The organism is Embleya sp. NPDC025285 (assembly GCF_055558835.1).
Genome location: NZ_JBVHLU010000010.1, coordinates 1 through 115,343 on the forward strand (window position 1 = coordinate 1; position 115,343 = coordinate 115,343).

Below are 115,343 nucleotides of genomic sequence, written 5' to 3' on the forward strand. Positions count from 1 at the left end.
TTTTGCTCCCCCACCGAAACAGGCTCAAGAACCCCCCCCCCCCCCCCCCCCTTCGCCCCCCCCCCCCCCCCCCCCCTCCCCCCCCCGGCTCGGTACCTACGACCGGACGAGGTTGACGTGTCCACCACTCCCATCATCGGTGTCCTGGCCCTCCAGGGCGACGTCCGCGAACACGCCATCGCGCTGGCCGAACTCGACGCGATCGCGCGTCCGGTGCGCAAGGTCGAGGAGTTCGCCGAGCTCGACGCGCTGGTCATACCCGGCGGCGAGTCGACCACGATGTCCAAGCTCGCGGTGTCCTTCGGGCTGTTTCCGGCGCTGCGCGAGCGGGTCGCGGACGGCATGCCGGTCTACGGCTCGTGCGCGGGCATGATCATGCTCGCCGACAAGATCCTGGACGGCCGCGAGGACCAGGAGACGGTCGGCGGGATCGACATGATCGTGCTGCGCAACGCGTTCGGTCGGCAGAACGACTCGTTCGAGGCGGACGTCCCGTTCGAGGGCCTGGCGGGCGGCGACCCCATCCACGGCGTGTTCATCCGCGCCCCGTGGGTCGAGTCGGTCGGTGCCGAGGTCGAGGTGCTCGCCCGGCTGACCGCCGAGCCGTACGCGGACCGGATCGTCGCGGTGCGCCAGGGCAACCTGCTCGCCACGTCCTTCCACCCGGAGCTGACCCCCGACCGGCGGGTGCACGCGTACTTCGTGGACATGGTCCGTGCCACGCTCTGAGTGCTCGCGCCGGTAGGATCTTCCAGCCTGTACAGGCCCGTGCAGCGCACCCGCGACCCGAAGGAGTAGAGGCGGATGTCCGGCCACTCGAAGTGGGCGACCACCAAGCACAAAAAGGCCGTCATCGACGCCAGGCGCGGAAAGCTCTTCGCCAAGTTGATCAAGAACGTCGAGGTGGCGGCGCGCACCGGCGGCGGTGACATCGCCGGCAACCCGACGCTCTACGACGCCATTCAAAAGGCCAAGAAGTCCTCGGTCCCGAACGACAACATCGACCGTGCGGTCAAGCGCGGCTCCGGTGCGGAGGCCGGCGGCGCCGACTACCAGTCGATCACGTACGAGGGGTACGGACCGAACGGTGTCGCGGTGCTGATCGAGTGCCTCACCGACAACCGCAACCGCGCGGCGTCGGACGTTCGGGTCGCGATGACGCGCAACGGCGGCTCGATGGCCGACCCCGGCTCGGTGTCGTACATGTTCACCCGAAAGGGTGTCGTGATCGTGCCGAAGAACGACCTGAGCGAGGACGACGTGCTCGGCGCGGTGCTCGACGCCGGCGCCGAGGAGGTCAACGACCTCGGCGAGTCCTACGAGGTGGTCAGCGAGGCGACCGACATGGTCGCGGTGCGGACCGCGCTCGTGGACGCCGGGATCGACTACGACTCGGCCGACGCCAACTTCATCCCCAGCGTCTCGGTCGCGCTGGACGAAGAGGGCGCGCGCAAGATCTTCCGGCTGATCGAGGCGTTGGAGGACAGCGACGACGTTCAGGACGTCTGGGCGAACTTCGATGTCTCGGACGAGGTCATGGAGCGGGTCAACGCCGAATAGGGCGGCTCGGTCGAGATACCCGAACGCGCGTGGGGCCGGCGGCAACTGCCGCCGGCCCCACGCGCGTTCGGGTATCTTCGCGAGCGCTACGGGTTGGTGTTTATCACGTACAGCAGAAAGCTCACGTACCACCCGGAGAACGCCGCCCCGGCGACCAGCACCGCGATCACCACGCCGCGCGGCCACTTGGCCATCAGTCGGGCCAGCGGCAGCGCGATGGTGAAGGCCGGCAGCATGAAGCGCGGCTTGGAGTGGAAGAACCAGCCGTTGCTCGTGGTCAGCGCCAGGAACATCACCACGGCGCCGTACACGTGCACCGGCAGGGGGATCCGCCGGTCGCGGAAGGACCAGATCATCAGCGCCACGGACAGGATGATCACGAACGTGCAGACCACGTAGATCGGTCGGCCCAGGTGGGTGAGGTACTTGCTCATCCACTGGACGGTGCTTATGCCCCAATCCATCCGCAGGTTGAAGGCCTTGTCCTGGATCCAGATCCACCCGTCGGGGCGACCGGCCAGCCAGCCCACCCAGCCGATGAAGCCCACGCACGCCAGCGGCGAGATCAGCGTGGCGATCACCGGGCGCCGGGTCTCCGGGGCCAACAATCCCACTCGCGCGCCGTCCTCGCGGCGCCGCAGCGCGATCGCCAGAGTGGCCACGCCCAGGGCCGCGACCAGGGCGAACGCGGTGTTGCGGGTCAGGCCGGCGAACAGGCACAGGACACAGGCCAAAGTCCACTGCCGACGGACCACGGCCAGCAGGCCCCAGGACGCGAACGCCACGAACAGGGCCTCGGAGTAGACCATGGTGAGCACCATCGAGCCCGGTGCGACGCCCCACAACACCGCGCACAGGGTGGCCACCCGGTGGTTGCCGGTGAGTTCGCGCCCGAGCGCGTACAGCCCCCAGGCCGCGACCACGCCGGCCAGCAGCGTGACGACCATGCCGGCGTTGAGCGCGGACAGGCCGGTGATGTCGCCGACGAGGCGGACCGCCCACGGATAGCCGGGGAAGAACTCGACGTTGCTCCAGTACGGCTTGCCCGCCGGGGACACCGGGATCTTGTCGACGTAGCCGAAGTCCGCGATGTCGCGGAACCAGACACCGTCCCAGGAGCCGACCATGGACCAGAACGGTTTCCCGGCGGCCAGCGCCATCACGGCGAGCACCACGAGGTTGATCGCGCGCGCGATCAGGTACCCGATCACGGCCGTGCGGGCCGGTCGGAAGGAGGTCTTCGCGCGGTGCGTGAAGTCGACGACGCCCAGCCGCAGGCGCTCGGGGAGACCGTCGACGAAGGCGGTGTCGGGGACCGCCGGCATCCTGGTCGCACTCTTCTCGACGGCCGGTGGGGTCTCGGCGACCGGCATGGACGGCGACGGCATGAAAACCTTCCGGGCGGCGAGCGGGGCAGTCTCCAACCGACCCTAGCGTCGCCTGTGCGGGCTCTCGCGCGGCGACCGGGCCGCCTGGGGAAGGATCGTCACAGGGCTGTCATCGGGGCGTTATCGACCGGGACAAGCGTACGTGTCGCTCGAACGAGTGATCACGGAGTGGCGGTACCGAGGGGATCGACGCCGCTGCACTAGGGTTTGCCAGGGCGAACAGATGTTCGTATCGGGTGGTGTTCGACTCGAACGGCCCAACGCACGAAGGCGAAACGACGCGGGACGAGAGGGGCGCGGCATGCGGGTCTTGGGGGTCGACCCCGGTCTGACCCGATGCGGCGTCGGCGTCGTGGACGGCGCGGTCGGCAAGCCGCTGCGGATGGTCGAGGCGGGCGTGGTGCGCACCCCCGCCGACGCCGCGATCGACGCCCGGTTGTTGGGCATCGAGCGGGGCATCGAGGAGTGGCTGGACCGGCACCGCCCGGACTGTGTCGCGGTCGAGCGGGTGTTCAGTCAGCACAACGTGAGCACCGTGATGGGCACCGCGCAGGCGTCCGCCGTCGCGATCGTGTGCGCCGCGCGGCGCGGCCTGCCGGTGACGCTGCACACGCCCAGCGAGGTCAAGGCCGCGGTCACCGGCAGCGGGCGTGCCGACAAGGCCCAGATCGGCGCGATGGTGACCCGTATCCTGCGCCTGGACGGCCCACCGAAACCGGCCGACGCCGCCGACGCGGTCGCGTTGGCGATCTGCCACATCTGGCGCGGCGGCGCCTCCGACCGGCTCGCGGCGGCCGTCGCCGCGGCCCGCACCCCGGCCGGCCGGTTGCCGCGCGGCACTCGCCGCTGACCGGCCCCCGTCCTCCCCGGCCGGGCCCGCGACGGCCGGCCCTCGTACCCCTAGCCAAGCAGGAGCACTCAGGTGATCGCGTTCGTCTCCGGAACGGTTGCCGGCCTCGGCCCGGACACCGCCGTCGTCGAGGTCGGCGGGGTCGGCCTGGCCGTGCAGTGCACGCCCACCACACTGGCCACGCTGCGCGTCGGCGAATCGGCCCGGCTGGCCACCTCGCTGGTGGTGCGGGAGGACTCGCTCACCCTGTTCGGCTTCTCCGACGACGACGAGAAGCGCACGTTCGAGGTGTTGCAGACCGCCAACGGGGTGGGGCCCAAGCTGGCCCTGGCGATGCTCGCGGTGTACAGCCCGGACGCGCTGCGGGCCGCCGTCGCGGGCAAGGACGCCAAGGCACTTACCGCCGTGCCCGGGATCGGGCCCAAGGGCGCGCAGAAGCTGCTCCTGGACCTCAAGGACAAGCTCGGCACGCCCACCGGCACCGGTGCCGCGCTCGGCGTCGGCGCGCCCGTGAGCGCGGGGTGGCGGGATCAACTGCACGCCGCCCTGGTCGGCCTGGGCTACGCGACGCGCGAGGCGGACGACGCGGTCGCCTCGGTGACCGCGGAGGCGGAGGCCGCCGCCACGCCCGACATCGGCGCGCTGCTCAAGGCGGCCCTGCGCGGCCTGAACCGCCGGTGAACCGACGGAGGCGACCGGCGGTCGGGTGTGACACCGCGGTGTCGCCCGGGTCGGGCAGGATGAACGCAGGCCGCACGAACACGACCATGGGCGGAACACGATGACGCAGGACGGCGAACGCCTGGTGACCGCCGCGGCGGACGGTGAGGACCAGGCCGTCGAGGCCGCGCTGCGGCCGAAGAACCTCGACGAGTTCATCGGCCAGGAGCGGGTGCGCGAGCAGTTGTCCCTGGTGCTGACCGCGGCGCTGGGCCGCGGCGGCACCGCCGACCACGTGTTGTTGTCCGGGCCGCCCGGGCTGGGCAAGACCACGCTGTCGATGATCATCGCGGCCGAGATGGGCGTGCCGATCCGGATCACCTCCGGCCCGGCCATCCAGCACGCCGGAGACCTGGCCGCGATCCTGTCCTCGTTGTCCGAGGGCGAGGTGCTCTTCCTCGACGAGATCCACCGGATGTCGCGGCCCGCCGAGGAGATGTTGTACATGGCGATGGAGGACTTCCGGGTCGACATCATCGTCGGCAAGGGCCCCGGCGCCACCGCGATCCCGCTCGACCTGCCGCCGTTCACCCTGGTGGGCGCGACCACCAGGGCCGGGCTGCTGCCGCCGCCGCTGCGCGACCGGTTCGGCTTCACCGGCCACATGGACTTCTACGCGCCCGCCGAACTCGAACGGGTGCTGACCCGATCGGCAAGATTGCTCGACGTCGAGCTGTCCGCCGAGGGCGGGGCCGAGATCGCGGGCCGCTCGCGAGGCACGCCCCGGATCGCCAACCGGCTGCTGCGCCGAGTCCGCGACTACGCGCAGGTGCGGGCGAACGGCAAGGTCGACCGGGACATCGCCGCCCGCGCGCTGGACGTGTACGAGGTGGACGCGCTGGGCCTGGACCGGCTGGACCGGGCCGTCCTGCAGGCGCTGACCACGCTGTTCGGCGGCGGTCCGGTGGGCCTGTCCACGCTGGCCGTGGCGGTCGGCGAGGAGACCGAGACGGTCGAGGAGGTCGCCGAACCGTTCCTGGTCCGCAGCGGCTTCCTGGCCCGCACGCCGCGTGGTCGGGTGGCCACCGCCAAGGCCTGGACGCATCTGGGCCTGAACCCCCCGCGGGGCGCGCTGCCGGGGCAGCACGGCACACAACAGAGCGTGTTGTTCGACAACGGGGCCGTGACCGGTAAGGATGCAACCGAGTGAGGCCGGTGCGCGTCGGGAACGCACGCGGCCGGTAGTCGTTGTTCCTGTAGTAAGTACCCGTCTAGACTCCGCCGAGGCTGCCGCACCGTGGCCGGCCGAGTGTCACCGTCCGGGCCGCCGAGCGGCCTTGGGAAGGAATCGTTTCAAGCCGTGGACCCGCTTACCCTCCTCCTGCCAGTAATCATCGTCGTGGTGTTCTACTTCCTGATCATCAAGCCCGGGAAGGCACGCCAGCGACAGGCCATGGAAACGCAGAACTCGCTGGTCCCGGGCGCCGAGGTCCGCACGATCGCGGGGCTGTACGCGACGGTGACCGAGGTCGAGGACGATTCCGTCATCCTTGAGGTCGCGCCCGACGTGCACTGCCGCTTCGTCAAGAGCGCCATCGCCGCCGTCCTGTCCTCCGGTGACGAGCCCGAGGACGACGAGGCCGACGACGAGCACGAAGACGGCGCCGAGGCCGGCGACGACGTCGTCAAGCTCGACAAGAAGCCCGACGCCGCCGAGGCCGAGGACACCGAGACCGTGGACGTCGGCAAGACCGAGGGCGCGAGCAAGGCGTCCGAGTCGGGCGACCGGCTGCGCAAGAACGACAAGCAGGACTAGTTCGGCTCGTGGTGGGTGCGGTGGTCCCAGGGCCACCGCAGAGCAATACAGTCATGTGACCGGGGGTGACACCCCGGATACGAAAGCGCCCGGCGTTCCGCCGGGCGCCGTGCCGTGCCGGCGGACGTGGCGCAAGCCCGTCCGCGGCGGCATCGAGAGGGAGATTGGGCGAAGGTGGCAGCACCGAAATCGAGTTCCCGAGGGCACCCGGGACGGGTCCTTGCCTTCATCGGGGTCGTGATCGTGGCGTTGTACGCGATCATGTTCTCGACCGGGGACAAGACCCCACGTCTGGGCATCGACCTCGCGGGCGGCACCAGCGTCACGCTCACCGCCAAGGCCGACCAGGGCCGTAACGGCGCGGTCAACAAGTCGAACATGCAGACCGCGGTGGAGATCATCCGCCAGCGCGTCAACGCGTTCGGTGTGTCCGAGGCGGAGGTGCAGACCGAGGGCGATCGCAACATCGTCATCAGCATCCCCAAGGGCAAGAACGAGAAGGAGACGGCGGAGCAGGTCGGCCAGACCGCGAAGCTGTTCTTCCGCCCCGTTCTGGAGGCCGCGCAGATCACCCCCCAGGGTGGTACCAAGCTGCCGCTGACGCCGCCGTCGACGCCGCCCGCGAGCGCCCCGCCGGCAAGCACGCCGCCCGCGAACACGCCGCCCGCGGCCGAGTCGGGCAAGCCGCAGGGTCGGGTCATCCCGAACCTGAAGGACGCGTCCGGCGCCCCGACCCCGCCGCCGTCCACGCCGCCCGCGAGCACGCCGCCCGCGACGCCTCCGGCGAGCACCCCGCCGGCCGGAGCCGACGCGAACGGCATCACGCCCGAGCTGCGCGCGAAGTACGAGAACCTGGACTGCTCCCTCCCGGAGAACCGCGGCCTCGGCCCGGTTCCGGCCCCGGAGGACCAGCCGACCGTGGCGTGCAGCCGCGATCAGGGCGACGAGCAGGAGAAGTACATCCTCGGCCCGGTGCTGATCCCGGGCACGGACGTGGACTCGTCCAAGGCGCAACTTCCGCAGAACGGCAGCGTCGGCGGCTGGGAAGTCGAGCTGAAGTTCACCGACGCGGGCACCAACAAGTTCACCAAGATCACCGGTGACCTGGCGGCGGGCAAGTACCCGACCAACCGCTTCGCCATCGACCTGGACGGTGTGGTCGTCTCCGCGCCGTCGGTGAAGTCGGAGATCCCCGGCGGCAGCGCCGTGATCTCGGGCAACTTCACCCGCAGCTCGGCCAAGGACCTGGAGAACGTGCTCAAGTACGGCGCGCTCCCGCTGTCCTTCACCAAGAGCGACGTGACCACGGTGTCCGCGTCGCTGGGCGGTGACCAGCTCCGGGGCGGTCTGATCGCGGGTGCGATCGGCATCGTCCTGGTCATCCTGTACTCGCTGTTCTACTACCGGGGCCTCGGCCTGGTGAGCATCGCGAGTCTGGCGGTCTCGGCGGCCCTCACCTACGCCATCATGTGTCTGCTGGGCCGAAGTATCGGCTTCGCACTCAACCTGCCGGCGGTGTGTGGCGCGATCGCCGCGATCGGTATCACGGTGGACTCGTTCATCGTGTACTTCGAACGCATCCGGGACGAGATCCGCGAGGGTCGCACGTTGCGACCCGCGGTGGAGAAGGCGTGGCCGCGTGCCCGGCGCACCATCCTGGTGTCCGACGCGGTGTCGTTCCTGGCCGCCGCCGTGCTGTACGTCGTCTCGGTCGGCAAGGTCCAGGGCTTCGCGTTCACCCTCGGCCTGACCACGCTGCTCGACGTCGTGGTGGTGTTCCTGTTCACCAAGCCGCTCATGACGATCCTCGCCAAGCGCAAGTTCTTCGCGGACGGCCACAAGTGGTCCGGCCTCGATCCCGTCGCGCTCGGTGCCAATCAGCGCCAGTCGTACCGCAGCCGTCGCCCGCGCGGGCGCGCTGCCGGCGTCAAGGAGGCGTGATGAGTCGCTTCGGTGACCTCAAGAACATCGGCGTCCGGTTGCACCACGGCGACGTCTCGTTCGACTTCGTCGGTCGCAAGAAGTTGTGGTACTCGATCTCCGCGCTGATCCTGCTGCTCGCGGTCGGCGGTCTGCTCGGCCGCGGGCTGCACCAGGGCATCGAGTTCAAGGGCGGCTCGGTCTACACGATCGAGCACACCACCGCCTCGCAGAACGACGCCCGCAAGGCGGTGGAGCCGTTCACCGACGGCGCCGACGCCATAGTGCAGAAGGTCGGCGGCGACGGCCTGCGGATCCAGATCGCGGAATCGGACGCCGACAAGACCAAGCAGGTCGCGGCGGCCATCGCCAAGGACCTCGACGTCGCGCCGGACAAGGTCAACACGCAGGTGGTCGGCCCCAGCTGGGGCAAGGAGATCTCCAAGAAGGCCCTTCAGGGCCTGGTGATCTTCATGATCCTGGTGGTGATCTACCTCACCTTCGCCTTCGAGTGGCGGATGGCCGTGGCGGCGCTGGTCGCGCTGATCCACGACATCGTGATCACCATCGGCGTGTACGCGCTGGTGGGCTTCGAGGTGACGCCGGGCACGGTGATCGGTCTGTTGACCATTCTTGGTTACTCCTTGTACGACACCGTGGTGGTGTTCGACACGGTCAAGGAGAACGCCAAGAACATCACCAAACAGACCAAGTTCACCTACAGCGAAGCGGCGAACGCGGGTCTGAACCAGACCCTGGTGCGCTCGATCAACACCACGGTGGTCGCGCTGCTGCCGGTGGCGTCGCTGCTGTTCGTCGGTGGCGGTCTGCTCGGCGCGGGCATGCTCAAGGACATCGCGCTGTCGCTGTTCGTGGGTCTGGCCGCCGGTGCGTTCTCCTCGATCTTCATCGCCACGCCGATCCTGGCCGACCTCAAGGAGCGGTCGCCGGAGATGCGACAGCTCGCGAAGAAGGTGGCTCAGCGCCGCGCGTCCGAGGCGAAGGCGGCCAAGGCCGCCGAGGTCTCGGGCATTCCCGCGGACCAGGCCGAGGGTCACCCGAACGTGGACGAGGGCGCGGAGCCGGAGTCGGAATCGGACGACGACACCGTGCCGGCGCAGGGTGGAGCACCCCGTGCGGGCGCCTCGCGCGGCCGGGCGCGGACCCGTCCCGGCGGCAAGAGGAAGCGTTGATGGCCGACGACGACCTGCGCAAACTGCTGGAGAGCCGGATCCGGGACGTGCCGGACTGGCCGCAGCCGGGCGTGGTGTTCAAGGACATCTCGCCGCTGCTGGCCGATCCGGTCGCGTTCGCGGCCCTGGTCGACGCGCTGGCCGAGCGTTGTCGGGGCCGGGTGGACAAGGTGGTCGGAATCGAGGCCCGAGGCTTCATCCTGGCCGCACCGGTGGCCTACCGCGCGCAGGCCGGGTTCGTCCCGGTCCGCAAGGCGGGGAAGCTGCCGTGCGCCACCTACGCGCAGTCCTACGAGTTGGAGTACGGCTCGGCCACCCTGGAGGTGCACCAGGACGCGTTCGAGCCCGGTGACCGGGTGCTCGTGATCGACGACGTGCTCGCCACCGGCGGGACCGTCGAGGCCACGATCGACCTGGTGAAGCGGGCCGGCGCGGAGGTGGTGGGGGTCGAGGTGCTGCTCGAACTCGGCTTCCTGAACGGCCGGGCGCGGCTCGCCCCGGTGCTGCCGGAAGGCACGCTGGAGTCGTTCATCGTCGTGTGACATGCCGCCAAAAGGCGTGTCGTCGGAGGCCGGAGGCGCCCCAGGTGGGGAGCCTTCGGCCTTCGCCGTCGCGGCGGCCGGCGTTCCGGATGGCCGAGTCGTGAGGGCGTGGGTCAGTACGATGGAATTTCCGTCATCTGTGGGAGGAGTTCCCTTGCCGGACGAGGTCGCGCCCGTCGCGTCGTCCTCGGGGGATGCCGTCGAACACGCGGCTCCCTCGGACGACGCCACACGTGCCACACCGGGCCCCTCGGGCCATCCGCCGGTGAGCGGCGGGGGCCCCGAGGAGGCTCCGGCCCGTGCCCGCCCCGACGAGGCGCCCGATGGGCCGGACCGCGCTGCGGCCGAGGCGCCCGCCGAGCAGCCCGCCGCCGCTTCCGGCGAGACGCGCGCGCCGGCCGAGACCCGCGCCGACGCGCCGGCCGAGGCTCAGGCCATCGCGTCGGAGGAGAGCGCCGACGGCCCCCGGGGCAGCGACGGCCACAGCGGTCCGGCCGCCGGCGCCGCCGGGCCCGAGGCCAGGGGGCCGCGGCCGGTCGCCAAGGCGGCGCCGCCCCCCGAAGGCGCCTCGCGGGGCAGCGGCACCGAGCGCTCGCGCTCGTTGCGGGTGGACGGCCCCAGCCGGGTCCGCGCCCGCCTGGCCAGGCTGGGCGTACAGCGCAACAGCGTGTACAACCCGGTTCTGGAACCGCTGCTGCGGGTGGTGCGGGTCAACGACCCCAAGGCCGACCTGCGCCAGATCGAGCGGGCGTACACCACCGCCGAGCGCTGGCACCGCGGCCAGCGCCGCAAGAGTGGCGACCCGTACATCACCCACCCGCTCGCGGTCGCCACCATCCTGGCCGAGCTCGGGATGGACCCGCCGACGCTGATGGCCGGGCTGCTGCACGACACCGTCGAGGACACCGACTACGGGCTCGACGCGCTGCGCCGCGACTTCGGCGACACCGTGGCGATGCTCGTGGACGGCGTGACCAAGCTGGACAAGGTCAAGTTCGGCGAGGCCGCGCAGGCCGAGACCGTGCGCAAGATGGTCATCGCGATGGCCAAGGACCCGCGCGTGCTGGTGATCAAGCTCGCCGACCGGCTGCACAACATGCGCACGATGCGCTACCTCAAGCGGGAGAAGCAGGAGCGCAAGGCCCGCGAGACGCTGGAGATCTACGCCCCGCTGGCGCACCGGCTGGGGATGAACACGATCAAGTGGGAGCTGGAGGACCTGGCGTTCGCCATCCTCTACCCCAAGATGTACGACGAGATCGTGCGGCTGGTCGCCGAGCGCGCGCCCAAGCGGGACGAATACCTGGCCCTGGTGACCGATCAGGTGCAGGGCGACCTGCGCTCGGCGCGGATCAAGGCCACGGTGACCGGGCGGCCGAAGCACTACTACTCGGTCTACCAGAAGATGATCGTGCGCGGCCGCGAGTTCACCGAGATCTACGACCTGGTGGGCATCCGGGTCCTGGTCGACTCGGTGCGGGACTGCTACGCGGCGCTGGGCACCATCCACGCGCGCTGGAACCCGGTCCCGGGGCGGTTCAAGGACTACATCGCGATGCCCAAGTTCAACATGTACCAGTCGCTGCACACCACGGTGATCGGTCCCGAGGGCAAGCCGGTCGAGTTGCAGATCCGCACCTTCGACATGCACCGCCGGGCCGAATACGGCATCGCCGCGCACTGGAAGTACAAGGCCGAGGCGGTCGGGGCCAAGGGGGCCGCGAAGACCGACACCAAGCCCGCGCGCAAGGGCGAGAACCCGGCCAACGACATGGCCTGGCTGCGGCAACTGCTGGACTGGCAGCGCGAGACCGAGGATCCGGGCGAGTTCCTGGAGTCGCTGCGCTTCGACCTCTCCAGCCAGGAGGTCTTCGTCTTCACGCCCAAGGGCGACGTGATAGCGCTGCCGGCCGGCTCGACCCCGGTCGACTTCGCCTACGCGGTGCACACCGAGGTCGGGCATCGCACCATCGGGGCCCGGGTCAACGGGCGGCTGGTCCCGCTGGAGAGCCGGCTGGACAACGGCGACCTGGTCGAGGTGTTCACCTCCAAGAGCGAGACCGCGGCGCCCAGTCACGACTGGCTCGGCTTCGTCAAGTCGCCCCGGGCGCGCAACAAGATCCGTCAGTGGTTCTCCAAGGAGCGCCGCGAGGAGGCGATCGAGCAGGGCAAGGAGGGTCTGACCCGGGCCATGCGCAAGCAGGGCCTGCCGTTGCAGCGGCTGATGTCCGGCGGCGGCGACACTCTGGTCACCCTCGCGCACGAGCTGCGCTACCCCGACATCTCGTCGTTGTACGCGGCGATCGGCGAGGGTCACGTCTCGGCGCAGACCATCGTGCAGCGCCTGGTGGAGTCGCTCGGCGGCGAGGAGGGCGCGTCGGAGGACCTCGCGGAGGCCACCCGGCCGACCACCACGCGGCGCCGGCCGCGCTCGACCGGCAATCCCGGCGTCGTGGTCAAGGGCGTCGACGACATCTGGGTCAAGCTGTCCCGCTGCTGCACGCCGGTACCGGGCGATCCGATCATCGGATTCGTCACCCGGGGCAACGGCGTCTCGGTGCACCGGCAGGACTGCGGCAACGTCGAGTCGTTGTCCCAGCAGTCCGAGCGGATCGTCGACGTCGAGTGGGCGCCGACCGCGTCCTCGGTGTTCCTGGTGGCCATAGAGGTCCAGGCGCTGGATCGTTCGCGGTTGTTGTCGGACATCACCCGGGTTCTGTCCGACCAGCACGTGAACATCCTGTCCGCGTCGGTGGCCACGACCCGGGACCGGGTCGCGGTGAGCCGGTTCACCTTCGAGATGGGCGACCCCAAGCACCTGGGCCACGTGCTCAAGGCGGTGCGCGGGGTCGAGGGCGTGTTCGACGCGTACCGGGTGACCAGCGGGCGCCAGCAGTAGTCGACCGGGCCCTGCCGGCCCGCAGCCGGGCTCGGCGTACACGAGGCGGCGTCGGGAGTGATCCCGGCGCCGCCTCGTGCGGTGGTGAACCCGGTTTGCCCGCGTGCCGGGGGTGTTCGGTTCGGCGGCGTGCGGTGGATGCTCGGTTCGACGGTGTGTGCTCGCGTGCCCGGGTCGGCGGTGCGGGCCGCGCCAGACGGTCATCGAGATCTTCCGGTACTTGCCGGGGGCGGAGTCGGACGGGATCTCGTTGATCCGGATCGTGCCGACCAGGCCGTTCGCGAAGTCCTTGGTGCGGATCACCGAGCCCACCTCGAGGTAGGTGAGCGGGAGCTGGTTGTTGTTCGCGTGCCGGGTCTCGCCCAGGCAGGTCCGGAAGTCGCTGGGCCGGCCCGGGTCGAGCAGAACCATCTTCTGACCCTGGATGTAGTTGCCGTCGCCGTGGAAGTACACGACGCCCGCGCTCAGGCTGCAACTGCCCCGCCACGTACTGCTGTAGCCCAGGCCGACGCAGTAGCCGTCGGGCACGTCCGGTTGCCGTTCGAACAACACGCCGCCCTCGGCCACGCCGCCCGCGGTGGCGACCGCGGTCGCGCTCTCGCCGGGGCGGGCCGCGATCGAGGGCGGGCCGGAGGCGGTGGAGGTCGCGGATCCGGTGGGAGTGACGGTGCGCACGGCGCGATCGGGGCCCTCCCACGAGGGGACGGGCGGGGCGGCGGAGGCAGTGGGTCCCCCGTACCTGTTCCGAACCCGTCGTGATTGCGGGTCACATGATGATGGACCGATGGCCGGAAAGCACCTCGGCTCGGAAACCGCAGGCAACCCGTAGCCATCGCTCGCGGGTTCCCCAACCACCGTGCCTGGGGCCCCTGTTCATGACCCGAACATGCCTGCGAAGGCGGGTGCGGCAACGCTCACCGCCCGCCTCCGGCCCACACCTGCCGGGAACTGTACGCCCCGCCGGTGCCGCCGTGTCGCCGACGAACCCGACGCCGACGGGGCCGCGACGGTGCGCCGCCTTCCCCGGGCGTCGTGGCCCTGTTCGGTGGCGCGGTTCGGTGGGGCGAGGGTCGTTGACCGGAGTTTCCTTACGTCATATAGTTACTGCATGCTGAGCGTCCTGGGACTGCGGAAGCGGTATGGCGAGGTCGTCGCGCTGAACGGGTTCGAACTCGACGTGGGGGCCGGGGAGATCGTCGGTCTGGTGGGCCACAACGGGGCCGGGAAGACGACGTTCGCGCGAGCGGTGGCCGCGTTGATTCGGGTGGACGCGGGGGAGGTGCGCATCGATGGGCGGCCGGTCACCCCAAGACGCCGAATGCCCCACGAACTGGGAATCGCCCCACAGGAGTTGGCGCTGTTTCCGACCACCGCGCTGCAGAACCTGCGGTACGCGGGCCGGTTGTACGGCCTGGGACGGCGGTTGCTGGCCGAGCGGATCGAGGAGATCGCCGAGGCGCTCGGACTGACCGAGATCCTGCCCCGACCGGTCGAGGACCTCTCCGGCGGCCAGCAGCGCAGGTTGCACGCCGCCGCGGCGATGCTGCATCGACCGCGCGTACTGCTGCTGGACGAGCCGACCGTCGGCGCCGACCCGGTGACCCGCGAACTGCTCCTGCGCGCCGTGCGAAGCATGGCCGACCAAGGCGCCGCGGTCGTGTACACCACCCACTACCTGCCCGAACTAGAGGTACTCGACGCGACATTGGCGGTTGCCGACCACGGCCGGGTGATCGCTCGGGGCGCGCGCGCCGACCTGCTCGCCGCGTTGCCCGGGCGGGTCACGCTGACCTTCGCCGACGGCGGCGGACTGTGCTTTCCGCACGGCCTGCGCGACGACGACACCAGGGCCGACGGCGACGACGTGGTGATCACCGCGATCGACCCGGCCGCCGCCGCCGCGCGGCTGCTCGCGGCCAACCCGGAGCACGCGGCACGGCTGCGCTCGATCGCCCTGGACGCGCCGACCCTCGACGACCTGTATCGGGAGTTGTTGACCCGCAATGGCGCTTGAACTCGCCGGTGTTCGCCGGTTCTCCGCGGTCGCCCGGCACCAATGCGTCCTGATGGCCGGCGACCCCGGCCCGTTGATCGCCTTCACCGTCATTCCGATGGTGCTGGTCAGCGTGATCCGGCCGATGATGGTGCTCCTGTCCGACGCGATGCCCGACGACATGGCCGACGGCACCGCCCAGGCCACCGCCGGCATGGCGGTGATGTTCTCGCTGTTCGTGCTGAAACTGGTGGGCGCCGGCCTGCTCGACGAGCGCACCACGTGGCACACCTGGGATCGGGTCCGGGCCAGTCCGGCCCGGTTGGGCGAGATCCTGGTGGGCAAGGCCGCGCCCATGTTCGCCTTCCTGCTCGTCCAGCAGTTGTTGCTGTTCGGCTTCTCCGCCGCCGCGTTCGGGTTGCGGCCGGCCCGGGGGTGGTGGCTGGTCCTGGTGGTGAGCGTGGCGTGGCCGTTGTGCGTGCTGGCGCTGGGGACCGGCGCGTCCACCCTGGTGCGCACCTCCGCCCAACTGAGCGCCGTCGGGGACATCTCCGCCGTGGTCACCACGATCATGGCCGGCGCGCTGGTGCCGTCCGCGATGCTGCCGGGTTGGATGCGGCACCTGGGCCCGCTCACCCCCGGCTACTGGGCGATGAGCGCCTATCGATCGGCCCTCAACGGTTCGGCCCCACACGGCCTTTCGGTCTCGCTCACGGTGCTGGCCGGGTTCGCGCTCGCCGGGCTCGCGGCCGGCGCGTGGGCGGGCCGACGCGCGTCGCGCTGATCCCGGACCGGGGCGGCGGCCGGGTGATCCCACACCACCAGGGCGGCGGCGGCCGTGGTCTCGTGCGTGATGGTGACCGCGATCCGCGCGCCACCGGCCCCGCCCGCCGCCGTCCGGGCCGCGCCACCGAGGACCACGCTCGGGCGATGCCGCGCCCGGCACGGTCCGCCCGGCGCCCGGCAGTCGGCCTGGTCCGGCAGGATCTCGACATCCGACCACACCGGCTCGGTCAGCCCCAGCAACGCGATCACCGCGAGCTTCGCGGCGTACTTGCCCGCCCAGGACAGACTCGCCGGCCCGCACGCCAGATCCAGGCTCTCGCGCGCGGAGAACACCGTCCGCGGGTCGGCCGGCAGCACCTCCTCGGGATACCGGCTCGGCAACGGCAGCAACACCAGCACGCCGGAGCCGCCTCGGTCGCGAAAACACGAGACGGCGAGCCCGGGGGGATACCCCGGACCCGCCGTCGGTGCCGGCGGGCGGTCCGCGTCGACCGCCCGCCCGTCGGCACCCCTCATCGCGGCCCGTCCGCCACGCCGCCGTCCGGCGCGCCGAGCACCGTCGCGATCACCCCGCCGCAGCCGACCGTGTCGATCAGCACCCGACGCACCGGCGCCGACCCGGCCGCCGACGAGGCGCGCACGTCGTCCACGGGCAGCCGCAGCCCGCCGCGGATCGCCGCCATGGCCGCGACCGCGTCCACCAAGCCGCCCGCGGCCATCGTCTCGCCGAGCCGCGGCCGGGTCCGCCCGACCGGCGTCGAGTCCGGGAACATCCGTGCCAGTGCGCGCAGTTCCGCTCGGGCCTCGACCCGGTCGGGTCGTGCGCCGGCGGCCAGCACCCAGTCGATCTCGCGCGGCCCGCGCCCGGCCGCCGCCAGCGCCCGGGTCGCCGCCGCCACGAACGCCGTCGGATCCGCGGCCTGCCCGGCCCGGAAGTCCGCGCCACCGGCCTGCCCGGTGCCCTCGACCACGGCCAGTGCGCGTCGCCCGCGCGCCCGCGCCCGTGCGGCGGACTCCACGACCACCGCGACCGCGCCGTCCGCCCACCGGCCCGGCCCCCACCACCTGCTCTGCGCGTCCAGGACCGCGTCGGTGATCTCGTCGCAGCCCACCACCACGGCGTACGGCACCTCCCCGCGCGCGACCGCCCCGCACGCGTGGTCGAGCGCCTGGAGACCGGCCGTACCGCCGGAGAGGAACGTGATGGTCGGCCCGCGCAGGCCCAGGCAGATGCCCAACGTCCCGGGCGCGGAGGTCATCGTGGTCCGCGCGAACGAGGATCGCCGCTCCGGCACCAACAGTTCGGACAACGACCGGCCGAACTCCTCGACGCTGCGCATCGGACCACCGGCCGTGGCGAACATCAGCGCGGCCTCCTCGGCCGCCCCGTCGTCGGCCCGCGGATCGATGCCCGCCTCGCGCAACGCCTCCGACGCGGCGAGCACCGCCCGCCGGGTGAAGTCGTCCATCCGGCGCCACAGCGCGGTCAACACCTCCTCCGGTTGCACCGGTTCCGTGCTCGAGGCCGGGACCGGATCGCCGGCCAGCGCGGCCAGCAGCGCGGCGTGGCCCACCCCGCCCGGACCGACCGCCCCCACGCCGGTGATCACCGCCCGGTCCCGAGCAGGCCGCGGTCGGGGCCGGGGGCGTACCGCGCCGGGGGAGGCGAGCAGGATCGAGGCGTTGTTGCCGCCGAACGCGTAGCTGTTGGACAGCACCACCTCCACCCGGGCCGGCCGGCCCACGTCCGGAACGATGTCGATCCGGTCGTCGAGCACCCCGCCCGCGCCCGCCGTCGGCGGCAACACGCCCTCGTGCAGCGCGAGTACCGACGCGACCGCCTCGATCGCCCCGGCGGCGCCGAGCGTGTGTCCCACCGCGGACTTGACGCTGCTGATCGGGACCGAGCCCACCCGGTCGCCGAACAACAGGATCATCGCCTCCTTCTCCATCGCGTCGTTGCCCGCCGTGCCGGTGCCGTGCCCGCTGACGTAGTCGACCCGCTCCGCGCCCACACCGCCCGCCGCCAACGCGCGCCGCGCGGCGGCCAGCGCGCCCCGGGCGGTGGGGTCCGGCGCCACGGGGTGGTAGGCGTCCGCGGACATCCCGCTGCCCAGGAACTCGACCAGCACGGTGGCGCCGCGCCGCACCGCGTGCTCCCACTCCTCCAGGATCAGCACCGCGGCTCCCTCGCCGATGCTCATTCCGTCCGAAACCGTGTACGGGGCACAGCGGTTGGGACTGGTCGCGCGCAGTCCGTGGAAGCCGGCCAGGGCGAACAGGCACAACGATTCGGCGCCGCCGGCGACCATCACCTCGGCCCGGCCGTCCCGGATCTGCGCGGCCGACCAGGCCAGCGCGGTGGTGCTCGACGCGCACGCGGTGGAGATCACCGCCTGCGGCCCGCGCAGTCCGAAGCGGCGGGCGACGTGGTCGGCGGGCCGGGTGTACATGTCCACCACGTGCCGGTCCGCGCGCAGTGGCAACTCGGCGCCCTCGGCGTGGAACATGCCCTGGCAGGTGCCGATCCCCAGCCCGTGCCGGGCGCCGTCCTCGACCGGCGCGGCGAGTCCGCTGTCGGCGAGCGCCTCGGCGACCGCCGCGCCGAGCATCGCCGAGGTGCGCTCGACCGCCTCGCCGCCGGTCGCGGCGGCGAGCGCGCGGTCGTCCACACGCGTGACGTACAACTCGCCGACCGAGCCGGGCACCGAGCCAAGCGGCTTCAGCGCGGTCCGGCCGGCCAGCAGCGATTCCCAGAACGGCTTGACGCCGACGCCGAATCCGGACACCAGGCCCAGTCCGGTGACGGCCACGCGCCGATCGCCGCCTACCCCGCGAGGGCGGTCGTCGGCGGATTCCGCGTCCTTGTCCACGGGGTCCATGGGGCCGCCTCTCACGCGATCGAAGTGGACCAGCTCAGCGGGACCAGGTACGGCGAGGACACCGAGCGGGCCGGGCTCGGGCCGTGCGTCCCGGCGACTTCCCAGTCGAAGCCGGACGCCGCCCACTCCGCGCTCACCCGGGCCAGCGCGAGGGTGCGCCCCAGGCCCGGGCTGTCGGTGTGGTGCACGAGGTGCCCGATGGTCAGTCCCGCGACGGACACCTCGGCGTGCTCGGGCGGTTCCGCTCCGCGCGGCATGGTCAGCCCGACCGTGCGTACGGCCGGCCCGGTCTTGAACTCGGCCAACACCGCGTCGCGACCGACGAAGTCGGGCTGGTCCAGGTCGACCAGCCAGTTGTAGCCGCAGCCCGACACGGTGTCCTCGGGCCCGACCTCGCGATGCGGGAGCGGCTGGCGCACCTCGATCATGGCCGCTTCCAGGGTGCGATACCCCGCCGGCACCGCGGACCGCTCGACCGCGGCGTCGAACAACTCGGCGCCCAGTGACGGGGGCACGAACACCTTGTAGCCGTACTCCCCGGTGTAGCCGCTGCGCGCGATCAACACCGGCGCGTCCCGCCATGTGCGGTGCACGATGCCGCCCAGCGGGACCGAGGTCACCCCGTCACCGAACAACGCGCGCAACACCCGCCACGCGTAGGGGCCCTCCAGGCCGAAGGTGGTGAACTCCGGCCGCACGTCCACCGGATCGATCCTCTCGGAGCCCTCCGCGGCGGCCGCGGTCAAGTGGGCGAGCGTGTCCGGACCCCGGCCGAACGCGGTCTCGATCAGCCAGCGTTCGCGCAACCGGTACACCGTGATCGTGTCCAGCGGGTGCCCCTCGGCGTCCAGCAACAACGAGGTCGCCGACTGGCCCGGGAACACCGCCTTGAGGTCGCTGGGTACGAGGGTACGCAGCAACGCCTGGGCGCTCCCCGTGGCCGGCAGCGCGATCAGACCGGTGGAGTTCAACTCGAAGATCGCGGCCTCGTGCCGGAGCGCGTGGTACTCGCGCTCGTCGTCGGCGTACGTCCAGGGCACTACCGCGTGCCCGATCGTGACGGTCCGCATCGGTGTAGCCGGCACAGTGATGTCCTCTCGTCTCATGGGGGGTTCGGCACAAGGACCCGCTGGAGGTGCGGGCGCGTGGGCGGCGGCTCACCCGGCCTTGGCGGCGGCGGCCCGGACCGCCTCGGCGATCGTGGCGAGCACCCCGGCGGGCACCGGGTGCGGCGCGTCCAGGACCGCGAGACACGTCGCGGTCACCGCGTCGCCCGCCGCCGGCGATTTGGCCCGGACCAGCGCGCGCACCGACCAGTCGTCCCCGTCCCGGAAGCCGAGCACCTCGGCGCCCGGCGGGGCGGCCAGAAGCAGGCCGGGCCCGGTCGGGCCGGTGTCCGCGGCCGGGACCAGGGCGCCGATGCCGGGGGAGCCGGCGATCGGCCGGTTCGACCCGTGCGGTGCGGGGTGGTACTCGAACTCGGCTCCCTCGCGCAGGCCCCGGAAGAACCACGGCGGGTCCTGCGCCGCGTGCACCGCGACGCAGATGTCCGGTGGCGGGCCGAACACGCCCGCGTCGTCGCGTAGATGGGTGAGCACCATCAGCAGCGGAGCACCCGCCGGCATCAGGTAGTCGATGTCCAGACCCACGGTCGAGCCGGCCAGGTCCAGATCGCCGGTGAGTCGGATGCCGGCCCAGTCCAGGCCGGCCGCGCGCAGACCCGTGGTCGCGGTGCGCACCGGAGTCCACGCGAACTCCTCCCGCGCGACGCTGGTGTTGGGGTCGGCGCGGTGCGCGACCGTGGACACGCCGATGCCCCCGCGCGCCCTGGGCACGATGCCCATCGGCCGGGTGCGCGGATAGGTCGAGCGCAACAACTCGCCGCCGCCGTCTCGACGCAGACCGACCACGGCGCCGCCGAAGTCGGGCGCGATCCGGGCGGTCAACTCGCCGTTGCCCAGGACCCATACGTCGCCGGTCTCCACCGCCGACACCGGAGCGGCCGCGCGCGCCACGGGCAGCACATCGCACGTGGCCCGCTGCCGGGCGAGTTCCTCGACCCAGGCGAGCCGTACCCGCAACGGGCCCCCGGGGCCCGGTGGCAGCTCGATCCGCCCGGTGAACGACCGCTCGGCGTCGCCGTCCGCGTCGCCCTCGAACAGCGTCCGGACCGGCCCGTCGCCGACCGCCGCGGTCAGCCGGCCGCGTCGGGCCCGCGCGGAGAACACGGTGAGCCGACCGCGCAGCCGCACGGCACCCGGCCCGCCCGCGGCGCCCGCGCCCGGTTCGACCTCGGCGGTCGGATCCAGCGCGATGTGTACCGGGACCGGGGCCGAGAGCGGCGGCCGGGCGGTGACCGGTACCTGCTCGGCGGGGTCGGTCACCGCCGACCATGCCTCGCGCACCGCGCGTTCGTCCCCGGGACCGCAGAAGAAGGCGTAGCGGGGGAAGCGCGCCACGCCTTCGTCGGGGGCGCCCGGGTCGGCGGCCAGCAGCAGCGAGGGCATCCACTGCAACCCGAACCGCAGTTGCGCGGCCCGCTCCCAGACCAGACCCACACTGCGCCCGTCGTCGTCGGTGAACGCGGTCCACCGCTCCCGGTAGCGGCCGGGATCGCGGGGCAGGTCGGCCGAGCCCATCATCTCCAACGAGTGCATCCCGAAGGGGAAGCGCTCGTACACCACCGGTGCGCGCAACACCCCCTCGCTCAACGGCACACTCATCGTCAACGACCGCCCGCGAGCCCACGGATGCACCCGCAGCAGACAGTCGCCGGTCGCCACCGCGCTCAGCAACTCCGATTCCGCGTCGATGAGTTCGGTGCGCACCTCGACGACCTGGTCGCCGCCCAGCAGCAGGGTGCGGCGCAGTCGGGCCCGGGCCAGTCCCAGGTCCGGCCGGGCCGCCGCGTACGCCGTCCCGTGTCGCTGCCACCAGACGTTCGCCGCCGCCTCCAAGGCGAGTTCCGCCCGGCCGTCGACCACGTCCGCCCGCACGCAGCGCACGTCGCGGCGCGGCGGGGTCTTGAGCGCGGCCGGGAAAGGCGGGCCCAGATCCGGCCACAACTCCCGGATGGCGGGTCCGCGTTCGCGCGTCGGCTCGATCTCGCAGGTTCCGGTTGCCCGATCCACGGCCAACCGCAACCAACGATTGCCCAGCACCCACCGGTCGTCCCGCTCGTCCAGGTACGGCAGATCCCGGCGCGGCGGGCGCGGGTCAGTGGCGACCGCCGGGGCGACCGCGCGCACCCAACTGTGCAGGGTCAGCCGGGCCGGATGTGCCCGGCCGGCGTGCGATACGTCGGTGCGCACGGTCAGTTCGACCTCCTGCTCGCCGGGGTGCTCGGGTGCGAACGCGGTCTCGCCCTCGACCACCTCGCCCGGCGCCAGGGTGAGTTCACGCACCGACGCCGGGGCGGTGTCGCCGGGCCGGCGCACCTCCAGGACGAGGGTGAGCGCTCGGGTGCCCCGGTTGGCGATGCGGTGGGTGAACGCGGCCGAGCCGCCGACCGGCACCCGGCGGGCGGGTGCCGCCGGGTGGAAGTCGATGTCCAGACCGTCCCAGTTCAGCGCGCAGACCCGGTCGTGGGCCAGGTCGACGACGAAGACGCTCTCCGCGCCCGAGCCGACCATCGAGTACCGGAACGTCGGCGCTCCGTGGTAATCGCTCACATCCTCGGCGGCGTTGCGCGGGGCGCGCCCGGGCACCCACGGACTGGAGCCGAAGTCCGTCCAGGCCCGCGCCAGTTCCGCCACCCGGGCGCCCAGGCCCAGGGCCTCGATGACGAAGCGGTAGAGGTACGGCAGGTGGGAGCGGAATTCCAGCCGGTCGTCGCCGCACGGCTCGGTGGAGGCCTGTCGGAAGCCGCCGGGGCGCACGATCGCGACCATCGAGGGGTTCGCGGGCGAGGCGTTGCAGTCGACCCGGTCGTAGCCGTGCGCCACGCAGTACGCGAACGCCTCGACGAACAGCCGGATGGGCACCGCGCCGAGCCGGAATCCCGGATCGATCGCGAAGGTGTCCATCCACACCACCGAGCCCTGTCCGGCCTTGAGCGCGGAGACCGGATACAGCGCGAGCGAGCCGACCACACGGCCCTGTGCGAGCGCCACGAACGTCTCCACCGCGCCGCGCTCGGTGACGAAGGCGGTGTAGTCGGCGGCCGACAGCGGTGCGCCGCCCAGCGGTCCGGGGTTCCAGTGGAAGGCGTTGATCCACGCGGCCATGGCGCCGGCGTCCACCGAGGAGACCGGCGCGACCACGACCTCGGCCACGTGTTCGCCGGGGCCGGGCATCAGGCGTCCTCGCGGCGGGACTCGATGAAGTCGGCCAGCATGTTGACCGAGCCGAACCGGTCGAGTTCGTCGTCGGTGATGTTCACCTTGAACTGCCACTCGATACCGACCACGACCTCGATCACGTGGATGCTGTCGAGTTCCAGGCCGCGTCCCAGGATCGCCTGGTCGTCGGTGAGCCACTCCGGATCCAGGTCGAGGTCCAGCCGCTCGACGATCACCTCCTTGATCTCGCGGCACAGGGTCTGCCGCTCCCGTACCCGCTCCAGGACCTGTGCCTGCGCCGCTGTCAGCACGCCGCGCTCCCTTCCGTGTCGATGTCCTCGCTCGGTACCGGGTCGCGGGTGAGCACCACCGCGACCACGAGTCCTTCGCCGCAGCCCCACGCCGCGCTCGCGCCACGCCCGGCCGGGCAACACGCGGGTACGCCGGGCGCGCGCACCGTGGCCGGCCTCGGCCGGCCGGCGAACAGGCCGCGGATGAGCGCCTCCGCGCGGTCGCCGCAGTCGCAGCGGCCCATCCGGACCGGATCGATCCGGATGTCGTGCCACGCGAAGCCGGCGCGGCGCCCGCCCGCGCACTTGATCGCCGCCTCCTTGAGCGCGATACCCGCCGCGAGCCGCACCGGCGAAGCGGGCCGGGCCAGCGCCCAGCGCAACTCCCGGGGACCGAGCACGGCGCGCGCCACGAGCTCGTCCGCGCGGCCGGCGCGGGCCAGGCGGGCCACGCGGACCGCGTCCACGCCGATCCGGTCGGCCGTTCCGACGCCGGGCATCACCGGGCCCCGGCGAATACGCGCGAGCCGAACCGGGCCAACCGGCGCGGAGCGACGGTGGACAGCGCGGCGAGCAGCCGATACGGAGCGCCCGGTACGCAGACCGGTCGACCGCGCTCGACCGCGCGCAGCCCGGCCAGGGCCACCCGCTCGGCGGGCAGCCACGCCCGCGCGGGCACCCGACTGACGTCGATGCCGGCACGACGGTGGAACTCGGTCGCGGTGAAGCTGGGGCACAGCGCGGTCACCCGCACACCGGAGCCGCGCACCTCGTCGTACAGCGCCTCGCTCAGACTCAGGCTGAAGGCCTTGGCGGCGCCGTAGGTCGCGGTGAGCGGGTCGGGCTGGAACCCGGCCAGCGAGGAGACGTTGACGATCCAGCCCGAGCCGCGCTCGACCATCGGGGCCAGCGCCGCGCGGCACAACCGGACCACCGCGACCGCGCTCAGCGCGACCACGTCCAACTCGGCCTGCACCGGCAGCGTGTGGAACGCGCCGCGGGTGCCCGTCCCGGCGTTGTTCACCAACAGGTCGATCGGCGCCTCACCGTCGCGCAGCCGGTCCTCGACCCGGGCCAGGCCCGCGTCGGTGCGCAGATCCGCGGCGATCGTGGTGACCGCGACCGGGTGCCGCGCGCGCAGCCGGTCGGCGACGTCGGCCAGTCGGTCGCCGTCCCGCGCGACGAGCACGAGGTGCGTGCCGTCCCGGGCGAGCAGGTCCGCGAAGGCCAGACCGATGCCCGCCGTGGCACCGGTGATCAGCGCGGTGCGCCATGGTGCGTGACGCGGGCGGGTGGCGCCGGCGGCGGGTGCCGGGGCGCTCACCCGCGTGGCCCGTTGGTGGGAGTGAACTCCTCGGCGATGCGCAGGAGTTCGTTGAACTTGGCGACCCGGTCCATGCGCGAGAGCCCACCCGCCTTGAGCCAGGCCGCGCCGCCGGCGACCGCGAGGTGGGTGATGAAGGCGCTCGCGCTCTCGCCACTGCGCTGGGAGACCACGGTGGTGATCTTGTGTCGAGCTCCGCAGGCCAGTGCGTCCAGGGCCTGGGTGACGGTGCCGACCTGGTTGGGCTTGATCAGCGCGCCGTCGGCGAGCCCGGCCGCGACGCCGCGGTCGATGCGCTCGGCGGCGGATGCGAACAGGTCGTCGCCGACCACCGCGGCCCGGCCCGCCAGCCGCTCGCGCAGCCCGCGCCAGGCCCCCTCGTCGGCGGGCTCGAAGGGGTCCTCCAGGAAGGTCAGCGGATACCGGTCCACCCAGTCGAGATAGCGCCGGGTCAACTCCTCGACCGACAAGGGGCGTTCCAGCCACGGGAAGGCGTAGCCCGGCGGGTGGGCGAACTCCGCGCCGGACAGGTCCAGGCCCAGGTGGAAGTCGTGCCCGCCGGCCAGTCCGCAGTCCTCGGCGGCGGCGACGATCATCTCCATGGTCGCCTCGCAGCCGCCCAGGTCCACCGACCAGCCGCCCTGGGTGCTGTCCGAGCAGCGGTGCCCCTTGCTCGCGAGCCGGGCGGCCAGCGCCGCGCGCACCCGGGCGCCCTGCTCGAGCGCCACGGCCGGCTCCGCGGTGGTGGGCAGCAGCAGGAACTCGGTGTAGACCGTGTTCGAACCCACCGCGCCGTCCGCGACGTTGAACATCGGCACCGGCAGCCGAGCGGGCGCGGTCTCGGCGAGATGCCGGTACAGCGGGCGCCCGGTGACCGTCGCGCCCGCCTGCGCGACGGCCATCGAGGCGGCCACCGCGACGTTGCCGCCGATCCGGCGGAAGTACGCGCCGCCGTCCACCGCGCGCAGGGCCGCGTCCACGGCGCGCTGATCGCACACGTCCAGGCCGATCAGCGCCGGCCGCACCAGGTCGGCGACCGAGGCCAGCGCCGGGGCCACCGCGGCGAGCGCGGGCAGCGCCGCCGCGTCCTCCAGGACGTACGCCTCGAACTCGCCGGTGGTCGAGCCCCGGGGCGCGAGCTCCGCCGCCCGGACACCGCCGTCGGCGCGGATCTCCACCTCGATCGCGGGAATGCCGTTGGAGTCGAACACCGCTCGGGCCCCGACCTCGCGTATCGCTCGCACAGTCCGCTCCTTCACCACGTGTTGGTCGACATCGACAGTTCGGCGCGCGGTCCGGCCGCGCCCGTGCCCGGCTCGGCGTGCCGGGCGGCGTGCGTGGCGGCGGCGATCGCCGCCGCCTCGATCCCGTACTTGTCCAGGAGTTGCCGATAGGGCCCGGTCTCGGTGAACGTGTCCGCGATGCCCAGACGCAGCACCCGCGGGCCGCCGCGCGCCGCGATCAGCTCGGCGACCGCGCCGCCCAGACCGCCGACCGTGGTGTGCTCCTCGACCGTCACCACGAGCGAGCAGGCGCGGACCAGGTCGTAGACCTCGGCGTCGGGGAAGGGCTTGATCCGCAGCGCCCCGAGCACCCGGGCCGGGACTCCGCGCTCGGCCAGCAGCCCCGCGGCGGCGACGCACTCGGGCACGGCCACCCCGCAGGCCACGAACACCACCTCCGGGTCCGGGTGATCCCACACCCGCAGGTCGCCCGGCCCGCGTGGGCCACCGGCCACCGGCGGCACCGGGTTGCGGCACAGCCGGATGTAGTTCGGACCCGGGAGCGGCGGTGCGCCGGCCGGGCCGATCCCGGCGAGCACCTCGCCGCCCAGCACCCGGGCGTCCGCGTCGTCGGCGGGCACCCATACGTTCATCCCGGGCACCGAGCGCATGAAACCCAGGTCGGTGATCGCGTGGTGCGGGGCGCCCTCCAGCGAGCCGGACATGCCCGCGTAGTGGCCCGCGATGGTCACCGGCAGCCCGGGCCAGCCGATCGAGAGCAGGATCTGCTCCGCCGCGCGCCCGACCAGGATCGAGGCGAACCCGGAGACGACCGGGCGGAAGCCGGCCAGCGCGAGGCCGGCCGCCATGCCCATCATGTTCTGCTCGGCGATGCCGGTGTTCAGGAACGAGCCGGGCAGCCGGTCGGCGACCCGGCCGCTGCGGGTGGAGTGCGAGCAGTCCCCGTCCAGGACGAACAGCCGCTCGTCCGCCTCGCAGGCGCGCAGCAACGCCTCGCCGAACGTGTCACGCATGACTCAACTCCTCGACTGCCTCGGCCAATCGGCCCGGATCGGCGACCGAGTGCCAGTTCGGGTCGTCCTCCATGAACGAGACGCCGCGTCCCTTGACGGTGCGCGCGATCACCGCGCGCGGGCGGGGCGCCGGTGCCAGCGCGGTGATCAGCGCGGCGCAGTCGTGGCCGTCGACCTCGACGACCTCCCAGCCGAAGGCGCGCCACTTGGCGGTGAGCGGAGCGGCGCCCATGATGTCGCGCGTGCGGCCGTCGTGTTGGATGCCGTTGGCGTCCACGATCACGGTCAGGCCGGCCAGTCCCAGTTGTGCCGCGCACATCGCCGCCTCCCACACCTGGCCCTCCTGGCACTCGCCGTCGCCCAGCAGGGCGAACACCCGGGCGCCGACTTCGCGTTTGGCCAGGCCCAGGGCCATTCCCACGGCGACCGAGAAGGCTTGACCGAGTGAGCCGGAGCCGACCTCGATGCCGCGCGTGCGTGGATCGGGGTGGCCCTGGAGCGGCGAGCCGAGCGCGCGCAGCGTGCCGGCCGACGCGCGCGGGAGTATGCCCAGGTCGATCAGCACCGCGTACAGCGCGGGTGCCGCGTGCCCCTTGGAGAGCACGAACCGGTCCCGCTCGGCCCAGGTGGGATCGGCCGGTCGGTGGCGCATGGTGTGGTAGTGGAGCACGGTCAGGATCTCGATCGCGGACAGTGAGCTGCCGGGGTGGCCGGCGCCGGCCGCCGCGATCATCCGCATCGTCTCCAGACGCAACCGGGCTGCCGTCGCGTCCAGTTCGGGGTGGCCGCTCATCGTCTTCCCGTGCTCAGGAGCCGTACCGAGGTGACCACGTCGTCCAGGTGCGCGGTCCCTCCTCGGGCGGCCCGGTCGAAGGCCGCGACCAGGGCGCCGGCGGCGCCGTGCGGCAGGGGGTGCTCGTCGATCGCGCCGACGACGGCGGCGCCCAGCGAGGAACTGCACAACACCACGCCGTCGGCGCCGATCACCTCGGCCGGCTCCAGCGGCCGGTGTTCGGGGGTCAGGCCCAGCGCGCCCTTGGCCACCATGCCCAGCAACTCCCGTGTGACGCCCGGGAGTACGCCCTCCTCGACCGGCGGCGAGATCAACCGGTCACCGGCCAGGACGAGCAGGCTGGCCCGCGAGGTCTCGGTGATCCGGCCCGCCTCGTTGCGAAAGAGCACGTCGTCGTGGCCGGCCCGGCGGGCCCGCAGCACCGCGCGCCGGGCCCCGGCGTAGTGCGCCGTCGCCTTGACCCAGCGCGGCAGGTCGGTGTGCGCGGGCCGGGGTTCGCCGGTGGTGGCCAGGGTCAGTGGTCGGTTCGGTGCGTAGCCGTCCAGGGGGCGCAGGAAGACGCAGACCCCCGGCGGTTCGTCGTCCAGAAAGCCCTCGCCCTCCGCGTAGGCGAACAGCCGGATGCCCACCGCGCCGCGCCCGTCGTGGCGCCGGGTCACCTCGACGACCGCGTCGGTCAACTCGCGCGCCGACCAGGACAGCGCGAAACCCAGGCCCTCGCAGGAACGGCGAAAACGCGAGAGGTGCGCGCCCAGGTCGAGAATGCGCAGTTCGGTCCCGGTGGAATCGGCCACCGCGGCACACCCGTCGAATACCACTTGCGCATAGCGCAACGCGGCCGAATCAATGGACAACCGAACTTCGTCGAGTTCGGTCATACGGCCGTCACGCCAACATTCCTGGTGCACGATCCAGCACCCCCATATCCTTACGCGAAGGATAACTATATGGCGTATAGAATAACTGTACGCACCATGGTGTCAACGCCGCTTCGGCGATATCCGGTCGATATTCGAGGCGGGACTTCCATGGCATGCGGGCAGGCGGAATCCACCCACCGGAAAGGCAAGGGAAAAGATTCGACCCGTTCGGACCCCGGCCGGGATCAGCCGGTGGTGTCGCCGACCTCCGGCACCACGCCCGGCGCGGTGGTCGAGGTGATCAGCTTGCGGAGGGTGTCCTCCAGGTAGGCGTAGTCCGCCTCGATGTCCGCCGCCGACTGCCCGAACCGACCGCTGACCTCACTCGTGGCGAACCCGACCACCATCGTGCTCAACAGCCGCTCGGCCCGATTGACCTCGGTGATCGACAGGCCCGCGTCCAACAGCGCGGCGAACACCGCCTGCCGCACCCGATGCGCGCCCGGGGTGGCCGCCGAGCGGGTCAGCAGCAGCGGGAACACGTCGGGATGGCGCCGGGCGGAATCCCGGGCCGCCCGCCCGATCCGGGCCAGTCGTTCGTCCCACGGCAGTTCGGCGTCCGGCAATGGGAACTCGGAGAGCAACTCCTCGACGATGCCGTCGAGCAGGGCCGCCTTGTTCGCGATGTGCCCGTAGAGCGACATCGCCGTCACGCCGAGCCGGCGGGCCACCGCCTGAAGGGTCACGGCCTGCAGCCCCTGCTCGTCGGCCAGTTCGAGACTCACCCGAAGAATGGCGGAGCGGTCGATAGTGCGCGGGCGACCCATGGGCCTCAAGGTATCACCGCCGATCGGCGTGATCCGCCCACGGCGGCCCGGCGCCCAACGCGGCGGTGAGCCGGTGGTGGATGTCCCGCGCGCCGATCGAGGAGGTCGCCCGGCGCGGTGCCGGACCCGCCATCCGGCCGATCGGCACGACCAGCAGATGCGGCCCCGGAGCCGCCCGCGCGGCGGCCATCGCGGCGTCGATCCGCGCGCCGTCGGCGCACACCACCGCCGACGCGTACCCCGTCGCCCGCGCGATCGCCGCGAAGTCGGTGCCGGCGGACGTGGTGGCCTGCGCACCCGTCGACTCGTACACGCCGTTGTCCAACACCACGTGGATCAGCCCCGGTGGAGCCGCCGCGCCGATCGTGGACATCGTGCCCAGGTGCATCAGAGCCGCGCCGTCGCCGTCGAGCAGCACCACCTCGGTACCCGGCGGACGCAGCGCCAGACCCAGCGCGAAGGCCGACGCGTGCCCCATCGAGCCCTGCATGTAGAAGTGCGTCGGCGCGTCACCCGCCGCGAACAACTCGCGCGAGGTGTACCCGGTGGTGGCGACCACCGCGATTCCCCGCGTGTGGGCGGTGATCGCGCGCAGCGCCCGGGCCCGGGTGAGCGTGGGCCCCTCGGCGGACCCGTCCGCCGCCGCGCCCTCCGGCACCTCCACCGCGCCCTTCTCCACCAGCACGAACACGCAGTTCCCAGCCTCCAGTTCCTTGCCGGCCTCGGCCAACAGGGCGCGCAGCCCAACCGCGTCGGTGCCGCGCCGCAACGTGCAGTGGGCGACCCCGATCGCGTCCAACACCTCGTGCGTGGCCGCGCCCATCACCGCGTGCTGCGGTTCGTCTCCGGCCGGATCCGGCCACCCGCGCAGACTGGTGAACACCAACGCCGGGATGTCGTAGGTCATCAGCAGCGACGTCAACGGGTTGATCAGGTTGCCCAGCCCCGAGTTCTGCGCCACCACCGCGACCCGGGTGCCGGCGACCGCGGCCCCGGCCGCGATGGCCAGCGCCGCGCCCTCGTTCGCGGCCGGCACGTACCGGCCCTCGCGGGTGAACCGCGCGATGGGCGCGGAGAAGTACGAACACGGCACGCCCGTCACCAACTCCACGCCGAAGTCGGCCAGCGCGGCGCAGAAGTCGTCCGACCCGATCACCAGTCCAACGCCTTCCACGCATCCAGCCGTTGCAGCCGGAACACCTCCTGCACACTCGCGATCCGATCCTCCACCTCGACCGAGCTGCCCTCGCGGAAGATCGCGCCGTAGGTGTCGCGCAGCGAACTGACCGTGGCCCGCAGGCCCTGGTTGGCGTAGATGACCACCGAGACGCCGGCCGCGGCGGCCGCCTTCGCGTCCCAGTCCGGGTAGGTGGTGGGCACCACCACGACCGGCACCGCGCCGCTCCAGCCGTCCAGGAAACGGGTGATCTGCTCACTGGTGCGGATCTTGGAGTGCACGAGCACCGCGTCCGCGCCCGCGTCGGCGTAGGCCGAGCAGCGCTTGAGCGCCTCGTCCACGTCGAGTCCGCTGATCAACGCCTCGGTCCGGGCGATCAGGAAGAAGTCCGGGGTCTGCTGGGCGTTCTTGGCCACCTCGATCTTGCGCGCGAAGGTGTTGATGTCGAGCAGCGTGTGATCGACGGCGGCAAAGCTGTTGATCTTCGGGAACATCTTGTCCTCGACACACACCGCCGTGATGCCGCCGGCCTCGTACTCGTGCACCATGTGCGCGATGTTGAGATTGTTGCCGTACCCGGTGTCGCAATCGGCGACCACCGGGATGGACAGCGCCTTTTGCATGTTGACGGCGGCTTCGAGGTACTCGGTCATCCCGAGCAGACTGGCGTCCGGCAGGCACCGGGCCGCGGACACCTCCAGACTGGAGGACCACACGGCCTGGAAGCCGGCCTCCTGGGCCAACACCGCGCCCAGCGCGTCGTGCGCGCCGGCGACGCGCACCAGGTCGTGTTGATCGAGAACCGCCCGGAACGGCGCTGCGAGAGCAGTCCTGAGCACTGACGATCTCCTATCCGGTTCGAAGGGTCGGGCAGGGGGCGGGGGAGGAGCCGGGCGGGTCGGGCCGGCGGGTGCTCCGGGCGCGAACCGGCCTCATCGCATGACGAGCTTGTAGAAGTCGGTGGGATGCGCCTCGTCGCCGAGTTCGCCGAACATCAGCCGCTGACGTTCGGTCATCGAGGCCACCACCTCGGCGGGCATGCGGTGGAAGTCGAGCGGTCGGCACCACAGGTGCCCGTACCGGATGATCACCGAACGGCGGGTCCTGCCAGCGGAGTTCGGCGCCACCGCGTGCCACAGGTTGTACGGGAAGACCACCGCGTCGCCGGGCTCGGCCAGGATCTGCACCGCGTTCGGCGGCATCTCGCCGCGCCGCCAGTAGTCGTTGGGCTCGGGCAGGTAGCAGTCGTCGTCCAGCCGCTCCGGGCGGATGCGGTGACTACCGGGAATGACGGTGAAGTTCCCCGAGTCGGGCCGACTGACGTCGGTGAGGAAGTACTGCACCTTCAGTTGCAGTGCCCGGCTCGCCGGATCCAGCACGATCCCCATCAGCGAAGCGCCGCCGTCGGTGTGCCAGCCCTCCAACGGCGCGTCGCCGCCCTCGCGGACGAACGCCTCGCTGCCCAGCACGTGCAGATCCGGCCCGAGCAGTTCGACCAGGGTCGGCAACACGTTGGGATGGTCGACCAGTTCCAGCAGCGCCGGGCTCGCCGCGGCGGCGTTGCGCACCCGTACCGAATGTTCCTGGTCGTTGCGATAGCTGATGTGCGCGGTGCGCACCAGGTCCTGTTGCCGGACCGCGAAGTCGACGCCCGCCAAGGCGCGTTCCACGTCGGCGGCGGAAAGCGCCTTTCTGATGTGAATATAGCCGTTTTGATTCCACTGCTCGCGCAGGCTCCCGAGTATTCCCTCGGGTGATTCCCCCACCGGTGGGCCTCCGTTCGGTCGTGTTCGCGCATTGCCCTCAGCTTCACAGCCGTTTAGGACGGCGGCCAGTGTCGGTCCACCACGCCGGGCGTGTGTTCCGGGCGGGGTACCCATGCGAAACACATGATCCATATCCGCTTTCCGCATCTTTCCCGGTCTCTCCGCACGGGGACATCCGCGGATTCCCGCGTTGTAGCATCGGCGGATGGGCCCGGAATCGGGTCCCGGAACTTCTTCCAGCAGTCGCCATCACCATGCAGCAGTCGCGATCGAAGAGGGCCGTCTCTTGCCTCACGCCGCTCAGGTTCCGGTGAACTCCGTGGACTCCCGCGCTCTTCGCATTCCCACCGTGATCACGGTGGTGGTTCTCCTGAGTTGTCACGCGGCTTCGGTGCTGTCGTTGATCACATTCCCGGTCGCGGCCTGGCGAATGGCCGCCGCACTGGTCGCGGTCACCGCGGTCGCGGTGATCCAATGCGCGCATTCCCTGCCCGGCCGGCTGCGGTGGTTACCCCGCCCCGGCCACCGACTCCTGCTCTGCCAGGCGGTGTTGGCGCTGATTCCCTCGTTCGCTTGCCCGGGGGCCTGGACCGCCGCGCCCGGATTCCTGGCGGGCTCGCTGCTGCTGTTCCTGCCGCAGAAGCGCGCCTGGTGGGCGTTCGGCACGCTGATGATCGCCACCGGGGTGATGACGTTTCACCTGGCCGACGACTACGACGACGTGCCCTACGCGGTGGTGGCGAGCACCTCGACCGGGCTCGTGCTGTACGCGCTGATGCGCATCACCGAACTGCTCGCGGAAATGCACCGGTCCCGACTGGAGTTGGCCCGGCAGGCGATCGTGCGCGAGCAGCACCGGTTCGCCCGCGACCTGCACGATCTGCTCGGCTACAGCCTGGCCACCATCGGGGTCAAGACCTCGCTGGCCGCGCGCCTGCTCACGCACGACGTCGAGCAGGCGCGCACCGAGCTCGCGGAGATCGTGACCATCACCCAGCAGGCCGCCACCGACATGCGCGAAGTGGTGCACCGCTACCGGGGGATGTCGCTGGTCGCCGAGGTGGCCGCGGCCGAGTCGCTGCTCGCCTCGATCGGGGTGCGGGCCACCACCCGGATCGGCGTCGAGGCACTGAACGGGGCCACCGAGACGGTGCTGGCCACCGTGTTGCGCGAGGGGCTCGCCAACATGATGCGGCACAGTTCGGCCACCCAGTGCGTGATCAGCGCCGAACGCGACGGAGAATTCGTCCGGTTCGGGGTGGGCAACGACGGGGCCTGCGTCGTCCGCCCCCGGGGAACCGGCGCGGATCGTCAGGGCGGTACCGGGCTGGCCAGCCTGGCCGCGCGGGTCGAGGGCATCGGCGGGCGGTTGGACGTGGGTACCGACGGCGACGGCTGGTTCCGTCTGGTCGCGCTGGTTCCACTGGCTCCGGATCCCGCGGCGGCCGCCGACCGTGCGGTGCCCCCGGACCTCGCGGTGCCCCCCGACCCCGCCGTGTTCGCCGAGGCCGCCGCGCTTCCCGACCTCGCCGCGGTCGCCGACCCCACCGCGGTCCCCGACGCCGGCACGGTCCCCGACCCCACCGGGGAACCGTGCGAGCCGGCCCGAACTCCCGTCGCCGGCTGAGGCGCGAACGCGCTACGCGACCCGACGGGTCACAACCACCCCTCGTCCCGGGCGATCCGAATCGCGTCCACCCGGTTACGCGCGTTGAGCTTGGCCACCACCGAGTTCAGGTGGTTGCGCACGGTGCCCGCGCACACCCACATCTGGTCGGCGATGTCCGCGACCCGATTGCCGTCCGCCGCCGCGCGCAGCACCTGCAATTCGCGGGTGGTCAACCGCGAGGGACCACCGTCGATCGCGGCCAGCGCCACCGAGGCGTCGATCACCCGACCACCGGCGGCGATCTCGCGGATCGCGCCGCTGAACCGATCCGGGTCCGAGTTCTTGAGCAGGAACCCGGACACGTTCGCCGCCGCGGCGCGGCGCAGATGGCCCGGCGCGTTCATGCCGGTGAGGATCAGCGTGCGACATTCCGGCAGCGCCACGCGCAGCGCCGCGGCGGCCTCGATCCCGTCGATACCCGGCAGGCCGATGTCCAGCACCGCGACGTCCGGACGCACCGCGCGAGCGCGCGGCACCACGTCGGTACCGGACTCGACTTCGGCGACCACGTCGATGTCCGGCTCCAGACTCAACAATGACACCAGCGCCCTGCGCAGTAATTTCATGTCCTCGGCAATCAGGACCTTGATCAAGGACTCCCCCTCATCCCGAATCCCGACACCGATCTCCCCGGCGTCGAAGTTCGTCGGTGATCCCCCGTATCAAGATGCCGATTATGCAGGAGGAGTTCGGCGGCCCAATAGAGCAAATTGCACACGGATCGAACGCCGACGAACGAACCCGATCGCCGACCGCGTCCGAACACCGGCGCGGGGCCGCTCCGAGCACGCCGCGGGCCTCCGCGCGACGCCGTACACGAGAAAACGGGCGGACCCGGGTCGGCAACTCGCCGATACCCGGATCCGCCCGTTCCTCGTCGCGGCGCCGCGCGGACGCGGCGGCTCCCCCGTCACATCGTCCGCCTCGCGACCGCGCGCACGCGGGAGCGTGTGCGTACGCGCGTCACGCGCGCGGCTCCCCGACCGAGCCGGAGAGGCCGAGCCGGAACACCTCTCCGGCTCAGCCGGAGAACTCCTCCAGCGCCTTGTTCGCCTCGGCCAGCCACTCCGCGCGCGCCGCGATCGACTCCTCGGCCTCGCGCACCTTGCGCTCGTTCCCGGCCGCCCGGGCCTTCTCCGCCTGCTGGGTCAGCTTGTCGATGGACGCCTGGATCTGGTCCACCGCCGCCTGCGCCCGCGCCCGCGCCTCCGGGTTGGTGCGCTTCCACAACTCTTCCTCGGCCTCGCGGATCGCCCGCTCCACGCTCTGCAGCCGGGCCTCCATTTTCGGCCGGGCGTCGCGCGGGACGTGGCCGATGGCCTCCCAGCGATCGTTGATCGAGCGCAGCGCCGCCCGCGCCGCCTTGACGTCGGTCACCGGCACGATCGTCTCGGCCTCCACGAGCAGCACCTCCTTCGCGGCCTGGTTCTCCCGCTGCTCGGAGTCGCGCTCGGCGAACACCTCGCTGCGGGCCGCGAAGAACACGTCCTGCGCGGCCCGGAAGCGCTGCCACAGCTCTTCCTCGACATCGCGCTGGGCCCGGCCCGCGGCCTTCCAGTCGTTCATCAGATCGCGGTAGCGCGCCGCGGTGTCGGTCCAGTCGGTGGACGTGGACAGCGCCTCGGCCGCCTCGACCAGCTTCTCCTTGACCCGCTTGGCACTGTCGCGCTGACCGTCCAGCTCCGCGAAGTGCGCCTTGCGGCGCTTGGCGAAATTGGACCGGGCCTGCGAGAACCGGTGCCACAGTTCGTCGTCCGCCTTGCGGTCCAGCCGCGGCACGGCCTTCCAGGCGTCCACCAGCGCGCGCAGCCGCTCGCCGGCCGGCCGCCAATCGGTGCTCTGGCCCAGCTGCTCGGCCTCCGCGACGATCCGCTCCTTGGCGCCCTGCGCCTCCTCCTGCGCCTTGGCGCGGGTGGCCTTGCGCTCCTCGCGCTTGGAGTCCACCACGGTCACCAACGCGTCCAGGCGCTTGACGAGCGATTCGAGATCGCCGACCGCGTTCGCGTCGACGATGCTCGCGCGCAGGCGCTCGATCGCGTGGTGGGCGTCCTTGGGAGCGAGGTCGGTGGTCCGTACCCGCCGCGCGAGCAACTCCACCTCGACGGCGAGTCCCTCGTACTTGCGCCGGAAGTAGGCCAGGGCCTCGTCCGGGGAACCCGCCTGCCACGAACCGACGGAGCGCTCACCGTCCGCCGTCTTGACAAAGACGTTTCCCTGCTCGTCCACGCGGCCCCACGGGTCGCTGCTCACAGCGGCCTCCTTCGATGCTGAATGCGGCGCACTTTACACAGGACCCCGGGGCACGGGCCGGGCCGTGCCCCGGGAGTCGCCGTGGAACATGCGTCCGGTCGGTTGCTACTTGGCCACGGTCACGCTGTCGAGGACGACGTTCTCGCGCGGCGCGCCGTCCGAGCCGCCGTCCTCGGTGCCCGCGGCGGCGATCTTCGCCAGGACGTCCATCCCGGCCGTGACCTTGCCGAACGGGGTGTAGTTCGGCGGAAGCTTGCTGTCCGCGGTGACCAGGAAGAACTGGCTTCCGTTGGTGCCCGGGCCCGAGTTCGCCATCGCCACGGTGCCCGCCGGGTAGGCGGCCGAGCCGTCCGGGCCCGCCGTACCCAGATTCTCGTCCACGAACTTGTAGCCGGGCCCACCTGTGCCGGTGCCCGTCGGGTCGCCGCACTGGAGCACGGCCAGACCACCCGTGGTCAACCGGTGGCACTTGGTGTGGTCGAAGAACTTCTTGCCCGCCAGGAACGCGAACGAGTTCACCGTGTGCGGCGCCTTCTTCGCCTCCAGCGCGACCTTCACCTCGCCACACGTGGTCTTGAGGGTCATCGTGTACGCCGCGTTCGTGTCGATCGACATCGCCGGCTCGGTGGGGAACTGCTCCTTGGTCGGTTCACCCGGAGCCGGCGCCGCGCACGTCTTCGGCTTGGGCTCGGGAGCCGGCGACTGCGGGGCCGAGGGCTGCGTGGACGGCGTGTCCGACGCGTTCGTCGTCTTCTTGTCGTCGTCATCACCCGCCGCCACCGCGAGCCAGGCGCCGCCACCGGCCACGACGACCACCGCGGCGACCGCGGCGATGACCTGGTTGCGCCTGCGCCGACGTGCCTGCGCGGTTCCGCGTCGCTCCTGCTGGCGCTCGAACTTCTCGCGCGCGAGCTGCCGCTGGCGCTGCTGTTTGGTGACCACCGCGTGCTCTCCTGGATTCGAACGGACTCGATGTGGATGGACTCGACCCGGGACACCCGACCAGCGGGCGAGGGCTCCCGGCGCCGGAACCGGAAACCGGCGGCCGTGACGGGATCCGTGCACCGGCCCCGACCTGCGGTGATCCCACAGGCCCGGAACCGACCGCAGCTCGCGCACAGTCTAGGCACGCACCCCCTGAACCGGTTCGCGATCCGCCCCCGCGCGCCGGTAGTCTCGTACCTGATTCCCACGTCCGCCGCATACTTCCGTGCTTGCCCCGCCGCCGGAAGACCCCGAGACCGAGAGGACGAACGTGATCGTCGCCGGGTTCCCCGCAGGGTCCTTCCAGACCAACTGTTACGTGGTCGCCCCTGCCGCCGGCGAGGAATGCGTCATCGTCGACCCCGGGCAGGACGCCTTCGACGGCGTACAGGACATCATCCGCGAACACCGGCTGCGCCCGGTGGCCGTCGTACTGACCCACGGGCACATCGATCACATGTTCTCCGTGGTGCCGGTCTGCGCCGAGCACAAGGTGCCCGCGTGGATCCACCCCGACGACCGCGACCTGCTCTCCGACCCGGCCAAGGGCCTGTCGCTGGGCGTGGGGCAACAACTGTTCGGCGGGATGACCTTCACCGAACCCGAGGACGTGCGCCTGCTCACCGACGGCGCCGTGCTCGACCTCGCCGGCCTCGAACTGACGGTCCATCATGCGCCCGGCCATACACAGGGGTCGGTGGCGTTCGGCACCCAGGGAAGCGCGGACATCCCGCCCATCCTGTACTCGGGTGACCTGCTCTTCGCCGGCTCCATCGGACGCACCGACCTGCCCGGCGGCGACCACGCGCAGATGCTGCGCTCGCTGTCCCGGGTGTGTCTGCCCCTGCCGGACGAGACCGTCGTGCTGTCCGGCCACGGCCCCCAGACGACGATCGGCCGCGAGCGCGCGAGCAACCCTTATCTGCAAGAGCTGACGCCGCCCGCGGGACCGCACCGAGGAATGTGACGGATTTTCATACCGTGAGTACCTTCAACGCCCCCAAGGGCACCTTCGACATGCTTCCGCCGTACTCGGAGACGTTCAACCGGATCCGGATCCAGTTCGGCCTGGAGCTGCGCGACGCGGGTTTCCAGTACATCGAGACCCCCACCTTCGAGGAGACCGGCCTCTTCCTGCGCGGCGTCGGCGAGTCCACCGACATCGTGACCAAGGAGATGTACACCTTCGAGGACCGCGGCGGCCGCTCGCTGACGCTGCGCCCCGAGGGCACCGCGGCCGTGATGCGCTCGGTACTCCAGCACAACCTGTACGCCGGCCGGCTGCCGGTCAAGCTGTGGTACTTCGGCTCGTACTACCGCTACGAGCGCCCCCAGGCGGGCCGCACCCGCCAGTTCACCCAGGTCGGTGCCGAGGCGATCGGCAGCGACGACCCGCTGGTCGACGTCGAGATGATCGCGCTCGCCGCCGAGGGCTTCACGAAGCTGGGCCTGCGCGACTTCCGGTTGCTGCTCAACTCGCTCGGCTGCCGCGAGTGCCGTCCGGTCTACCGGACCAAGCTCCAGGAGTTCCTGCGCGCGCTCGACCTGGACGCGGAGACGCACGCGCGGATCGAGATCAACCCGCTGCGCGTGCTCGACGACAAGCGCCCCGAGGTGCAGGCGCTGATCGCCGACGCCCCGCTGATCACCGACCACCTGTGCCAGGCGTGCGCCGAACACCACACGTTCGTCCGCGGCATGCTCGACGAGCTGGAGATCTCCTACGAGGACACGCCCCGGCTGGTCCGCGGGCTGGACTACTACAACCGGACCACGTTCGAGTTCGTGCACGACGGCCTCGGCGCGCAGTCGGCGATCGGCGGCGGCGGGCGCTACGACGGCCTCTCCGAGGACCTCGGCGGCCCCGACCTGCCCTCGGTGGGCTGGGCGCTGGGCATCGGCCGCACGATGCTCGCGATGGAGGCCGAGGGCCAGACCGTGGAGACCCCGGCCGACTGCGACGTCTACGGCGTCGCGATCGGCGACGCGGCCCGCCGCGCGGTGTTCGGCATGATCACCCAGCTGCGGATCGAGGACATCCCCGCCGACATGGCCTTCGGCGGGAAGAAGCTCAAGGGCGCCATGAAGGCCGCGTCGCAATCCGGCGCCCGCTACGCCATCGTCGTCGGCGACCGCGACCTCACCGAGGGCGTCGCCCAGATCAAGGACCTGTCGAACGGGGACCAGACCCCGGTCCCGCTCGACCAGGTCGTCACCGTCTTGAAGGAGAAGCTTCAGTGATCCGCACCCATGACGCCGGGACGCTCCGCGCCGAGCACGCCGGCCACACCGTGACGCTCGCCGGGTGGGTCGCCCGGCGGCGCGACCACGGCGGCGTGGCGTTCGTGGACCTGCGGGACGCGTCGGGCACCGTACAGGTGGTCTTCCGCGACCTGGAGACCGTGCACAACCTCCGCTCCGAGTTCTGCGTGCGGATCACCGGCGACGTGCGGGTGCGCCCCGACGGCAACGAGAACACCGAGATCCCCACCGGTGCGATCGAGGTCGTCGTGGACGACTTCGAGATCCTCTCCGAGGCGGCCCCGCTGCCGTTCCCGATCGAGGAGTACACGCCGGGCACGGTCAACGAGGAGGTGCGGCTCAAGCACCGTTACCTCGACCTGCGGCGCGCGCCGATGGCCCGCAACCTGCGGCTGCGCTCCAAGGTCACCCGGGTGATCCGCGAGGTGATGGAGGACCACGACTTCCTCGACATCGAGACGCCGTACCTGACCCGGTCCACGCCCGAGGGCGCCCGCGACTTCCTGGTGCCGGTGCGGCTCCAGCCGGGTTCGTGGTACGCGCTGCCGCAGTCGCCGCAGCTGTTCAAGCAGCTGCTCATGGTCGCCGGCATGGAGCGCTACTACCAGATCGCGCGCTGTTTCCGGGACGAGGACTTCCGGGCCGACCGGCAGCCCGAGTTCACCCAGTTGGACGTCGAGATGTCCTTCTGCGACGCCGAGGACATCCTGGCGCTGACCGAGAAGCTGATCGCGCGCGTGTGGCGCGAGGTGCACGGCGTGGAGATCCCGCTGCCGCTGCCCCGACTGGCCTACGCCGAGGCGATGGCGCGCTACGGCTCGGACAAGCCGGACACCCGCTTCGGCTGCGAACTGGTCGACCTGACGGCCTACTTCGAGGGCACCTCGTTCCGGGTGTTCCAGGCCGAGTTCACCGGCGCGGTGGTGATGCCCGGCGGCGCCGCGCAGACCCGCAAGGAGCTCGACGGCTGGCAGGACTGGGCCAAGGCGCGCGGCGCGCGCGGGCTCGCGTACGTGCTGGTGGACGCGGAGACCGGCGAACTGCGCGGCCCGGTGGCCAAGAACCTGTCCGAGGAGCACCTGGCCGGCCTGGTCGAGGCGACCGGCGCGGCCAAGGGCGACTGCATCTTCTTCGCGGCGGGTCGGCGTACGGCCTCGCTGGAACTGCTGGGCGCGGCCCGGCTGGAGATCGCGCGTCGGGGTTCGCTGATCGACGAGTCGCGGTGGAACTTCCTCTGGGTCGTCGACTTCCCGATGTTCGAGCCGATCGAGGACGCGGCCGGCAACCACCAGGGCTGGCACGCGATCCACCACCCCTTCACCGCGCCGACCGCGGAGTGGCTCGACGGGTTCGACAAGAATCCGGGCGAGGCGCTGTCGAACGCGTACGACATCGTGCTGAACGGGACCGAGATCGGTGGCGGTTCGATCCGTATCCACCGTCGGGACGTGCAGGAGCGGGCGTTCGCGGCGATCGGGATGTCGGAGGAGGAGGCGCAGTCGCAGTTCGGGTTCCTGCTGGACGCGTTCGCGTACGGGCCGCCGCCGCACGGCGGGATCGCGCTCGGTCTCGACCGGTTGGTGGCGCTTTTGGGCGGAACCGAGTCCATTCGGGACGTGATTGCTTTCCCGAAGACCGCTTCCGGTGGCGACCCGTTGACCGGGGCTCCGTCGCCGATCACGGTGCAGCAGCGGCGTGAGGCGGGGATCGACGCGAAGCCGAAGGCCAAGTCGGACTCCGGTGACGGTGTCCCGAGCGAGGGTGCGGAGAAGGCGTAACCGCCGGCGGGTGGATGTCGTCGGGACGGTGGGCGTGCGAGTGGCCCCGCCCTCCGGCATGCTCCGTGCGGGGATGGTCCGGCGATGACGTCTCGGATCCTGTCCGCCCTCCCGTCGGCCCCGCACGTGCGGGGATCAGGGCGGTCGAGCCAATGGCTCGGCCGCCCTTCGGCGTTGCCGGACTTTGTCGACTCGTGGGGTAGCCGAAACGCTTCTGCACAGGGTCGGAGCGCACGGACCCGGGTCTGCCTACCTTGGAAGTCGAGCCGGTGCCGCACCGGTTCGGATGACCTCGGGGAGGCCGACATGGCGGTGGATTTGACGAAGCGGCGGGTGCCGGCGGAGTACGTGACGCGGTCCGTCGTGCAGGGGCGCGGCTGGACGCAGGGCGCCATCGCACGATTCCTGGCCGAGCCGGACGGGACGGTGGCCAACATGCGATATCGCGGGTCGCCGCCGACCCGGTTGTACGCGATGGCGCGGGTGCGGGCGATCGAGGGCACGCGCGAGTGGCAGGAGTGGTACTTCGCGTCGCGCCGACGGCGGGCCGCGACGGCGGAGCGGGGGAGCGGGGCCGGGGGCGTCGTGCGGGGTGGCTTGTCGGCACGGACGGCCGGCGTGGGCGGTGGAACACGCGGAGGTGGTGGGCCCGTTGCGCCCGGCGGCGGTGACGCCGGTGGGGGCGTCGCGGGCGGCGCGGATGTCGGAGCCGAGCGGGATGCTGGGGTGGGCCGGGTTTCGGGCTCGAAAGGGGAGGTCGCATGAGCCACACCGTGCACATCAATCCGCTGCGCTGGTTCACCGATGGCGAGGGTGGCCTGGAGTTCGTCGAGTCGTTCGGCACGCCGGTGCCGGCCGACCTGCTGGAGGAGGCACGTGCCGTGTCCTACCCGGGAGTCGGCGAGGTACTGGCCGTGTTGCGGGGCGAAGGGCTGTCCGCGCGCTGTTGGTTCACCCTGTGGGTGGACGGCGCGGAGGTGCCGAACCCGTTGCCGGAGCGACCCGGAGCGGGTGACGGCGACCACCTGGGCGGGTTCGCGGTCGCGGTCGCGGGCGAGCGGAAACGCATCGGGGCCGACGAGCCGGTGTCCGGATTGACCTTCCGGGCCCCGGGACCGGGCGCGGCGGAACGGGCGGTGGTGGCGCTGGCCGAGGCGTTCGGGCCGCAGGTGATGTGGGCCGGCGACATCGGTGATGTCGTGGTGGTGCCGCCCGGGCTGACGCCGGACGGGTTGCGGAAGCTACGGGTGGGCTGCGACATGGCCGATTCCTGAGGGATCTGCCCCTGTTCGTGGGGGCGGGCGATCTGGGAGCGTAGGCCGGTGAAGCCCCCGGGAGGGGGCGGCCACCCGACTCGTTCGACTGCTGGGAGCCCTCGCCATGCCCTTCTCGCTGTTCGGTCGCAAGAAGTCGAACCCGGACTCCTCGACGGCCGCCGCACCGCCCGCCGCCGCACCCCCGGCCACCGTGCGCAGCGGGAGCGGCTCGGCGGTCTCGCTGGCCAAGATCGAGCGCTCCGCACCCGGGTTGGTCAGCCTGTACAAGGCGGCCGGGGTGAGCCTGGAGAAGAACCGGCTCGCGGGTGTGCGCGCCGCCGTCTACCTCGTGCTCGACCGCTCCGGCAGCATGGCGCCGTTCTACAAGAACGGCAGCGTACAGGCGCTCGCCGACCGGGTGTTGGCCGCTGCCGCGCACTTCGACGACGACGGCTCGGTGCCGGTGATCTTCTTCGACACGAAGGCGCACGAGGCCGAGGAGATCTCGCTGGACAACTACGGCGGCCGGATCGCAGCGCTGCACAAGAAGCTGGGCCACATGGGCACCACGGACTACGTGTCGGCGATGGAAGCGGTGATCGCGCACTACCGGTCGTGCGGGGCGACCGATCCGGCCTTCGTGATCTTCCAGACGGACGGCGCGCCGAATAACGCGAAGGCCGCCGAGAAGGCGATCTGCCAGGCGGCCGGGCTGCCGATCTTCTGGCAGTTCATCGGCTTCGGCCGGGACGAGTTCCGCTTCCTGCACCGCCTGGACGACCTGCCCGCGCCCAAGCACCGCGTGGTCGACAACGCGGGCTTCTTCGAGGCGGGCGCGGACCCGAGGCGCATGCCCGACGCCGAACTCTTCGACAACCTGATGAACGAATTCCCCGAATGGCTCCAGACGGCCAAGGCGGCCGGGGTACTGCGCTGACCCGAGCCCTTCGGGGGAGGTGAGCCGCACGGGCGATGGGGGCTGCGTCCGCGCGGTTGGGCTGGGCTGGGCGGGTCGGCGGAGATCGTGTGGCGGTGGTGCGGGGCGCGGTGTCGCTTCGTGGTCTCGGGCGGTGAGGCGCGATGCTGCCTGGTGGGTGCGCCGGTTGTTTTTTGGTGCCGCGCCTGGCTCGGCGAAGGCGCATGGCCGGCGGTTGGGCGCTCCGGGTGGCGTCCCGCGTCGGCCGGTCGGGGGTCGTCGGCGCGGTGGCGTGTGGTGTGGTGTCGAGTCGTGGGGCCGTGGTATCGGGCGGCGAGGCGCAATGCTGCCCGGCGGGCGCGCTGACTGTCTCGTGAGTGCTTGGCGCTTGGTGCGCCGCGTTCCGCCCGGCGACGGCGCGTCGTTGTGGGTGCGGGTGGGGCCGGTCGGCGGGCGCTTGGGGCCGTGTCCCGGGACGGTTGGATGCCGGTGCTGCGCGGGTGCGGTGTCGAGTGGCGGGGCCAGGGGCTCGGGCGGCAGGGCGCAGTGCCGCCCGACGAGATTGCCTACCGCTCGTTGCTGCGCCGCCTCCCGCTCGGCGACGGCGCGTTGTGTGCGAGAGCGGTCGGGTGGGGGCTCCGGGCCGTGTCCCTGGCCGGTCCAGAGTCGGCGGCAGTGGCGCGGGGCGCGGTGTCGTGTGGTGGTCCCGAGTCGGGGCGGTGGTGTCGGGCGGCGGGCACGGGGCTGTTCGGTGGGTGCGCTCCGCCGCCTGTTGGTGTGCCGACCGTCTCCTGGTGCGCCGTTTACTCGTTCGGCGGCGGCGGTGCGCCGTTTCTCGTTCGGCGGCGGCGGCGTGTCGTGGGGAGTGCGGTGGGGCGGTCGGTGGGGGCTCCGGGGCGTGCGGTGGGGAGCTCCCGGGACGGTCGGGCGTCGGGGGTGGGGGTTAGGGTCGGGGAGTGGATTCCGATCTCTTTACCGCTGCCGCCGAGGCCCGGCAGGCCAAGGACCCCTCGCTCGCGCCGCTTGCCGTGCGGATGCGACCGCGCGATCTGGACGAGGTGCTCGGTCAGCGGCATTTGTTGGGTGAGGGATCGCCGCTGCGCCGGTTGGTGTCGTCGGAGAGCCGGGTCACCGCGCCGTCCTCGGTGATCCTGTGGGGGCCGCCCGGCACCGGCAAGACCACGCTCGCCTACGTGGTCAGCCACGTCACCAAGCAGCGTTTCGTGGAGTTGTCTGCGATCACGGCGGGCGTCAAGGAAGTACGCGCGGTGATCGAGGACGCGCGGCGGCAGGCGGGTGCCCAGGGGCGCGACACGGTGCTGTTCCTGGACGAGATCCACCGCTTCTCCAAGGCCCAGCAGGACTCGTTGCTGCCCGCCGTGGAGAACCGCTGGGTGACCCTGATCGCGGCGACCACCGAGAACCCGTACTTCTCGATCATCAGCCCGCTGCTCTCCCGCTCGTTGTTGCTGACCCTGGAGTCGTTGACCGACGACGACCTGCGCGAGGTGGTGCACCGCGCACTCGCCGACGAGCGCGGGCTCAAGGGCACGCTCACCCTCGACCCGGATGCCGAGGAGCACCTGCTGCGCATCGCGGGTGGCGACGCGCGACGGATCCTGACCGCGCTGGAGGCGGGCGCGGGATCGGCGGCGGACAAGGGCGAGGACACGATCACGCTGGCCACGCTGGAGAGCGCGGTGGATCGCGCGGCGGTGCGGTACGACCGGGACGGGGACCAGCACTACGACGTGGCGAGCGCCTTGATCAAGTCGATCCGGGGCTCCGACGTGGACGCGGCGCTGCACTACCTCGCGCGGATGATCGACGCGGGGGAGGACCCGCGCTTCATCGCCCGGCGGTTGATGATCTCGGCGAGCGAGGACATCGGTATGGCCGACCCCACCGCCCTCCAGGTGGCGGTGGCCGCCGCGCAGGCGGTCGCGCTGATCGGCTTCCCCGAGGCGCGGATCACGCTGTCCCAGGCGGCGATCCACCTGGCCCTGGCACCGAAGTCGAACGCGGCGTACCTGGCGATCGACGCCGCGCTCGCCGACGTCCGCAAGGGCCTGGCCGGTCCGGTACCGCCGCACCTGCGCGACGGCCACTACAAGGGCGCCGCCAAACTCGGCCACGCCCAGGGGTACGTCTATCCCCACGACGTCCCCGGCGGCGTGGCCGCACAGCAGTACGCCCCCGACGCCATCCACGGCCGTACCTACTACGAGCCCACCCGCCACGGCGCCGAGGCCCGCTACGCCGACATCGCCACCTGGACCAGATCCCGCCTCTCCGGCACCACCACCCCCACCACCGAATAGCCCCGCCGAACCCGCCAACCCCGAAGTTCCCCCGAGCACCCGAAGGCGTGACCGACCCAGCGGCGACATCAGCACGTCCGGGCCGCGGCAAGGGCGCCCGATCGGCAGGGTGGTGAGGGCTGCGGGGCGGGGCGTCCTGTCGGCTCGGGTGCCCGGTGGGTCGGTTCGGCCGCGCGACGTGTGCGGCGCTGCCGTTGCCGCTGCGTGTGTACGCGCCGCGCCGCTCGCGTCTCGGCTTCGCCGTGTTCCGGGCCGTAACCCCGCTACGTGCGAGGACGTTCGTGCCGCGTGCCGCGTGCCGCGTGCCGCGTGCCGCGTGCCGCGTGCCGCGTGCCGCGTGCCGCGTGCCGCGTGCCGCGTGCCGCGTGCCGCGTTGTGTGGTGGGTGGTGGGTGTCGCTGTGCGGCCTCGTCGGGTCCGCCGTCGTGTTCGGCTTCGCCTGCGTCGGTTCGCCGGGACATCGTTGCTCGATCCCCGTCGCGGTGTGCTCGTGCGCCACGCGTCAGCCCGCCGTACCCCCGACCCGCTGGGTGCCCGTTTCGCAGTGCCTCCGCCCTGCCATGTGATGGGCCCACTTTCGTGTGCCCATGTGCAGCCCGCCGCGTCCTGGCCTGTCCCGGTGACCCCGGCCGCTGCCGCGTGAGCGGATGCGTCCGCCTCGCCGGCTCTCGCCCCGTCCGATGGTGCGTGAGTGCATGCGCCGCCCTCGCCTCTCGGTGCTCGTCCGGTCATGGCATCGGCCCGCCTCCGTGCGCGCCCATCCGCCCTGCCCGGCCGCCCTCGCCGTTGCCCGCTGAGTGGATGTGCCCGCCCCGCGCTACCCCCGCCCGTCCCTTTTCTCTGTGCCGGTCCGCCGCGATCCGGCCTGCCCTGCCCGCCCTCGACTTGCTGCCGTGTGGGGGCGTGGGGCGCCCGGGCGTATCTCCGGCCGGTAGTGGGATCGGCCCACCTTCGTTCATCGGTCCGCCCCGCCATGTCCCCTGCACCCTGGTGCCCCACCTCGCCATGCCCCGCAGGCGCCGCCCCGTCGTGCCCCGCCGGCCCTCGACTTGCTGCCGTGTGGGGGCGTGGGGCGCCCGGGCGTATCTCCGGCCGGCAGTGGGATCGGCCCACCTTCGTGAGTTGGTTCGCCCCGCCATGTCCCCTGCCCCTGGTGCCCTACCTCGCCATGCCCCGCAGGCGCCGCCCCGTCGTGCCCCGCCGGCCCTCGACTTGCTGCCGTGTGGGGGCGTGGGGCGCCCGGGCGTATCTTCGGCCGGCAGTGGGATCGGCCCACCTTCGTGAGTTGGTCACCCGCGCCCTGGCCTGCCCCGCTTGCCCTCGGTTGCTGCCGCGTGGGCGCATGCGTCCGCCCCGCTCATGCCCCCTGCCCCCTCGTACCCCCGCCCCGCCACGCCCCGCAGGCCCCGCCCCGTCGTGCCTCGTCCCGGCCCGCCGCGCTCGGGCTTCGTTGGTGCCGGGTGAGGGGGCGTGGGGCCGGGGGTCGGTCGTGTGGGGGAGTGGGGGATCGGGTGGGTGATGGTGAATGGGGTCGTGGGCGCCGTGGGATGTAGGTGGGCGTGGTACCGGTGGGGGGACGTCGGCGGGGCTTGGGGCCGGCGAGGATGGGTGGCATCCCAGATGTTTGGTTTCGGTCTCTCGGGGGCTGCCCATGTTTCGTTTCGCTCTGCGCAATGTCGTCGCGCACAGGGCCGAATTGGCGATGACGGCCGTCGCGGTCCTGCTCGGGGTCGCGTTCGTCGCCGGCACCCTGGTCCTGTCGGACACGTTGGGCCGGGCCTTCAAGAACACCGCCTCCAAGAGCTTCGCCGACGTGTCCGTGGCCGTGATCGACGACAACGTGGACCGCACCGGGGCCCGTGAGCACGGGCGCCCCGACCCCACGCTCACCGAGGACACCCTGACCCGATTGCGCGCGTTGCCGGGAGTCGCCCGGGCGCGCGGCGTGTTGGAGGGATTCACCGGCGTGGTCGACCGCGACGGCGACCTGCTCGGATCCGGGTGGACCACGATCGGGACCAACTTCGTGCCGAGCCGCGACGGAGTCGACCCGCGCTTCCCGATGCGGGCCGGGCGCGGGCCCGCGGGCGGGGGCGAGATCGCGTTGGACGCCGGGACCGCCGACAAGGGTGGCTTCCGGGTCGGTGACACCGTGCGCGTCGCGCTGAGCGGCCCGATGGTCGAGACCCGGCTGACCGGCGTGTTCGGGACCGACGATCCGAGGGTGTCGTCGGGCGGCTCACTGGTGCTGTTCGACACCGCGACCGCGCAGCGCCTGTTGCTCAAGCCCGGCCGCTACGGCGAGATCGACCTGACCACGGCCCCCGGTACGAGCGAGGCGACGTTGCGGGACGCGGCCGAGCGGCTGTTGCCCCGGTCGGACAACCTGCGGGTCGACTCCGGACGGGCGCTGGCCCGGGCCCAAGTGGACATGATCGAGGCCGGCACCCGGCAGATGACCATCGCTCTGCTCGCGTTCGCCGGCATCGCGCTGTTCGTCGCCACGTTCATCATCGCCAACACGTTCACCATGCTGGTCGCCCAACGCACCCGCGAACTCGCGCTGTTGCGCGCGGTCGGCGCACGGCGCGAGCAGGTCACCCGGATCGTGCTCGCCGAGGCCGCGGCGGTCGCCGTGGTCGCGTCGTCGCTCGGCCTCGGTGTCGGGATCGTGCTGGCGGGCGCGCTGCGCTCGGCGCTGGAACGGTTCGGCGCGCACCTGCCCGCCGGGCCACTGATCGTCGACGGCCGCACCATCGCGGTCGCGTTGCTCGTGGGCGGCGCGGTCACCCTGCTCGCCTCGTGGCTGCCAGCCCGGCGCGCGTCCCGGATCCCGCCGGTCGCCGCGCTGAACACGGTGGAGCTACCCGCCGGCCACGCCGGCTCGCGCGGTCGCGGCGTGCTCGGTGTCCCGGTGACCACCGTCGGCGTGGTGCTCACCGTGTACGGCCGTTCCACCGCCGGCGACAGCGGCCGAGTGCCGGTGGCCGTCGGGGTGTTCCTGGTCCTGGTCGGCATCCTCCTGCTCACCCCGCTGCTGTCCCGACCGGTGATCGGGATGAGCGCGCGGTTCCTGGACCGGCCGTTCGGCGTGGCCGGTCGGCTGGCCCGGCGCAACGCCGTCCGCAACCCGCGACGCACCGCCGCCACCGCGTCCGCGCTGACCATCGGCCTGTCCCTGATCGCCGGCCTGAGCATGCTCGGCGCGTCGATCCGGCAGGCCGTCGAGGACCGGGCGATCGCCGAGGTCGCCGCGGACTACCGGATCCGGACGGTCAACGGCGCCTCCGTCGACCCGAGCGTGCTCGACGCCGTCGCCCGGATGCCGGGGGTCACCGCGATGTCCCCGCTGATCCGGGACACCGTGACCCTGGACGGCCACGACGACGCGGTGATCGGGGTGGATCCGCAGGGAATCGAACGCCTCCTCAACCTCGGCGGCACGGCGGACGCCGCTTCGGCGCTGCGCCGCGGCGAGATCCTGGTCGCGCCGGACATCGCGAAGCAGCGCGGGTGGCGGGTCGGCTCCATCGTCGCGATCGGCTATCCCGACGGCACACGCGGCCGCGTCATCGTCGGCGGCTTCCAGGGCGACCTGGAACAGTTGACCAGGATCACCGTGCCGGCCGCGCTCGTACAGGCGCGTTCCGCCCACCGCGACATCCGGTCGATCATGGTGCGGACCGCCGACGGCGACAACACCCGAACCACCCGCGCGATCGAGCGGGCGATCGGCGACAACCCGTTGATCACGGTGGAGGACCGCACCGACGTCCGGCGGTCCATCAGCCGCTCGGTCGACCTGCTGCTCGACATCATGTACGGGCTGCTCGCGATGGCCGTGCTGATCGCCGTGCTCGGCGTGATCAACACCCTGGCCATGTCGGTGTTCGAACGTCGGCGCGAGATCGGGATGTTGCGCGCGATCGGCCTCGACCGCTCGCGGGTAAGCACGATGGTCCGGCTCGAATCGTTGGTGATCTCGGTCTTCGGCGCGGTGCTCGGCGTGGTCGTGGGCGCGTTCCTGGCGTGGGGGATCCTGGGCACCTTGCGCGACAGGCTGCCGGACCTGGTCCTGATCGTGCCCTGGGCCGGCGTCGCCGGATTCCTCGCCCTGGGGGTGGTCGTCGGCGTGCTCGCGGCGGTCTGGCCGGCCGGTACGGCGGCCCGCGCGGACGTACTCACCGCGATCGGCAGCGAATGACCGACGTCGGCGCACCCCTGCGACGCGCCCGCCGCACGGACGCCCGTCAGTTCACCACCGCGCGCAGCCCGTCCGGATCCGGCGCCGTCATCGCCCGAGCGATCTCGGGGTCCAGCGTTCCGGTGACGGCGCCCACCACGGTGCGGTGGATCAACTCGGTCCAGGCCGAGGACCGACGCACCATCGCGTGGCCGTCCGGCAGTTCGAACCGGCAGACCCGTTCGGAGACCTCCCGGGCGGTCAGCGCGTAGCGGTGCGAGGCCTTGGGGCTCGTGGTGTGGTCGGCCGTACCGTGCACGATGACCACGTCGCGGCCGGCGAGTTGGGCGTACGGCTCGTCGTCCTCGATCCACGGCGCGAGGGCGCAGATCGTCCGCACGCTGTCGTGGTCGGCGACCCGCAACGCGGTACGGCCGCCCATCGAGTGGCCGACCAGGGTGACCTCGGCGTGCGGGTAGCGGGTACGGATGCCGTCGAGCGCCCACCACGCGTCCTGGACCGGATCGTGGTCGGGCTCGTTCCACCCGCGCACCCGGTAGCGCAGCAGCCAGGTCGCGACGCCCTCCGCGCGGGTCGCCCGGTGGATGCCCCGCGCGATCGGCACCATCCGGCGATACGCCAGATTGCGGGTCGAGGCGGGCTGCCGCCCCCGCGCGCGCCCACCGGGCAGGACCAGCACGACCGCGCGCACGTCCGTCCCGGTCGGCGGCGACCAGGTACGCAGCGCGGCGAGCGGCCCGGTCGATGCGTGCGCGTCCGACATGCGGAGCCCTCCATGCCTGTACTCGGTCCCGACGACCCGGACCACCGTCATCACTCCGGGGCCGCACCCCGAACCACCGCCCCAAATCCCGAACGCCCCCACGCCCCACGTCGTTCCCACCACCCAAGAACCCACCACCTCCGAACCCACCGCGCGGGCTCCGTCGCACGAAGCAGCCACCCACGGAGCGGCCCGGCCGGATCCGGCGACAAGGTTTCGAAGCGCGGGGAAGCGCACACCGGGTGCCCCACCCGCCCGCCCGGTCGCCGCTCCGTGCCGCAGGTGAAGTGCCGGGAGCCGGAGCGACCGCGTCGCTCGCCGGGCCCGCGCCGGCTCCGAGCCGCCCCGCCTCAGAACCCGCGAGTCCGCTTCGAGGCGGGCCGCATTTCGCGCCCCGTGCGCGGTGGCGGCGAAGGGAGGACGAAGCGGGCCGCCTCGGAGCCGACGTTGACGCCCGCTGCCAGGGCCAGGGCCAGGGAGGCCGCGTTGACCAGGCTGCGCCAGCCGGAGTCGGTGTGGCCCAGGGACAGGCCCAGCATGCCCTGGTACATCGCGCTGCCCGGCAACATCGGGCCGATCGCCGGGATCACGTACGGCAGCGCCGACGTCCCGTGCCACCGCGCGAGCAACTGGCCGAGCAGTCCGAGCAGTCCCGTGGCGACGGCGGTCGCGAGCACCGGCGCGGCGCCCGCCTCGCGCAGCACCTGGAACACCGCCCAGCCGACCGCGCCACCCGCCGCCGCGACCGGCAGCAGTACCCGGCGCACCTGGACCAGCACCGCGAAGGTCATCGACACCGCGCCCGCCGCGAGCAGTTGCACCACGCGAGGGTTGGCGTTGAGGTCGAACGTCCCCTCGACCTTGAACTGCACGCCCACCTGGTCGCCGATGTAGAGCACGATCGAGATGCCAACGATGATGCCGACGATCAGGTAGAAGACCTCCAGCAAGCGGGCCGCGGCGGTGATGTAGAAGCCGGTCAGGCCGTCCTGGACGGCGGCGACCAGGGCTCTTCCGGGCAACAGCGCGAACAGCCCACCGGTGACCACGGCGTACGGATTGATCCCGACGCCGACCTTGATCATCGCCACCGTGATCGCGGCGGCAGGCATCGAGGCGAGCACGAACTGGTAGAACTCCGGGACGCCCCGGTCGGCGAGCAACTGCGCCAGCCGCTCGCCGATCAACGCCGCGACGCAGGCGGCGATGGCCACGATCAGCCCGCCGCCGACCATCACGCTCGCGAAGGCCGCGATCAGACCGGCCGACAGCAGCAACAGGTTGCGCGGGTAGGGGTGTCGGTTGCGGCGGATGTCGGCGAGCCGGTGGTACGCCTCCTCCAGGGTCAATTCGGCGCCGGTGATGTCCGAGACCAGTTGGTGGGCCTCGTCGAGCCGGGTGTAGTCCACCGCGCGGCGGCGCACCACCCGCTCGCCGGTGACCGGCGGTTCGACCAGGGACGGCTGGTAGGACAGGGTGATCGCGACGAAGGTCACATTGGGCTGGCAACGTTCGAGGCCGTACGCGTCGGTGATGCCCAGCATCGCCGCCTCGACGTCCTCACCACCCTCGCCGCTGGCGAGCAGCAGTTCGCCGGTGCGCAGCGCCAGGTCCAGGACGCGCGGGACCGAGGGGCCGGCCTCGGGCTTCTCCGGGGCGGGCACGATCGGGATGCTCGCGGTGTGCCCGCTGAACCGAAGCTGGGTGCGCAGTCGGTCCTGCCACGGACTGGCCCCGGATCGGGACGCCGGTCGGGGCTCCGGTTCCCAGGGCGCCCGAGGGATGGGGTGGTCGCGACCGTCCCCGTTCGTCGGGTCCTCCGGACCGTGCCGCGCGTGTTGCTCCGACACCCCGTGTCGTCCCTTCCGCCGTCCGCCGATGCGGTCGTCTCGCGCCGGCGGACGCGTGGTCGGTCCGCCGTGGCGATCCGCCCGGGTGGATCGCCACCCGGTGCCGCGACCGGAAACGTTAGCCGGTTCCGGGTACCGGGCACGGCGCCGCTGATCTTGGACGGGGAGACTGCCCGCACGGCGGCGCATCATGCGACACCGGGAGGCCCGCGCGGCTCGCCGGGGGCGTCACGCCTGCCCGTGCACCCCGTGCAGCAACCGACGCAGCGCCCCGCCCAACTCGAGCGGACCGGAGACCGGCGCCTCGAATTCGAACCGCACATCGCAGGTACGATCCGGCCCGCCGGTGCGCAGCCGGATGCCGTGCCGGTCCAGCGACACCGGCACGACCCGGTCGTCGCAGGCCGGGGCGCCCGCCACGCTCGCCAGCCGGCACAGGTCGTTGCCGTGTGCGGCGGCCAGGTGTTGCAGCAGTTCGGCCTCGTGACCGGCCAGCGGGTCGGGCTCGGCGTCGGCGTACTCGTCCGGCTCGACGTGCCCGGTGCCCCACAGGTCGTCGACCAGGACCTCGCCGACCTCCAGCCGTACGACGGTGCCCGCGCGTGGCGATGCGGTGGGGTCGGGGGTCAGCTCGGCCAACCGCTCGGCGGCCCGCTCGGCGTCGGCGCCGGTGGGCACGGTCAGCCAGCCGGCGATCCAGCAGTGCGCCCGGACCCGGTGCGGCACCGCGACCGGCGCGACGTCGACCAGGTGCAGGACGGCGGCCACGTCCTCGCGCGAGGTCAGCACCACCGCGGCGGTCTCGGCCGGGACGAGCAACAGCAGCGCGCCGTCCGGCTCGACCGCCCGCGCGGCGGGGATCACGTGCTCGTCCCGGTCGCCGGGCACATCCAGGGTGGCCGAGCCGGCGTACGCGGCCAGGGTGCGGGCCCGCTCGGCGGTGCGCGGCCTCCGGGAAGAGACATCGGTGCGCCCGGCGTTGGCCTCGGTGGGAACAGACATGGCGTCCTCCAGGTGTGGCGCTCGTTTGCGACCCCCGCTGTGGGCTACCGAACGCATCGACGTTAAGGTTAGGCTTACCTAAGTGCACCGATCTTGGCAAGGCGACCCACGTCACGGCGACCCGAGCGAAGGCGGCCCACCCCGGGGGGCCGGCGCGACGGCGACCCACGCGTGACCCGACCCACCGAGACGACCAGCACCGAAAAAACAGCCCCGCACGGAGGACCCGACCTTGAACCAGACCCGACCCAAGATCCGGCGCAGCCGTGCGCTCGGTGTGGCGCTCACGCCCAAGGCCGCGAAGTACCTCGAGAACCGGCCCTACCCGCCGGGCGAGCACGGTCGTGGTCGCAAGCAATCCTCGGACTACAAGACCCGGTTGATGGAGAAGCAGCGGCTGCGCTTCCAGTACGACATCTCCGAGGTCCAGATGCGGGCCGCGTTCGACCGCGCCAACAAGCACTCCGGCAAGACCGGTGACGAACTGGTGGTCGACCTGGAGCGCCGACTGGACGCGTTCGTGCTGCGTGCGGGCTTCGCGCGCACCGTCTACCAGGCGCGCCAGATGGTCACCCACGGGCACATCGAGGTCAACGGCGGCAAGGTGGACAAGCCGTCCTACCGGCTCAAGCCCGACGACATCGTCGGTGTGCGCGAGCGCAGCCGGAACAAGCCGCTGTTCCAGGTGGTCCAGGCCGGCGGGTTCGCCGCCGCCGAGACCCCGCGCTACATCGAGGCGCGTCTGGACAAGCTGATGGCCCGGCTGGACCGGCTCCCGCAGCGCCGCGAGGTCCCGGTGATCTGCGACGAGCAGTTGGTCGTCGAGTACTACTCGCGCTGACCCGCGCACCCCGATCGGCGCCGACCCGGACATTCGGGCCGGCGCCGACGCACGTACCGCCGTGGCACGCCGCCGCCCCGCGGCCCCGCCGCGACACCGCAGCGTCGACGCGAGCCCGCGCCGGGCGTCGATCCACGCCGGCGCCCGCGCCGCGTCCGGGCGGCGCCGAGCGCCGATCCGGCACCCGCCCACCGTCGATCAAGAAACGACACCGGGCCGCGACACGCGCCACACCGACCGCGCGGGTTTCCTCGGACGAGGAGACCCGCGCGGTCGCGGTAGGGTCGGGTTTTCCGAGGTGGGCGACGCGTATCCGCCTCCTCGACTGATCCCACTCATCAAGGAGCGCATGACGGTGTCGGGTGGCGAAGTCGCGCTGATGATCATCGCGGTTTTCTGGGCGATCCTGGTCGCCTTTCTCGCAGTGGCTCTGGTCAAGCTGGCGAAGGTGCTCAAGGAGGCCACGACCCTGGTCGCGGGGGTGGCGGACCGGGCGGTTCCGCTGCTCGACGAGGTGACCGAGACGGTCCGGGCGACCAACGCCCAGATGGGCCGAGTCGACCAGATCGCGGGCAACGTGCAGACCATGACCACGAACGCCACCGCGCTGTCCTCCACGGTCGCCGCCACGCTCGGCGGCCCGCTCGTGAAGACTGCCGCGTTCAGCTACGGCGTCCGCCGCGCGCTCTCCGCGCAGCAACGCGCCGAACTCGGCCGCCGGGTGCGCGTCGCGGCCAAGGCGCAGAAGGTCGCGCGGCAGCGCAGCATGCGCGGGAGGGGCTGACCGATGGCGAGACTGTTCTGGATCGCGGTCGGCGCCGGCGCCGGCGTCTGGGCCGCGCGCAAGGTCAAGGACAAGGCGTACAAGTACACGCCCGAGGGCGTCGCCGACAATGTCACCGGCATCGGCGAAGCGATCAAGTACTTCGCGGACGAGATCCGGGCGGGAATGGCCGAACGCGAGCAGGAGCTGTACCGCGCCATCGGCGCGGACGTGGCCGCCGCGTCGCTGCCGCCCGCCCCGGTGCGGCGCGCGCTGCCCGGCACGCGCGACTCGCACGACGATTGGCACGACGGGCGTGACCTCTACGACCCGCGTGAGCTGTACGAAGGCAAAGCAAGGTACGACCGAAGGGACGGCAGCTGATGGAATCGGCAGAGATCCGGAAGCGCTGGCTGCGCTTTTTCGAAGAGCGCGGACACACCGTCGTTCCCTCGGCCTCGCTGGTCGCGGACGACCCCACGCTGCTCCTGGTGAACGCCGGCATGGTGCCGTTCAAGCCGTACTTCCTCGGCGAGGTCAAGCCGAGCTTCAAGCGCGCCACCAGCGTGCAGAAGTGCGTACGCACCCTCGACATCGAAGAGGTCGGCAAGACCACCCGGCACGGGTCGTTCTTCCAGATGTGCGGCAACTTCTCGTTCGGCGACTACTTCAAGGAAGGCGCGATCGCGCTCGCCTGGGAGTTGCTCACCAACTCGGTCGAGGACGGCGGCTACGGGCTGGACCCGGAGAAGTTGTGGATCACCGTCTACCTCGACGACGACGAGGCCGAGCGGATCTGGCGGGAGGTGATCGGCGTGCCCGCCGAGCGCATCCAGCGCCTGGGCAAGTCGGAGAACTTCTGGTCCATGGGCGTTCCGGGTCCGTGCGGCCCGTGCTCGGAGATCAACTACGACCGCGGCCCCGCCTACGGCGAGGAGGGCGGGCCGGCGGTCAACGGCGAGCGCTACCTGGAGATCTGGAACCTGGTCTTCATGCAGTACGAGCGCGGCCCGGGCACCGGCAAGGACGATTACCCGATCCTCGGCGAGCTGCCCGCGAAGAACATCGACACCGGGCTCGGCCTGGAGCGCCTCGCGTGCATCCTGCAGGGCGTCGACAACCTGTACGAGATCGACACGTCGCGGATGATCCTGGACCGCGCCGCCGAACTCGCGGGCAAGACCTACGGCGACGACCACCGGAACGACGTGTCGCTGCGCGTGGTGGCCGACCACGTGCGCACCGCCGTGATGCTGATCGGTGACGGCGTGGTGCCCGGCAACGAGGGTCGCGGCTACGTGCTGCGCCGGATGATGCGCCGGGCGATCCGCAACATGCGCCTGCTCGGCGCGCAGGGCGAGACGCTGCACGACCTGGTCGAGACCACGATCAAGGCGATGGCTCCGCAGTACCCGAACCTGCTCGAGGAAGCCGAGCGCATCGACGCCGTCTCGGTGGCCGAGGAGAAGCGCTTCCTGGCCCGCCTGCACGAGGGCACCGCGCTCCTGGACGAGTCGATCGTCAAGGCGAAGAGCTCCGGCTCGACGGTGCTTCCCGGCGAGGTGGCCTTCCTGCTGCACGACACCGAAGGCTTCCCGATCGACCTGACCCTGGAGATCGCCGCCGAACAGGGCCTGGCGGTCGACGAGGACGGTTTCCGTCGGCTGATGAACGAGCAGCGGCAGCGGGCCAAGAAGGACGCCCAGGCGCGCAAGCAGGGCCTGGCCGACCTGTCCGTCTACCGCGAGGTCGCGGACGCGGCCGGCGGCACCGAGTTCACCGGCTACCAGGACACCTCGGACGAGGCGACCGTGGTCGGCCTGCTCGTGGACGGCGTGCCCGCGCCCGCCGCGCACGAGGGCGACGAGGTCGAGGTCGTGCTCGACCGCACCCCCTTCTACGCCGAGGGCGGCGGCCAACTCGCCGACACCGGCCGGATCCGGCTGGACACCGGCGCCGTGGTCGAGGTCCGCGACGTGCAGACCCCGGTGGCCGGTGTCACCGTGCACCGCGGCCGGGTCCAGGTCGGCGAGGTCCTGGTCGGCGCCCAGGCGTTGGCCCAGATCGACACCGGCCGGCGCAACGCGATCGCCCGCGCGCACAGCGCGACGCACCTGACCCACCAGGCGCTGCGCGACGCGCTCGGCCCCACCGCCGCGCAGGCCGGCTCGGAGAACGCGCCCGGCCGCTTCCGCTTCGACTTCGGCGCGCCCGGCGCGGTGCCGGGCAGCGTGCTCACCGACGTCGAGCAGAAGATCAACGAGGTGCTCGCGCGCGACCTGGACGTCACCGCCGAGGTGATGTCGATGGACGAGGCGAAGAAGCAGGGCGCCGTGATGATGTTCGGCGAGAAGTACGGCGACCGGGTCCGCGTGGTCACCATGGGGGACTACTCCAAGGAACTGTGCGGCGGCACGCACGTGCACAACACCGCGCAACTGGGTCTGGTCAAGCTGCTCGGCGAGTCCTCGATCGGCGCCGGCGTGCGTCGCGTCGAGGCGCTGGTGGGCACCGACGCGTACAACTTCCTGGCGCGCGAGCACACCATCGTCAACCAGCTCACCGACGTGGTGAAGGGCCGCCCCGAGGACCTGCCCGAGCGGGTCGCGTCGATCATGGCCAAGCTGCGCGACGCGGAGAAGGAGATCGCGGCGCTGCGCGGCGCCCAGGTACTCCAGGCGGCCGCGGGTCTGGTCGAGAGCGCCCAGGACGTGCACGGCGTGGCGCTGGCCACCGCGCAACTGGCGGACGGGACCACGCCCGACGACCTGCGCAAGCTCGCGCTGGACGTGCGCGGCCGGCTCGCGGCGCGCCCGGCCGCGGTCGCGGTCGTGTCGGTCGTGGGCGGCAAGCCGATGGTCGTGGTGGCCGCCAACGAGGCCGCGCGCGAGCGTGGCGTCAAGGCCGGCGAGCTGGTCCGCGTCGCGGCGCAGACCCTCGGCGGCGGCGGTGGCGGCAAGGACGACGTGGCCCAGGGCGGCGGTTCGGACCCGACCAAGGTGGCCGACGCGCTGGCCGCAGTCACCCGGACAGTCGCCGAACGTACATCCTGAGTCGTCCCTTACCCTCGTTCCCCCGGTGGGTGTGGAAGTCTGGAACCGGACTCCCGCACCGCCGGGGGACTTGTATGACGGGGCGTCGAGCCCCGACGGTCAATGACGCAGAGCCTTGTGACGGAGAGCCGACCTTGAGACGCGGAGTACGAATTGCGGTCGACGTGGGAGACGTTCGGATCGGCGTCGCGGCCAGCGACCCGCACGGGTTGATCGCCACTCCCGTGGAGACCGTGCCCGCCGGCAAGCGGGACGTCGCCCGAATCCTGGAGATCGTCGCCGAGTACGAGGCGATCGAGGTCGTGGTCGGGCTGCCGCGCTCGTTGTCCGGCGCGGAGGGCGCCGCCGCGGCCAAGGCGCGGTCCTTCGCCGATCGTCTGGTCGCCGCGCTCGACCCGGCGATCGGGGTGCGCCTGGTCGACGAACGACTGACCACCGTCACCGCGACGCGCGGCCTCCAGGCGTCCGGCGTCAAGGCGAAGAAAGCCCGCGGTGTCGTCGACCAGGCGGCCGCGATCGTGATCCTGCAAAACGCGCTCGACACCGAGCGTGGTTCCGGACGTCCTCCGGGCCTGGCCGTGTCACCTGCCCCGGCCGGGTCCGTCTCCGACTCTGAAAGGCCCACGGCATGAGCGATCTCGGACTGCGCATGGAGTCGGAGCCGCGCAGCCGGCGACGGGGCAAGGACGACAACTCGCGGGGCGGCCGGCGCGGCCGGGGCCGCAAGAAGAAGAACCGCAGTGGGTGTGCGGTCTCCCTGGCGCTGGTGATCGTCCTCGCCGTGATCGGCGGCGGTGGCTACTGGGCCTACGGTTTCCTGAAGGACCGTTTCGGCCCGCCCCCGGACTACAGCGGCAGCGGCTCGGGTTCGCTCGTGGTGGAGATCAAGCAGGGCTGGGCCACCCCGCAGATGGCCAACGAACTCAAGAAGGTCGGGGTGACCAAGAGCGTCGAGGCGTTCACCAAGGTCGCCCGCGAGGACAAGGACCAGCGCGCGTCCAAGATCCAGCCCGGCGCGTACACGATGGCCAAGCACATGTCCGCCAAGGCCGCCTTCGAGATCCTGGTCAACCCGAAGAACAAGCAGGACTACATCCTCAGGCCCGGCATTCGCGCCACGCAGGTCTACGAATCGCTGGCCAAGACGCTCAAGGTGCCGAAGGAGAAGGTCGAGGCCGCCGCGAAGGATCCCTCGCTCGGACTGCCCGAGTACGCCAAGGGCAACATCGAGGGCTTCCTGTACCCCGCGTCCTACGTCGCGGCACCCGGCATGGACCCGCTCGTGGTGCTCAAGGACATGGTCGCCAAGGCGGTCAAGGAGTACGACAAGCTCGGCCTGCCGGCCAAGGCGCAGGCGATGGGCAGGTCGCCCTACGACATGATCATCATCGCCAGCATGGTCGAGGCCGAGGGCAAGACCACCGACGACAAGGGCAAGGTCGCCCAGGTCATCTACAACCGGCTCGCCAAGAACATGACGCTGGGGCTGGACTCGACGGTCAACTACTACCTCAACAAGAGCAACATCCAGCTCACCAACAAGGAACTCAACGACGCGAGCAACCCGTACAACACCCGGGTCAGGAAGGGCCTGCCGCCGGGACCGATCGGCAGCCCGAGCAAGGCCGCGCTCGACGCGGCGGTGGCGCCGCCCGCGGGCAAGTTCCTCTACTTCGTCACCGTCGACCCGATCGTCGGCACCACGAAGTTCACCGACAACGACGCCGACTTCCAGACCTACAAGGCCGAGTTGGCCAAGTGGATAAAGGATCACCCGACCCCGAGTACGAGCCCGTGACCGAGTCGACGTCGCTCCCGCGCCGAGCCGCCGTGCTCGGCGCGCCCATCCGGCACTCGCTGTCCCCGGTCCTGCACCGGGCCGCGTACGCCGAACTGGGCCTGACCCACTGGTCCTACGACGCGTTCGAGATCGACGAGGCGGCCCTGCCGGGCTTCGTCGGCGACCTCGACGCGTCCTGGGCCGGACTGTCGCTGACCATGCCGCTCAAGCGGGCGATCCGACCGCTGCTCGACGAGATCGGGCAGGTCGCGCGCGACGTGGACGCGGTGAACACGGTGGTGTGCACCGCGGACGGCCGGCGCGTGGGGGAGAACACCGACGTGCCGGGCCTGGTCGCGGCGCTGCGCGAACGCGGCGTGCGCCGGGTCGAGTCGGCGGCCGTGCTCGGCGCGGGCGCCACCGCGACCTCGGCGCTGGCCGCGGTGCGCGAGGTCACCGACGGGCCGGTGCGGGTGTACGTGCGCGGCGAGGAGCGGGCCCGCGAGATGCGCGCGGCGGGCGAGCGACTCGGCGTCGCGGTCGAGGTGCGCCCCTGGGCGGACGCGGCCGAGGCGTTGCGCGCGCCGCTGGTGGTGGCGACCACACCCAAGGGCGCGGTCGACCATCTCGCGACCGAGGTGCCCGCCGGGCCCGGGGTGCTCTTCGACGTCGTCTACGACCCGTGGCCCACCGCGCTCGCGGGCGCGTGGGGCCACGCGGGCGGACCGGTGGTGGGCGGACTGGACCTGCTCGTGCATCAGGCGGTGCTCCAGGTCGAGTTGATGACGGGCCGACCGGGGCCGTTGGCCGTGATGCGCGCGGCGGGCGAGGCGGCGCTGACGGGGCGGTTCTGACGGGGCGGGGCCGACGGGGCGGGCCGAGCACGAAGGGCTGAGCTCGGGGTTCACCGGCCGGGTTCGCCCCGCCGGAGGCCCACGGGGGCGTGTTCGCCCTGCCGGATTCCCACATGCGCGCGTTTCGCGTGCCTGCCCGACTGCGGTACCGCCTGCCGCGGTACCGCATCCGGTGTTCCTGCGATCATCGGATCGGCGCTGGGGACGACGGAACGTGACCGCCGAGGGATCCTGCGTATCGTCACAGGCGTGTTCCCCGTTCTCACTCTCGCGTGTGCGCTGCTCGGCTTCGTCGCCGGCCTCGGGTTGCCCCGTCCCATCCACCTCCTGCTCGCCCAGGGCACCGGCCCCGGGCCGCGCTCTCCGGTCGCCGGCCCCGTCGCCGGTCCGGTGGTGGCCGCCACCGGGCGCTACGGGCCCCTGCCGGTCGCCGCGCTGACCGGCCTGGTGTGCGCGCTGCTGGCCTGGCGGCTCGGGCCGGGCCTGGACCTGCTCGCGTTCCTGGTGCTCGCCGTCGCGGGCGTGACCCTGGCCATCGTGGACGTGCGCACGTTGCGGCTGCCCGATCCGGTACTGCTGGTGACGCTCGCGACCGGGCTGACCCTGCTGGGCATGGAGTCGCTCGCGCTGGGCGACTTCACCGCGTACCGACGGGCCCTGCTCGGCGGCCTCACCCTGGCCGGCTACCACCTGTGCCTGGCCGCGCTCTCCCGGGGCAGTCTGGGCATGGGCGACGTCAAGCTCGCCGGTGTGCTCGGCATACACCTGACCTGGCTGGGCTGGGGCGTGCTGGTCACCGGCGCGTTCCTGGCGTTCCTGCTGGCCGGGCTCACCGCCGGGCTGCTCGTCTCGGTGGGCCGGGCCCGTCGGGGCAGCCGGCTGCCGTTCGGGCCGTGGCTGCTGCTCGGCGCGCTCGGCGGGGTGTTGTGCGGCGCGGAGTTGTCCCGACTGCATCTCGCCTGGTGAGACGACGGAGGCCGGTGCGGCGCTGTCCGACACCTGGACGCGGCGCGGGGAGCCCGCCGCCGGCATGAAAGGATTCGGGTGGACATCCGCCGGGCGAATCGTGGACGGCCTCCGCGCCGTTCCCCGGACGTGATACGCGGCAAGCGCAAGAAGGAGCATTCGTGGGCAACCTACGCTGGCTGACCGCCGGGGAGTCGCACGGCCCGGCACTCGTGGCCACCCTGGAAGGGCTGCCCGCCGGCGTGCCCATCACGACCGAACTGGTCGCGGACGCGCTGGCGCGCCGCCGGCTGGGCTACGGGCGTGGCGCGCGGATGAAGTTCGAGCGGGACGAGGTCACCTTCCTCGGCGGCGTCCGGCACGGGCTCACCCAGGGCGGCCCGGTCGCGATCATGGTCGGCAACACCGAGTGGCCCAAGTGGGAGACGGTCATGTCGGCCGACCCCGTGGACCCCGAGGTGCTCGCCGCGCAGGCCCGCAACGCGGCGCTGACCCGCCCGCGGCCCGGCCACGCCGACCTGGCCGGAATGCAGAAGTACGGCTTCGACGAGGCGCGGCCGATCCTGGAGCGGGCCAGCGCCCGCGAGACCGCGGCCCGGGTCGCGCTCGGCGCGGTCGCCAAGTCGTTCCTGGAGCAGGTGGCGGGCGTTCGCATCGTCAGCCACGTGGTCGAGTTCGGCGCGGCCAAGGCGCCCGCCGGCATGCTGCCCGGCCCCGACGACACCGCGCGCCTGGACGCCGACCCGGTCCGCTGCTTCGACCCGGACGCGTCGGCCGCGATGGTCGCCGAGGTGGACGACGCGCAGAAGGCCGGCGACACCCTCGGCGGTGTGGTCGAGGTGCTCGCCTACGGCCTGCCGCCGGGCCTGGGCAGCCACGTGCACTGGGACCGCCGGCTCGACTCGCGGCTCGCGGGTGCGCTGATGGGTATCCAGGCGATCAAGGGTGTCGAGCTCGGCGACGGCTTCGAGCTGGCCCGGACACGGGGCTCGCGGGCCCACGACGAGATCGTCAACACCCCCGACGGCGCCAAGCGCACGTCGCACCGCGCCGGCGGCGTCGAGGGCGGCATGTCCACCGGCGAGGTGCTGCGCGTGCGTGCGGCGATGAAGCCGATCGCCACCGTGCCGCGCGCGCTGTCCACCTTCGACGTGCGCACCGGCGAGCCCGCGCAGGCCCACCACCAGCGCTCCGACGTCGCGGCCGTGCCGGCCTCCGGCATCGTGGCCGAGGCGATGGTCGCGCTCGTCCTGGCCGACCTGGTCACCGAGAAGTTCGGCGGCGACTCGGTCGCCGAGACCACCCGCAACGTGCGGGGCTACCTGGACGCGCTGGAGATTCGGTAGCGCCATGGCGGACATCGGGGACACCGCGCACAGCGAGGCCGCGGTCGACGAAGAGGCGGGCACCGGCCCGCTGGTGGTCCTGGTCGGGCCGCCCGGCGCGGGCAAGACGACGGTGGGCCTGCTGCTCGCCCGGGCGCACGGGGTCGGCTTCCGCGACACCGACGCGGACGTCGAGGCGCGCGCGGGCAAGTCGATCCCGGACATCTTCGTCGACGAGGGCGAGCCGCACTTTCGTACGCTCGAACACGAGGCGGTCGCCGCGGCGTTGGCCGAGCACGACGGCGTGCTCGCGCTGGGCGGCGGCGCGATCATGGACGACGCGACCCGCGCTCTGCTCAAGGGACACCGGGTGGTCTTCCTCGAGGTCGCCCTCGCGGACGCGGTCAAGCGGGTCGGCCTGGACGCGCCGCGCCCGCTCCTGGTGGGCAATCCCAGGGCCCGCTGGCGCGAGCTGATGCAGGCGCGCCGACCGCTGTACCTCGAGGTCGCCGCGCTGACGGTGGACACCGCCGGACGCACCCCCGAGGACGTCGCCGCCGAGATCCGCGACGCCTTCGCCACCGCACCCGACCAGGCTCCTTCCGAGCCGACCCCATCCGAGCAGACCGAGCCTGAGAAAGACGTGAATCGATGAGCGGCAACCCCTCCGAGCCGGTCCGGATCCGCGTCGGCGGCGCCTCGGAGTCGTACGACGTGCTCGTGGGTGCCGGCCTGCTCGGCGAACTCGCGGGCCTGATCGGCACGTCCGCCCGCCGCGTGGCGATCCTGCACCCGGAGGCGCTGGCCGCCACCGGCGAGGCGGTCCGCGAGGACCTGGCCGCGCAGGGCTACGAGGCGATCGCCATCCAGGTGCCCAACGCCGAGGAGGCCAAGGACGTCGCGGTCGCGGCGTACTGCTGGTCGGTGCTCGGTCAGACCGGGTTCACCCGCTCGGACGTGATCGTCGGCATCGGCGGCGGTGCCACCACCGACCTCGCGGGCTTCGTCGCGGCCACCTGGCTGCGCGGCGTGCGCTGGATCGCGATGCCCACCACGCTGCTGGGCATGGTCGACGCGGCCGTCGGCGGCAAGACCGGGATCAACACCGCCGAGGGCAAGAACCTGGTCGGCGCGTTCCACCCGCCGGCCGGCGTGCTCGCCGACCTGGCCACGCTGGAATCGCTGCCGCGCAACGACTACGTCAGCGGCCTCGCCGAGGTGATCAAGGCCGGCTTCATCGCCGACCCGGTGATCCTGGACCTGATCGAGGCCGACCCCGAGGGCGCACGCGACCCGCGGGGCAAGGACACCGCCGAACTGATCACCCGCGCCATCCGGGTCAAGGCCGACGTCGTCTCCGGCGACCTCAAGGAGGCCGGCCGACGCGAGATCCTCAACTACGGCCACACCCTCGCGCACGCGATCGAGAAGGCCGAGCGCTACAAGTGGCGGCACGGCGCCGCGGTCAGCGTCGGCATGGTCTACGCGGCGGAGCTGGGTCGACTCGCCGGTCGCCTCGACGATGCCACCGCCGACCGGCACCGCACGGTGCTCGCCTCGGTCGGCCTGCCGCTGACCTACCGCGGCGACGCATGGCCCAAGCTGCTGGAGACCATGCGCGTGGACAAGAAGTCGCGCGGCGACATGCTGCGCTTCATCGTGCTGGACGGCCTGGCCAAGCCGGTCGTCCTGGAGGCGCCCGATCCGACCTTCCTGGTCGCCGCGTACGCCGAGGTGTCCGGGTGAGCGCGCGCAGGGTGCTCGTGCTCAACGGTCCCAACCTCGGCCGCCTGGGCAGCCGCGAGCCCGACGTCTACGGGGCCACCTCGTACCCGGGACTGGTCGCCGAGTGCGAACGGCTCGGCGGTGAGCTCGGCTTCGCGGTCGAGGTCCGCGAGACCAACGACGAGGGCGAGATCATCCGCTGGATGCACGAGGCCGCCGACGGCCGCATCCCGGTGGTGATGAACCCGGGCGCGTTCACGCACTACTCGTACGGTCTGCGCGACGCGGTCGCCCAGCGCACCGCGCCGTTCATCGAGGTGCACATCTCCAACCCGTACGCGCGCGAGAGCTTCCGGCACTCCAGCGTGGTGGCCGCCGTCGCCAGCGGCACGATCGCGGGCTTCGGCATCGGCTCGTACCGCCTGGCACTGCGCGCGCTGGCCGAGGAACTCGAGGACTGACGGCGCCTGCGGGCTCGGGGGTCACCCGCGTAGGTGATCCCCGAGCCCGCGGGCCCGAGCCCGAGCCCGCGACCCCGGAGTCGTACCCGCGACCGCGGCCCGCGGGAGTCCCGCTCATCCCAACAGTCGCCCGATCGCCGTAGCCACCTCCCGATGCGCCAGATACGCGCCGATGTCGTGCGCACGATCGTGCGGATTGGCCACCGTGCACTCCGCCGCCAGCCCGCTCCAGTCGTCGGCCAGCGGACACCCGATCGCGACCGGATCCGTCGGACACCACGTGTTGAACCACGGCCCGGCGATCGACGGCAGATGTGCCCCGCCGACCCGCAGCCGCGAGTACACCGCGTCCATCCCCAGCGGAGCGCCCGCCGTGATCAACCCGGCCACCGGCACCGCCGGCCCGAGCCGGGTCAGCAGGTCCATCGCCACCACCGTGCCCAGGCTGTGCGCGACCAGCACCACCGGACCGGACGCGGGCAATCCCGCGAGCACCCGCTCCAGCACCGCCTCGCGCGTGTCGTCGCGATCCAGGTACGCCGCGACATCGCGGAACGCGGCCCGGATGACCAGCCGATCCACCCCGGTGTGCGCGGCGATCCAGCCGAGTGGCTCGTGCACCGTGCCCACCATGTGGTCCCAGATGCTCTCGGTCACCACGGTCCGGCCCGGCGCCGGCATCCCGGCCCGGTGCGCGGCCTCGCCGAGCAGCTCGTCGTACAACCCCTGTGCGGACGGCGACAGCGGTGCCTCGATCGGCGCCGTCGACTCCATCACCTCGACGAGCCGATCACCATAGAAGGGGAACCAGACGTCCTCGGGATCCACGGTCGGCAGTCCGGCCATGGTCAGCCCGCTGTTCAGCCCGGCCGCCCAACTCCGCCGCAGCGCCGCCGGATCGTGCCCCTGCTGACTGCGTCCGTGCAGGAACACCAGCCGCACCCGGCCGCCGAACGCACCCGGGCGCCCGGACACCCCCGAGACGGTGACCGCCTCGGCACCGGACGCCGGCTCCACCGGTGAGCGCGGCGCGGGCACTGCCGTGCGTGCCGCGGGTGTCGTGCCCAGCCCCGACCCGGCGCCCAACTCGGCCAGCAGTGTCCGCAGGCCGTCGTCGTTGGTGGCCAGCGCGCCCAGCCGGGCCAGGATCACGCTGATCCGCACGCCCTCGTTGGCGACCCACTCGATCTGCGCCAACCCCTGCTCGGGTCGCCACGGCAATCCCTGCAGATTCAGCACCGCGCCGCTGTCGTCGTGCGCGGGCACACCGCTGTGGTGCAGCGCGACCGCCTCCCACTGGTCGTTGAACACCGGCGATCCGGAGTTGCCCGGTTCGGTGTCGGTCTCGTAGTGGAGGAAGTCGTCCAGGCGCTGGGTGAACCGATTCGCCCGGATGGCGATCTCCTTGAGCCGCCCGGCCGGGTGACCGATCACGTTCACCGGATCGCCCACCACCAGCTTGCCCTCGGCCGCGATCAGCCCGATGTGTCCGAAGATCCGCCCGGGCGGGCGACCGTCGCCGCCCGGACGCATCGCGACCAGGGAGAAGTCGAGGTCCTCGTCGGTCAGGAACAGGGTGTCCGGGTCCGGCGCGAAGCGCGTGGTGTGCACCGGCAAATCGTTGTCGACACCCATCTCCGCGCCGAACTCGGCGAACGCGCCGCGCGCGGTGGCCGCGTCCGGGAACACGTGATGGTTGGTCAGCAGCAGGCTCGGCGCGACCAGAAAGCCGGTGGCCTGCGGTCGTACCGGCCCGCCGGTCGAGTACCAGATCCGCGCCACGCACGCGGCGGCCCGCAACCCGCGGGCAAGGAAGTTCAGGCTCTGGAGGTCGTTGGTGACTCCTATGATCCGTTCGGCCAGTCGCGGTGCGCTCTCGTCCGGCGAGGTGGCCAGCAACACCTGCCCGGGCACCTCGTGCTGCTCGACCAGCCGGGCCGCGCGCAGTTGCAGCCGGTCGTCGTCGTCCGGGAAGCGACTGCCCGCGGCGCGCCGGCGCTCGATCTCGCCGCGATCCGCCTCCGCCGCCCGGTACCGCGCACCCGCGGCCTCGATCTGACGGACCAGCCGCTCGTTCGCCGATGCGGCGCGAGGTCCGTCATTTCCGCTGATTTCCACTGAAGTACACCCCCTCGCTGGCAGCGTAGGACCCGACCTCGGCCGCTGTCCGGCCTTCACACGATTGCCCTGGTCGCGGCACGAAGGATGCAGTTCGCCGAGTCACGCCGGGCTCCGCCCACCTCGCGGGACTACGCTGGTCCCATGCCCGAGGCCCATGCTCAACGCCGTGATCGGCTGCGTTCCCGCCTGGCCGGTGCCGGCGCAGATGTCGCCCTGATCACCAATCTCGTCAATGTGCGCTATCTGACCGGTTTCACCGGTTCGAACGGCGCGCTGCTGGTGTACACACCGGGAGCGGCGGGCGAGGGGTCCACCGACTCGGGCGCCGTGCTGTGCACCGACAGCCGGTACGCGACCCAGGCGGGCGAGGAGTCGCCGGGCGTCGAGCTGCTCGTCGAGCGGTCCTGCCCGCAGGCGCTGACCAAGCGCGCCGCCGCGGGCGGTGCGGTCCGGCTGGCGATCGAGGAACAGCACGTGACGGTCGAGCTGTACCGCGCGCTGGGCGCGGTGCTCGCCGAGGAGAGCCCCGCCGCCGCGCTGGTCAAGCTCGGCCGCGTGGTCGAGGACCTGCGTCGGGTCAAGGATCCGGCGGAGATCGCCGCGCTGCGGATCGCCTGCGAGATCGGCGACCGCGCGCTGGGCGAGATGATCGAGTCGATCCTGGTCGGGCGGACCGAACGGCACATCGCGATGGAGTTGGAGCGGCGCATGGCCGACCACGGCGCGGACGCCGTGGCGTTTCCCACCATCGTGGCCACCGGGCCGAACTCGGCGATCCCACACCACGACCCCGGCGACCGGCGGGTCGAGGACGGCGACTTCCTCAAGATCGACTTCGGTGCCCGCTATCGCGGCTACCACGGCGACATGACCCGCACCTTCGTGATCGGCACCGAGCCGGCCGCGTGGCAGCAGGAGATCTACGGCGTGGTGTTCGCCGCCCAGAAGGCGGGCCGCGAGGCGCTGGTGCCCGGTGCCGAGGCGGTCGCGGTGGATCGGGCCGCGCGCGAGGTGATCGAGCGGGCCGGATACCTGGAGTTCTTCGAACACGGCCTCGGGCACGGCGTCGGTCTCGAGATCCACGAGGACCCGCGTCTGGGTCCGACGGCGACCGGTAAGCTGGACGCTTGCATGCCGGTCACCGTCGAACCGGGGATCTATCTCCCGGGCCGAGGCGGCGTCCGCATCGAGGACACCCTTGTGGTTCGTCCGCTCGAAGACGGCGGCCCCGAGCTACTCACCATCACGACCAAGGAATTGCTCGTCCTGTAGCGGGCTGTCTTCGCACCCGCCCCGTCCGACGCGCGATCATCCGGTCCCAGAAGCACGCAGGAGACACCACACTCGTGGCCACGACCAACGACCTGAAGAACGGCATGGTGCTCAAGCTCGACAATGGCCAGCTCTGGTCCGTCGTCGAGTTCCAGCACGTCAAGCCCGGCAAGGGCGGCGCGTTCGTTCGTACGAAGCTCAAGCATGTCCTCTCCGGCAAGGTCGTGGACAAGACCTTCAACGCCGGCACGAAGGTCGAGACGGCCACCGTGGACAAGCGCGGTATGCAGTTCTCGTACAAGGACGGCACCGACTTCGTGTTCATGGACACGGACACGTACGAGCAGTTGCCGATCTCGCCCGAGACCGTCGGCGACGCCGCCAACTACCTCCTCGAAGGCTTCGAGGCGACCGTCGCGATCTACGAGGGCGCCGCGCTCTACGTGGAGCTGCCGGCCTCCGTCGAGCTGCTCATCGAGTACACCGAGCCGGGTGTCCAGGGCGACCGGTCCACCGGTGGCACCAAGCCCGCGAAGCTGGAGACCGGCTTCGAGATCGCGGTTCCGCTCTTCATCACGACGGGCGAGAAGGTCAAGGTCGACACCCGTTCCGGTGACTACCTGGGCCGCGTGAACAGCTAGTGGCCGGTGCCCGCAGCAAGACCCGGAAGCGCGCGCTGCAGATCCTGTTCGAAGCCGACCAGCGCGGCGTCGACCCGGTGACCATCCTCGCGGACTGGGTCGGCCGGTTCCAGGCCGACCGGGCGGAGCCCCAGGTCGCGGACTACACGATGCAGTTGGTCGAGGGCGTCCAGGAGCACCGCAAGCGGATCGACGACCTGATCGGCACCTACGCCGTGGGCTGGACGCTCGACCGGATGCCCGGCGTGGACCGCAACGTCCTGCGCCTGGGCATCTACGAGCTGCTCTGGGAGAGCGACGTCCCCGACGTCGTGGCCATCGACGAGGCCGTCGAACTCGCCAAGGAGTACTCCACGGACGAGTCGCCGGCCTTCGTGAACGGCCTGCTCGCGCGGATAAAGGACCTCAAGCCGACGCTGCTGCGCTAGCCGCGCCCGTTTCCGGGACTCCGGTCGAGCCGCCTGCCCCCGTGTGGGGGAGGCGGCTCGTCGGCTTTCCGGACCCGGGCCTCCGGCTCGTCGGCTTTCCGGACCCGGGCCCCGGGGCCCGGGCGATCGAATCATGATCGAATGCCGATAATGAAGATCATGAGATCCGACCGCAAGGGTTCCCGGCTGCGGGAGATCGGGGACGAGCCCGACTACCGCTTCACGCTCGCCAACGAGCGGACCTTCCTGGCCTGGATCCGGACGGCTCTCTCGCTGCTCGCGGGTGGCGTCGCGGTGGTCCAGTTGGTTCCGGATCTGGCTCCGCGCGGACAGCGGCTGGTGCTCGGCCTGGCCCTGGTCGCGCTGGCGCTGACCCTGTCGGCCACCGCGTACCGGCGCTGGTATCGGGTCGAGCGGGCGATGCGGCTCGGGCACGCGCTGCCGTTCTCCGCGGTGCCCCTGGTGCTCTCGGCGGGTCTGGTGGTCGTGATCGTGGTGAGCGTCGTGCTCATGATCGCCTCCTGATGTCGCGCCCCGCGTCGCTGCCGGGCACACCCCTGGATCCGGGGCTGCAACCGGAGCGGACCAGGATGGCCTGGTCGCGCACGTCGCTCGCGTTCGTCGCCAACGGGGCGCTGTTGGTGCACGCGGGTCATGTGCCGGATCGCTGGTGGTTCATGCTGCCCGGGTGCGCGGTGATGGCGGCCGGTCTCACCGTGTACGTGGTGGGGTTGCTGCGGCACCGACAGGTGGACCGGGCCGTGCGGGCCGGCGACGCCGTGTGCGGCGATCGGGCGGTCCGCGCGACGCTGCTGACCGCGGTGTCGGTGTGCGTGCTGGCCGGGGTGGTCCTGCTCGGCAGACCCTGAGGACCCTTGTCCCGACCGGGGACGCCCGGCGAGAATGCGCGGCATGACGACCGACGGTCTCGGCACGCGCGGCTTCGCCCAGGGCACGGATCGATACGAGCGGGCGCGGCCGTCCTACGCGGCCGAGGCGGTGGAACACCTGTGCGCCGGCGCCGGGATCGGGCCCGGTACCCGGGTGCTCGACCTGGCCGCCGGTACCGGCAAGTTGACCCGGCTGCTGGTCGAGCGCGGCGCGAAGGTGATCGCCGTCGAGCCGTCGGCGGCGATGCGCGAGACGTTCGCCCGGGTGGTCGAGGGTGTGCCGGTGTACGCGGGCAGCGCGGAGCGTATCCCGGCTCCGGCCGGTGCCTTCGACGTGGTCACCGTCGCCCAGGCGTTCCACTGGTTCGAGCCCGAGGCCGCGCTGGGCGAGATCGCGCGCGTGTTGCGGCCCGGCGGGGCGTTGGCGATGGTGTGGAACGAGTTGGACGAGAGCGAGGCGTTCGTCGCGGGTCTGCACGAGGTGGCCGAGTGGCCCTTCCACAAGTTGCACGACTATCGCGCGGAGTTGGCCGCCGCCGAGCCGTTCGCGCCCGCCGAGCGCAGGGTGTTCCGGTGGCGCGACGAACTGACGCACGATCAGGTGTTGGAGCGGTTCTCGACGTTCAGCTACGTGGCCGCGATGGATGCCGCACCGAAGGCGCAACTCATGGCCCGGGTGCGCGAATTCGTCCGGGCGCACGCGGAGCCGGTGGAACTCGCCTATCTCACCGACACCTACGTCGCCCCCCGCCGGGAATTCGAGCCGCCACTGTGAACCGACGGCGCGGGCGGGCACCCACCGCGGTCTCCCGGCACTAGTTCTCCCGCCACCACCAGGCCTGGCTCAGGTTGTCGGGCAGTTCACCGGACGCGCCGAGTTGGCGCATGCCCGCGCGTAGACCTTCCTTGAGCACCTCGACGCCGTCGTCGCCCACCGCCTTGGTCCACGCGCCCTGGATCCAGGACAGCTCGGCCCAGATCACCCGCAGGCACTCGCGCCCGCGTTCGGTGAGGGTGATCCGGCGGGCGCGGCGGTCGGCGGGGTCGGGCTTGCGCTCGACGTATCCGTGTCGGGCCAGGTGCGAGACCACCTCGCCGGCCGACTGCTTGGTCATGCCCAACCGGCGCCCGAGCTCGGTGGCGGTGGTGCCGCCCTCGCCGACCAGGGTCAGCGCGAAGCCGTGCGTGGGCCGGATCTCGTCGAATCCCGCGGCCGTCATGCGGTCGGAGAACAGTTGGCTGATCCCGCGCACGGCGCCGACCAGCAACGTCACCAGTTCGGGCCCGGAGGAGGTGTCTTGCTGCACGAGGTAAGAATACCTGTCTAATTTGCCGGGCAAACCGGAACGCCGCCCCCGATGTCGATCAGGGACGGCGCGACGGTCTTGCCCACGACCATTGCCAGGGGATGATGCTCCCCGTCGATCATGCCCTACACATGTACGGCGACCGCGCCTTCGCGCTTTTCGCCCTGCCGGACGAACAGCGCGAGCACGATTCCGACCGCCATGGTGATCGCGGCGATCGTGAAGGCGAGCTGCATGCCGTCCAGGAACGTGGTGTCCGACGCGTGGCGGACCGCGTCGATCGTGTGCCCGTTCATGGTCGCCGGGTCCACCGGCGGGAAGCCCTGTGCGACCGACCCCTCGATCGCCTCGCGCCGGCCGTGCGGCAGGGTGTCGTAGGCACCCGCCTCGGCCGGCCAACGGTCCGGCAGCACCGAGGAGACCTTGGCCGCCACCACCGCGCCGAGCACGGCGGTCCCGAGCGCGCCCCCGACCTGCATCGCGGCCTGTTGGATGCCGGAGGCGACGCCGGAGAGTTCGAGCGAGGCGTTGCCGACGATGATGTCCGTCGCGCCGACCATGATCGGGCTGAGCCCGAAGCCGAGCAGTACGAACGGCACCATCGTGGCGCCGAAGCTCGCGTCCTCGCCCAGCCGGGCGAGCAGCGCCATCGCGGTCGCGGACAGCGCCAAGCCGGCGATGATCGGGATGCGCGGGCCGAGCTTGGTGATCGCGAAGCCGCCGATCGGCGAGCCGATCATCATCACCACGGACATCGGCAACATCCGCACGCCGGTTTCCGTCGGGCTGAGCCCGTTGACGCCCTGGAGGTAGAAGGTGATGAAGAACATCGCGCCGAACATCGCGAACGCCATGAAGATCATCAGCACGATGCCGATCGAGAACGACCGGTTGCGAAACATCACCAGCGGCATCAGCGGCTCGGGCGCCCTGGTCTGCCACAGCGCGAACAGCGCGAGCAGGATCAGCGCGGCGGCCATGAAGCCCAGCGTGTACGCGCTGCCCCAGCCCTTCTCGCCGCTCTTGATCACACCCCAGACCAGGCAGAACATCGCCACCGACAGCAGCAGGACACCGAGGTAGTCGATCCGGTTGCTCGCGCCGGCCACCCGGCTGTTGGCCAGTGCCCAGATGCCCACCACCAGGGTCAGCACGCCGATCGGCACGTTGATGTAGAAGACCGACTGCCAACTGACGTGCTCCACCAGCAGGCCGCCGACGATCGGACCGGCGGCGGTCGCGGTGGAGATCGCCGCGCCCCAGATGCCGATCGCCATGTTGAGCTTGTTGCCCGGGAAGCTGTTGCGCAGCAGGCCCAGCGCGGTGGGCTGGAGCAGCGCGCCGAACACGCCCTGGAGCACCCGGAACGCGATCAGCATCGAGACCGACTGCGAGAACGCGATGATCAGCGACGTGGCGGCGAAGCCGGCCGCGCCGATCAGGAAGATCGTCTTGTGGCCGTAGCGGTCACCGAGCTTGCCGGCCGGGATCAGGCACACCGCGAGCGCGAGCAGGTAGCCGTTGGTGACCCATTGCAGGTCGGCGAGCGAGGCGTCCAGGTCCTTGGAGATGGCCGGGTTCGCGATGCCGACCACGGTGCCGTCCAGGGCCACCATCATCACGCCGAAGGCGACCGCCAGCAGGGTCAGCCAGGGGTGTCCCTGCATGCCCCGGCGCACGGCGCTCTTCGAGAGGTCCGGCGGGAGCGCGTCCGAAGCCGCCGCCGTCGAAGTCTGACTCATGCGTTCCCTACATCCATCCGTGTCCAGCGCCGCATCGAACCATCGAACGATATGGCACGCAGTGCCATATAGCCAAATCACTCAAATTGCACACAGTGGCAAGTGTCATACTGTGCATAGGCGAACGAGAGGACCACCCAACGTGCGGGAGACGGCCGGCACCGCGACGGGCTTGCGGGAGCGTAAGAAGGAACGCACGCGCGAGGCGTTGGTGGACGCCGCGCTGGGGTTGTTCCTGCGCAAGGGGTACGACGCCACCACGATCGACGAGATCGTGGCCGCCGTGGAGGTGTCCCGGCGCACCTTCTTCCGCTACTTCGCGGGCAAGGAGGAGGTGGCGCTGGCCCGGGCGATCGAGTTCGAGGGACTGTTCCTGGAGGCGCTCACCGCCCGCCCGGCGGAAGAGGCGCCGCTGACCGCGCTGCGGCGCGCGGGCGCCGAGGTGTTCGCCCGGGTCGCCGAGGAGGAACAGGAGGGCGCGGGGCAGGAGTTCCTGCGGCTGCGCCGGATGATCGAGGCCACCCCCGTACTGCTGGCCGCGTCGCTGCGCAACGCGATGGAGCTGGAGCGGCGGATGGCCCGGGAGATCGCCCGGCGCGAGGGACTGGAGCCGGAACGGGACCGGCGTCCGGCGCTGTTGGTGACCCTGTACCACTCGGTGATGCGGGTGGCGATGGACGAGTGGACCGAGGGTGAGGTGCTGGACGTCGCGCGCCTGGCCCGCGTCATCGACGAGGCCTGGGACGACATGGGCACGCTGCTGACCGGCCGCTGGACGGCGGGCGAGATCCCGCGCGCGTGAGCTGCGCGGCGACCCGACGCGACCGGCGAGTGACGAGCGCCGACATACCGACGGGGCGGACCGGTGATCCGGTCCGCCCCGTCGGCGTATACGGCGCGCGAGGCCGCGCGCGGGCCTGCCGCCCGCGCACCTACCGCACGCGCTTGACCAGCAGCGCCAACAGCGCCCCGAGCAGGGATATCGCGGCGGCGAACGCGAACAGGCCCTCGTAGCCGAAGTCCAGGTCGTCGACCAGGAACGGGGCCAGGAACGGCGCGGCGATCTGCGGCCCGGCGTTGGCGATGTTGATCAGGCCCATGTCCTTGCCGACGTCCTGCGGACGCGGGAGCACCTGGGTGATCAGCGCCATGTCGACGGCCATGTACATGCCGAAGAACAAGCCGTTGGCGACCTGGAAGGCGATCATGCCGTCCTCGGTGGCCCACATCAGCGGGATCATCAGGGAGAGCGCGGCACCGACACCCGAGCCGATCACGAACGGCTTGACCCGCCCGACGCGGTCCACGATCGGGCCGATCACGACGGCCGCGACGATGGTCACCACGGCGTTGATCACGGTGAGGGTGCCCAGTTTGGACAGCACCTCGGCCTGCGGAATCTTGATGTACATCAACAGGATGAAGAAGTTGAACTGCAGGACGACCATGTAGCCGAGCATCACGCCCAGGCGCGAGACCAGGGCGATGAAGAAGTCGGCGTGCTCGCGCGGCGAGACCCAGAAGCCCTTGACGAACGAGACGAACTCGAACTTCTCCCGCGGCATGTCCTTGGAGGACTTGTCCGGGCTGACGATCACGAAGATCAGCGCGGCGGCCACGAGCACGGCGGCGATCAGGTAGAAGCCCTTGGCCCCACCGTCCGCCGGATCGGCGAACCTGCCGTCGAAGCCGCCGATCTGGGCGTCGATCCCGATCATGCTCAGGTCGACGCCGGCCAGCAGCAGCGAGGCCACGATCGTGCCGACGGGGATGCCCAGGCCGATCATCGCGGAGAACCGGCCGTACTTGCCCGCGGGCACCCGGTCGGGCATGACCGCGGTCACCGCGGCCTGGTACCCGTTCATGATGAACTGGATGACGCCCCAGGTCAGGCCGACGACCGCGATCGAGTTCGCGTTGGCCTGGAAGCACAGGGCGGCCGCGCCGACGAGCGCGCAGAACAGGATGAACGGCGACCGGCGGCCGAAGCGCGAGCGGGTGATGTCGGACAGCTTGCCGAACAGCGGGTTGCCGACCGTGGCGAACAGCGCGCCCCAGAAGATCGGCCACTTGAGCGCTTCCTGATCGGGAACGCCCTTGATGTGGATGACCTGGGTCGGGAGCAGGTAGACCCCCACACCCAGCCACAACATGTACAGCGCGATGTTGGCGATGGGCAGCGTCGCGTAGAGCGGCCCGATCTTGTACCCGGTGTGCCCGGCACCGGGGGTGGGCTCCGGCGCAGGGGACGACGAGTCGGGTGCCTCTGTGGTGGTCGAACTCATGTGGACCGTCCGATGGAGGGGACTCGAAACCCTCCCTGCACGGAGGTCTCGAATCTGCTGACGAGGTGTTGGGTTGGGAGCCTAGGTGACACGAATAAGCAGGGGAATGGATCCACAACGTGAAATCAGTCCGACTAGATAACGATTTGATTGTTCAAGGCTTGAACAGAGCGCAATCCGCAGCGAATCGTCACTGCGAGTGATCTTGTAACGACCGACATGTGTCGGTAGCGCATTCGAGCGATTACGGCCAAGGTTGTCCCCGCTAACCAAGCGGTAACGGATCGCGACCCTGTGATCCGGTGGACATCGGTTGCGCGCGGGCCGGCCCCGCGTGCGGGTGCGGTAGGGGGTGTCGTCGAGATGACGAGCACGAAATCGGTCACTTGCCGCCCGGGGGGTCACGGATGAGCGCGCCGGAGGCGGGGGCGAAGCCGCCCACCAGTTCCGACGTGGCCCGGCTCGCCGGCGTATCCAGATCCACCGTGAGTTACGTGCTCAACTCGCCGCCCGGGGTCCGGGTCAGCGCGCAGACCCGGGAGCGGGTCATGCTCGCGGTGCGCGAACTGGGCTACGCGCCCAGCGCGCCCGCTCGATCGTTGCGCTCGGGCAACAGCGACGTCGTGCTCTTCCCGCTGCCGCTGCAGCCGATGGGCCAACTCCTCGAGGCGTTCATCGACGAGCTGACCGAGGCGCTCAACCGGCACGAGCTGAGCCTGCTCATCCACGCCGACCGCACCTCGCGCGGGGCCGACGCGGCCCGGCAGTGGGCCGCGCTGCGCCCGCTCGCGGTGATGGCCGAGTCCAACCGGCTCACCGGCGGCGCGGTGGACGTGCTCAAGCGGGCCGGGGTCCGGGCGATCTTCGCGTGGGGCCGCGAGGAGCACCCCGACGTGCCGACCGCGATCTTCGACAACCGGGACACCGGCCGGGTCGCGGTGCGCCACCTCATCGATCGGGGCCACCGCCGGCTGGCCTGCCTGGTCCCGTCCGGGCCGCTCGCCTTCCTGGGCGAGGAGCGCTGGGCGGGCGCGCAGGCCGCGGCCGAGGAGGAAGGGGTCTCGCTGCGCCGGGTGGACGTGGGCTACGTCCGCGAGGACGTGCTGGCCATCGTGCGGCAGTGGCAGCGCGAGAGCGAGCCGCCGACCGCGGTGTTCGCGGGCAACGACGACTTCGCCCTGATGATCATCTCCGCGCTGCGCGAGTGCGGTTGGTCGGTGCCCGACGACATGGCCGTGGTCGGCGCGGACGACCTGCCGTTCTGCGACCTGGTCTGGCCGAGGTTGACCAGCGTCTCGATGCACACCCGAACGATGGGCTCCGGCGCCTCGGACGCGATCACCACATTGATCCGAGGCCGTGACTACCGCCCGGGTGGTCGCATGGTCGTGCACCCGCGCGTGATGGTCCGCGAATCCGGCTGAGGCCGGCGATCGTACAAAAGGTGAAGGGTCCCGAAGCCGATCGGCTTCGGGACCCTTCGACGTTTCCGCCTGCCTCCGTAACGCTCCGTCTAGCGGATTGTCACGCGTTGTTCTGGCTGTCGACGGCCCGACGGGCCTCCGGGTTGAGCACGCCCCACCCGATGAGCTGCTCGGTCAGCACGCTCGGCGACTGGTCGTAGATCACGGCCAGCGTGCGCAGGTCGTCCTGACGGATCGACAGCACCTTGCCGTTGTAGTCGCCGCGCTGGCTCTGGATGGTGGCCGCGTAGCGCTGCAGCGGACCGGCCTGGTCGGACGGCACGGTCTGCAGCCGCTCCAGGTCCAGAACCAGCCGCGGCGGCGGCTCGGCCGCGCCGTTGGGGGTGCCGCCGGGCAGCAGCTCCTGGACCGGAACGCCGTAGAAGTCGGCGAGCTCGGCCAGGCGCTGCACGGTTACCGCACGGTCGCCGCGTTCGTACGAACCGACGACGACGGCCTTCCAGCGGCCCTGGGACTTCTCCTCGACACCGTGCAGGGACAGGCCCTGCTGGGTCCGGATCGCGCGGAGCTTCGCCCCGAGCTGCTTGGCGTAGTCGCTGGACATCTCGCTCCCAAAACAGGTGACTGACCGTGAAGGTCCACCGGTGGTTGGCCGAACCGATGGGGTGGCTACCTCCGGGCCGGCTTTCTGTACCTCGAACTCTCCCCGAAGCTGCGAGGTTCGGCACGTCGCGACTGTCGCGTTTGGCCCGGTGGTGACTCATTGTGAGGTTACGCAGAGTAATTTGCGTCCGTCAAGCCGAACGGGCTACAAAGCCGGATTCGCGCAGGTGAGAGGCCCCCTTACGCGGCTTTCGCCCCGGCTCGATCGAACGGTCCGGGCGGCCGAAAGACTGATGATGTTGGCTGATACTGTGAGGGACGTACCCCGACGTCCTTTAAAGCCCGTCCTGTGAGACGGGGAAGGAGGTCTGTTTTCCATGACAGCACCTGGCAACACCCCCGGCGGCACGTCGGCCGCCCGTCCCAAGGACCTCGACCCGGCCACCGCCCGCGCGGTCCTGGACACCTCCGATATCAACCGGGCGCTGACCCGGATCGCGCACGAGATCGTCGAACGCGCCAAGGGCGCCGACGACGTCGTGCTCCTGGGCATCCCGACCCGAGGCGTGGCACTGGCCCGCCGGCTCGGCGAGCGACTCGCCTCGATCGAGGACGGCGCGAAGGTCCCGGTCGGCGCGCTGGACATCACCATGTACCGCGACGACCTCCGGCTCGGCCCGGCCCGCGCCCTGGAGCGCACCGAGATCCCGGCCGAGGGCATCGACGGCAAGCTCGTCGTGCTGGTCGACGACGTGCTCTTCTCCGGCCGCACCATCCGCGCCGCCCTGGACGCGCTGAACGACATCGGTCGCCCGCGCGCGGTGCAACTGGCCGTCCTGGTCGACCGCGGCCACCGTGAACTCCCGATCCGCGCCGACTACGTGGGCAAGAACCTGCCCACGTCGCTGCGCGAGACCGTCAAGGTCCACCTCGCCGAGTACGACGGCCGCGACGCGGTCCTGCTCGGCACCCGCGCGGCCGACCCCGCCGCGGCCCCCACCGACGCGGAGAAGTAGCCAGTGAAGCGCCACCTGATCTCGGCCGCGGACCTCACCCGTGACGACGCCATCCTGATCCTCGACACCGCCGAAGAACTCGCACACATCGCCGAGCGGCCGATCAAGAAGCTGCCGACGCTGCGCGGCCGCACCGTGGTCAACCTGTTCTTCGAGGACTCCACCCGCACCCGCATCTCGTTCGAGGCCGCCGCCAAGCGGCTGTCCGCAGACGTGATCAACTTCTCCGCCAAGGGCTCCTCGGTCTCCAAGGGCGAATCGCTCAAGGACACCGCGCTCACCCTGCAGGCGATGGGCGCCGACGCGGTGGTCATCCGGCACCACGCCTCCGGCGCGCCGCACCGCCTGGCCGGCTCCGGCTGGCTGCGCGGCTCGGTGGTCAACGCCGGCGACGGCACCCACGAGCACCCCACCCAGGCACTGCTCGACGCGTTCACCATGCGGCGCAGGCTGGCCGGCGGGCGCGGCGATCTGGAAGGCCGCCGAATCACCCTTGTGGGTGACGTCCTGCACAGCCGGGTGGCCCGCTCCAACGTGCTCCTGCTGGCCACCCTGGGCGCCGAGGTCACCCTGGTCGCGCCGCCCACGCTGCTCCCGATCGGCGTGGAGAGCTGGCCCTGCACGGTCTCCTACGACCTGGACGCGCCACTGCCCAAGAGCGACGCGGTGATGATGCTGCGCGTGCAGCGCGAGCGGATGAACGCCGCGTTCTTCCCCACCGAGCGCGAATACTCGCGCCGCTACGGCCTGGACCTGCGCCGGATGGCGATGCTCCCCGAGCACGCCATCGTGATGCACCCCGGCCCGATGAACCGCGGTATGGAGATCGCCGCCGAGGTCGCCGACTCGACCCGCTCGACCATCGTCGAGCAGGTCACCAACGGCGTCAGCGTGCGGATGGCGGTCCTGTACCTGCTCCTGGGCGGCAACGAACCGGCCCTGAGCACCCCCAGCGCCCCGAGCGCCTCGAACACCAGCACCGGCACCGGCACCGAGGAGAACACCCAGTGAGCACGTACCTGATCAAGGACGCCAAGGTCCTCGGGGGCGACGCGTCGGACGTGCTCATCCGCGACGGCGTGATCGCCGAGATCGGCACCGGCCTGCGCGCCGACGGCGCCGTCGTGATCGAGGCCGCAGGGCAGATCCTGCTGCCGGGCCTGGTCGACCTGCACACCCACCTGCGCGAGCCCGGCCGCGAGGACGCCGAGACGGTCGCCACCGGCGCGAACGCGGCGGCGCTGGGCGGCTTCACCGCCGTGCACGCGATGGCCAACACCGACCCGGTCGCGGACACCGCCGGCACCGTCGAGCAGGTCTGGCGGCTCGGCCAGGAGACCGGTCGTTGCGACGTGCACCCGGTCGGCGCGGTCACCGTGGGCCTGGCCGGCCAGCGGCTCGCCGAGTTGGGCGCGATGGCCGACTCGGCCGCGCGCGTGCGGGTGTTCTCCGACGACGGCAAGTGCGTGGACGACGCGGTGATCATGCGCCGCGCGCTGGAGTACGTGAAGGCCTTCGACGGCGTGGTCGCCCAGCACGCGCAGGAGCCCCGGCTGACCGAGGGCGCGCAGATGAACGAGGGCACCGTCTCCGGCGAACTGGGCCTGCGCGGCTGGCCCGCGGTCGCCGAGGAGTCGATCATCGCCCGCGACGTGCTGCTCACCGCGCACGTCGGCTCGCGGCTGCACGTGTGCCACGTCTCCACGGCGGGCTCGGTGGAGATCCTGCGCTGGGCCAAGTCCAAGGGCTGGAACGTCACCGCCGAGGTCACCCCGCACCACCTCCTGCTCACCGACGAACTCGTGCGCAGCTACGACCCGGTCTACAAGGTCAACCCGCCGCTGCGCACCGCCGCCGACGTCACCGCGCTGCGCGAGGCGCTCGCCGACGGCACCATCGACGCCGTCGCCACCGACCACGCCCCGCACCCCAGCGAGGACAAGGACTGCGAGTGGGCGGTCGCCGCGATGGGCATGCTCGGCCTGGAGACGGCCCTGTCGATCGTGCAGGAGACCATGGTCGACACCGGCCTGCTCGACTGGGCCGGCGTCGCCGACCGCATGTCGGTGCGCCCCGCCGCGATCGGCCGACTCGACGGGCACGGTCGCCCGGTCGAGGTCGGCGAGCCCGCCAACCTGGTGCTGGTCGACCCGACCCCACGGCGTACGGTCGAACCGTCCGAACTCGCCTCGCGCAGCCGTAACACCCCCTACGCCGGCTTGGAACTGCCCGGCAAGGTGGTCGCCACGTTCCTGCGCGGCGTACCCACGGTGATCGACGGGAAGCTCGCGTGACCTCAGGCACGGCGCACCACGACCTGCTGCTGCTCGCCACCGAACAGAAGTCGGCGGAGGTGACGAACTGGGGCGGTCGCATCCTCTGGATCGGCATCTGCCTCGCCTTCGTGCTCGGCGTCTACCTGCTGATGTGGCGCGCCTGGAAGAAGCGCGGCAAGCGGCAGGAGGGGCTGCCCGCGCTGCCCACCGCGTCCGAGGCCGGTGCCGCGCCGCTGCTGCCGCCGCTGGTCGGCCGCTACTTCGGCAGCACCACCGCCGGCGACTGGCTCGACCGCGTGGTCGCGCACGGCCTGGGCACCCGCAGCCCGGTCGAGCTGACCCTGCGCGCGGACGGCCTGGTGGTCGAGCGGCCCGCCGCGACCGACTTCTTCGTGCCCGCCGCGGCGCTGACCGGCGTGCGACACGAGAAGGGCATCGCCGGGAAGGTGCTGCCCGAGGGCGGCCTGCTGGTGATCACCTGGACGCACGGCGACACCTCGCTCGACTCCGGCTTCCGCGGCGATCACCCGGACGACCACGACGCGTGGATCGAGACCATCACCCGGCTGATCGCCGGGGAACTGCCGGCGACCGCCGGCACCGCTACACAGAACCACCAGGAAGGATCGGTCACGTGACCGCAATGACCGGACGGGCCACGACGCCTGCGGTGCTCGTCCTCGAGGACGGGCGCACGTTCCGCGGCAGCGCCTACGGCGCGGTGGGGGAGACGTTCGGCGAGGCGGTGTTCTCCACCGGCATGTCGGGCTACCAGGAGACCCTGACCGACCCCTCGTACCACCGCCAGGTCGTCGTGATGACGGCCCCGCACGTCGGCAACACCGGCGTCAACGACGAGGACCCCGAGTCGTCCCGGATCTGGGTCTCCGGCTACGTCGTCCGCGACCCCGCCCGGGTGCCCTCCAACCACCGTTCGAGGCGTTCGCTCGACGACGAACTCGTGCGCTACGGCGTGGTCGGCATCAGCGGCATCGACACCCGCGCGCTGACCCGCCACCTGCGCGAGCGCGGCGCGATGCGGGTCGGCATCTTCTCCGGCGACGCCGCCCGCGCGGACGAGGCCGCGCTGCTGGAGCGGGTGCGCACCAGCCCCGAGATGGCCGGCGCCGACCTCGCCGAGCAGGTCAGCACCGACGCCGCCTACGTGGTGCCCGCGATCGGCACCAAGCGCTTCACCGTCGCGGCGCTGGACCTGGGCATCAAGGGCATGACCCCGCACCGGATGGCCGAGCGCGGCATCGAGGTGCACGTGCTGCCCGCCACGGCCACGCTGGAGGAGGTCAACTCCATCGCCCCCGACGGCGTGTTCTTCTCCAACGGCCCCGGCGACCCGGCCACCGCGACCCACCAGATCGAGCTGCTGCGCGCCGTGCTGGCCCAGGGCACCCCGTTCTTCGGGATCTGCTTCGGCAACCAGCTGCTCGGGCGCGCGCTGGGCTTCGGCACCTACAAGCTCAAGTACGGCCACCGCGGCATCAACCAGCCCGTGCAGGACCGCACGACCGGCAAGGTCGAGGTGACCGCGCACAACCACGGCTTCGCCGTGGACGCGCCGCTGGACACCGTCTCGGATACCCCCTACGGGCGGGCCGAGGTCAGCCACGTGTGCCTCAACGACGACGTCGTCGAGGGCCTGCGCCTGCTGGACCGACCCGCGTTCAGCGTGCAGTACCACCCGGAGGCGGCGGCCGGACCGCACGACTCCGCCTACCTGTTCGACCGTTTCGTGACGCTGATGGAGACCAAGAGTGCCTAAGCGCAGCGACCTGAAGTCCGTCCTGGTCGTCGGCTCGGGCCCGATCGTCATCGGCCAGGCCGCGGAGTTCGACTACTCCGGCACCCAGGCGTGCCGGATCCTCAAGGCCGAGGGCCTGCGGGTGATCCTGGTCAACTCCAACCCGGCCACGATCATGACCGACCCGGAGATCGCCGACGCCACCTACGTCGAGCCGATCACCCCCGAGTTCGTCGAGAAGATCATCGCCAAGGAGCGCCCCGACGCGCTCCTGCCCACCCTGGGCGGGCAGACCGCACTCAACATCGCGGTCTCGCTCAGCGAGAACGGCGTGCTGGAGAAGTACAACGTCGAGCTGATCGGCGCCAACCTCGACTCGATCCAAAAGGGCGAGGACCGCGACCTGTTCAAGGGCGTGGTCGAGCGGGTGCGGGAGAAGATCGGGCACGGCGAGTCGGCCCGCTCGGTGATCTGCCACTCGATGGACGACGTGCTCGCCGGCGTCGACACGCTCGGCGGCTACCCGGTCGTGGTCCGCCCGTCCTTCACCATGGGCGGCGCCGGCTCCGGCTTCGCGCACGACGAGGAGGACCTGCGCCGGATCGCCGGCCAGGGCCTGACCCTGTCGCCGACCACCGAGGTGCTCCTGGAGGAGTCCATCCTCGGCTGGAAGGAGTACGAGCTCGAGCTGATGCGCGACAAGCACGACAACGTCGTGGTCGTCTGCTCGATCGAGAACTTCGACCCGATGGGCGTGCACACCGGCGACTCGATCACCGTGGCGCCCGCGATGACGCTGACCGACCGCGAGTACCAGACGCTGCGCGACATCGGCATCGCGGTGATCCGCGAGGTCGGCGTCGACACCGGCGGCTGCAATATCCAGTTCGCGATCAACCCCGAGGACGGCCGGGTGATCGTGATCGAGATGAACCCGCGCGTCTCGCGCTCCTCGGCCCTTGCCTCCAAGGCGACCGGCTTCCCGATCGCCAAGATCGCCGCGCGGCTCGCGATCGGCTACACGCTCGACGAGATCCCCAACGACATCACCAAGGAGACCCCGGCCAGCTTCGAGCCCTCGCTCGACTACGTCGTGGTCAAGGTCCCGCGCTTCGCCTTCGAGAAGTTCCCGGCCGCCGACGACCGCCTCACCACCACGATGAAGTCGGTCGGCGAAGCGATGGCGATCGGCCGCAACTTCACCGAGGCGCTGAACAAGGCGCTGCGCTCGCTGGAGAAGAAGGGCTCGCAGTTCGACTTCGTCTCCGAGGTCGGGGACAAGGCGGACCTGCTCGCCGCCGCCGAGAAGCCCACCGACGGCCGGATCAACGTGGTCATGGACGCCATCCGGGCCGGCGCCACACCCGAGGAACTGTTCGAGGCGACCCGGATCGACCCGTGGTTCCTGGACCAGATGTACCTGATCCACGAGATCGCCGGCGAGGTCCGCGACGCGGCCGAGCTGACCCCCGAGGTGCTGCGACTGGCCAAGCGGCACGGCCTCTCGGACGTGCAGATCGCGGCGATCCGGGGCATGCGCGAGGAGGTCGTGCGCGAGGTGCGCCAGGCGCTCGGCGTGCGTCCGGTGTACAAGACCGTGGACACCTGCGCCGCCGAGTTCGCCGCGCGCACCCCGTACCACTACTCGTCCTACGACGAGGAGAGCGAGGTCGCGCCGCGCACCAAGCCGGCCGTGATCATCCTGGGCTCCGGGCCGAACCGGATCGGGCAGGGCATCGAGTTCGACTACTCGTGCGTGCACGCCGCGTTCGCGCTGCACGACGCGGGCTACGAGACCGTGATGGTCAACTGCAACCCGGAGACCGTCTCCACCGACTACGACACCTCCGACCGGCTCTACTTCGAGCCGCTCACCCTGGAGGACGTGCTGGAGATCGTGTACGCCGAGACCCAGGCCGGACCCGTCGCCGGCGTCCTGGTCCAGCTCGGCGGACAGACCCCGCTCGGGCTGGCGCAAAAGCTCAAGGACGCGGGCGTGCCGATCGCGGGCACCTCGCCCGAGGCGATCCACCTCGCCGAGGAGCGCGGCGCCTTCGGCCGGGTGCTGGCCGAGGCCGGACTGCTCGCGCCCAAGCACGGCACCGCGTTCTCCTTCGGCGAGGCCAGCGCGATCGCCGCCGAGATCGGCTACCCCGTGCTGGTGCGGCCCTCCTACGTGCTCGGCGGGCGCGGCATGGAGATCGTCTACGACGAGCCCTCCCTGGCCACCTACCTGGAGCAGAACGCCGGCCTGGTCAGCGACCACCCGGTGCTCGTCGACCGCTTCCTCGACGACGCGATCGAGATCGACGTGGACGCGCTCTACGACGGCGAGGACCTCTACCTCGGCGGCGTGATGGAGCACATCGAGGAAGCCGGCATCCACTCCGGCGACTCGGCCTGCGCGCTGCCGCCGATCACGCTCGGCGCGCACGACATCAAGCGGCTGCGCGCGGCCACCCTGGGCATCGCGCGCGGCGTGGGGGTACGCGGACTGATCAACATCCAGTTCGCGCTCTCCGGCGACATCCTCTACGTCCTGGAGGCCAACCCGCGCGCGTCGCGGACCGTGCCGTTCGTGTCCAAGGCGACCGCGGTGCCGCTGGCCAAGGCCGCCGCGCGCGTCTCCCTCGGCGCCACGATCGCCGAACTGCGCGCCGAGGGCCTGCTCCCGGCCGAGGGCGACGGCGGCACGCTGCCGATGGACGCGCCGATCGCGGTCAAGGAGGCGGTCCTGCCCTGGAACCGCTTCCGCGACACCAAGGGCCGCGGCGTGGACACCGTGCTCAGCCCGGAGATGCGCTCCACCGGCGAGGTGATGGGCATCGACGCGGTGTTCGGCACCGCCTACGCCAAGTCCCAGGCCGGCGCGTACGGTTCGCTGCCGCTCAAGGGTCGCGCCTTCGTGTCCTTCGCCAACCGGGACAAGCGCTCGATGGTGTTCCCGGTCAAGGCCATGCACGACATGGGCTTCGAGATCCTGGCCACCGAGGGCACCGCCGAGGTGCTGCGCCGCAACGGCGTGCCCGCCACCGTGGTGCGCAAGCACAGCGAGGGCCCTGGCCCCAACGGCGAGCCGACCATCGTGCGGATGATCCACGACGGGGAGGTCGAGCTGATCGTCAACACCCCGTTCGGCACCGGCGGGCGACTCGACGGCTACGAGATCCGCACCGCGGCGGTCACCCGAGGCATCCCGAGCATCACCACGGTGCAGGGCTTCGCCGCGGCGGTCCAGGGCATCCAGTCGCTGATCGCCGGCGACATCGGGGTGCGCTCGCTCCAGGAGCACGCCGACCACATCACGTCCCACCGAAAGGGCTGACGACACCGATGGCACTTCCCCTGCAGGTGCAGGCGGAGATCGTCGGCCGCGAACCCGCGGGCGCGTACCACCGCCTGGTGTTGCGCGCCCCCGGGATCGCCGCCCGCGTCGAACCCGGCCACTTCGTCGCCGTGGCGATCGGCGGCGTCGACTCGGCGATGCTGCTGCGCCGCGCGTTCTCCATCCACCGGGCCGACCCGGGCGCGGAGACGATCGACGTGGTCTTCGCCGAGGCCGGGCGCGGCACCCGCGAGCTGGCCCGGCTGCGGGTGGGCGACAGCGTGAACGTGGTCGCGCCGCTGGGCACGCCGTTCCCGCTGCCGGCCGAGCCGGTCAGCGCGGTGATGGTGGCCGGCGGCTACGGCAGCGCGCCGATGTTCGCGCTCGCCGAGCGGATCGTGGCCGACGGCGGCTCGGTCGCCTTCGTGCTCGGCGCGGCGACCGGCGAGCGGCTGTACGGCGTGGACCAGGCGCGCGCGATCACCGAGGACGTCGTGGTCACCACCGACGACGGCTCCGAGGGTGTGCGCGGCTTCGTCACCGGCCCGCTGCCCGAGGTGCTCACCGCGGTGGCGGCGGACGTCGTGTACGCGTGCGGGCCGATGGGCATGCTGCGCGCGGTCACCGAGGTGGCGACCGCGCACGACGCGCGCGTGTTCACCGCGGTCGAGGAATCGATGGCGTGCGGCGTCGGGGTATGCATGACATGCGTGCTCCCGGTGGTCGGCGACGACGGCGTCAGCCGGTTCGTCCGCTCGTGTGTGGACGGGCCGTGCTTCGACGGCACCAAGGTGCGCTGGGACGACGCCGGCACGATCCCGGCGGACATCGAGGGCGCAGCGGCGATGGGAGCGCACTGATGACCGACGTGTACGGCGGTTACGCCGACAACGAGGGCGCGAGCGACTTCGACGAGCCGCCGCCGTCGACGATCATGCTGCCCGGTGGCGGGATCGACCTGGCCACCCGGCTCGGCTCGACGCTGTTGCCGAACCCGGTGACCACGGCCTCGGGCTGCGCCGGCTACGGCAAGGAATTGGCCAAGTTCTTCGAGCCGGCCGCGATCGGCGCGGTGGTCACCAAGACGATCATGCCGTACCCGCGTTCGGGCCGGGCCACCCCACGGATGGCCGAGACGCCGTCCGGGATGCTCAACTCGATCGGCCTGCAGGGCCCGGGCATCGACGCCTTCGTCGAGCGCGACCTGCCCTGGCTGGCGGCCCGCGGCGGGCGCACCATCGTGTCCATCGCCGGCGGCCACGTGGACGACTTCGTGGCGCTGGCCGAGCGGCTCAAGGGCGCGCCCGGCGTGGTCGGCATCGAGGCCAACATCTCGTGTCCGAACGTGGCCAATCGGGGCCAGGTGTTCGCGTGCAACCCGGCCACGTCCTACGACGTGATCCGCGCGGTGCGCGACGCGGCGGACCCGCTGGTGCCGGTGCTGGCCAAGCTGTCGCCGGACGTGACCTCGATCGTGGACATCGCCCGGGCGTGCGTGGAGGCGGGCGCGGACGGCCTGTCGATGATCAACACGCTGCTGGGCATGGTGATCGACACCGACACGATGAAGCCGGTCCTGGCCGGTGTCACCGGCGGGCTCTCCGGCCCGGCGGTACGACCGGTCGCGGTGCGCTGCGTGTACCAGGTGCACGCGGCGATGCTGGACGGGCAGATGGCGCAGGTGCCGATCGTCGGCATGGGCGGCATCCGCACCGGCCTGGACGCGCTGGAGTTCATCCTCGCGGGCGCGGCGGCGGTGTCGGTGGGCACGGTGATCTTCAACGATCCGTCGGCGCCGGTGCGGATCCTGGACGAACTGCGGGCGGCGCTGATCGCCCGCGGCTTCGGCTCGCTGGAGGCGGCGATCGGGTACGCGCATCGTTAGGGGCTTGTGGTGAGGGTGATGCCGGTACGGACGGGGTTCGTGCCGGCATCGCCATGTCCGGGCCCGGACCCGGACGAATATTCGATGTCGACGAGAGTGGGATTTCGATGAGCAACCTCGCACCCGTGGCGGTGGCCCTGGACGCGCCCGACCTCGACCGCGCGCTCGCGTGGGCGAAGGCCGTGGGCCCGCACGTGAGTACGGTCAAGGTCGGCCTGGAGGTGTTCCTGCGGGACGGCGCGGACGCGGTCCTGGGCGCGCGGGAGGCCAGCGGCGGGCGGGACGTGTTCCTGGACCTGAAGCTGCACGACATCCCGAACACCGTGGCGGGCGCGGTGCGTTCGGTCGCGCGGCTGGCGCCGACGTATCTGACCGTGCACGCGAGCGGCGGGACGGCGATGATCCGGGCCGCGGCCGACGCCGCGCCGGAGGTGAACATCGTCGCGGTGACCGTGCTGACCTCGATGGCCGAGGAGGACCTGACGGCGATCGGTCTGGCGGGCCCTTCGATCGAGGCGGCCCGACGGCTGGCCGGGCTCGCGGTCGCGGCCGGGGCGCGCGCGATCGTGTGTTCGCCGCGCGAGGTCGCGGCGGTGCGGGGCGAGGTGGGACCGGGCATCGTGCTGATCACCCCGGGGGTGCGGCCGGCGGGCGCGGCGCTCGGCGACCAGAGCCGGGTGGCCACGCCCGAGCAGGCGTTGGCCGACGGCGCGGACCTGCTGGTGATCGGGCGGCCGATCACGGGTGCGGCGGACGTCGGCGAGGCGGCGCGGGAGATCGGCGCGGCGCTGGCGGCGCGCTGATTGCGGCGGCGCGCGGGTGGGGCGGGCCCGGTCGCCGGCCCTTGCCCGGGCCGCGCGCCGGCTCGCGGATGCCGCTGTGGCGTGCGTGTGGCCCCGGACCGGGCGTCCGGTACCCGGGAGCGCCGGGAGTGCCGGACGCGGCCCAGGGGTGCTTCGAAGGCGCTCTCGGGCCGTTGCGGCGGGCTCGCGGCGTGGCCGCCGTACCGTGCGGATTGCTCCGGGCGGGAGCGATCGAGTCCGTGCCGCCGAGCCCGGCGCGGCCGGCGTCCGGGATCGGAGTGTGGTCGCCGTGCGCAAGAGCGCCGGGAGGGGGTGCGGAGGCGCCGGCGGGTCCGGCGACCGCCCCGCAGGCGTCCGACGCTCCGTCAGGTTCGGGTTTTGTCGCAGGTAGCCGGGCTTTTCCCATCGATTCGGGCGACGCGGACCGATTCGCCGACTAGGCTCCCTCGTGAGCCGGCCCGGTGGAGTGTCGCGCGTTGCCGCGAACGCTCTGACCAGCTAGGTTCCACTGTTTGTTGGTGGCCGTCCGAGCCGGGCGGCCTTGAGGATCGCAACGAAGTCCGAGGTGACACGGCGTGGCTCTCCCACCCCTGACCCCCGAAGAACGCGCGGATGCGCTCGCTAAAGCCGCTGCGGCTCGGCGGGAGCGCGCCGAGGTGAAGAACCGGCTCAAGAACTCCGGTGCTTCGCTCAGCGACGTCATCAAGGAGGGCAAGGACAATCCGGTCGTGGGCAAGATGAAGGTATCGGCCCTCCTGGAGTCCCTCCCCGGCGTCGGCAAGGTGCGCGCCAAGCAGCTCATGGAGAAGCTGAACATCTCCGAGACCCGGCGCGTCCGCGGTCTCGGCACGAATCAGATCGCAGCACTCGAACGGGAATTCGGTGGCTCCGCGTCCTGAACCGGGCGCCGGCTCCGATCCCCGTAACGTGCACGGCACCCGTCGACTCATCGTGCTCTCCGGCCCCTCCGGGGTCGGCAAGAGCACGGTGGTCGCTGACCTGCGCCGCCGTCACCCCGAGGTTTGGCTGTCTGTGTCCGCGACCACACGAAAGCCCCGTCCAGGGGAGACCGACGGTGTGGAGTACCACTTCACCGACGGCGATCAGTTCGACAAACTGATCGCTTCCGATGAACTGCTCGAATGGGCCGAATTCGCCGGGAACCGCTATGGGACCCCGCGACTGCCCGTGCTCGAACGGCTTGACGCCGACGTTCCCACCCTGCTCGAAATCGACCTGCAGGGCGCCCGGCAGGTACGGCAGGCGATGCCCGAGGCACGCCTGGTGTTCCTCGCCCCGCCCTCGTGGGACGAACTGGTCCGCCGTCTGGTGGGCCGGGGGACCGAGTCCCCCGAAGTCATCGAGCGGCGCCTGGCCGCCGCGAAGGTCGAGTTGGCCGCGGAATCCGAATTCGACATGACGCTGGTCAACACGTCCGTCGAAGACGTCGTACGCGAACTGCTAGCCTTGATGAACGTATCTTGATCGTTCGGGCTGCCCGATAGTCACCAGGCAGCCCGACTTTCACCCACAGCTTTCACAGCTTTTCGAAGGGCCCCCGCCTTGTCAGCTTCTTCCACCGCACCCGAGGGCATCATCAACCCGCCCATCGACGAGCTCTTGGAGGCGACCGACTCCAAGTACAGCCTCGTCATCTACGCGGCGAAGCGTGCTCGGCAGATCAATGCCTACTACTCGCAGCTCGGCGAGGGCCTGCTGGAATACGTGGGTCCGCTCGTGGACACGCACGTGCACGAGAAGCCGCTGTCGATCGCGCTTCGCGAGATCAACTCGGGCATGCTGACCGCCGAGCCCATCGAGGGCTGAGCGAGTCACGCGACTCGAATGCGCTGTATCGCTGGACCGCTGGACACGAAGGGCTCGACGGTGTGCCGTCGGGCCCTTCGTGCGTCTTGATCCTTGATCGCGTATGGCGTACCTGTGACCTGGGCGCCGACACGCGCGCCACGCAGGTGATCCGGAGGGTGGGCGACGAGGGTGGACCGGATCGAGAGCGGCGCGCATGCGCCGAAGGCGGGCGCACGACCGCTGCCCGTGGACACGCTGCTGGACGCGCCGTTGGCCCGCGCCGGCGAGCGGGCCCGGGAACTGCGCGAGGCGGGCTTCGACGGGGTGTTCACCTTCGAGGGCCCCACCGACGTGTTCCTGCCCCTGGTGCCCGCCGCCGCGGCGGGCGTGGACATCATGACCAACATCGCGGTGGCCTTCCCGCGCAGCCCCACCCATCTCGCGCACACCGCCTACGACCTGCACCTGGCCTCGCACGGCCGGTTCCGGCTCGGCCTGGGCACCCAGATCCAGGCGCACATCGAACGCCGGTACGGCGCGAAGTGGTCGCGCCCGGTGGCCCGGATGGCCGAGACGCTGCGCGCGGTCCGGGCGGTGCTCACGTGCTGGCAGCGGGAGACACCGCTGGACTTCCACGGCGAGTTCTTCGACCTCACGCTGATGCCGCCGACGCTGCGACCGGGGCCGAACCCGTACGGGCTGCCGCCGCTGCTCGCGGGCGGGGTGGGCCGGCGGATGATCACCATGGTCGCCGAGCACGCGGACGGGCTGCTCGTACACCCACTCAACACCGACCTGTTCGTGCGCGGCCCGGTCACCGACGCGGTCACCGACGGCCTGGTGTTGTCCCAGCGCACCAGGGACGGGTTCTCGGTGATGCTCGACGTGATCGTCGCGGCCGGGCGGACCGAGGAGGAGATGCGTGCCGCGATCAAGGGCGCCCGGGCGATGGTCGCGTTCTACGCCTCCACGCCCGCCTACCGGCCGGTGCTCGACGTGGAGGGCTACGGGCCGTTGCAGGCCGAACTGCACGCGCTGATCCGGGCCGGCCGGTGGTCGGACATCCCGCACGCGGTCGACGACACGCTGCTGGGCCGGGTGGTGGCGATCGGCGACCCCAAGGACGTCGCGGCCCAACTGGCCTCGCGCGCCCACGGGGTCGCCGACCGCCTCGGGTTCTACCTGCCCTATCGGGCCGACCCGGCGTGCGTGTCCGAGGTGCTGGACGAGCTGCGGGCGCTCACCTGAGCCGGCCCCGTCCGCGGCCTACCCCAGTCGTCCCACCGCGCGGCGCAGCCGCTTGAGGTCGCGCAGCCGGCGCTCGTAGCCGGCGCCGATCACGATCAGCAGGACGCCCGCGGTGCCGAGCACGGCCCAGCGCGGCACCGCGTCGTACACCGGCGCCAGGTGCGGCAGCAGGTGCACCAGGCCGACGGTGGCCAGCACCGCCGCGCCCAGGAACAACGGTGCCTGGAGCCGGAATCGCGCGCCGACCAGGAGCGTGGCGATCGCCGCCGCGCCGAGCAGGCCGGGCCGGATCGGCTCGCCCTGGCTCAGCGCGAGCGGCAGCGAGGGCAGCAGCAGCACCGCGAGCGGCGCGCCATACCCGGTCCACGAGGTCGTCTCCGGGTCGGCACGCCGGCGCAGGAAGCCCTCGGCCAGCAGGGCCAGGCCCAGCGGGATCGTGTACGCCTCCCGGTGGGTGACCCCGAGCAGCGCCAGCCGTACCCAGTAGGCGGCGAACAGCAGCGCAATGGCGGTCGGTCGGGCCGACCGGCGCAGCGGTCCGTCCGGGGTGGTCGCCGCGGCCGAGCCTGCGGCGGCCAGCGCGAGCCAGATCTGCTCGGGGGCCACCACCAGGGTCGCGACGGCGGCCATGAGCACGCAGCACGCGGCGACGAGCGCGGTCGCGAGGCCGGCGGCGGCGTCGGAGCGCGGGAGCCGGGCGGTGGTGACGTACAGCAGGGCGGCCGTGCCGACCGCGACCAGAACGGACACGGTGGGTGCGGCGTCGAGGCGGTGCAGGGTGGCCGGCACCGTCGCGGTGAACAGCGCGACGGTGGCGGGTGCCCAGATCGGGCGTGCCTCGCCGTGCCCGCGGATCGCGCTGTGCAGGGTGCCGGCGGTGACGACGGCGAGCGCGACCGGCAGCAGGCCGCCGGACTGTGCGATCGACACGAGCGCCGCGACCATGGCGACCCCCTCGATGGTGAGCGCGGCCATCGGCAGATCGTGCAGGTAGGTGGCGACCACCAGCAGGATCGCCGCCGCGCACGCGCCGGCCACCGCTTGACCGGGCACCCCGACGTCGAGCCGGTAGAGGGTGGCCGCCGTCGTGGCGTACAGCAGGACGGCGGTCGCGGGCGCCCACCCGGGCCGCAGCGCCGTGCGGCCGAACAGCGCGCCGCACAGGGTGGCCCCCGCCGCGATCGCGAACGTGACGGGCGAGGTCGTGCGGCCGACCAGGAGGGCGACGAGCAGGGCCGCGCCCGCCGTGCCCTCGATCGCCAGGGCGACGGCGGGTCGACTCGCGGGCACGGTGGCGAGCGGGAACAGCACGGCGGCGGCGATCACGGCGGCCTGCGCGGTGCCGGGCCGATCGGCGCCGAACGCGTGCGCGCCGGCCGCGATCGCGCCGACCCACCACACGCAGGCCGCGCCGGCCCAGGCCGGCCGGGTGGTCGGCAGGTCGCGGAGCGCGCCGACCAGGCACGTCGGCAGGGCCGCGGCCAGGCCCACCGCGAGCGGGACCGGGGCGTGCGCCGCGGCGAGGAGGCCGATCGCCCAACCGGCGCCGCCGACCAGGGTCAGCGCGCGGGTGGTCGCGGCCTTCGGGCGCAGCGCCACCGCGATCAGCGTGACCAGCGCGCACAGCAGGGCGGACACGAGGCCGGTCGGGGCCTTCGCGGCACCCGCGTGGTGTGCCGCCATCGCGGCGTCGGTGCAGGCCACGGCGAGGGCGAGGCCGGCCGCGATCGGTCGAACGAGCGGGTCGAGGAGCGCGGGGGTGGGGCGAGGCCGGTGGTCGGCGGTGTGGGGATGGTCGCTGCCGGGGTGGTCGTCGTCGGCGGCTCGGTCGCCTGCGAGGCGATCCTGTGGCGGGGTGAACGGGTTGGTGGTCGAGTCCTCGGGGGCGGGTGATCGGTGGTTGTTCGACTGATGGGTGGCTGCTCGGTCGGATGGCCGGGGGTCGGAGGTCGCGTCGGCGTTCGTGTCGGCGTTCGTCTCGGGGGCCGCCTCGGCGGTCGCCCGGTTCGGCTCCGGCGACAGGCGTCCCGGTGACAGGACGGCGGTGAGCGTGAGGCCGGCCGCGCCGAGGGCCCAGACCGTGATCGAGGTCAGCGGGTGCGCCGTCGCCCACGTGAGGGCCACGATCCCGTGCGCGAGGGCGACGAGGGGCAGCCACGGGCGTACCCGCCCGGTCAGGGCCCACCCGCCGGCGGCCACCAGATGCCAGCCCAGCGCCGCCCACAACGGCAGATCCAGGGCCGGCGGCAGGACCAGGAGCAGCCCCTCGACGACGACCGCGCCGGCCACCAGGGTCGGCGTACGTCCGGGCCGACCGCGCAGCAGCGTCACCGCGGCCAGCGCCACCGGCAGCGTCAGGGGCAGCAGTACCAGCGGCGCCAGGCCGAAGTCCCAGTCGCCGTCCGGCAGTATCGCGTTTCGTGCGCCCACGCCGGCCGAGTCGATGCTCCATGCGCGGGCGGGCCACGACAGCGGGCCCACCAACGCCATCACCGGCGTCGCGATCACCCAGAACGCGGGCGCCGCCGTCAGCGGCGCGAGCACCGCGAGCGGTCCGGCCCGGAACGCGCGCGGCACCGCGAACAGCGGCGCCATCGCGACCAGGACCACGATCAACAGACCCACACCCGCCCACGCGATCGGCAGGTCCGAGTCGTCGGCGGGCCGGGTGGCCACCAGTAGGGCCACGGCCGCCAGCGAGCCGGCCATCGCTGATCCGGATGCCAGGTGGCGCACCGCGGGGGAGCGACGCAGCGTGAACGCGATCCCGCCGGCGATCGCGGCGAGCCCCAGCATGGTGGCCGCCGCCGGGCCGCTCGGACCCTCGACGAAGGTCAGTACGACCGCCGCCAGCCAGTAGCACAGCACGCCGACCTCGGTGACGATCCGCAGCCCGCGCGCGGCCCGGGCGTAGACCCGGCTCAGCAGCGCGACGTCGACGGCGGCCTGGAGCCCGAGCCCGACGGCCAGCGGCAACAGCGACGAGCGACCCACCCCGAACCACGCGATCAACAGCGGCAGCGGACCCTGGAGCAGCACCGCCGCCGAGACCCGCAACGCGCGCAGCGGCGCCACCATCGAGCCCAGCGCCGCCGCGCCGCCGACCGCGAGCATGGTGCCGGCGGCGACCAACACCGCGCTCCCGTCGCGCAGCCCGGCCAGGTCCGCGGCCCAGGCCGCGTAGCCGTCGAGCAGGCCCATCGCGACGGTGAGCGCGGCCATCGCCTCTGCGGTCGCGGGCAGTTCGCGCCGCTCGGCGACCGCGGTGCCGGCCGCGGCCATCACCAGGGCCAGCGCCATCACCAGGGCCCGGCCGCCGGTGCCGGTGCGATTCCAGGTGACCGCGACGAACACGAGCGCGGCCAGCACCACCAGCAGCACACCCGCGCCCAGCACGATCCGGGCCACCCGACGCCGCCCGACCTCGGCCATCTCGCGCAGGCGCGCCGCGGGCGGCTGGGTGGGGACGGGCTGGGACACCGGCGTCTGTGTCTGTGTCTGTGTCTGCGTCTGCGTCGGAGGCGGGGCGGGTGCCGACGGCTGTGTCGCCGGCGGCGCCAGAGGCGGGCGGGTGAGCGCCCGGTGCGCCTCGGCGCGCATCGCCTGAAGCAGTGCTTCGCGCTGCCGCAGAAGTTGCGCCGCCGACACGTTGACCTGCCACAACCGGTCCGCCTCCGGCCCGCTCAGGCGAATCGCACACCGGTGGCAGCGCTCGGTGCGCGGAATCCCCAACTCCCGCGCACAGCCGGGACACCGCGTCGCGTCGTCCAACAGCCGTTCGTTCAACATCGACGTCATCTCCCCCGATGGAATACTCGCCACGATGCTGGCAGCGCCGGCGGGACGGGACATCCGTACGAGTACTCAGATTCCGGCCCGTCGTGCGGGCGTCCCGCGCGGAGTGCGGTGCGCGGGGGCCGCCTGCGACGGCAGTCGGCAACCGCCCGTGCGACACGAGATCGAGCCGCCAGGGGCGGTGTCGTAGGCTCGCCGTGCCGGTCGGAACACGGGTCGGCCGCGACGGAGGACCAGGAGCAGCGATGAGTACCGGATCTCGACCCCGCGTCGTCCTCGGCGTCGCGGGCGGCATCGCCGCGTACAAGGCGTGTGAACTGCTGCGCAGACTGACCGAGTCCGGGCACGAGGTCCGGGTGGTGCCGACCGCGTCCGCGCTCAACTTCGTCGGCGCGGCCACCTGGTCGGCGCTGTCCGGGCAGCCGGTGGCCACCGGGGTATGGGACGCGGTGCACGAGGTGCCGCACGTACGGATCGGCCAGAACGCGGACGTCGTCGTGGTCGCGCCGGCGACCGCCGACATGCTCGCCAAGGCCGCGCACGGGCTCGCCGACGACCTGCTCACCAACACGCTGCTCACCGCGCGATGTCCGGTGGTGTTTGCGCCGGCGATGCACACCGAGATGTGGGAGCACCCGGCCACGGTGGAGAACGTCGCGACGCTGCGCCGGCGCGGCGCGATCGTGATCGAGCCGGCCGTGGGCCGGCTGACCGGCAGGGACACCGGCAAGGGCCGACTGCCCGACCCGGAGCAGATCTTCCAGGTGGTCCGGCGCGCCCTCGCGCGCGGGGCGACCGCGCCCGATCTGGTCGGCCGGCACGTCGTGGTCACCGCCGGCGGTACCCGCGAGCCGCTGGACCCGGTCCGCTTCCTGGGCAACCGCTCGTCCGGCAAGCAGGGCTACGCGCTGGCCCGCACCGCGATCGCCCGCGGCGCCCGGGTCACCCTGATCGAGGCCAACACCGGCCTGCCGGATCCCGCCGGGGCCGACGTGGTGCACGTGGGTACCGCGCTCGACCTGCGCGACGCGGTGGTCAAGGCGGCGGCGGACGCGGACTGCGTGGTGATGGCCGCGGCGGTCGCCGACTTCCGGCCCGCCAACCGGGTGGGCGGCAAGATCAAGAAGACCGACGCGGAGCCGGACCCGATCACGCTGGTCAAGAACCCGGACATCCTCGCCGAGCTGGCGCACGACCGGCTCCGGGCCGGTCAGATCGTGGTCGGCTTCGCGGCGGAGACCGACGACGTCCTCGCCAACGGCCGGGCCAAGCTCGCCCGCAAGGGCTGTGACCTGCTCGTGGTCAACCAGGTGGGCGAGGAGTTGACATTCGGCACGGATGTCAACGAGGCGATCGTGCTGGCCGCCGACGGTGCCGAGACGCCGGTTCCGCACGGTCCGAAGGAGGACCTCGCGGACGTGGTCTGGGACCTGGTCGTGCCCCGTTTCGGCTAGTTCGTCGGCCGAATCGAACGCCCGATCGCCCCAAGTTCACACAAAGTGAGCAACGCCACGCCGTCCATTGCGTGGGACACCCAGTCCCCCGTCGGGGGTCGGGGGGATAAACTCGGGCCCAGTATTCGGTGGACCCGCCCGTCCCGAGCTGTCCGGACGGTCCGGGTCCACCTGCCAGCCAGCAGCCGCTGCAACCCCAGGGAGCGATGTGTCCCGCCGTCTGTTCACCTCTGAGTCCGTGACCGAAGGTCACCCGGACAAGATCGCCGACCAGATCAGCGATTCCATCCTGGATGCGCTCCTCAAGGAAGACCCCAAGAGTCGGGTCGCCGTCGAGACGCTGATCACCACCGGTCAGGTGCACGTGGCCGGCGAGGTCACGACGCAGGGCTACGCCGACATCCCCACGATCGTGCGCGAGCGCGTCCTGGAGATCGGCTACGACAGCTCGAAGAAGGGCTTCGACGGCGCCTCGTGCGGCGTTTCGGTGTCCATCGGCGCGCAGTCGGCCGACATCGCCCAGGGCGTCGACACCGCGTACGAGAACCGGGTCGACGGCGACGAGGACGAGCTGGACCGCCAGGGCGCGGGCGACCAGGGCCTGATGTTCGGCTACGCGTGCGACGACACCCCCGAGCTGATGCCGCTGCCGATCACGCTCGCCCACCGGCTGGCCAAGCGACTCGCCGACGTGCGCAAGAACGGGACCATCCCCTACCTGCGCCCGGACGGCAAGACCCAGGTCACCATCGAGTACGACGGCGACCGCCCGGTCCGCCTGGACACGGTCGTGGTCTCGTCGCAGCACGCCTCCGACATCGACCTGGACTCGCTGCTCGCGCCGGACATCCGCGAGTACGTGGTGGAGCCGGAGCTGGCCGATCTGGGCATCGAGACCGAGGGCTACCGGCTGCTGGTCAACCCGACCGGCCGGTTCGAGATCGGCGGCCCGATGGGCGACGCCGGACTCACCGGTCGCAAGATCATCATCGACACGTACGGTGGCATGGCCCGGCACGGTGGCGGCGCGTTCTCGGGTAAGGACCCGTCGAAGGTGGACCGCTCGGCCGCGTACGCGATGCGCTGGGTGGCCAAGAACGTGGTGGCCGCCGGCCTCGCCCGTCGGTGCGAGGTGCAGGTCGCGTACGCGATCGGCAAGGCCGCGCCGGTGGGCCTGTTCGTGGAGACCTTCGGCACCGAGTCGGTGCCGGTGGCGACCATCCAGGCCGCCGTGGGCACCGTGTTCGACCTGCGGCCCGCCGCCATCATCCGCGACCTGGACCTGCTCCGGCCGATCTACGCCCAGACCGCCGCGTACGGCCACTTCGGTCGCGACCTGCCGGACTTCACCTGGGAGCGGACCGACCGCGTGGACGCGCTCAAGGCGGCCGCGGGCGCCTGAGCCTTCCGCCGATCGTTTTACGCAGTCTTTTTTCGCTGCCGGCCGCGGCGCGGACCCTTCGGGGCGCGCGCCGCGGCCGGCGGCGTTTGTTTCGCGGACGATGGTGACCGGGGCGGCGGTCGGTGGTGACCGGGGCGGCCGACGTCGAGGGGCCGCGCGATGCCGGCGCGGGCCGGGCTCAGGCGGCCTGGGCAGCCATACGCAGGCGGGTGACCAGGTCGGCGCGGTCGCCGCCGGCGGTCATCGCCGGGTGCGCGTGCAGCGCCTCGACGGCGTCGCGGGCCTGGGCCCACAGCCGGGCGTGCTCCTCTTCGCTGAGCTGCCCCGCATGTCGGGCGATGGCCTCGTAGGCGGCGTCTCGGGCCCGCTGCAACTCGATCAGGTCCGCCGGGATGGGCTGTTCGGACATACCCCACAGCTTACGAGAGACCACGTAAACACAGGGTTAGCGCCAAATTGCGGCAGACCCCACGCCACGTCCGTTTCAGATGGCCTCGTGATCACGGCCGGGCTGATGTTGCGGGTGGCGCGGTATTCGGTACTCGGTCACCGGCGGCATGCAGAAGATGGTCAGGTCGCACGCGACGCCGACCGCCTGGGTGGGGGTGTGGCCCAGGTGCAGCGCGGCACGCGCGTACTCCCAGCCGGAGCCGATCGCGCCGTAGTCGTAGTAGAAGACGTCGAAGTCGTTGCTCGTCTCGAACAGTTTGCCGTCGAACGCGAACATGAACTCCGACTTGGGCTCGAAGCTGGACAGCTTGCGCTTGCCCCACTCGACGAACTCGGCGTAGAACTCCAGGATGTCGCGTTCCTCGGCCGACGCGGGCGTGTGCGTGTCCAGGAACAGGCGCATCAGGTTGATGTCGCGCAGCAGTCCGGCGCCGCCGAAGATCAGGCTCTCGCCGATCTTGTACAGCTTGGTGCCCTCGGTCTTGGCCTGACCCCAGGTCACCTGGGAGTCGGCGGCGATCACGATCGACTCGTCGATGATCTTTCCGGCGACGACACTCATCAACGCCCCCCGTACGTACGGCTGATGCGAATCCGGACGTGCCCGTTCAGGATCGCAGAGGGGCGGGCTTCGGCGCAGGCGTTCGAGGTGGCGCGGGACGGCTTCCGCCGGACGGGCGCGGTCGTGCGGCCCGCCCGGCGGTCGCGGTGACGCTCGGCCGACGGGTCAGAGGCGGACGACGACCTGCTCCAGCGGCTTGCGGTGGATGTCGGGGACACGTGCGTCTTCGGCCGGGTATCCGACCGGGATGACGTAGCCGGCGCGCTCCTCCTGGGGGCGGCCGCACACGTCGTTGAGGAAGCGCATCGGGCTCGGCGTGTGGGTGAGCGTGGCGAGGCCGGCCTGGTGCAGCGACGCGAGCAGGAGGCCGACGGCGATCCCGACCGATTCCTTCGTGTAGTAGGGGCGCGGCGAGTCCGGTCCCTTGTGCACCTCGAACACGACGATGACGACCGGCGCCTCCTCCAGGAAGGGCTTGTGCCAGTCGGTGCCGATCGGGGCGAGGGCCTGGAGCCATTCCGCGGACGCGCGGTGTTCGTAGAACTCGCGCTCCTCCTGCTCGGCGGCCTCACGCAGGTGGCGCTTGCGCTCGGGGTCGGTGAGCACGACGAAGCGCCAGGGCTGCACGTTGGCGCCGCTGGGCGCGGTGCCCGCGGTGCGGATCGCCCAGTCGACCACGTTGTCCGGGATCGGCCGGGAGGAGAAGTCGCGGACGGTGCGGCGTTGGGCCATCACGTCGTGGAAGGCTCGGCTGCGGGCTTCCGCCTCGTGGGCGGGGACGCCGCGGTGCCGGTGCGGAACCGTGGGGTATGTGGGTTCGTCGACCATGGCGCACAGCACAGCACGGCGCGGGGGTTCGACGGAAGGCCCGCTCCCGGTCGACCGCGGTCCGCTTACCCGAGTGGGTCACCCGGCAGGCCGAGTCGCCCCGATTCGGGTCGACTGGTGGGGCCCGGGCTCCCGTTCGAGGTCCGGCCTCCCGCCCCGGAAGGACGTTCGCGATGACGGACCAGCGGTTGCCCGCGCCCGTTCGGCGGCTGGTCGCCGCCGCGAACGCCGGCGACGCGGAAGCGTTCCTGGACGCGTTCGCCGCCGACGGGTCGGTGAACGACTGGGGTCGGGTCTTCACCGGGCGGGACGCGATCGCACGGTGGAGCGACGCCGAGTTCGTCGGAGTACGGGTGACCCTCTCCGTCACCGCCGTCCGCGAGGACGGGGACGAGACCGTGGTGACCGCAGACGTCGGGGGCGACGGGTTCGACGGACAGTCGGACTTCTCGTTTCGTGTGGCGGGCGACGTCGTGCGCGAGATGAGGATCAGCGGGTGAGCAGTGGTACGGGCGGCGTTCGCCGGAGGCTGTGTTTGTGCTTGTGCCTGTTGTGCCCGGGCCCGGTTGCCGGGCGGCGGGCCGACGTCAGCGGTTGAGCAGCGATTGTTCCGTTTCGGTGCGTTGCGGTTCGCTGAGCGAGATCGTCGGCGCGGGAGCGCTGGTCCGGGTGATCCGGAATTGCCGGCCGGTGCTCGCGACGGTCACCACGGAGCCCGCCCAGGCTTCGGTCACCCGTCGGGCCAGGTCCGCCTCGGCCACTCCGGCGTGGGTCAAATCCTCGCGCAACCCTCGGGCCGCGGACTCCCGAGTCCCGGTGTGCAGCGTCTGCCATTCGTCGCGGCTCGTCTCGCGTGTCTGCGCCTCGTGCATTCCGTCCGCTCCCTCCCCGGCCCCAGGACCGGGCTTTCCGTCCCTTGCCCCCTGGACCACCCTGCGCCGGCGATCAAAGATCGTCCAAATCCATCAGGAAAAATCAGCCTCAGGCATGAGACGGGTGGAGGTGTCTACATCGTTGGAACGAGCGGTTGGGTGGGCTGTGAGCCCGGTGGTGGGGGAATCGCCTCCAACCGGTCGGAAGCGCCGCGGGCGGGAGTCGGCCGAGGCGCCTCGGTTCGGCAGTCGGCCGGGATGCCCCGGCGCGGCAGTCGGTCGGGATGCCTCGGCGCGGCAGTCGGTCGGGATGCCTCGGCGCGGCACTCGGTCGGGATGCCTTGGCTCAGCAGTCGGCGCCAACCGGGACACGCACCTTCGTCTGCAACCCGCGCGAGCGCACGACCAGGGTGAGGCAGCTGGGCCGGTCCACGTAGTAGCCGCCGGGGAAGGCCGTCCAGGAGTTCGCCGTGGAGCCGGTCGTGCAGCCCGGGACCCGGACGGCGACGGCGGAGGACTGGCCGTTGCCCCAGCCGATGGACGCGCCGTTGCCGGGCGCGGGCAACACCTCGATGTCGACGACGGCGCCGTTGCGCACCATCAGGCCGGATTTGGCGAACAAGGGGTGCAGGTACTCGGTGCCCGTGGACTTGGTGGTCTGGAGCCTGCGGCCGGTCTCCAGGGCGACGTCGCCGAGGACGACGGTCGAATCGCTCGTGGGCTCCGGGCGTTCGCCGATGGTGTGCAGGCAGTTGATGGTCAGGGTCGGCTCGGGGCGGACGTCGGCGACCTCGGTGGGCTCCGGAGCGCGGTCGACCCTCGCGGGTCCGTCGGCCCTGTCGTCGGGTCCGTCGTCGCCGTCGGAGCCGCATCCGGTGGCGGTGAGCAGAAGACAGGTCAGGACCGTGGCTACGCGCAAGCGATATTCCGGCACCCGGACATGCTGCCAGGCGGGGCCGCTCCCGGGCAGCCCCGAATGAACCGGCCGGCGCTGGGCAAGGTCACTCGGGTCGCGGGGGACGGGGCCGAGCCCTTGGACGCACAGCACGAGCACTTCAGCGGAAGGTGGCAGGCGATGAGCGACGACACTCCGGACCCGACCGAAGACTCCCCGGACACACCGGGCGACGACGGCGTACTCGGCCCCGAGGACACGCTGTCGACCGACGACCTGTCGTACGACCCGCTGGACACCGGGATCCTGCCGCCGGACCGCTGGTCGGCGGCGGAGCGTTACGGCAACACTCCCGAGGAGGAGCGACGCGGCGAGTCGCTCGACCAACTCCTGGCCGAGGAGGAGCCGGACGTCTCCGTCGACGACGTCGTCTCGGACGAATGGGAGGGCAGCCCCGACCCCAGGGCGGGGCGGCTGGTCGCCGAGGACGAGGGTGCCCACGAGGACACCGAATCGGAGGCGGTCGCCCACGACGTCGGCATCGACGGCGGCGCGGCGGGCGCGGAGGAGGCGGCGATGCACATCATCCCGGAGGAAGAGGTCCCCTAGACGGAACAGGTCCCGTGGACGCGAGCGCGGGCCGGTACGCCCGGTGCGACCGCGTCGCGCGGGCGGACAGGGGGCCGGGCGAGGGGTGCGGGTGCGGGTGCGAGTGCCTGCGGTGCTGCCTGTCGAGTATCCGCGCTCGTCCCGGGTGAGCCGCATTGTTCGTCCCGGTTCCTGTGCTCGTTCGCCTCTGCCCGCGCTCGCGCCCGCACTTCGTGTCGGCCCTCGCCCGCGCGCCCGCGCCTGCTCTCCGCGTCGGCCCTCGCCCGCGCGCCCGCGCCTGCTCTCCGCGTCGGCCCTCGCTCCCGTGTCTGCCTCCGCGTTCGCGTCTGCCTCGGTCGTCGGCGCTCGTCCGCGCGTCTGCGCCCGCGCCTGCTCTTCGCGTCGGCCCTCGCCCGCGCGCCCGCGTCCGCGCGCCCTCCGTCGTTGGCGCTTGCACCTGCCTCCGTGTCGGGCTCCGCCCTCGCGTCTGCGGCTGCGCTTGTTGCGTTCGTGTTCGTGGCGTGTCGTGTTGGGGTCAGTCGGTAGTGGGGGCACTGGGGGGCAGGAGGGTTTCGGGGGTGGGTTCGGGGCCGGTCAGGGGGCGGCCGTCGAGGAGGTCGAGGGTCGCGGACAGGCTCGCGGCGGCGGCTCGTGCCGCGCCGGCGGCGAGTGGGTCGCCGGTGTGTGCGGCGAAATCGGCGAGTTCGCGGTCGGCTTCGGGGCGGTCGGCGATCAGGGTGTGGCGCAGGTCGGCCAGCGGGCCGGCGATCCAGGACTCCGCCTCCGACTCGGTCTCGGCGACCCGGCGCATGGCGTCCACCCAGCGGCTCACCGTGCCGAGCGACTCGCGGGCGTACTCCAGCAGCCTGCGTCGGGCCGGCCCCTCCAGGCGGTGCCCCTTGCCGTTGCGGAACTCCTCGTCGATCGCGGAGAGTCGGTTCTCCAACTCGTGGTGCTTGGTGAGCCGGCGCAGCGCCTCGGCGACCTCGTCCACGTCGCTCCGTTCGTTGCCGGCCGCCAGCCGTAGCAGTCGGCCCAGCAGGCCGTCCTCGGGTCGCCACCACAGTTGGGCGATCGAGGTGGCGCGTGGGAAGCGCAGGTGGCGCGGGTGCAGCAGGGCCTCGGCGGCGTCCGCCGCGCACGTGGCGGCGCCGGCCTCCGCCTCGGCGAGGGCTTCCAGCGCGCCGAGGTTGCGGGCGCCGCCGAGCAGTCCCTGCGCGGAGCCGGTGGCGATGTGTCGGGCCAATGTGGCCACGGCGGGCAGGTCGCTCAGCCCGGCGGCGGCCTCCTGGAGCAGGCCGTAAGTGCTGTGTCCGCACAGTACGGCGGCGCGCGCGGCCGCGGCCACGGTCAGCAGTTGGGTCGCTCGGTCGTGGCCGGGTACGCGCAGGGCCATTTCGTCGAGTTCGTCGCGCAGGGACACTGCGAGGGCGCCGGTGTCCGAGCGCGCGCCGTTGGCGTAGGCGAGGGCGCGCAGCGCGGATATGCGCTCCGGAGCGTCGGCGGACATTGCCCGCACGGCCGAGGCGTAGTCGCCCCGACCGATCAACTCGCCGATCAGCGTCGCGGAGTCGGGACCGGGGTCGGGTCGGGGGGCGGGCTCCGGGTCGGGGTCGGACTCGATCGGCACCGTGCCGACGGTCTCGACCCCGCCGCCGCCATCGTCGGCGTCGTCGGCCCGGCCGTCCGTGTCGGCAGCCGCAGCCTCCGCCCCCGACGACGGATCGTCGGCGTCGAGCGGTGGAGCCTCGGGCGTCGGGGCGGGTTCGGTGTCGCTTGTGCTCTCGGGTGCCGTCCCCGTTTCCTCGGCGATCGGCGGGGGCGTCGCGGCGTGCGGGGTGGCCGTGGTCGGTGTCTCGTCCCAGGACAACCGGCCGCGCAGCGCGGCGTTGACGATGGTCGGGTCGGGCAGGTGTGGGCGGACCGTCTCGGCCAGTGCGTCCACGCCCTCGTCCCGGTCGGCCGCGATCTCGTCGATCAGCGCGCCGAGATCGGCCAGGGCCACTACCCGGCGCCGGTCGGTCGGCTCCCAGTTTTCGTGACGCGTACTCAGATCGGTTGCCAGCTCGCGCAGTTCGGTGATCGCCGCGCCGTGCACCGACGGGCCGACGAGATTCCGGAAGCGGTCCACGCCGGCGAGTTCCCGGGCGTGTACGGCGGCCTCGTGCACGGTGATCGCGGCGGCCAGCCCCGGTCGGTCCTCGGGCAGTGTGTCCGGCTCGGCGCCGACCAGCGCGCCGACCGCCTCTCGGGCTTCCGCGACGGCTGGACCGACCAGCGCGAGCATGGTCAGGTCGGCCTCCTCCGGCGGGCGGCCGGCCGCTACGGAGGCGGTCACCGAGTCGGCGGCGGCCCGGGCCCGGCCGAGCGCGTCGTCGAGCGAGCGCAGCGGCGACGGGGGTTCGCTCGCGCCGCACATCCGGTCCCGGCAGAACGCCTCGAACCGCCGACACGCCGTCACCACGTCGGCGATCACGTCTGCGGGCCAGCCGGGCAGTGCGAGATCGGCCTCGGTCAGCGTCAGTCGCAGCAGCGCGGCGGCCTGACAACTGAACCCCCAATCGGCGATCGCGGTGAGCCGGATCAGATCGGGGGTCAACGTCGTGGTCTTCAGGCTTTCCAGGATCTCGCCGTCCAACGCCTCCGAGTCGGTGTCCAGGGTCGCGGGCAGCAGTACGCGCAGCACCGGCAGGGTGACGACCTGGGCGGTGTAGCCGCGAACGCTCGCGGTCTGTTTGCGCAGCCGCTTGAGCGCGTGTTCGGCGATCGCGGGAGTGGGGCGGCGCGCGGGCGGTACCCGCAGCGCGCGCAGCGTGTCGGTCCGGGTGGGGTTCGGCAACCGCCACAGGGCGTCGGCCAGGACGTCCGGGGCGATTGCCGCCAGACAGTCCACGAGCGGATCGCCGAGGCGGGCGAGTTGGACCGCGACCGCCGACTTCTCCCGGGCTATCTCCTGTTGATCGTGATCCGGATGATCCAGGAAGGGTTGCAGTTCGCCCGACGAGGTCGCCCACCACAACCAGTCGACACTGCGGGATCGTGGCTGACGCACCATGTTGGCCTCCCGAGGGAGAGGGGGCTGGTCTCTGGTTATACCGCCGCCGGCCCGAGATGCGGATGGTTCCGCCGGAATCGCAAGGAATGAGCGCGGGTCGATCGACGCTACTTATACCCCTGTGGGGTATAAAGGGTAAGTCGATGGCGGGCGAGAAGGGAAGCGGCATGGAGCGCGGGCGGGCTGAGCGGGACGGACGAGACGCACACGCGGGCCGCGAAGGACCGGGCGAGGGTGGCCGTCACGAGGGGCACGCGGCGCACGCGGGGCATGCCGCGCACGAAGGCCCCGCCGGGCACGGCGAGCCGCGAGGCCATGCGGGGCACGGAGGCCACCAAGGCCACGACGAGCACCAGGGGCACGGCGGTCACACCGGGCACGCCGAGATGTTCCGCGGCAAGTTTCTGCTGAGCCTGCTGCTGTCGCTGCCCGTGCTGGCGCTGAGTCCGATGTTCGCGGACGTGCTCGGGTACGAAGAACCGTCGTTCGCGGGTTCGTCCTGGATCCCGCCACTCCTCGGCACGGTCGTGTTCGGCTACGGCGGATGGCCTTTCCTGACCGGCGCCCGCACCGAACTCGCGGCCCGGCGTCCGGGGATGATGACGCTGATCGCGATGGCGATCACGGTAGCCTTCCTCGCGTCCTGGGCCGCGACGCTGGAAATCGCCTCGCACGAGCTGGACTTCTGGTGGGAGCTGGTCCTGCTGGTCGACATCATGCTGCTCGGCCACTGGCTGGAGATGCGCGCGCTCGGCGCCGCCTCGGGCGCCCTGGACGCACTCGCGGCGTTGCTCCCCGACGAGGCGGAACGGGTCGGACCGGAGGGGGAGTTCCAGCGCATCCCGGTGGCCGACCTGGCGGCCGGCGACACCGTGCTCGTCCGCTCCGGGGCACGCGTCCCGGCGGACGGCCGGATCGCGGACGGGGCGGCCGAGTTCGACGAGTCGATGATCACGGGCGAGTCCCGAGCGGTGCCGCGCGGTGCGGGTGACACGGTGGTCGCCGGCACGGTCGCGGTGGACAGCGCGGTGCGGGTCGTCGTGACCGCGACCGGCGAGGGCACCCAACTCGCGGGGATCCGTAGGCTGGTCGCCGAGGCGCAACAATCCCGGTCCCGGGCCCAGGCGTTGGCGGATCGGGCGGCGGCGCTGCTGTTCTACTACGCGGCGGGCGCGGCGGTGCTGACGCTGGTGGTGTGGTCGCTGCTCGGCGAGGGCGGGTCGGCGATCGAGCGGACCGTCACGGTGCTGGTGATCGCCTGCCCGCACGCGCTCGGGCTGGCGATCCCGCTGGTGATCGCGATCTCGACGGAGCTCTCCGCGCGGCAGGGCATCCTGGTCAAGGACCGGATCGCGCTGGAGCGCATGCGCAACGTCGACGTGGTGTTGTTCGACAAGACCGGCACGCTCACCCGCGGAGCGCCCGCGGTGACCGGGGTCGCGGCGGCACCCGGCCGGGACGAGGGCCAGGTGCTGCTGCTCGCCGGCGCGGCCGAGCGGGAGAGCGAACACCCGCTCGCCCGGGCCATCGTGCGCGCTGCCGAGGAGCACGGAAAGCCGGTCGTGGCAAGCGGGTTCCGGTCCATGACGGGCCGAGGCGTCGAGGCGGACGTGGCCGGCACCCGGGTGCGGGTCGGCGGGCCGGCGTTGCTGCGCGAGACGGCCGTCCGCGTGCCCGACGGGCTGTCGGCGACCGTCGGGGACTGGGTCGGGCGCGGCGCGGCCGTGTTGTACGTGCTGACCGGTGACGAGGTGGCCGGGGCGCTCGCGCTGGAGGACGAGATCCGCCCCGAATCCCGCTCCGCCGTCCGTGAGTTGCACACCGTGGGAGTCCGCGTCGGGATGCTCACCGGGGACGCGCGGCAGGTCGCCGAATGGGTCGGGCGCGACCTGGGGGTGGACGAGATCTTCGCCGAGGTACTGCCCGGCGACAAGGACGCCAAGGTCGCCGAACTCCAGGCCCGGGGCCTGCGCGTGGCCATGGTCGGCGACGGCGTCAACGACGCGCCGGCGCTGGCCCGAGCCGACGTCGGCATCGCGATCGGCGCCGGCACCGACGTCGCGGTGCAGTCGGCGGGTGTCGTGCTGGCCTCCGACGACCCGCGCGCGGTGCTCGGCGTACGTCGCCTGTCCACCGCCGTCTACCGCAAGATGCGGCAGAACCTGGCCTGGGCGGCGGGCTACAACCTCGTCACCGTGCCACTGGCCGCGGGTGCCCTGGCCTGGGCGGGTGTGGTCCTGCCGATGGAGGTCGGCGCGATCCTGATGAGCCTCTCCACGGTCGTGGTCGCCCTCAACGCCCAACTCCTGCGCCGCCTCGACCTCCGCCCCGGCGCGCACGAGGCGTGATCAACCGGCGGCGCGGATCCGGCGCCGCCGGAACTTCCTCCACCGAGCTTCCGAGCCTGTCGTCCAGGGCTTTGCGGGTGGTGGGTCTCGAAGCTCGTCATACGCGGACGGTGGGGTGCGCGGGCGGGAGTCGGCGGGTGGGTCGGTCGGTACGCTGCCGGCGTGGGTGACGAGGGTGTGGAGTGGGCCGCGACACGGGCGTGGGTCGAGTCGGTGTTGCCCGCCGGGGAGCGGGTGGTCGGCGCCGAGCGGCTGGTCGGTGGTTGGACGTCGGTGATGCGTCGCCTGCGCGTGGCCGGTCCCGCCGGTGAACGAGCGCTGGTATTGCGGTCGTTCGTGAAGCCGTTCTTCGTGCGGCACGCCGAGGGGCTGTTGGGCCGGGAGGCGGCGATCCTGGAACTGCTCGCCGGTAGCGGCATCCCGGCGGCGACGCTCGTGGCCGTGGACCCGCGCGGAGAGTACTGCGACCATCCGTCCCTGTTGATGTCGCTGCTCCCGGGGGAGATTCGGCTGGGTGACGACGACGGGGCGCAGCAACGGATCGTGTTGTCGGCCCGCTTGCTTGTCGCCGTACACGCGGTCGAGGTCGACGATCGCACCCGGCCCCGGGGCTATCAGGCGTGGACCTCCCCGGAACGGGTGCGCGTACCCGAGAGAACCGGGCGGCCCGAACTCTGGCGACGCGCGATCGACCTGATTCGCCGCGAACCGCCCCCGTATCGCGGACGCTTCCTGCACCGTGACTTCCACCCGGGGAACGTGCTCTTCGCCGGGCACGGGCCAAAGGCGCGGGTCGCCGGGGTGGTCGACTGGGTGGAGACCTCGTGGGGACCGGCCGACCTGGATGTCGCGCACTGCTCGACAGCGTCGGCCCTGCTGCACGGCCCGGCCGCCGCGATGGGCTTCGCGACCGCCTACGCGGCGGCCGGTGGGCGGCTTGCCGACGATCCGGCCGAACACCTGTACTGGCGTCTGCTCGACGCACTCGCCTTCGCGCCGGACGCGGAGAAGGTCGCGGTCCCGTGGCGGGAGTCGGGTCGCCCGGACCTGACCCCCGCGCTGCTCACCACGCGGCTGGAGGAGTACGTCGGCGCTCTGCTCGACACCTTCGACGTACCCTCGCGCCCGAGCTGATCGCTCCGAGGGGTGGGTTTCCTGGATCGACCCCGCGCACGCATCCCGGCGCCCGCGCGGAGCGATCCGAGACAGGCCGCGTGGCCGCCCGCGGTCAGGCGCAGGGCGTCCAGTGGCCGCCGGCGGCGGCGGAGGCGCGGATCGCGTCGAGGACTCGTTGGCCGGCCACGCCGTCGGCGAAGCCGGCGTGGCGTGGGGCCTCGGGGACCGGGGCGCCGTTGATCAGGGCGGCGAAGGTCGTGGCGAGCCTGGTGTACGGCGCGCGGTCGATGCCCATCGAGTGCAGGAGGTCGTAGGCGGTGTGCATCAGGTCGGACGGGGGTGCGATCGGGTCCGGGTTGGCCAGGTCGGCGGGGGTGTCGACGCGCCGGTCGCCATTGGCGTCGGCGAGCCAGACGTCGTCGAACTCGACCCAGGCCGTGCCGTGGGTACCGGCCACGCGCGTGGTCAGCAGCGGTGGTCCGTAGACCCCGGCGGAGCTTTGCAGCGTGCCTTCGACGCCGGTCACCGTGCGGAAACGGATGTTGAAGGTGTCCTCGGCGGTCTGCCCCGGCCGGTCGGCGACCAGCGGCAGGCCCGCGCTGACCCCGGCGAACTCGCCGAGCGTGTGCCGGATCTGGTCGATCCAGTGCGACGCGTGCGCCCCCAGCCAGCCGCCGCCTTCCTCCGCCCGACCCCACCACGCGGGTACCTCGGCGTCCGGCCCGGTCAGCACCGGGATGTGCAACAGCCAGGTGGCGAGCCGGGGCTCGCCGATCGCGCCGTCCGCGATCAACCGCGCGAGCAGGGCCTGCGAGGACTGCCAGCGGAACTCGGTGCCCAGCATGTGTACGACGCCGGCCTTCTCGGCGGCGTCCAGCATCCGGGCCGCCTCGACCGCGTCGGTCGCGAACGGCTTCTCGCACACCACGTGCTTGCCCGCCGTCACCGCCGCGATCACGATGTCGGCGTGCGTGTGCGGCGGGGTGGCCACGGTCACCGCGTCCACGCCGTCCAGCGCGAGCGCCGCGTCGAGATCGGTGAACGCGTGCGGCACCCCGAACCGCTCGGCCCGCTCGGCGGTACGCGCCGGGTCCCGGCCGACCAACGCCCGCACCTCGAAGCCCGCGTCCCGGAAGGCGGGCAGATGCGTGATGCATCCGAATCCGGTCCCCACGATCGCCACACCCAGCTTGTCCCGCGCCATGACGCCGCTCTCCTTTTCGGGGCCGAGGATGCCCGGGATCGGACCGGGACCGTGGCCGGTCGTCCGGGTCCCGGCCGGGCCGAAACGCGCGCCCACGGTAAGGGAAGCTGTCCAATTTCACCATCGCGCCGTGATGTGACGAAGCACATCCGACGGCGCCCGGTGGCGTCAGCCGATCCGGCGCGCCGATCCGCCCTCGGTGGTCAACCGCGCCCGCGCCATCCGGGTCGCCGCCTCCGCCGTGCCCCGGGTCAGGAACAGCCCGACGGCCTCGCGCGCCGCCTTCGGCGCCAACGCGGCCTCGACCTCGTCGGCGGGATACCCGAACACGTCGACGTCCCGCCACACCACCGGATCCGTGGTGGTGCCGGGCTCCGGTTCGAAAGTGATGGTGCGACACCCGTGCTCGGAGCCGGTCACGTCGATGCGCAGGGTGCCCAGGTGACCCCCGAAGCTCCAGAACTCCCGGTGGCCGTCATCCCCGTAGCCGGCCCCGGCACAGGACCAGTACGGGCGTACGTCCACCACCGTGGACAGCACCCACTGCGCCTGCGACTCGCTCATTTCGAACCGCAACGTCCCGGCGCCGCGCGGCAGCACCACCCCGACACCCGGCAGCAGTTCGAACATGACCCGATTGTGCCCGGGAAGCCCCGACGCGGGTGATCGGGACTCTGGTTCGATGATCACCCGTCGGGGGACGCGCCGCCCGCGGCCCTCCCGATCCCTCCACGCGAAGGGCGGCACCACGATGACCCAGAGCCCCGCAGATCCGCCGACCACGCCCGAGACGGCGGATGCCCCCGACGCGCGTGCGGCGCGTGAGGCGCTCGACTTCGCCCGATCCGTATTGGCCGCCCAGCCGTTCAGCCGACTCGTCGGTGCCCGGGTCACCGCCTTCGGTGCCGGGGAGGCCACGCTGGAGGTGGACGTTCGCGACGAATTGCGGCAACAGAACGGCTACTTGCACGGCGGTGTGCTCGCCTACGCGGCCGACAACGCGATCACCTTCGCGGCCGGCAGCACGCTCGGCTCGGCCGTACTGACCGGCAGCGTCTCCGTTCAATACCTGCGCCCGGCGCTGGGTGCCACGTTGCGTGCCGACGCGCGGATCGTGCACGCCGGCCGCCGACAGGCGGTCTGCGACTGCACGCTGACCATGGTGTCCGCCGACGGCGGCGAGACGGTCTGCGCGATCGGTCGGGGCACGGTACTGGTGGCGAACGGGACCGGCGCGTGACGGGATGCCCACCCGACGAGATGCCCGCACGGCGGGACGCTCGCCCGACGAGATGCCCGCATGGCGAGATGCCCGCTTGGCGGGACGCCGCGCGAGCGAGGCCCTCGTGACGGGATGCCCGCGCGACGACCGCCGACGCGTCCCGCTCGGCGCTCGGCGCTCGGCGGGAAGGGGATGCCATAGCGGGCCGATGTCGCGTACCGTTGACTGTCGTCACGATGGCAACAGGATGATGAGGTGCCGGCATGCAGCTCCGTCCCTCCGCGCACGTCGACACGTTCTCCCGGGATCGGCTGCCGCCGGTCGAGCAATGGCCCGAGCTGATCTTCGACCTGCCGGACGTGCGCTACCCCGACCGGCTCAACTGCGCCGCGGCACTGCTCGACGACACCATCGCGCGACACGGGGCGCACCGACGGTGCCTGGTCACCCCGGACGAGACCTGGACCTACGGTGACCTGCTCACCCGCGCCAACCAGGTCGCGCACGTCCTGACCGAGGACCTCGGCGTCGTGCCCGGCAACCGGGTACTGCTGCGCGGTCCCAACAACCCCTGGCTGGTCGCGAGTTGGTTCGGCGCGCTGAAGGCCGGCGCGGTCGTGGTGACCACGATGCCACTGCTGCGCGCGCACGAACTCGACGCGATCCACAACATCGGCAGACCCGCGGTCGCGCTGTGCGACCACCGTTTCACCGCCGAACTCGACGCGGCCGACACCCCGGGCCTGCGCGTACTCACCTACGGCGGCCCGGGCGAGGACACCCTGCCCGCCCGCTGCGCCGCGAAGAGCACCGTGTTCGAGACGGTGGACACCTCGGCCGACGACGTCGCGCTGATCGCGTTCACGTCCGGGACCACCGGGCGGCCCAAGGCCACCATGCACTTCCATCGGGACGTGCTCGCCATCGCCGACACGTTCTCCGCGCACATCGTGCGTCCCGAGCCCGCCGACCTGTTCACCGGCACGCCGCCGCTGGGCTTCACCTTCGGGCTCGGCGGCCTGGTGGTGTTCCCGCTGCGCGCGGGTGCGGCCACGCTGCTCCTGGAACGCGCGACGCCCGAGGAACTTGCCGCCGTGGTCGCCGAGCGGCAGGTCACCGTACTGTTCACCGCGCCCACCGCCTACCGGGCCATCCTCGGCGCGGGCCTCGCCGACCTGCTCGCCGGCGTGCGGCGCTGCGTGTCCGCCGGTGAGGCGTTGCCGGCGGGGGTGTGGCAGGCGTACCGGGACACGATCGGCCTGCGGATCATCGACGGGATCGGCGCGACCGAGATGCTGCACGTGTTCGTCTCCGCGGCCGACGACGCGATCCGCCCGGGCGCGACGGGGCTTCCGGTGCCCGGTTTCCAGGCCGTCGTACTCGGTCCGGACGGCAAGCCCGTCCCGGACGGCACCGCCGGGCAGCTCGCGGTGAAGGGCCCGACCGGGTGCCGGTACCTGGACGACCCGCGTCAGCTCGACTACGTGCGGGACGGCTGGAACATCACCGGGGACACCTACATCCGTGACGCGGACGGGTACCTCTGGTACCAGGCGCGCAGCGACGACATGATCGTCTCCTCCGGCTACAACATCGCCGGGCCCGAGGTCGAGGCGGTGTTGTGCACCCACCCGGACGTGGCCGAGTGCGGTGTGGTCGGCGCGACCGACGAGAGACGCGGCATGGTGGTCAAGGCATACGTGGTGCCGGCTCCCGGGGTGAGCGCGGACGAGGCGACCGTCCGCGCGCTCCAGACCTTCGTCAAGCGGACCATGGCGCCGTACAAGTACCCGCGGCTGATCGAGTTCGTCGACGAGTTGCCGCGCACCGGCACCGGGAAGCTGCGGCGCGGCGAACTGCGCCGGCGCGCGGCCGAGGGCACGCCGGTCGCCGGCGCGGAGGTGGACCCCGGATAGGATCGCCGGCGAACCAGACTCCGCGAGGAAGGCGACCATGGCGGAGACCCCGGCCCGGCCCAGCTCCCTGATCAACACCGTGTACGGCGCGTTCGTGCGCGGACTCGGCGGCTGGATCTCGATCGCCGACCTGATCGTGCTCATGGGCGAACTCGGCGTGGACGCGCCGGCGGTGCGATCGGCGATCTCGCGGTTGAAGAAGCGCGGCACACTCACGCAGGAGCGGCGGGACGGTACCGGCTATCGGCTCAGCCCGGCGATGGAGTCGATCTTCGACGAGGGCGATCGGCGGATCTTCGGCAACCTGGAGCCGGCTCGGCTCGAGGACGGCTGGGTGCTGGCGATCTTCTCGGTGCCCGAGTCCGAGCGGGCGCATCGGCATCAGTTGCGGTCGCGGTTGACGTGGCTGGGGTTCGGCAACGTGTCGCCCGGTGTGTGGATTGCGCCGGCGCGGCTGCTGGAGGATGCGCGGCGCACTTTGGTTCGGGTCGAACTCGCGGACTACGTACACCTGTTCACCGGCGACGCGGCGTTTGCGGAGCTGGGGTCCGCGGTGGGGGACTGGTGGGACTTCGAGGCGATCGAGGAGCAGTACGCGCTGTTCACCGACGAGTATGGGCCGGCCGCCGCCGAACTCGTGCGGCGTCCGGGGGTGGATCCGGGCGAGGCGTTTCGGACGTATGTTCCGATGCTTACGCAATGGCGGCGGTTGCCGTATCTGGATCCGGGGTTGCCTGCGGAGTTGTTGCCGGCGGATTGGAATGCGGTCGAGGCGCGGAAGGTGTTTTCGGCCCTGCGGTCGCTCCTTGCGGAGGGGGCGGGGCGGCACGTTCGGGAGGTTGCGGGGTTGGCCTCAGTCGCCGGCCGGGCTGATGGGTCGTTTGTCTGACCTCACGCGTCGGTCGGGCTGGGGTGGCCTCAAGCGCCGGCCGGGCTGGATTTTGGCCTCAAGCGCCGGCCGGGCTGATGGGTTGTTCGGCTGACCTCGGGTGTTGGTTGGGTGGGGTGGCCTCACGCGTCGGTCGGGCTGGGGTGGCCTCAAGCGCCGGCCGGGCTGATGGGTTGTTCGGCTGACCTCGGGTGTTGGTTGGGTGGGGTGGCCTCAAGCGCCGGCCGGGCTGGGTTTGGCCTTAAGCGTCGGTTGGGCTGGGTTTGGAGTTGGGTGCCGGCCGGGCTGGAGGGGGTCCGGCCGGCGGGTGGGTTAGACGAGGGTTTTGGTCAGCCAGCGGAAGACGTCGGGGACCATTCGGCGCCAGACGTCGGTGCCGTGGCCGCCGCCCGATATTTCGGCGATGGTGATTGCGGTGGGGGGCTTGGCGATGGATTTGAGCGCTTGGGCGTCGCCGTAGCCGTCGCCCTTTTCGCCGGCCAGGTAGAGGGCGACCTTCGGGGGCTGGGGGGCGTTCTTGAGGATGGTGAGCGGGTTCGAGGACTCGCGCAGGGCCGGGTCCTTCGAGGTGACCGAGTCGGGCTCGCCCTTGGGGTCGTTGTAGCCGGACAGGCTCACGCCCGCGCCGTAGCGGTCCGGGTGCAGCAGCGCCATCCGGGTCGCGCAGTGGCCGCCGGCCGAGTAGCCCGCGATGGCCCAGTGCTTGGGGTCGGACTCGGCGCGGAAGTTGTCGATCACCATGCGGCGCACGTCGCCGGAGATCCAGGTGTCCGCGTTGGCCTTGCCCGGCACGTCCGCGCAGCCGGTGTCCTCCTGGCCCGCGAGCAGCCT

98 protein-coding genes (1 of these 98 running past the window's edge) are annotated in these 115,343 nt (G+C 71.9%); 62 read left to right on the top strand and 36 right to left on the bottom strand.

From position 1 onward, the window contains the following. Window positions 1-117 precede the first annotated feature (117 nt). Window positions 118-729 carry a pyridoxal 5'-phosphate synthase glutaminase subunit PdxT gene (gene pdxT, locus ACZ4FV_RS08755; protein ID WP_465322231.1) on the top strand — a complete coding sequence of 204 codons (612 nt, stop codon included), beginning with the start codon at window positions 118-120 and terminating at the stop codon, window positions 727-729. A gap of 75 nt (window positions 730-804) precedes the next feature. Further along, window positions 805-1,560, top strand: coding sequence for a YebC/PmpR family DNA-binding transcriptional regulator (locus tag ACZ4FV_RS08760; protein ID WP_395872000.1), 756 nt, complete (start codon window positions 805-807; stop codon window positions 1,558-1,560). A gap of 86 nt (window positions 1,561-1,646) precedes the next feature. On the opposite strand, the gene ACZ4FV_RS08765 is transcribed toward ACZ4FV_RS08760, so the two are convergent. Beyond that, a complete protein-coding gene (locus tag ACZ4FV_RS08765; protein WP_465322233.1) occupies window positions 1,647-2,948 on the bottom strand; it encodes a mannosyltransferase family protein in 1,302 nt (433 codons plus the stop codon). 301 nt (window positions 2,949-3,249) lie between these two features. On the opposite strand from ACZ4FV_RS08765, the gene ruvC reads away from it, so the two are divergent. The 10 genes from ruvC to ACZ4FV_RS08815 all read left to right on the top strand — a co-directional run bounded on the left by ruvC (window position 3,250) and on the right by ACZ4FV_RS08815 (window position 15,605). Further along, entirely contained in the window at window positions 3,250-3,798 is a 549-nt protein-coding gene (gene ruvC / locus ACZ4FV_RS08770) for a crossover junction endodeoxyribonuclease RuvC (RefSeq protein ID WP_395871996.1), read from the top strand. A 72-nt stretch (window positions 3,799-3,870) separates the two neighbouring features. Beyond that, the gene (gene ruvA, locus ACZ4FV_RS08775; protein ID WP_465322235.1) at window positions 3,871-4,479 is read left to right on the top strand and encodes a Holliday junction branch migration protein RuvA; all 609 of its coding nucleotides are present in this window, start codon (window positions 3,871-3,873) and stop codon (window positions 4,477-4,479) included. 100 nt (window positions 4,480-4,579) lie between these two features. Further along, window positions 4,580-5,668 (top strand): Holliday junction branch migration DNA helicase RuvB, encoded by a 1,089-nt coding sequence (gene ruvB / locus ACZ4FV_RS08780; protein ID WP_395871992.1) that lies wholly within the window; start codon window positions 4,580-4,582, stop codon window positions 5,666-5,668. 150 nt (window positions 5,669-5,818) lie between these two features. Next, window positions 5,819-6,274 carry a preprotein translocase subunit YajC gene (yajC, locus tag ACZ4FV_RS08785; RefSeq protein WP_395871990.1) on the top strand — a complete coding sequence of 152 codons (456 nt, stop codon included), beginning with the start codon at window positions 5,819-5,821 and terminating at the stop codon, window positions 6,272-6,274. Between the two features lie 237 nt (window positions 6,275-6,511). Continuing rightward, window positions 6,512-8,215, top strand: coding sequence for a protein translocase subunit SecD (gene secD / locus ACZ4FV_RS08790; protein WP_395871988.1), 1,704 nt, complete (start codon window positions 6,512-6,514; stop codon window positions 8,213-8,215). Beyond that, window positions 8,215-9,387: a protein translocase subunit SecF gene (gene secF, locus ACZ4FV_RS08795; RefSeq protein ID WP_395871986.1), complete on the top strand. Its 1,173-nt coding sequence runs from the start codon at window positions 8,215-8,217 to the stop codon at window positions 9,385-9,387. Before secD ends, secF begins: the two co-directional genes overlap by 1 nt. After that, on the top strand, window positions 9,387-9,929 hold the full coding sequence (locus tag ACZ4FV_RS08800) for an adenine phosphoribosyltransferase (protein ID WP_395871984.1): 543 nt from the start codon (window positions 9,387-9,389) through the stop codon (window positions 9,927-9,929). Before secF ends, ACZ4FV_RS08800 begins: the two co-directional genes overlap by 1 nt. A 154-nt stretch (window positions 9,930-10,083) precedes the next feature. Next, window positions 10,084-12,828 carry a RelA/SpoT family protein gene (locus ACZ4FV_RS08805; RefSeq protein ID WP_402236634.1) on the top strand — a complete coding sequence of 915 codons (2,745 nt, stop codon included), beginning with the start codon at window positions 10,084-10,086 and terminating at the stop codon, window positions 12,826-12,828. 1,108 nt (window positions 12,829-13,936) lie between these two features. Continuing rightward, the gene (locus ACZ4FV_RS08810; protein ID WP_402236631.1) at window positions 13,937-14,842 is read left to right on the top strand and encodes an ABC transporter ATP-binding protein; all 906 of its coding nucleotides are present in this window, start codon (window positions 13,937-13,939) and stop codon (window positions 14,840-14,842) included. After that, the gene (locus tag ACZ4FV_RS08815; RefSeq protein WP_395871978.1) at window positions 14,832-15,605 is read left to right on the top strand and encodes an ABC transporter permease; all 774 of its coding nucleotides are present in this window, start codon (window positions 14,832-14,834) and stop codon (window positions 15,603-15,605) included. Before ACZ4FV_RS08810 ends, ACZ4FV_RS08815 begins: the two co-directional genes overlap by 11 nt. A gap of 514 nt (window positions 15,606-16,119) precedes the next feature. Here the strand turns inward: ACZ4FV_RS08815 and ACZ4FV_RS08820 are convergent. The 14 genes from ACZ4FV_RS08820 to ACZ4FV_RS08885 form a co-directional block, all read right to left on the bottom strand. Beyond that, window positions 16,120-18,489 (bottom strand): beta-ketoacyl synthase N-terminal-like domain-containing protein, encoded by a 2,370-nt coding sequence (locus tag ACZ4FV_RS08820; RefSeq protein WP_465322239.1) that lies wholly within the window; start codon window positions 18,487-18,489, stop codon window positions 16,120-16,122. 11 nt (window positions 18,490-18,500) lie between these two features. Next, the gene (locus tag ACZ4FV_RS08825; RefSeq protein WP_465322241.1) at window positions 18,501-19,559 is read right to left on the bottom strand and encodes a glycine cleavage T C-terminal barrel domain-containing protein; all 1,059 of its coding nucleotides are present in this window, start codon (window positions 19,557-19,559) and stop codon (window positions 18,501-18,503) included. Between the two features lie 87 nt (window positions 19,560-19,646). After that, entirely contained in the window at window positions 19,647-22,784 is a 3,138-nt protein-coding gene (locus ACZ4FV_RS08830; RefSeq protein WP_465322242.1) for a hypothetical protein, read from the bottom strand. Then, window positions 22,784-23,080 carry an acyl carrier protein gene (locus ACZ4FV_RS08835; RefSeq protein ID WP_395871970.1) on the bottom strand — a complete coding sequence of 99 codons (297 nt, stop codon included), beginning with the start codon at window positions 23,078-23,080 and terminating at the stop codon, window positions 22,784-22,786. The genes ACZ4FV_RS08830 and ACZ4FV_RS08835 overlap by 1 nt, the downstream gene beginning before the upstream one ends. Next, window positions 23,074-23,559, bottom strand: a complete 486-nt coding sequence (locus ACZ4FV_RS08840; protein ID WP_465322243.1) for a 4'-phosphopantetheinyl transferase superfamily protein — start codon at window positions 23,557-23,559, stop codon at window positions 23,074-23,076. Before ACZ4FV_RS08840 ends, ACZ4FV_RS08835 begins: the two co-directional genes overlap by 7 nt. Then, entirely contained in the window at window positions 23,559-24,383 is an 825-nt protein-coding gene (locus ACZ4FV_RS08845) for an SDR family NAD(P)-dependent oxidoreductase (protein WP_395871966.1), read from the bottom strand. Before ACZ4FV_RS08845 ends, ACZ4FV_RS08840 begins: the two co-directional genes overlap by 1 nt. Then, window positions 24,380-25,627, bottom strand: a complete 1,248-nt coding sequence (gene eno, locus ACZ4FV_RS08850; RefSeq protein WP_402236616.1) for a phosphopyruvate hydratase — start codon at window positions 25,625-25,627, stop codon at window positions 24,380-24,382. Before eno ends, ACZ4FV_RS08845 begins: the two co-directional genes overlap by 4 nt. 11 nt (window positions 25,628-25,638) lie before the next feature. Then, a complete protein-coding gene (locus ACZ4FV_RS08855; protein ID WP_395871963.1) occupies window positions 25,639-26,640 on the bottom strand; it encodes a transketolase family protein in 1,002 nt (333 codons plus the stop codon). Continuing rightward, the gene (locus ACZ4FV_RS08860; RefSeq protein WP_395871961.1) at window positions 26,633-27,433 is read right to left on the bottom strand and encodes a transketolase; all 801 of its coding nucleotides are present in this window, start codon (window positions 27,431-27,433) and stop codon (window positions 26,633-26,635) included. The genes ACZ4FV_RS08855 and ACZ4FV_RS08860 overlap by 8 nt, the downstream gene beginning before the upstream one ends. Further along, window positions 27,430-28,227, bottom strand: coding sequence for an aminotransferase class IV (locus ACZ4FV_RS08865; RefSeq protein WP_402236611.1), 798 nt, complete (start codon window positions 28,225-28,227; stop codon window positions 27,430-27,432). Before ACZ4FV_RS08865 ends, ACZ4FV_RS08860 begins: the two co-directional genes overlap by 4 nt. Before the next feature lie 311 nt (window positions 28,228-28,538). Then, complete coding sequence (locus tag ACZ4FV_RS08870) at window positions 28,539-29,120, bottom strand: TetR/AcrR family transcriptional regulator (protein ID WP_395871956.1); 582 nt, start codon at window positions 29,118-29,120, stop codon at window positions 28,539-28,541. Window positions 29,121-29,133: 13 nt separating this feature from the next. After that, the gene (aepY, locus tag ACZ4FV_RS08875) at window positions 29,134-30,294 is read right to left on the bottom strand and encodes a phosphonopyruvate decarboxylase (RefSeq protein ID WP_402236609.1); all 1,161 of its coding nucleotides are present in this window, start codon (window positions 30,292-30,294) and stop codon (window positions 29,134-29,136) included. Then, entirely contained in the window at window positions 30,273-31,136 is an 864-nt protein-coding gene (locus ACZ4FV_RS08880; protein ID WP_395871952.1) for an isocitrate lyase/phosphoenolpyruvate mutase family protein, read from the bottom strand. Before ACZ4FV_RS08880 ends, aepY begins: the two co-directional genes overlap by 22 nt. Window positions 31,137-31,229: 93 nt before the next feature. Beyond that, window positions 31,230-32,063, bottom strand: a complete 834-nt coding sequence (locus ACZ4FV_RS08885; protein WP_402236606.1) for a phytanoyl-CoA dioxygenase family protein — start codon at window positions 32,061-32,063, stop codon at window positions 31,230-31,232. 358 nt (window positions 32,064-32,421) lie between these two features. Between ACZ4FV_RS08885 and ACZ4FV_RS08890 the strand changes: the two genes are divergently transcribed. After that, entirely contained in the window at window positions 32,422-33,690 is a 1,269-nt protein-coding gene (locus ACZ4FV_RS08890; RefSeq protein ID WP_465322245.1) for a sensor histidine kinase, read from the top strand. Window positions 33,691-33,719: 29 nt separating this feature from the next. On the opposite strand, the gene ACZ4FV_RS08895 is transcribed toward ACZ4FV_RS08890, so the two are convergent. From ACZ4FV_RS08895 to ACZ4FV_RS08905, 3 genes are all read right to left on the bottom strand, one after another. After that, window positions 33,720-34,325, bottom strand: a complete 606-nt coding sequence (locus ACZ4FV_RS08895) for a response regulator transcription factor (RefSeq protein WP_395871946.1) — start codon at window positions 34,323-34,325, stop codon at window positions 33,720-33,722. A gap of 427 nt (window positions 34,326-34,752) precedes the next feature. After that, window positions 34,753-35,982, bottom strand: coding sequence for a DUF349 domain-containing protein (locus ACZ4FV_RS08900; RefSeq protein ID WP_395871944.1), 1,230 nt, complete (start codon window positions 35,980-35,982; stop codon window positions 34,753-34,755). 105 nt (window positions 35,983-36,087) lie between these two features. After that, window positions 36,088-36,924 carry a peptidylprolyl isomerase gene (locus ACZ4FV_RS08905; protein WP_395871942.1) on the bottom strand — a complete coding sequence of 279 codons (837 nt, stop codon included), beginning with the start codon at window positions 36,922-36,924 and terminating at the stop codon, window positions 36,088-36,090. Window positions 36,925-37,237: 313 nt separating this feature from the next. Between ACZ4FV_RS08905 and ACZ4FV_RS08910 the strand changes: the two genes are divergently transcribed. The 7 genes from ACZ4FV_RS08910 to ACZ4FV_RS08940 all read left to right on the top strand — a co-directional run bounded on the left by ACZ4FV_RS08910 (window position 37,238) and on the right by ACZ4FV_RS08940 (window position 49,702). Beyond that, complete coding sequence (locus ACZ4FV_RS08910) at window positions 37,238-37,933, top strand: MBL fold metallo-hydrolase (RefSeq protein ID WP_395871940.1); 696 nt, start codon at window positions 37,238-37,240, stop codon at window positions 37,931-37,933. Between the two features lie 14 nt (window positions 37,934-37,947). After that, a complete protein-coding gene (gene hisS, locus ACZ4FV_RS08915) occupies window positions 37,948-39,207 on the top strand; it encodes a histidine--tRNA ligase (RefSeq protein WP_395871938.1) in 1,260 nt (419 codons plus the stop codon). Beyond that, window positions 39,204-41,006 (top strand): aspartate--tRNA ligase, encoded by a 1,803-nt coding sequence (gene aspS, locus ACZ4FV_RS08920; protein ID WP_402236597.1) that lies wholly within the window; start codon window positions 39,204-39,206, stop codon window positions 41,004-41,006. The genes hisS and aspS overlap by 4 nt, the downstream gene beginning before the upstream one ends. A 761-nt stretch (window positions 41,007-41,767) precedes the next feature. Further along, complete coding sequence (locus ACZ4FV_RS08925) at window positions 41,768-42,280, top strand: hypothetical protein (RefSeq protein ID WP_395871935.1); 513 nt, start codon at window positions 41,768-41,770, stop codon at window positions 42,278-42,280. A 106-nt stretch (window positions 42,281-42,386) separates the two neighbouring features. Beyond that, complete coding sequence (locus tag ACZ4FV_RS08930; RefSeq protein ID WP_395871933.1) at window positions 42,387-43,199, top strand: vWA domain-containing protein; 813 nt, start codon at window positions 42,387-42,389, stop codon at window positions 43,197-43,199. 935 nt (window positions 43,200-44,134) lie between these two features. Continuing rightward, a complete protein-coding gene (locus ACZ4FV_RS08935; RefSeq protein WP_402236594.1) occupies window positions 44,135-45,499 on the top strand; it encodes a replication-associated recombination protein A in 1,365 nt (454 codons plus the stop codon). A 1,650-nt stretch (window positions 45,500-47,149) separates the two neighbouring features. Continuing rightward, a complete protein-coding gene (locus ACZ4FV_RS08940) occupies window positions 47,150-49,702 on the top strand; it encodes an ABC transporter permease (RefSeq protein WP_465322246.1) in 2,553 nt (850 codons plus the stop codon). A gap of 46 nt (window positions 49,703-49,748) precedes the next feature. Here the strand turns inward: ACZ4FV_RS08940 and ACZ4FV_RS08945 are convergent, their stop codons facing one another. The 3 genes from ACZ4FV_RS08945 to ACZ4FV_RS08955 form a co-directional block, all read right to left on the bottom strand. Further along, complete coding sequence (locus tag ACZ4FV_RS08945) at window positions 49,749-50,465, bottom strand: alpha/beta hydrolase (RefSeq protein WP_395871927.1); 717 nt, start codon at window positions 50,463-50,465, stop codon at window positions 49,749-49,751. 350 nt (window positions 50,466-50,815) lie between these two features. Next, window positions 50,816-52,129, bottom strand: coding sequence for a threonine/serine exporter family protein (locus tag ACZ4FV_RS08950; RefSeq protein ID WP_395871925.1), 1,314 nt, complete (start codon window positions 52,127-52,129; stop codon window positions 50,816-50,818). Between the two features lie 414 nt (window positions 52,130-52,543). Next, window positions 52,544-53,317: a DUF2470 domain-containing protein gene (locus ACZ4FV_RS08955; protein WP_402236588.1), complete on the bottom strand. Its 774-nt coding sequence runs from the start codon at window positions 53,315-53,317 to the stop codon at window positions 52,544-52,546. A 232-nt stretch (window positions 53,318-53,549) separates the two neighbouring features. On the opposite strand from ACZ4FV_RS08955, the gene rpsD reads away from it, so the two are divergent. From rpsD to aroQ, 12 genes are all read left to right on the top strand, one after another. Continuing rightward, window positions 53,550-54,158: a 30S ribosomal protein S4 gene (gene rpsD / locus ACZ4FV_RS08960; RefSeq protein ID WP_395871921.1), complete on the top strand. Its 609-nt coding sequence runs from the start codon at window positions 53,550-53,552 to the stop codon at window positions 54,156-54,158. Window positions 54,159-54,507: 349 nt separating this feature from the next. Continuing rightward, a complete protein-coding gene (locus ACZ4FV_RS08965) occupies window positions 54,508-54,942 on the top strand; it encodes a DUF948 domain-containing protein (protein WP_391587549.1) in 435 nt (144 codons plus the stop codon). A 3-nt stretch (window positions 54,943-54,945) separates the two neighbouring features. Next, window positions 54,946-55,305, top strand: a complete 360-nt coding sequence (locus ACZ4FV_RS08970; protein ID WP_395871919.1) for a DUF6167 family protein — start codon at window positions 54,946-54,948, stop codon at window positions 55,303-55,305. Further along, window positions 55,305-57,974 (top strand): alanine--tRNA ligase, encoded by a 2,670-nt coding sequence (gene alaS, locus ACZ4FV_RS08975; RefSeq protein WP_395871917.1) that lies wholly within the window; start codon window positions 55,305-55,307, stop codon window positions 57,972-57,974. The genes ACZ4FV_RS08970 and alaS overlap by 1 nt, the downstream gene beginning before the upstream one ends. Window positions 57,975-58,048: 74 nt before the next feature. Next, the gene (gene ruvX, locus ACZ4FV_RS08980; RefSeq protein WP_395871915.1) at window positions 58,049-58,606 is read left to right on the top strand and encodes a Holliday junction resolvase RuvX; all 558 of its coding nucleotides are present in this window, start codon (window positions 58,049-58,051) and stop codon (window positions 58,604-58,606) included. Then, a complete protein-coding gene (gene mltG, locus ACZ4FV_RS08985) occupies window positions 58,603-59,772 on the top strand; it encodes an endolytic transglycosylase MltG (RefSeq protein ID WP_395871913.1) in 1,170 nt (389 codons plus the stop codon). Before ruvX ends, mltG begins: the two co-directional genes overlap by 4 nt. Beyond that, window positions 59,769-60,608 carry a shikimate dehydrogenase gene (locus ACZ4FV_RS08990; protein WP_395871911.1) on the top strand — a complete coding sequence of 280 codons (840 nt, stop codon included), beginning with the start codon at window positions 59,769-59,771 and terminating at the stop codon, window positions 60,606-60,608. Before mltG ends, ACZ4FV_RS08990 begins: the two co-directional genes overlap by 4 nt. A gap of 249 nt (window positions 60,609-60,857) precedes the next feature. Next, window positions 60,858-61,574, top strand: coding sequence for a prepilin peptidase (locus ACZ4FV_RS08995; protein ID WP_395871909.1), 717 nt, complete (start codon window positions 60,858-60,860; stop codon window positions 61,572-61,574). A 161-nt stretch (window positions 61,575-61,735) separates the two neighbouring features. After that, a complete protein-coding gene (gene aroC, locus ACZ4FV_RS09000) occupies window positions 61,736-62,920 on the top strand; it encodes a chorismate synthase (RefSeq protein WP_395871907.1) in 1,185 nt (394 codons plus the stop codon). A gap of 4 nt (window positions 62,921-62,924) precedes the next feature. Continuing rightward, the gene (locus ACZ4FV_RS09005) at window positions 62,925-63,554 is read left to right on the top strand and encodes a shikimate kinase (RefSeq protein WP_402236580.1); all 630 of its coding nucleotides are present in this window, start codon (window positions 62,925-62,927) and stop codon (window positions 63,552-63,554) included. Next, a complete protein-coding gene (aroB, locus tag ACZ4FV_RS09010; RefSeq protein WP_395871903.1) occupies window positions 63,551-64,645 on the top strand; it encodes a 3-dehydroquinate synthase in 1,095 nt (364 codons plus the stop codon). Before ACZ4FV_RS09005 ends, aroB begins: the two co-directional genes overlap by 4 nt. Further along, window positions 64,642-65,085, top strand: a complete 444-nt coding sequence (gene aroQ, locus ACZ4FV_RS09015) for a type II 3-dehydroquinate dehydratase (protein WP_402236577.1) — start codon at window positions 64,642-64,644, stop codon at window positions 65,083-65,085. The genes aroB and aroQ overlap by 4 nt, the downstream gene beginning before the upstream one ends. 114 nt (window positions 65,086-65,199) lie before the next feature. On the opposite strand, the gene ACZ4FV_RS09020 is transcribed toward aroQ, so the two are convergent. Beyond that, window positions 65,200-67,203, bottom strand: a complete 2,004-nt coding sequence (locus ACZ4FV_RS09020; protein ID WP_402236575.1) for a trypsin-like peptidase domain-containing protein — start codon at window positions 67,201-67,203, stop codon at window positions 65,200-65,202. Between the two features lie 144 nt (window positions 67,204-67,347). Between ACZ4FV_RS09020 and ACZ4FV_RS09025 the strand changes: the two genes are divergently transcribed. The 6 genes from ACZ4FV_RS09025 to ACZ4FV_RS09050 all read left to right on the top strand — a co-directional run bounded on the left by ACZ4FV_RS09025 (window position 67,348) and on the right by ACZ4FV_RS09050 (window position 71,212). Then, on the top strand, window positions 67,348-68,478 hold the full coding sequence (locus tag ACZ4FV_RS09025; protein ID WP_395871897.1) for an aminopeptidase P family protein: 1,131 nt from the start codon (window positions 67,348-67,350) through the stop codon (window positions 68,476-68,478). Window positions 68,479-68,552: 74 nt separating this feature from the next. Continuing rightward, window positions 68,553-69,119, top strand: a complete 567-nt coding sequence (gene efp, locus ACZ4FV_RS09030) for an elongation factor P (protein WP_395871895.1) — start codon at window positions 68,553-68,555, stop codon at window positions 69,117-69,119. Beyond that, window positions 69,119-69,547, top strand: coding sequence for a transcription antitermination factor NusB (nusB, locus tag ACZ4FV_RS09035; protein ID WP_395871894.1), 429 nt, complete (start codon window positions 69,119-69,121; stop codon window positions 69,545-69,547). The genes efp and nusB overlap by 1 nt, the downstream gene beginning before the upstream one ends. 150 nt (window positions 69,548-69,697) lie before the next feature. Further along, window positions 69,698-70,072, top strand: coding sequence for a YidH family protein (locus ACZ4FV_RS09040; RefSeq protein WP_395871892.1), 375 nt, complete (start codon window positions 69,698-69,700; stop codon window positions 70,070-70,072). Continuing rightward, the gene (locus ACZ4FV_RS09045) at window positions 70,072-70,416 is read left to right on the top strand and encodes a DUF202 domain-containing protein (protein ID WP_465322254.1); all 345 of its coding nucleotides are present in this window, start codon (window positions 70,072-70,074) and stop codon (window positions 70,414-70,416) included. Before ACZ4FV_RS09040 ends, ACZ4FV_RS09045 begins: the two co-directional genes overlap by 1 nt. A gap of 43 nt (window positions 70,417-70,459) precedes the next feature. Beyond that, a complete protein-coding gene (locus ACZ4FV_RS09050) occupies window positions 70,460-71,212 on the top strand; it encodes a class I SAM-dependent methyltransferase (protein WP_395871887.1) in 753 nt (250 codons plus the stop codon). 40 nt (window positions 71,213-71,252) lie between these two features. Here the strand turns inward: ACZ4FV_RS09050 and ACZ4FV_RS09055 are convergent, their stop codons facing one another. Both ACZ4FV_RS09055 and ACZ4FV_RS09060 read right to left on the bottom strand, forming a co-directional pair. Then, window positions 71,253-71,744, bottom strand: a complete 492-nt coding sequence (locus ACZ4FV_RS09055; protein ID WP_395871885.1) for a MarR family winged helix-turn-helix transcriptional regulator — start codon at window positions 71,742-71,744, stop codon at window positions 71,253-71,255. A 125-nt stretch (window positions 71,745-71,869) separates the two neighbouring features. Continuing rightward, a complete protein-coding gene (locus tag ACZ4FV_RS09060; RefSeq protein WP_395872090.1) occupies window positions 71,870-73,411 on the bottom strand; it encodes an MFS transporter in 1,542 nt (513 codons plus the stop codon). Window positions 73,412-73,658: 247 nt separating this feature from the next. Between ACZ4FV_RS09060 and ACZ4FV_RS09065 the strand changes: the two genes are divergently transcribed. After that, window positions 73,659-74,288, top strand: coding sequence for a TetR/AcrR family transcriptional regulator (locus ACZ4FV_RS09065; protein ID WP_465322256.1), 630 nt, complete (start codon window positions 73,659-73,661; stop codon window positions 74,286-74,288). A 130-nt stretch (window positions 74,289-74,418) separates the two neighbouring features. On the opposite strand, the gene ACZ4FV_RS09070 is transcribed toward ACZ4FV_RS09065, so the two are convergent. Further along, complete coding sequence (locus tag ACZ4FV_RS09070) at window positions 74,419-75,771, bottom strand: MFS transporter (protein WP_395871881.1); 1,353 nt, start codon at window positions 75,769-75,771, stop codon at window positions 74,419-74,421. Window positions 75,772-76,178: 407 nt separating this feature from the next. Here ACZ4FV_RS09070 and ACZ4FV_RS09075 point away from each other — a divergent pair, with 407 nt between their 5' ends. Further along, on the top strand, window positions 76,179-77,195 hold the full coding sequence (locus ACZ4FV_RS09075) for a LacI family DNA-binding transcriptional regulator (RefSeq protein WP_402236565.1): 1,017 nt from the start codon (window positions 76,179-76,181) through the stop codon (window positions 77,193-77,195). A gap of 100 nt (window positions 77,196-77,295) precedes the next feature. Here ACZ4FV_RS09075 and bldD read toward each other — a convergent pair whose 3' ends face one another. Then, the gene (gene bldD, locus ACZ4FV_RS09080) at window positions 77,296-77,799 is read right to left on the bottom strand and encodes a transcriptional regulator BldD (protein ID WP_161356183.1); all 504 of its coding nucleotides are present in this window, start codon (window positions 77,797-77,799) and stop codon (window positions 77,296-77,298) included. A gap of 376 nt (window positions 77,800-78,175) precedes the next feature. Between bldD and pyrR the strand changes: the two genes are divergently transcribed. From pyrR to ACZ4FV_RS09145, 13 genes are all read left to right on the top strand, one after another. After that, window positions 78,176-78,814, top strand: coding sequence for a bifunctional pyr operon transcriptional regulator/uracil phosphoribosyltransferase PyrR (pyrR, locus tag ACZ4FV_RS09085; protein ID WP_395871878.1), 639 nt, complete (start codon window positions 78,176-78,178; stop codon window positions 78,812-78,814). A 3-nt stretch (window positions 78,815-78,817) separates the two neighbouring features. Beyond that, the gene (locus tag ACZ4FV_RS09090; RefSeq protein ID WP_395871876.1) at window positions 78,818-79,825 is read left to right on the top strand and encodes an aspartate carbamoyltransferase catalytic subunit; all 1,008 of its coding nucleotides are present in this window, start codon (window positions 78,818-78,820) and stop codon (window positions 79,823-79,825) included. Then, window positions 79,822-81,108: a dihydroorotase gene (locus ACZ4FV_RS09095; protein ID WP_395871874.1), complete on the top strand. Its 1,287-nt coding sequence runs from the start codon at window positions 79,822-79,824 to the stop codon at window positions 81,106-81,108. The genes ACZ4FV_RS09090 and ACZ4FV_RS09095 overlap by 4 nt, the downstream gene beginning before the upstream one ends. Further along, window positions 81,105-81,728 carry a PH-like domain-containing protein gene (locus ACZ4FV_RS09100; RefSeq protein WP_402236560.1) on the top strand — a complete coding sequence of 208 codons (624 nt, stop codon included), beginning with the start codon at window positions 81,105-81,107 and terminating at the stop codon, window positions 81,726-81,728. Before ACZ4FV_RS09095 ends, ACZ4FV_RS09100 begins: the two co-directional genes overlap by 4 nt. Before the next feature lie 5 nt (window positions 81,729-81,733). Further along, window positions 81,734-82,867, top strand: a complete 1,134-nt coding sequence (carA, locus tag ACZ4FV_RS09105; protein WP_395872089.1) for a glutamine-hydrolyzing carbamoyl-phosphate synthase small subunit — start codon at window positions 81,734-81,736, stop codon at window positions 82,865-82,867. Next, complete coding sequence (gene carB, locus ACZ4FV_RS09110) at window positions 82,860-86,171, top strand: carbamoyl-phosphate synthase large subunit (RefSeq protein ID WP_465322259.1); 3,312 nt, start codon at window positions 82,860-82,862, stop codon at window positions 86,169-86,171. The genes carA and carB overlap by 8 nt, the downstream gene beginning before the upstream one ends. Window positions 86,172-86,179: 8 nt before the next feature. Beyond that, on the top strand, window positions 86,180-87,031 hold the full coding sequence (locus ACZ4FV_RS09115; RefSeq protein WP_395871868.1) for a dihydroorotate dehydrogenase electron transfer subunit: 852 nt from the start codon (window positions 86,180-86,182) through the stop codon (window positions 87,029-87,031). After that, window positions 87,031-88,056: a dihydroorotate dehydrogenase gene (locus tag ACZ4FV_RS09120; protein ID WP_395871866.1), complete on the top strand. Its 1,026-nt coding sequence runs from the start codon at window positions 87,031-87,033 to the stop codon at window positions 88,054-88,056. Before ACZ4FV_RS09115 ends, ACZ4FV_RS09120 begins: the two co-directional genes overlap by 1 nt. A gap of 107 nt (window positions 88,057-88,163) precedes the next feature. Beyond that, window positions 88,164-88,859: an orotidine-5'-phosphate decarboxylase gene (gene pyrF / locus ACZ4FV_RS09125; protein WP_395871864.1), complete on the top strand. Its 696-nt coding sequence runs from the start codon at window positions 88,164-88,166 to the stop codon at window positions 88,857-88,859. 575 nt (window positions 88,860-89,434) lie between these two features. Beyond that, on the top strand, window positions 89,435-89,758 hold the full coding sequence (mihF, locus tag ACZ4FV_RS09130; protein WP_026218483.1) for an integration host factor, actinobacterial type: 324 nt from the start codon (window positions 89,435-89,437) through the stop codon (window positions 89,756-89,758). Between the two features lie 28 nt (window positions 89,759-89,786). Further along, window positions 89,787-90,344 carry a guanylate kinase gene (gmk, locus tag ACZ4FV_RS09135; RefSeq protein WP_395871862.1) on the top strand — a complete coding sequence of 186 codons (558 nt, stop codon included), beginning with the start codon at window positions 89,787-89,789 and terminating at the stop codon, window positions 90,342-90,344. A 78-nt stretch (window positions 90,345-90,422) separates the two neighbouring features. Next, complete coding sequence (gene rpoZ / locus ACZ4FV_RS09140) at window positions 90,423-90,686, top strand: DNA-directed RNA polymerase subunit omega (protein WP_020551792.1); 264 nt, start codon at window positions 90,423-90,425, stop codon at window positions 90,684-90,686. Window positions 90,687-90,857: 171 nt separating this feature from the next. Further along, window positions 90,858-91,916, top strand: a complete 1,059-nt coding sequence (locus ACZ4FV_RS09145; protein WP_395871860.1) for a TIGR03617 family F420-dependent LLM class oxidoreductase — start codon at window positions 90,858-90,860, stop codon at window positions 91,914-91,916. Window positions 91,917-91,934: 18 nt separating this feature from the next. Here ACZ4FV_RS09145 and ACZ4FV_RS09150 read toward each other — a convergent pair whose 3' ends face one another. After that, window positions 91,935-95,705, bottom strand: coding sequence for an SCO7613 C-terminal domain-containing membrane protein (locus tag ACZ4FV_RS09150; protein WP_465322262.1), 3,771 nt, complete (start codon window positions 95,703-95,705; stop codon window positions 91,935-91,937). A gap of 251 nt (window positions 95,706-95,956) precedes the next feature. On the opposite strand from ACZ4FV_RS09150, the gene coaBC reads away from it, so the two are divergent. Both coaBC and metK read left to right on the top strand, forming a co-directional pair. After that, the gene (gene coaBC, locus ACZ4FV_RS09155) at window positions 95,957-97,165 is read left to right on the top strand and encodes a bifunctional phosphopantothenoylcysteine decarboxylase/phosphopantothenate--cysteine ligase CoaBC (RefSeq protein ID WP_402236547.1); all 1,209 of its coding nucleotides are present in this window, start codon (window positions 95,957-95,959) and stop codon (window positions 97,163-97,165) included. Between the two features lie 208 nt (window positions 97,166-97,373). Further along, entirely contained in the window at window positions 97,374-98,567 is a 1,194-nt protein-coding gene (metK, locus tag ACZ4FV_RS09160; RefSeq protein ID WP_395871852.1) for a methionine adenosyltransferase, read from the top strand. A gap of 178 nt (window positions 98,568-98,745) precedes the next feature. Here the strand turns inward: metK and ACZ4FV_RS09165 are convergent, their stop codons facing one another. From ACZ4FV_RS09165 to ACZ4FV_RS09175, 3 genes are all read right to left on the bottom strand, one after another. Beyond that, window positions 98,746-98,976, bottom strand: a complete 231-nt coding sequence (locus ACZ4FV_RS09165; protein WP_360319589.1) for a hypothetical protein — start codon at window positions 98,974-98,976, stop codon at window positions 98,746-98,748. Window positions 98,977-99,051: 75 nt separating this feature from the next. Then, entirely contained in the window at window positions 99,052-99,579 is a 528-nt protein-coding gene (locus ACZ4FV_RS09170; RefSeq protein ID WP_395871849.1) for a hypothetical protein, read from the bottom strand. 165 nt (window positions 99,580-99,744) lie between these two features. Then, the gene (locus ACZ4FV_RS09175; RefSeq protein ID WP_465322264.1) at window positions 99,745-100,407 is read right to left on the bottom strand and encodes a nitroreductase family protein; all 663 of its coding nucleotides are present in this window, start codon (window positions 100,405-100,407) and stop codon (window positions 99,745-99,747) included. Between the two features lie 173 nt (window positions 100,408-100,580). Here ACZ4FV_RS09175 and ACZ4FV_RS09180 point away from each other — a divergent pair, with 173 nt between their 5' ends. Beyond that, window positions 100,581-100,907 carry an SgcJ/EcaC family oxidoreductase gene (locus ACZ4FV_RS09180; RefSeq protein ID WP_402236543.1) on the top strand — a complete coding sequence of 109 codons (327 nt, stop codon included), beginning with the start codon at window positions 100,581-100,583 and terminating at the stop codon, window positions 100,905-100,907. 87 nt (window positions 100,908-100,994) lie between these two features. On the opposite strand, the gene ACZ4FV_RS09185 is transcribed toward ACZ4FV_RS09180, so the two are convergent. Then, complete coding sequence (locus ACZ4FV_RS09185) at window positions 100,995-101,279, bottom strand: hypothetical protein (protein ID WP_395871843.1); 285 nt, start codon at window positions 101,277-101,279, stop codon at window positions 100,995-100,997. Between the two features lie 346 nt (window positions 101,280-101,625). Continuing rightward, window positions 101,626-102,198, bottom strand: a complete 573-nt coding sequence (locus ACZ4FV_RS09190) for a hypothetical protein (protein ID WP_465322265.1) — start codon at window positions 102,196-102,198, stop codon at window positions 101,626-101,628. Between the two features lie 156 nt (window positions 102,199-102,354). Between ACZ4FV_RS09190 and ACZ4FV_RS09195 the strand changes: the two genes are divergently transcribed. Then, on the top strand, window positions 102,355-102,783 hold the full coding sequence (locus tag ACZ4FV_RS09195; protein WP_395871839.1) for a DUF5709 domain-containing protein: 429 nt from the start codon (window positions 102,355-102,357) through the stop codon (window positions 102,781-102,783). A gap of 514 nt (window positions 102,784-103,297) precedes the next feature. Here the strand turns inward: ACZ4FV_RS09195 and ACZ4FV_RS09200 are convergent. Beyond that, window positions 103,298-105,817, bottom strand: coding sequence for a hypothetical protein (locus ACZ4FV_RS09200; protein ID WP_465322266.1), 2,520 nt, complete (start codon window positions 105,815-105,817; stop codon window positions 103,298-103,300). Between the two features lie 143 nt (window positions 105,818-105,960). Between ACZ4FV_RS09200 and ACZ4FV_RS09205 the strand changes: the two genes are divergently transcribed. Next, window positions 105,961-108,165 (top strand): copper-translocating P-type ATPase, encoded by a 2,205-nt coding sequence (locus ACZ4FV_RS09205; RefSeq protein WP_465322267.1) that lies wholly within the window; start codon window positions 105,961-105,963, stop codon window positions 108,163-108,165. Between the two features lie 162 nt (window positions 108,166-108,327). Next, on the top strand, window positions 108,328-109,299 hold the full coding sequence (locus ACZ4FV_RS09210; RefSeq protein ID WP_402236533.1) for a phosphotransferase family protein: 972 nt from the start codon (window positions 108,328-108,330) through the stop codon (window positions 109,297-109,299). A 94-nt stretch (window positions 109,300-109,393) separates the two neighbouring features. On the opposite strand, the gene ACZ4FV_RS09215 is transcribed toward ACZ4FV_RS09210, so the two are convergent. After that, on the bottom strand, window positions 109,394-110,485 hold the full coding sequence (locus tag ACZ4FV_RS09215) for a Gfo/Idh/MocA family protein (protein ID WP_395873876.1): 1,092 nt from the start codon (window positions 110,483-110,485) through the stop codon (window positions 109,394-109,396). 168 nt (window positions 110,486-110,653) lie between these two features. Beyond that, window positions 110,654-111,115 (bottom strand): hypothetical protein, encoded by a 462-nt coding sequence (locus ACZ4FV_RS09220; RefSeq protein WP_395873877.1) that lies wholly within the window; start codon window positions 111,113-111,115, stop codon window positions 110,654-110,656. 121 nt (window positions 111,116-111,236) lie between these two features. Between ACZ4FV_RS09220 and ACZ4FV_RS09225 the strand changes: the two genes are divergently transcribed. The 3 genes from ACZ4FV_RS09225 to ACZ4FV_RS09235 all read left to right on the top strand — a co-directional run bounded on the left by ACZ4FV_RS09225 (window position 111,237) and on the right by ACZ4FV_RS09235 (window position 114,512). Continuing rightward, a complete protein-coding gene (locus tag ACZ4FV_RS09225; RefSeq protein ID WP_395873878.1) occupies window positions 111,237-111,725 on the top strand; it encodes a PaaI family thioesterase in 489 nt (162 codons plus the stop codon). A 245-nt stretch (window positions 111,726-111,970) separates the two neighbouring features. Then, window positions 111,971-113,623 carry an AMP-binding protein gene (locus tag ACZ4FV_RS09230; RefSeq protein WP_465322270.1) on the top strand — a complete coding sequence of 551 codons (1,653 nt, stop codon included), beginning with the start codon at window positions 111,971-111,973 and terminating at the stop codon, window positions 113,621-113,623. A 37-nt stretch (window positions 113,624-113,660) separates the two neighbouring features. After that, complete coding sequence (locus ACZ4FV_RS09235; RefSeq protein ID WP_395873880.1) at window positions 113,661-114,512, top strand: PaaX family transcriptional regulator; 852 nt, start codon at window positions 113,661-113,663, stop codon at window positions 114,510-114,512. Between the two features lie 312 nt (window positions 114,513-114,824). On the opposite strand, the gene ACZ4FV_RS09240 is transcribed toward ACZ4FV_RS09235, so the two are convergent. Further along, window positions 114,825-115,343 carry the 3' end of an alpha/beta hydrolase gene (locus ACZ4FV_RS09240; protein ID WP_395873881.1) on the bottom strand. Its footprint extends 576 nt past the window's final position, so 519 of the gene's 1,095 nt are visible here — the last part of the coding sequence; its start codon lies beyond the right edge, outside the window — the gene reads right to left on this strand; the stop codon is at window positions 114,825-114,827.

Excerpts from the sequence above, each read along its gene's own strand:
- pyrR (WP_395871878.1), top strand. The coding sequence starts at position 78,176 with ATGACAGCACCTGGCAACACCCCCGGCGGCACGTCGGCCGCCCGTCCC.
- ACZ4FV_RS08820 (WP_465322239.1), bottom strand. The coding sequence starts at position 18,489 with ATGGACCCCGTGGACAAGGACGCGGAATCCGCCGACGACCGCCCTCGC.
- ACZ4FV_RS08760 (WP_395872000.1), top strand. The coding sequence starts at position 805 with ATGTCCGGCCACTCGAAGTGGGCGACCACCAAGCACAAAAAGGCCGTC.
- ACZ4FV_RS08955 (WP_402236588.1), bottom strand. The coding sequence starts at position 53,317 with ATGTCTGTTCCCACCGAGGCCAACGCCGGGCGCACCGATGTCTCTTCC.
- ACZ4FV_RS09225 (WP_395873878.1), top strand. The coding sequence starts at position 111,237 with ATGACCCAGAGCCCCGCAGATCCGCCGACCACGCCCGAGACGGCGGAT.
- ACZ4FV_RS08825 (WP_465322241.1), bottom strand. The coding sequence starts at position 19,559 with ATGCGGACCGTCACGATCGGGCACGCGGTAGTGCCCTGGACGTACGCC.
- alaS (WP_395871917.1), top strand. The coding sequence starts at position 55,305 with ATGGAATCGGCAGAGATCCGGAAGCGCTGGCTGCGCTTTTTCGAAGAG.
- ruvX (WP_395871915.1), top strand. The coding sequence starts at position 58,049 with ATGACGGGGCGTCGAGCCCCGACGGTCAATGACGCAGAGCCTTGTGAC.
- ACZ4FV_RS08940 (WP_465322246.1), top strand. The coding sequence starts at position 47,150 with ATGTTTCGTTTCGCTCTGCGCAATGTCGTCGCGCACAGGGCCGAATTG.
- ACZ4FV_RS08870 (WP_395871956.1), bottom strand. The coding sequence starts at position 29,120 with ATGGGTCGCCCGCGCACTATCGACCGCTCCGCCATTCTTCGGGTGAGT.
- ACZ4FV_RS09005 (WP_402236580.1), top strand. The coding sequence starts at position 62,925 with ATGGCGGACATCGGGGACACCGCGCACAGCGAGGCCGCGGTCGACGAA.
- ACZ4FV_RS09050 (WP_395871887.1), top strand. The coding sequence starts at position 70,460 with ATGACGACCGACGGTCTCGGCACGCGCGGCTTCGCCCAGGGCACGGAT.
- ACZ4FV_RS09200 (WP_465322266.1), bottom strand. The coding sequence starts at position 105,817 with ATGGTGCGTCAGCCACGATCCCGCAGTGTCGACTGGTTGTGGTGGGCG.
- ACZ4FV_RS09040 (WP_395871892.1), top strand. The coding sequence starts at position 69,698 with ATGAAGATCATGAGATCCGACCGCAAGGGTTCCCGGCTGCGGGAGATC.
- ACZ4FV_RS09220 (WP_395873877.1), bottom strand. The coding sequence starts at position 111,115 with ATGTTCGAACTGCTGCCGGGTGTCGGGGTGGTGCTGCCGCGCGGCGCC.
- ACZ4FV_RS09060 (WP_395872090.1), bottom strand. The coding sequence starts at position 73,411 with ATGCAGGGACACCCCTGGCTGACCCTGCTGGCGGTCGCCTTCGGCGTG.
- ACZ4FV_RS08925 (WP_395871935.1), top strand. The coding sequence starts at position 41,768 with ATGAGCCACACCGTGCACATCAATCCGCTGCGCTGGTTCACCGATGGC.
- pyrF (WP_395871864.1), top strand. The coding sequence starts at position 88,164 with ATGAGCAACCTCGCACCCGTGGCGGTGGCCCTGGACGCGCCCGACCTC.
- ruvC (WP_395871996.1), top strand. The coding sequence starts at position 3,250 with ATGCGGGTCTTGGGGGTCGACCCCGGTCTGACCCGATGCGGCGTCGGC.
- ACZ4FV_RS08855 (WP_395871963.1), bottom strand. The coding sequence starts at position 26,640 with ATGCGTGACACGTTCGGCGAGGCGTTGCTGCGCGCCTGCGAGGCGGAC.
- ACZ4FV_RS09175 (WP_465322264.1), bottom strand. The coding sequence starts at position 100,407 with ATGGTCGACGAACCCACATACCCCACGGTTCCGCACCGGCACCGCGGC.
- ACZ4FV_RS09165 (WP_360319589.1), bottom strand. The coding sequence starts at position 98,976 with ATGTCCGAACAGCCCATCCCGGCGGACCTGATCGAGTTGCAGCGGGCC.
- ACZ4FV_RS09195 (WP_395871839.1), top strand. The coding sequence starts at position 102,355 with ATGAGCGACGACACTCCGGACCCGACCGAAGACTCCCCGGACACACCG.
- ACZ4FV_RS08945 (WP_395871927.1), bottom strand. The coding sequence starts at position 50,465 with ATGTCGGACGCGCACGCATCGACCGGGCCGCTCGCCGCGCTGCGTACC.
- ACZ4FV_RS09185 (WP_395871843.1), bottom strand. The coding sequence starts at position 101,279 with ATGCACGAGGCGCAGACACGCGAGACGAGCCGCGACGAATGGCAGACG.
- ACZ4FV_RS09230 (WP_465322270.1), top strand. The coding sequence starts at position 111,971 with ATGCAGCTCCGTCCCTCCGCGCACGTCGACACGTTCTCCCGGGATCGG.
- ACZ4FV_RS08765 (WP_465322233.1), bottom strand. The coding sequence starts at position 2,948 with ATGCCGTCGCCGTCCATGCCGGTCGCCGAGACCCCACCGGCCGTCGAG.
- coaBC (WP_402236547.1), top strand. The coding sequence starts at position 95,957 with ATGAGTACCGGATCTCGACCCCGCGTCGTCCTCGGCGTCGCGGGCGGC.
- ACZ4FV_RS09170 (WP_395871849.1), bottom strand. The coding sequence starts at position 99,579 with ATGAGTGTCGTCGCCGGAAAGATCATCGACGAGTCGATCGTGATCGCC.
- ACZ4FV_RS08970 (WP_395871919.1), top strand. The coding sequence starts at position 54,946 with ATGGCGAGACTGTTCTGGATCGCGGTCGGCGCCGGCGCCGGCGTCTGG.
- bldD (WP_161356183.1), bottom strand. The coding sequence starts at position 77,799 with ATGTCCAGCGACTACGCCAAGCAGCTCGGGGCGAAGCTCCGCGCGATC.
- secF (WP_395871986.1), top strand. The coding sequence starts at position 8,215 with ATGAGTCGCTTCGGTGACCTCAAGAACATCGGCGTCCGGTTGCACCAC.
- ACZ4FV_RS08815 (WP_395871978.1), top strand. The coding sequence starts at position 14,832 with ATGGCGCTTGAACTCGCCGGTGTTCGCCGGTTCTCCGCGGTCGCCCGG.
- ACZ4FV_RS09025 (WP_395871897.1), top strand. The coding sequence starts at position 67,348 with ATGCCCGAGGCCCATGCTCAACGCCGTGATCGGCTGCGTTCCCGCCTG.
- ACZ4FV_RS09205 (WP_465322267.1), top strand. The coding sequence starts at position 105,961 with ATGGCGGGCGAGAAGGGAAGCGGCATGGAGCGCGGGCGGGCTGAGCGG.
- ACZ4FV_RS08810 (WP_402236631.1), top strand. The coding sequence starts at position 13,937 with ATGCTGAGCGTCCTGGGACTGCGGAAGCGGTATGGCGAGGTCGTCGCG.
- ACZ4FV_RS09045 (WP_465322254.1), top strand. The coding sequence starts at position 70,072 with ATGTCGCGCCCCGCGTCGCTGCCGGGCACACCCCTGGATCCGGGGCTG.
- carA (WP_395872089.1), top strand. The coding sequence starts at position 81,734 with ATGACCGGACGGGCCACGACGCCTGCGGTGCTCGTCCTCGAGGACGGG.
- ACZ4FV_RS09180 (WP_402236543.1), top strand. The coding sequence starts at position 100,581 with ATGACGGACCAGCGGTTGCCCGCGCCCGTTCGGCGGCTGGTCGCCGCC.
- mltG (WP_395871913.1), top strand. The coding sequence starts at position 58,603 with ATGAGCGATCTCGGACTGCGCATGGAGTCGGAGCCGCGCAGCCGGCGA.
- ACZ4FV_RS09075 (WP_402236565.1), top strand. The coding sequence starts at position 76,179 with ATGAGCGCGCCGGAGGCGGGGGCGAAGCCGCCCACCAGTTCCGACGTG.
- aroB (WP_395871903.1), top strand. The coding sequence starts at position 63,551 with ATGAGCGGCAACCCCTCCGAGCCGGTCCGGATCCGCGTCGGCGGCGCC.
- ruvB (WP_395871992.1), top strand. The coding sequence starts at position 4,580 with ATGACGCAGGACGGCGAACGCCTGGTGACCGCCGCGGCGGACGGTGAG.
- ACZ4FV_RS08840 (WP_465322243.1), bottom strand. The coding sequence starts at position 23,559 with ATGCCCGGCGTCGGAACGGCCGACCGGATCGGCGTGGACGCGGTCCGC.
- ACZ4FV_RS09115 (WP_395871868.1), top strand. The coding sequence starts at position 86,180 with ATGGCACTTCCCCTGCAGGTGCAGGCGGAGATCGTCGGCCGCGAACCC.
- ACZ4FV_RS09215 (WP_395873876.1), bottom strand. The coding sequence starts at position 110,485 with ATGGCGCGGGACAAGCTGGGTGTGGCGATCGTGGGGACCGGATTCGGA.
- ACZ4FV_RS08830 (WP_465322242.1), bottom strand. The coding sequence starts at position 22,784 with ATGCCCGGCCCCGGCGAACACGTGGCCGAGGTCGTGGTCGCGCCGGTC.
- ACZ4FV_RS09150 (WP_465322262.1), bottom strand. The coding sequence starts at position 95,705 with ATGTTGAACGAACGGCTGTTGGACGACGCGACGCGGTGTCCCGGCTGT.
- ACZ4FV_RS09120 (WP_395871866.1), top strand. The coding sequence starts at position 87,031 with ATGACCGACGTGTACGGCGGTTACGCCGACAACGAGGGCGCGAGCGAC.
- ACZ4FV_RS09070 (WP_395871881.1), bottom strand. The coding sequence starts at position 75,771 with ATGAGTTCGACCACCACAGAGGCACCCGACTCGTCGTCCCCTGCGCCG.
- ACZ4FV_RS08965 (WP_391587549.1), top strand. The coding sequence starts at position 54,508 with ATGACGGTGTCGGGTGGCGAAGTCGCGCTGATGATCATCGCGGTTTTC.
- ACZ4FV_RS08930 (WP_395871933.1), top strand. The coding sequence starts at position 42,387 with ATGCCCTTCTCGCTGTTCGGTCGCAAGAAGTCGAACCCGGACTCCTCG.
- ACZ4FV_RS09235 (WP_395873880.1), top strand. The coding sequence starts at position 113,661 with ATGGCGGAGACCCCGGCCCGGCCCAGCTCCCTGATCAACACCGTGTAC.
- ACZ4FV_RS08800 (WP_395871984.1), top strand. The coding sequence starts at position 9,387 with ATGGCCGACGACGACCTGCGCAAACTGCTGGAGAGCCGGATCCGGGAC.
- ACZ4FV_RS08860 (WP_395871961.1), bottom strand. The coding sequence starts at position 27,433 with ATGAGCGGCCACCCCGAACTGGACGCGACGGCAGCCCGGTTGCGTCTG.